This window comes from Halomonas sp. AOP7-E1-9 (assembly GCF_052376035.1).
Lineage (GTDB): Bacteria > Pseudomonadota > Gammaproteobacteria > Pseudomonadales > Halomonadaceae > Vreelandella > Vreelandella citrativorans.
In genome coordinates, this window is the sequence record NZ_JBQSVC010000013.1 from 1 (window position 1) to 94300 (window position 94300).

86 protein-coding genes and 1 other RNA gene are annotated in these 94300 nt (G+C 53.2%); 50 read left to right on the forward strand and 37 right to left on the reverse strand.

Annotated features, from left to right (window positions below; all coding sequences use genetic code 11):
* Positions 1–350: 350 nt before the first annotated feature.
* Entirely contained in the window at positions 351–1376 is a 1026-nt protein-coding gene (gene pyrB / locus ACT3R4_RS09185; protein ID WP_441678721.1) for an aspartate carbamoyltransferase, read from the forward strand.
* 15 nt (positions 1377–1391) lie between these two features.
* Here pyrB and ruvX read toward each other — a convergent pair whose 3' ends face one another.
* The 7 genes from ruvX to ACT3R4_RS09220 all read right to left on the reverse strand — a co-directional run bounded on the left by ruvX (position 1392) and on the right by ACT3R4_RS09220 (position 6149).
* Entirely contained in the window at positions 1392–1847 is a 456-nt protein-coding gene (gene ruvX, locus ACT3R4_RS09190) for a Holliday junction resolvase RuvX (protein WP_193057356.1), read from the reverse strand.
* Positions 1847–2404 carry a YqgE/AlgH family protein gene (locus ACT3R4_RS09195; protein ID WP_193057355.1) on the reverse strand — a complete coding sequence of 186 codons (558 nt, stop codon included), beginning with the start codon at positions 2402–2404 and terminating at the stop codon, positions 1847–1849. Before ACT3R4_RS09195 ends, ruvX begins: the two co-directional genes overlap by 1 nt.
* A 66-nt stretch (positions 2405–2470) precedes the next feature.
* Positions 2471–3433 carry a glutathione synthase gene (gene gshB, locus ACT3R4_RS09200; protein WP_441678719.1) on the reverse strand — a complete coding sequence of 321 codons (963 nt, stop codon included), beginning with the start codon at positions 3431–3433 and terminating at the stop codon, positions 2471–2473.
* A 75-nt stretch (positions 3434–3508) separates the two neighbouring features.
* Positions 3509–4201 (reverse strand): CvfB family protein, encoded by a 693-nt coding sequence (locus ACT3R4_RS09205; RefSeq protein WP_193057353.1) that lies wholly within the window; start codon positions 4199–4201, stop codon positions 3509–3511.
* Positions 4202–4405: 204 nt separating this feature from the next.
* Positions 4406–5161: a 16S rRNA (uracil(1498)-N(3))-methyltransferase gene (locus tag ACT3R4_RS09210; RefSeq protein ID WP_441678717.1), complete on the reverse strand. Its 756-nt coding sequence runs from the start codon at positions 5159–5161 to the stop codon at positions 4406–4408.
* Between the two features lie 2 nt (positions 5162–5163).
* Positions 5164–5676, reverse strand: coding sequence for a protein-export chaperone SecB (gene secB, locus ACT3R4_RS09215; RefSeq protein WP_192526736.1), 513 nt, complete (start codon positions 5674–5676; stop codon positions 5164–5166).
* 50 nt (positions 5677–5726) lie between these two features.
* A complete protein-coding gene (locus ACT3R4_RS09220) occupies positions 5727–6149 on the reverse strand; it encodes a rhodanese-like domain-containing protein (protein ID WP_087106922.1) in 423 nt (140 codons plus the stop codon).
* A gap of 285 nt (positions 6150–6434) precedes the next feature.
* On the opposite strand from ACT3R4_RS09220, the gene gpmI reads away from it, so the two are divergent.
* The 3 genes from gpmI to ACT3R4_RS09235 all read left to right on the forward strand — a co-directional run bounded on the left by gpmI (position 6435) and on the right by ACT3R4_RS09235 (position 10580).
* The gene (gene gpmI, locus ACT3R4_RS09225; protein WP_441678715.1) at positions 6435–7997 is read left to right on the forward strand and encodes a 2,3-bisphosphoglycerate-independent phosphoglycerate mutase; all 1563 of its coding nucleotides are present in this window, start codon (positions 6435–6437) and stop codon (positions 7995–7997) included.
* Between the two features lie 20 nt (positions 7998–8017).
* Positions 8018–9154, forward strand: a complete 1137-nt coding sequence (locus ACT3R4_RS09230) for a murein hydrolase activator EnvC family protein (RefSeq protein WP_441678713.1) — start codon at positions 8018–8020, stop codon at positions 9152–9154.
* A gap of 124 nt (positions 9155–9278) precedes the next feature.
* Positions 9279–10580, forward strand: a complete 1302-nt coding sequence (locus ACT3R4_RS09235) for a S41 family peptidase (protein ID WP_441678711.1) — start codon at positions 9279–9281, stop codon at positions 10578–10580.
* Here the strand turns inward: ACT3R4_RS09235 and ACT3R4_RS09240 are convergent.
* From ACT3R4_RS09240 to ACT3R4_RS09255, 4 genes are all read right to left on the reverse strand, one after another.
* Positions 10577–11830 carry a UbiH/UbiF/VisC/COQ6 family ubiquinone biosynthesis hydroxylase gene (locus ACT3R4_RS09240; protein WP_441678709.1) on the reverse strand — a complete coding sequence of 418 codons (1254 nt, stop codon included), beginning with the start codon at positions 11828–11830 and terminating at the stop codon, positions 10577–10579. The two genes, ACT3R4_RS09235 and ACT3R4_RS09240, sit on opposite strands and share 4 nt — an antisense overlap.
* 99 nt (positions 11831–11929) lie before the next feature.
* Positions 11930–13159, reverse strand: a complete 1230-nt coding sequence (gene ubiH, locus ACT3R4_RS09245) for a 2-octaprenyl-6-methoxyphenyl hydroxylase (protein ID WP_441678707.1) — start codon at positions 13157–13159, stop codon at positions 11930–11932.
* An 89-nt stretch (positions 13160–13248) separates the two neighbouring features.
* Entirely contained in the window at positions 13249–14586 is a 1338-nt protein-coding gene (pepP, locus tag ACT3R4_RS09250; protein ID WP_441678705.1) for a Xaa-Pro aminopeptidase, read from the reverse strand.
* 15 nt (positions 14587–14601) lie between these two features.
* A complete protein-coding gene (locus tag ACT3R4_RS09255) occupies positions 14602–15180 on the reverse strand; it encodes a UPF0149 family protein (RefSeq protein ID WP_087106933.1) in 579 nt (192 codons plus the stop codon).
* Between the two features lie 161 nt (positions 15181–15341).
* Here ACT3R4_RS09255 and ACT3R4_RS09260 point away from each other — a divergent pair, with 161 nt between their 5' ends.
* The 3 genes from ACT3R4_RS09260 (at position 15342) to ACT3R4_RS09270 (ending at position 16511) form a co-directional block, all read left to right on the forward strand.
* Positions 15342–15641, forward strand: a complete 300-nt coding sequence (locus ACT3R4_RS09260) for a cell division protein ZapA (protein WP_441678703.1) — start codon at positions 15342–15344, stop codon at positions 15639–15641.
* A gap of 53 nt (positions 15642–15694) precedes the next feature.
* A non-coding RNA gene (gene ssrS / locus ACT3R4_RS09265) (6S RNA) lies at positions 15695–15878 on the forward strand.
* 6 nt (positions 15879–15884) lie between these two features.
* On the forward strand, positions 15885–16511 hold the full coding sequence (locus ACT3R4_RS09270) for a 5-formyltetrahydrofolate cyclo-ligase (protein WP_441676483.1): 627 nt from the start codon (positions 15885–15887) through the stop codon (positions 16509–16511).
* Positions 16512–16901: 390 nt separating this feature from the next.
* Here the strand turns inward: ACT3R4_RS09270 and ilvA are convergent, their stop codons facing one another.
* A complete protein-coding gene (gene ilvA / locus ACT3R4_RS09275) occupies positions 16902–18416 on the reverse strand; it encodes a threonine ammonia-lyase, biosynthetic (protein ID WP_441678701.1) in 1515 nt (504 codons plus the stop codon).
* A 181-nt stretch (positions 18417–18597) separates the two neighbouring features.
* On the opposite strand from ilvA, the gene rpiA reads away from it, so the two are divergent.
* Positions 18598–19269 (forward strand): ribose-5-phosphate isomerase RpiA, encoded by a 672-nt coding sequence (rpiA, locus tag ACT3R4_RS09280; RefSeq protein ID WP_193053417.1) that lies wholly within the window; start codon positions 18598–18600, stop codon positions 19267–19269.
* Between the two features lie 4 nt (positions 19270–19273).
* Here rpiA and waaA read toward each other — a convergent pair whose 3' ends face one another.
* From waaA to ACT3R4_RS09295, 3 genes are read right to left on the reverse strand one after another with little or no spacing between them, the layout of a single operon-like run.
* Complete coding sequence (gene waaA / locus ACT3R4_RS09285; protein ID WP_441678699.1) at positions 19274–20569, reverse strand: lipid IV(A) 3-deoxy-D-manno-octulosonic acid transferase; 1296 nt, start codon at positions 20567–20569, stop codon at positions 19274–19276.
* Positions 20569–21999 carry a bifunctional D-glycero-beta-D-manno-heptose-7-phosphate kinase/D-glycero-beta-D-manno-heptose 1-phosphate adenylyltransferase HldE gene (gene hldE, locus ACT3R4_RS09290; protein WP_441678697.1) on the reverse strand — a complete coding sequence of 477 codons (1431 nt, stop codon included), beginning with the start codon at positions 21997–21999 and terminating at the stop codon, positions 20569–20571. The genes waaA and hldE overlap by 1 nt, the downstream gene beginning before the upstream one ends.
* Positions 21989–23086, reverse strand: a complete 1098-nt coding sequence (locus tag ACT3R4_RS09295) for a glycosyltransferase family 9 protein (protein WP_441678695.1) — start codon at positions 23084–23086, stop codon at positions 21989–21991. Before ACT3R4_RS09295 ends, hldE begins: the two co-directional genes overlap by 11 nt.
* On the opposite strand from ACT3R4_RS09295, the gene ACT3R4_RS09300 reads away from it, so the two are divergent.
* Both ACT3R4_RS09300 and ACT3R4_RS09305 read left to right on the forward strand, forming a co-directional pair.
* Positions 23085–23828 (forward strand): 3-deoxy-D-manno-octulosonic acid kinase, encoded by a 744-nt coding sequence (locus ACT3R4_RS09300; protein ID WP_441678693.1) that lies wholly within the window; start codon positions 23085–23087, stop codon positions 23826–23828. The two genes, ACT3R4_RS09295 and ACT3R4_RS09300, sit on opposite strands and share 2 nt — an antisense overlap.
* A gap of 108 nt (positions 23829–23936) precedes the next feature.
* Positions 23937–24983: a glycosyltransferase family 9 protein gene (locus ACT3R4_RS09305; protein ID WP_441678691.1), complete on the forward strand. Its 1047-nt coding sequence runs from the start codon at positions 23937–23939 to the stop codon at positions 24981–24983.
* Here the strand turns inward: ACT3R4_RS09305 and ACT3R4_RS09310 are convergent.
* Positions 24956–26083 (reverse strand): glycosyltransferase family 4 protein, encoded by a 1128-nt coding sequence (locus ACT3R4_RS09310; protein WP_441678689.1) that lies wholly within the window; start codon positions 26081–26083, stop codon positions 24956–24958. The two genes, ACT3R4_RS09305 and ACT3R4_RS09310, sit on opposite strands and share 28 nt — an antisense overlap.
* An 84-nt stretch (positions 26084–26167) precedes the next feature.
* Here ACT3R4_RS09310 and ACT3R4_RS09315 point away from each other — a divergent pair, with 84 nt between their 5' ends.
* Entirely contained in the window at positions 26168–27208 is a 1041-nt protein-coding gene (locus ACT3R4_RS09315; RefSeq protein WP_441678687.1) for a glycosyltransferase family 9 protein, read from the forward strand.
* Here the strand turns inward: ACT3R4_RS09315 and ACT3R4_RS09320 are convergent.
* A complete protein-coding gene (locus ACT3R4_RS09320; RefSeq protein WP_172118935.1) occupies positions 27188–27952 on the reverse strand; it encodes a glycosyltransferase family 2 protein in 765 nt (254 codons plus the stop codon). The two genes, ACT3R4_RS09315 and ACT3R4_RS09320, sit on opposite strands and share 21 nt — an antisense overlap.
* Before the next feature lie 101 nt (positions 27953–28053).
* Positions 28054–28989 carry a glycosyltransferase family 2 protein gene (locus ACT3R4_RS09325; RefSeq protein WP_441678685.1) on the reverse strand — a complete coding sequence of 312 codons (936 nt, stop codon included), beginning with the start codon at positions 28987–28989 and terminating at the stop codon, positions 28054–28056.
* A 352-nt stretch (positions 28990–29341) separates the two neighbouring features.
* On the opposite strand from ACT3R4_RS09325, the gene ACT3R4_RS09330 reads away from it, so the two are divergent.
* A complete protein-coding gene (locus tag ACT3R4_RS09330) occupies positions 29342–30994 on the forward strand; it encodes a sulfatase-like hydrolase/transferase (RefSeq protein WP_441678684.1) in 1653 nt (550 codons plus the stop codon).
* Here the strand turns inward: ACT3R4_RS09330 and waaF are convergent.
* Positions 30984–32030, reverse strand: a complete 1047-nt coding sequence (waaF, locus tag ACT3R4_RS09335) for a lipopolysaccharide heptosyltransferase II (protein WP_441678682.1) — start codon at positions 32028–32030, stop codon at positions 30984–30986. The genes ACT3R4_RS09330 and waaF overlap by 11 nt on opposite strands.
* Complete coding sequence (rfaD, locus tag ACT3R4_RS09340) at positions 32023–32979, reverse strand: ADP-glyceromanno-heptose 6-epimerase (protein ID WP_441678680.1); 957 nt, start codon at positions 32977–32979, stop codon at positions 32023–32025. The genes waaF and rfaD overlap by 8 nt, the downstream gene beginning before the upstream one ends.
* A 111-nt stretch (positions 32980–33090) precedes the next feature.
* Here rfaD and glyQ point away from each other — a divergent pair, with 111 nt between their 5' ends.
* The 4 genes from glyQ to gmhB all read left to right on the forward strand — a co-directional run bounded on the left by glyQ (position 33091) and on the right by gmhB (position 37759).
* Positions 33091–34050, forward strand: a complete 960-nt coding sequence (gene glyQ, locus ACT3R4_RS09345; RefSeq protein ID WP_192526755.1) for a glycine--tRNA ligase subunit alpha — start codon at positions 33091–33093, stop codon at positions 34048–34050.
* Entirely contained in the window at positions 34050–36116 is a 2067-nt protein-coding gene (glyS, locus tag ACT3R4_RS09350) for a glycine--tRNA ligase subunit beta (RefSeq protein WP_192526756.1), read from the forward strand. Before glyQ ends, glyS begins: the two co-directional genes overlap by 1 nt.
* A gap of 279 nt (positions 36117–36395) precedes the next feature.
* The gene (locus tag ACT3R4_RS09355; protein ID WP_192526757.1) at positions 36396–37184 is read left to right on the forward strand and encodes a BUD32 family EKC/KEOPS complex subunit; all 789 of its coding nucleotides are present in this window, start codon (positions 36396–36398) and stop codon (positions 37182–37184) included.
* An 11-nt stretch (positions 37185–37195) separates the two neighbouring features.
* Entirely contained in the window at positions 37196–37759 is a 564-nt protein-coding gene (gene gmhB, locus ACT3R4_RS09360; RefSeq protein ID WP_193053430.1) for a D-glycero-beta-D-manno-heptose 1,7-bisphosphate 7-phosphatase, read from the forward strand.
* A gap of 102 nt (positions 37760–37861) precedes the next feature.
* Here gmhB and gyrB read toward each other — a convergent pair whose 3' ends face one another.
* The 4 genes from gyrB to dnaA form a co-directional block, all read right to left on the reverse strand.
* Positions 37862–40282: a DNA topoisomerase (ATP-hydrolyzing) subunit B gene (gene gyrB / locus ACT3R4_RS09365; RefSeq protein ID WP_193056893.1), complete on the reverse strand. Its 2421-nt coding sequence runs from the start codon at positions 40280–40282 to the stop codon at positions 37862–37864.
* A gap of 39 nt (positions 40283–40321) precedes the next feature.
* On the reverse strand, positions 40322–41425 hold the full coding sequence (gene recF / locus ACT3R4_RS09370; RefSeq protein WP_192526759.1) for a DNA replication/repair protein RecF: 1104 nt from the start codon (positions 41423–41425) through the stop codon (positions 40322–40324).
* 97 nt (positions 41426–41522) lie between these two features.
* Positions 41523–42626 (reverse strand): DNA polymerase III subunit beta, encoded by a 1104-nt coding sequence (gene dnaN, locus ACT3R4_RS09375; protein WP_441678678.1) that lies wholly within the window; start codon positions 42624–42626, stop codon positions 41523–41525.
* 58 nt (positions 42627–42684) lie between these two features.
* The gene (gene dnaA, locus ACT3R4_RS09380; RefSeq protein ID WP_192526760.1) at positions 42685–44148 is read right to left on the reverse strand and encodes a chromosomal replication initiator protein DnaA; all 1464 of its coding nucleotides are present in this window, start codon (positions 44146–44148) and stop codon (positions 42685–42687) included.
* Positions 44149–44680: 532 nt separating this feature from the next.
* Between dnaA and rpmH the strand changes: the two genes are divergently transcribed.
* The 4 genes from rpmH (at position 44681) to mnmE (ending at position 48505) form a co-directional block, all read left to right on the forward strand.
* On the forward strand, positions 44681–44815 hold the full coding sequence (gene rpmH / locus ACT3R4_RS09385; RefSeq protein WP_172118745.1) for a 50S ribosomal protein L34: 135 nt from the start codon (positions 44681–44683) through the stop codon (positions 44813–44815).
* Positions 44816–44828: 13 nt separating this feature from the next.
* Positions 44829–45230, forward strand: coding sequence for a ribonuclease P protein component (gene rnpA / locus ACT3R4_RS09390; protein WP_441678676.1), 402 nt, complete (start codon positions 44829–44831; stop codon positions 45228–45230).
* A gap of 115 nt (positions 45231–45345) precedes the next feature.
* Positions 45346–47034: a membrane protein insertase YidC gene (gene yidC / locus ACT3R4_RS09395; protein ID WP_172118743.1), complete on the forward strand. Its 1689-nt coding sequence runs from the start codon at positions 45346–45348 to the stop codon at positions 47032–47034.
* Between the two features lie 100 nt (positions 47035–47134).
* Entirely contained in the window at positions 47135–48505 is a 1371-nt protein-coding gene (mnmE, locus tag ACT3R4_RS09400) for a tRNA uridine-5-carboxymethylaminomethyl(34) synthesis GTPase MnmE (RefSeq protein ID WP_441678674.1), read from the forward strand.
* A 299-nt stretch (positions 48506–48804) separates the two neighbouring features.
* Here mnmE and ACT3R4_RS09405 read toward each other — a convergent pair whose 3' ends face one another.
* The 3 genes from ACT3R4_RS09405 to ACT3R4_RS09415 are packed head-to-tail and all read right to left on the reverse strand — an operon-like array spanning position 48805 to position 52251.
* On the reverse strand, positions 48805–49881 hold the full coding sequence (locus ACT3R4_RS09405) for a BsuBI/PstI family type II restriction endonuclease (RefSeq protein ID WP_441676424.1): 1077 nt from the start codon (positions 49879–49881) through the stop codon (positions 48805–48807).
* On the reverse strand, positions 49841–51670 hold the full coding sequence (locus ACT3R4_RS09410; protein ID WP_441676426.1) for an HsdM family class I SAM-dependent methyltransferase: 1830 nt from the start codon (positions 51668–51670) through the stop codon (positions 49841–49843). Before ACT3R4_RS09410 ends, ACT3R4_RS09405 begins: the two co-directional genes overlap by 41 nt.
* A complete protein-coding gene (locus tag ACT3R4_RS09415; protein ID WP_441678671.1) occupies positions 51667–52251 on the reverse strand; it encodes a recombinase family protein in 585 nt (194 codons plus the stop codon). Before ACT3R4_RS09415 ends, ACT3R4_RS09410 begins: the two co-directional genes overlap by 4 nt.
* A gap of 208 nt (positions 52252–52459) precedes the next feature.
* Here ACT3R4_RS09415 and ACT3R4_RS09420 point away from each other — a divergent pair, with 208 nt between their 5' ends.
* The gene (locus ACT3R4_RS09420; protein ID WP_441678669.1) at positions 52460–53089 is read left to right on the forward strand and encodes a hypothetical protein; all 630 of its coding nucleotides are present in this window, start codon (positions 52460–52462) and stop codon (positions 53087–53089) included.
* Between the two features lie 278 nt (positions 53090–53367).
* Here ACT3R4_RS09420 and ACT3R4_RS09425 read toward each other — a convergent pair whose 3' ends face one another.
* The 8 genes from ACT3R4_RS09425 to ACT3R4_RS09460 form a co-directional block, all read right to left on the reverse strand.
* Positions 53368–54213: a 23S rRNA (adenine(2030)-N(6))-methyltransferase RlmJ gene (locus ACT3R4_RS09425; RefSeq protein ID WP_441678667.1), complete on the reverse strand. Its 846-nt coding sequence runs from the start codon at positions 54211–54213 to the stop codon at positions 53368–53370.
* 88 nt (positions 54214–54301) lie between these two features.
* A complete protein-coding gene (locus ACT3R4_RS09430) occupies positions 54302–54976 on the reverse strand; it encodes a YiaD family glycine zipper/OmpA-like lipoprotein (protein WP_441678665.1) in 675 nt (224 codons plus the stop codon).
* Between the two features lie 31 nt (positions 54977–55007).
* The gene (gene hemW, locus ACT3R4_RS09435; RefSeq protein WP_441678663.1) at positions 55008–56174 is read right to left on the reverse strand and encodes a radical SAM family heme chaperone HemW; all 1167 of its coding nucleotides are present in this window, start codon (positions 56172–56174) and stop codon (positions 55008–55010) included.
* A complete protein-coding gene (gene rdgB / locus ACT3R4_RS09440) occupies positions 56167–56775 on the reverse strand; it encodes an RdgB/HAM1 family non-canonical purine NTP pyrophosphatase (protein WP_192526919.1) in 609 nt (202 codons plus the stop codon). Before rdgB ends, hemW begins: the two co-directional genes overlap by 8 nt.
* A gap of 42 nt (positions 56776–56817) precedes the next feature.
* Positions 56818–58098 (reverse strand): glutamate-1-semialdehyde 2,1-aminomutase, encoded by a 1281-nt coding sequence (gene hemL / locus ACT3R4_RS09445; RefSeq protein ID WP_441678661.1) that lies wholly within the window; start codon positions 58096–58098, stop codon positions 56818–56820.
* Positions 58099–58134: 36 nt separating this feature from the next.
* Positions 58135–58944 carry a bifunctional hydroxymethylpyrimidine kinase/phosphomethylpyrimidine kinase gene (gene thiD, locus ACT3R4_RS09450; RefSeq protein ID WP_172118734.1) on the reverse strand — a complete coding sequence of 270 codons (810 nt, stop codon included), beginning with the start codon at positions 58942–58944 and terminating at the stop codon, positions 58135–58137.
* Positions 58944–59375 carry a protoporphyrinogen oxidase HemJ gene (gene hemJ / locus ACT3R4_RS09455; protein ID WP_087107012.1) on the reverse strand — a complete coding sequence of 144 codons (432 nt, stop codon included), beginning with the start codon at positions 59373–59375 and terminating at the stop codon, positions 58944–58946. The genes thiD and hemJ overlap by 1 nt, the downstream gene beginning before the upstream one ends.
* A gap of 9 nt (positions 59376–59384) precedes the next feature.
* The gene (locus ACT3R4_RS09460) at positions 59385–61211 is read right to left on the reverse strand and encodes a chloride channel protein (RefSeq protein ID WP_441678659.1); all 1827 of its coding nucleotides are present in this window, start codon (positions 61209–61211) and stop codon (positions 59385–59387) included.
* Positions 61212–61345: 134 nt separating this feature from the next.
* On the opposite strand from ACT3R4_RS09460, the gene argC reads away from it, so the two are divergent.
* The 19 genes from argC to mgtE all read left to right on the forward strand — a co-directional run bounded on the left by argC (position 61346) and on the right by mgtE (position 79001).
* A complete protein-coding gene (gene argC / locus ACT3R4_RS09465) occupies positions 61346–62380 on the forward strand; it encodes an N-acetyl-gamma-glutamyl-phosphate reductase (protein ID WP_441678657.1) in 1035 nt (344 codons plus the stop codon).
* 103 nt (positions 62381–62483) lie between these two features.
* Positions 62484–62837: an iron-sulfur cluster insertion protein ErpA gene (gene erpA, locus ACT3R4_RS09470; protein ID WP_172118731.1), complete on the forward strand. Its 354-nt coding sequence runs from the start codon at positions 62484–62486 to the stop codon at positions 62835–62837.
* 155 nt (positions 62838–62992) lie between these two features.
* Entirely contained in the window at positions 62993–63760 is a 768-nt protein-coding gene (locus ACT3R4_RS09475) for a transporter substrate-binding domain-containing protein (RefSeq protein ID WP_172118730.1), read from the forward strand.
* Between the two features lie 103 nt (positions 63761–63863).
* On the forward strand, positions 63864–64532 hold the full coding sequence (locus ACT3R4_RS09480) for an amino acid ABC transporter permease (RefSeq protein WP_172118729.1): 669 nt from the start codon (positions 63864–63866) through the stop codon (positions 64530–64532).
* A gap of 14 nt (positions 64533–64546) precedes the next feature.
* Positions 64547–65317: an amino acid ABC transporter ATP-binding protein gene (locus ACT3R4_RS09485; RefSeq protein WP_172118728.1), complete on the forward strand. Its 771-nt coding sequence runs from the start codon at positions 64547–64549 to the stop codon at positions 65315–65317.
* 595 nt (positions 65318–65912) lie between these two features.
* Positions 65913–67817, forward strand: coding sequence for a tRNA uridine-5-carboxymethylaminomethyl(34) synthesis enzyme MnmG (gene mnmG, locus ACT3R4_RS09490; RefSeq protein ID WP_441678655.1), 1905 nt, complete (start codon positions 65913–65915; stop codon positions 67815–67817).
* Positions 67814–68494 carry a 16S rRNA (guanine(527)-N(7))-methyltransferase RsmG gene (gene rsmG, locus ACT3R4_RS09495; RefSeq protein WP_172118726.1) on the forward strand — a complete coding sequence of 227 codons (681 nt, stop codon included), beginning with the start codon at positions 67814–67816 and terminating at the stop codon, positions 68492–68494. Before mnmG ends, rsmG begins: the two co-directional genes overlap by 4 nt.
* The gene (locus ACT3R4_RS09500; protein ID WP_172118725.1) at positions 68495–69262 is read left to right on the forward strand and encodes a ParA family protein; all 768 of its coding nucleotides are present in this window, start codon (positions 68495–68497) and stop codon (positions 69260–69262) included.
* A 27-nt stretch (positions 69263–69289) separates the two neighbouring features.
* A complete protein-coding gene (locus ACT3R4_RS09505; RefSeq protein WP_441678653.1) occupies positions 69290–70219 on the forward strand; it encodes a ParB/RepB/Spo0J family partition protein in 930 nt (309 codons plus the stop codon).
* A 207-nt stretch (positions 70220–70426) separates the two neighbouring features.
* Positions 70427–70825, forward strand: a complete 399-nt coding sequence (locus tag ACT3R4_RS09510) for an ATP synthase subunit I (protein ID WP_193056911.1) — start codon at positions 70427–70429, stop codon at positions 70823–70825.
* Between the two features lie 12 nt (positions 70826–70837).
* Entirely contained in the window at positions 70838–71665 is an 828-nt protein-coding gene (gene atpB / locus ACT3R4_RS09515; protein ID WP_172118722.1) for a F0F1 ATP synthase subunit A, read from the forward strand.
* Positions 71666–71732: 67 nt separating this feature from the next.
* On the forward strand, positions 71733–71960 hold the full coding sequence (atpE, locus tag ACT3R4_RS09520; RefSeq protein ID WP_018918432.1) for a F0F1 ATP synthase subunit C: 228 nt from the start codon (positions 71733–71735) through the stop codon (positions 71958–71960).
* 77 nt (positions 71961–72037) lie between these two features.
* Positions 72038–72508 (forward strand): F0F1 ATP synthase subunit B, encoded by a 471-nt coding sequence (locus ACT3R4_RS09525; RefSeq protein WP_441678651.1) that lies wholly within the window; start codon positions 72038–72040, stop codon positions 72506–72508.
* Positions 72509–72519: 11 nt separating this feature from the next.
* A complete protein-coding gene (locus tag ACT3R4_RS09530) occupies positions 72520–73056 on the forward strand; it encodes a F0F1 ATP synthase subunit delta (RefSeq protein ID WP_441678649.1) in 537 nt (178 codons plus the stop codon).
* A 16-nt stretch (positions 73057–73072) separates the two neighbouring features.
* Positions 73073–74617: a F0F1 ATP synthase subunit alpha gene (gene atpA, locus ACT3R4_RS09535; protein ID WP_441678647.1), complete on the forward strand. Its 1545-nt coding sequence runs from the start codon at positions 73073–73075 to the stop codon at positions 74615–74617.
* 65 nt (positions 74618–74682) lie between these two features.
* Positions 74683–75570: a F0F1 ATP synthase subunit gamma gene (atpG, locus tag ACT3R4_RS09540; protein ID WP_087107044.1), complete on the forward strand. Its 888-nt coding sequence runs from the start codon at positions 74683–74685 to the stop codon at positions 75568–75570.
* A gap of 73 nt (positions 75571–75643) precedes the next feature.
* Positions 75644–77023 (forward strand): F0F1 ATP synthase subunit beta, encoded by a 1380-nt coding sequence (gene atpD, locus ACT3R4_RS09545; protein ID WP_087107046.1) that lies wholly within the window; start codon positions 75644–75646, stop codon positions 77021–77023.
* A gap of 24 nt (positions 77024–77047) precedes the next feature.
* Positions 77048–77476: a F0F1 ATP synthase subunit epsilon gene (locus tag ACT3R4_RS09550; protein ID WP_087107048.1), complete on the forward strand. Its 429-nt coding sequence runs from the start codon at positions 77048–77050 to the stop codon at positions 77474–77476.
* A 142-nt stretch (positions 77477–77618) separates the two neighbouring features.
* The gene (gene mgtE / locus ACT3R4_RS09555; RefSeq protein ID WP_087107050.1) at positions 77619–79001 is read left to right on the forward strand and encodes a magnesium transporter; all 1383 of its coding nucleotides are present in this window, start codon (positions 77619–77621) and stop codon (positions 78999–79001) included.
* Between the two features lie 11 nt (positions 79002–79012).
* Here the strand turns inward: mgtE and ACT3R4_RS09560 are convergent, their stop codons facing one another.
* Complete coding sequence (locus ACT3R4_RS09560; RefSeq protein ID WP_441678644.1) at positions 79013–79612, reverse strand: undecaprenyl-diphosphatase; 600 nt, start codon at positions 79610–79612, stop codon at positions 79013–79015.
* Between the two features lie 58 nt (positions 79613–79670).
* Positions 79671–80864 carry a cation diffusion facilitator family transporter gene (locus ACT3R4_RS09565; protein ID WP_172118714.1) on the reverse strand — a complete coding sequence of 398 codons (1194 nt, stop codon included), beginning with the start codon at positions 80862–80864 and terminating at the stop codon, positions 79671–79673.
* Between the two features lie 195 nt (positions 80865–81059).
* Between ACT3R4_RS09565 and ACT3R4_RS09570 the strand changes: the two genes are divergently transcribed.
* The 10 genes from ACT3R4_RS09570 to ACT3R4_RS09615 all read left to right on the forward strand — a co-directional run.
* Complete coding sequence (locus ACT3R4_RS09570; protein WP_172118713.1) at positions 81060–81860, forward strand: undecaprenyl-diphosphate phosphatase; 801 nt, start codon at positions 81060–81062, stop codon at positions 81858–81860.
* A 9-nt stretch (positions 81861–81869) separates the two neighbouring features.
* On the forward strand, positions 81870–82988 hold the full coding sequence (locus ACT3R4_RS09575; protein WP_441678642.1) for an FAD:protein FMN transferase: 1119 nt from the start codon (positions 81870–81872) through the stop codon (positions 82986–82988).
* A 5-nt stretch (positions 82989–82993) separates the two neighbouring features.
* Entirely contained in the window at positions 82994–84364 is a 1371-nt protein-coding gene (gene glmU, locus ACT3R4_RS09580; RefSeq protein WP_193056919.1) for a bifunctional UDP-N-acetylglucosamine diphosphorylase/glucosamine-1-phosphate N-acetyltransferase GlmU, read from the forward strand.
* A gap of 45 nt (positions 84365–84409) precedes the next feature.
* Positions 84410–86239 carry a glutamine--fructose-6-phosphate transaminase (isomerizing) gene (gene glmS / locus ACT3R4_RS09585; RefSeq protein WP_441678640.1) on the forward strand — a complete coding sequence of 610 codons (1830 nt, stop codon included), beginning with the start codon at positions 84410–84412 and terminating at the stop codon, positions 86237–86239.
* Between the two features lie 141 nt (positions 86240–86380).
* Complete coding sequence (locus ACT3R4_RS09590) at positions 86381–87202, forward strand: TnsA endonuclease N-terminal domain-containing protein (RefSeq protein WP_441678638.1); 822 nt, start codon at positions 86381–86383, stop codon at positions 87200–87202.
* Positions 87186–89258: a TnsB C-terminal domain-containing protein gene (locus ACT3R4_RS09595; RefSeq protein WP_441678636.1), complete on the forward strand. Its 2073-nt coding sequence runs from the start codon at positions 87186–87188 to the stop codon at positions 89256–89258. Before ACT3R4_RS09590 ends, ACT3R4_RS09595 begins: the two co-directional genes overlap by 17 nt.
* Positions 89255–90913: an AAA family ATPase gene (locus tag ACT3R4_RS09600; RefSeq protein WP_441678635.1), complete on the forward strand. Its 1659-nt coding sequence runs from the start codon at positions 89255–89257 to the stop codon at positions 90911–90913. Before ACT3R4_RS09595 ends, ACT3R4_RS09600 begins: the two co-directional genes overlap by 4 nt.
* A 13-nt stretch (positions 90914–90926) precedes the next feature.
* Entirely contained in the window at positions 90927–92483 is a 1557-nt protein-coding gene (locus tag ACT3R4_RS09605) for a TnsD family Tn7-like transposition protein (protein WP_441678634.1), read from the forward strand.
* Positions 92446–94035, forward strand: a complete 1590-nt coding sequence (locus tag ACT3R4_RS09610) for a Tn7-like element transposition protein TnsE (protein ID WP_441678632.1) — start codon at positions 92446–92448, stop codon at positions 94033–94035. Before ACT3R4_RS09605 ends, ACT3R4_RS09610 begins: the two co-directional genes overlap by 38 nt.
* Positions 94036–94114: 79 nt before the next feature.
* On the forward strand, positions 94115–94300 hold a 186-nt coding region (locus ACT3R4_RS09615), incomplete at its 3' end, for a BrxA family protein (RefSeq protein WP_496201212.1).

Sequence of the window (94300 nt, forward strand, 5' to 3'; positions counted from 1 at the left end):
CGGAGCCGCTTGCCTCAGCGAGGAAGGCGTATTCTACGCTTTTCCTGATGTTTGTCAACCGCTGTTTTCAGCGGGTGAAGCAAGCGACTTAAACCTCGCTAACCTCCTGACAAACCGAAGGTTTTCACCTTCTTCACCGCTGGTAACGCTGGGCGTCCCCGGCAGCGGATGCGTACTTTACGGATTCGCCGGGCGTTTGGCAAGGGGCTGGGTGAAATATGTTTGAAAAACATCAGCAGCCTTTTTTATAAGGCCGTGAAAGCACTTCGGCGAACCACGTATTGGCGGTTACACTACACGCAATCACTTCATCTACCCACTTCGCCTTCTACTTCAACATGAGGTCCATGATGAGCCCCCATCTGCTATCCGTTGACTCCTTAAACCGCGACAGCGTTAACCACCTTCTTCGTGTTGCGGCCCAAATGGAGCCCATTGCCCAGCGTCGTCAGGTTACCCGTGTTCTTGAGGGAGCCGTTTTGGGCAACTTGTTCTTCGAAGCCAGCACGCGCACCCGGGTAAGTTTTCATACGGCGTTTTGTCGGTTGGGCGGCAGCGTATGTGATACCACAGGCTTTACATTCTCATCCATGGCCAAAGGCGAGTCGCTTTACGATACCAGCCGGGTAATGAGTGGCTACTGCGATGCGATTGTCATGCGTCACCCGGATCAAGGCTCTGTTGCCGAGTTTGCGGCGGCGACGAATGTACCGGTGATTAACGGCGGCGACGGCCCTGGTGAACACCCAAGCCAAGCCCTGCTGGATATCTATACGATCGATAAGGAGTTTCAGCGATTAGGCAAATCGCTTGGCGGAGCACATATTCTGCTGACCGGCGATCTCAAGTATGGGCGTACGGTGCACTCTCTGATCAAGCTGCTTTCTTTATACGATCCGTTACGTATCACACTGGTATCGCCGCCCGGGCTTGAAATGCCTACTGCACTGATTGACCTGGTCACATCACGCGGGCACCAGGTAGAGGTACGCGATCATTTAGCCACTGACTTCAGTGATCTGGATGTTGTGTACACCACGCGAATTCAGAAAGAGCGCTTTACCGAAGAAATGAACGAGAACTTCCAGGGCATCTCGGATGACTTTATAGTCAACAAGGCGTTTCTGGATCAACGCTGCAGTGAGTCGACCATTGTTATGCACCCGCTGCCCCGCGATAGCCGCCCCGGCGCGAATGATTTGAACGTGGATCTTAACGGCGACCCGCGCCTGGCGATCTTTCGTCAGACAGATAACGGCATCGCCATGCGGATGGCCATCTTTGCAACGCTGCTGCACGTCGATTCACTGATTGAGAAAGACCTTCACCCGGTGCGCTGGTTTGTACCCAGCCAGATCGGGACACTGGATCGCTAACGCTACTTATATACGCTAGAGAGCAGAACGCCCATCGGGAAGACCTTCCTGATGGGCAAACCAGCCTTCCAGAATCAACACCGCCGCAATGCCATCGACGCTCTCTTCGCGGTAGTTGCCTCGGTGACCCGCTTCACGGGCAATCAGCTTGGCTTCGCGGGTAGAGCCACGTTCGTCTACCATTACGCAGGGTTTGCCATAGCGCCCGTGTAAACGGTTGCCAAACTTGCGGGCACGCTTACTCATGTCCGACTCGCTGCCATCTATATTGAGCGGTAAGCCAACCACCAGAAGGTCCGGCTGCCACTCTTTCAGCAGTTGCTCTACTTTATTCCAGTCGGGGATGCCGTCACGTGCAGTAAGTGGGGAAAGCTCGCGGGCGCTTTTTAAAAGCTCATTGCCCACGGCGACCCCAATACGCCGCGTACCGTAATCAAAGGCAAGAATTAAGCGTTGGCCAACCTCTGCCATCACGCGTGCCCTGCATCACGAGTCATCAGGTATAGATCCACTCCTAACAATCCTGCGGCAGCCGTTAAGCGCTCAGCAGGTGGCGTGTTGAACAGCACGTCCGTCTGGCCCTCAACCGTCAGCCAGCTATTGTCCTTTAGTTCATCTTCAAGCTGACCGACCTCCCAACCCGCACAGCCCAGACAAATCAGAAAGTGCTCAGGACCTTCACCGTTAGCTAGCGCCTGAAGAATATCCATAGAGGTCGTCAGTGCCACACCATCCTCTACCTGAACGCTGGAGTCCCACTCCTGGCTATCGCCAAGATGGAGGATAAAGCCGCGATCCTTGTGCGTAGGGCCACCGTAATAGACCGGAGCATTGCGGTGGGGGCTGTCTTCCCCCCCCAGCTCCAACTGATCAAACAGTGCATCCAGCGTCATATCCAACGGGCGGTTGGTGATAACCCCCATGCAGCCGTTATGGTCATGATCACAGAGGTAGATCAGGCTGCCCACAAAGTCAGGATCATCCAGATGCGGCATCGCCATTAAAAAATGGTGTTTCAAACTTTGCATGCGTCTCCTACGGCCTGCTGACATAGCCAGCAGACCTTTCTTATCATCAAGTGTGAATCAGGCGTATCAAGCAGCGCTCAAGCGGCGTTCGATGGCATCCAACAACAGGCCCGCGATATTCGTGCCGCGCTGGTCATCAATTTCACGCACGCAGGTGGGGCTGGTAACGTTAATTTCAGTGATGTAGTCGCCAATCACGTCCAGCCCTACAAACATCAGGCCTTTTTCACGAATCATTGGCTGTACTTGCTCAATCAACCAGTAATCACGCTCAGTGAGATCACGTGCGACACCACGGCCACCGGCTGCCAGGTTGCCGCGCGTTTCACCAGCCGAAGGGATACGCGCCAGCCCAAAGGGCACCGGCTCGCCGTCCACCAGCAGGATACGCGTGTCGCCGTCTTTAATGTCAGGCAGGTAGCGCTGAACCATAATCTGGCGCTGACCACGCAGCGTTAGCTGCTCAATGACCGCGCCAATATTGCGGCCATCAGGGCCGATATGGAAAATCCCGGTGCCGCCCATCCCGTCCAGCGGTTTGAAAATCACATCGCCGTGCTCGGCATGAAAGGCCCGCAGCACATCATCGCGGCTGGCCACCATGGTGGGCGTACAGCACTGAGGAAACTGCTGGGCAAACAACTTCTCATTACACTGTAAAAGTGCTGAGGTTGGATTAACAATGAGCACGCCTTCACGCTCAGCAAAGCCCAAGAGGTGGACCGCATTGGTGAAGTCAGCATCCACCGGCGGGTCTTTACGCATTAACACCACATCAAGCTCAGCCAGTGGCCGGGCAGCCGCTTCACCCAGGTCGTACCAATGGTTAGGGTCGCGATGCACGGTTAGTGGTCGCATGCGTGCGTAGGCTTGCCCCGCCTGTAAGAAAAGATCTTCCTGCTCCATATAGTGCAGGATATAGCCGCGTTCCTGGGCCGCCCACAGCATGGCTATGGTGGTATCTTTCTTGTAAGCGATGTCGCTGATAGGGTCCATCACGACGCCGAGATGCAGATTTGATTGACTCATCGGGGCACAATCCATACGTAAACAATAGGTAGGCAGTATGCCGTACTGCCTGTCAAGCTCCAACCATTGGCGCCGTTACGGGGCAAGCGCGCCCGGCACCAGCCGTATCGCGTCAGGCTCCAAGGTAATCAGTTGCTGCTTATAAAGCCGCCCAATGGCTTGTTTAAACGCACTTTTGCTCACACCCAACCGCGCTTTAATCGCGTGGGCGTCACTTTTATCGCCCAGCGGTAGATAGCCGCCGCTTTCACGCAGTGCTTTGAGTATTTTATCGCCGACGACGTCTAGCCGCGCCGCGCCTGGCGGCAACAGAGAAATATCCAACCGGCCATCCTCACGGCGCTGCTTGACGTAGCCTTTTAGCGTCTGCCCGCGGCGCAGCGGCTGAGAAATATCATCCTGGTAGATTAGCCCCCAATAGCGGTGATCAACCGCTACTTTCATACCGAGGTCGGTGCGGTCAGCGACCACGACGCTCACCTCATTACCCTTTTCAAGCGCCCAGGCATCATCGGTTAAAAAGCGATCAAGGCGCATGGAGGCCACAGGACGCCCCTGATCATCTTCATACAGCATGACCAGCACCCGCTTGCCAGGATCAGGCCGGAAGATTTGCTCGCTGTACGGCAAGAGAACGTCTTTGGGCTGCCCCCAACGCAAAAACGCGCCCGTGTTATTAACGGTCACAACAGTTAAATACGCCACTTCGCCTAACTGGGCAGAGGCATCGCTTGTAGCGCGAGGAGGAGTCGTTGATTCACGGACCATGGGTGCCGTCCTTAAAAAGTGAGTCTATAGTATGGCGCCTGAGGATCACCGAGCAAAGCAGCTGGCCCGCTACGTAGTGATGGCCGCTGCTTAACGCATGGCGGGCTAATGGCTACTCATTCACACTTGTGAAGCCTATAGCGAATGCTAACGCTAAAAAGCAGGCCATTGAGGAAGGGGATCAATGAAGATGTTAGTAAGCGCTTACAAATCACCAAAGTAGTGCTGTAGAAGGGTCAAGGCAACCACCGGGGCTGTTTCCGTACGCAGAACGCGTGGCCCTAGCGTTAATGGCGTAAAGTCAGCTGCCTGAGCGGCTGCAATATCCGTCTCCGTTAAGCCACCTTCAGGGCCAATTAAAAGTGCGGCGGCCTCAGGGCGTTCCGGCTGATCAAATGCATTGCCTGTTGCCAAGTGCAGCATCAGGCGAAGCGGCTCCTGGCGGGCACTTAGCCACTCAACAAGGCTTAGCGGCGAGTGCACGGTCGGCACTACCGCCCGGCCACTTTGTTCGCAGGCGCTTGCCGCAACAGCCTGCCAATGGGCCAGCTTTTTGGCTTCACGGTCACCTTTTAAACGTACATCACCACGCTCAGTATACAGTGGCGTGATAGCAGCGACGCCTAATTCAACCGCCTTCTGGATCGCATAATCCATCCGGTCGCCTTTGGAGATCGCCTGGCCAAGGTGAACGGCAAAGGGCGATTCCCCCTCACCGGCCCAAACGGCGTCGATAACCGCCGTCGTATGCTTACGCCCTACGTCGGCCAAGCGGACGCCCGCTTCATTGCCCTGGCCATCGAACAGCACCAAAGGCGCGCCTTCACCCATGCGTAGCACGCGGGTGACATGGCGCGCCGGGCCTTCCGGCAGCACTATCTCCTGACCTACTGCAAAAACAGCCGGTACGTGGAGGCGAGGCATTTTGCCATGCAAGGCATACCAGTCAGCAGCGTACATGCTTAGTGTGTACTTACTTCGGCTTGGCTTTCCTGTTGCGCTTCGCGCTGCTTGCGCTGGGCGTACATGGCTTCGAAGTTTACCGGTGCCAACATCAGCGGCGGGAAGCCACCACGGTTGACCAGGTTATCGACACACTCACGCGCGTAAGGGAACAGCAGGTTGGGGCAGAACGCACCCAGTGTCTGCTCCAGCTGAGCACCTTCGATGCCCGAAATACGGAATAAACCCGCTTGTTCAACCTCTGCAAGAAAAGAGGTGGTGCCGGTTTCGGAATCGTTTACCTGAGCAGTTACTTTTACAACCACTTCATACTGATCATCAGCGATTTTAGTGCTGGTGGTATTAAGATCCAGATTCACCTTCGGCTTAAACGCCTGCTTGAAAACAGACGGTGAGTTAGGCGCTTCAAAGGAGATATCTTTTACATAAATACGCTGCAAAGAGAACTTCAGCTGGGGCTTATCGCCTGACGCTGCTGCATCAGCCTGCGGGGTGTTGTTATCTTCCGCCATGGGGAAACTCCTCATTGTTCATTGAATGAATAGTATAAAGGTGACAGCGCTTACTTCTTAACGACGGGGAGGCTATCGGCCTGCCACTGCGCCATGCCACCTTTCAATTTAGTCACACGCTCGAAACCTGCCTTGGCAAGCTTGGTTTGAACCGCGCCTGCACTTTGCCCATGCTTGCATACGACAATGATCGGCTGGTTTTTCACTTTATCCAGCTCGTTCATACGGTTATCAAGCTTGTTATGGGGAATGTTACGTGCGCCAGCAATATGCCCGGTTTTGAAGTCTTTGCTTTCACGAATGTCCAGCACAACCGCATCTTCTCGGTTGATGAGCTGGGTGGCCTGAGTTGAGGTCACCGCATTGGTTGAAGCACTACGCGTTTCATAAATAAGCCACGCTACTAGCACCAGCAAAAACGCCCCAACGAGCAGGGGGTGGTTCTGTACGAATTCGAACAGCTGATCGATCATCGCGAACACAATCTCTTGGTCTATGCAGAAAAAAGCGGCAACGCCGCCGTCAAAACGCGATAAGTATACACGTCACAGGGCACCCCGCGCAGGCCTTGCTCATGACGCCCGGCGGTCGCCTACGTTATGATGCCCCAAGCGTGCATCAGTCGCGACCCTGATCACAAGGTGTTGTTTGAAAATAACGTGAGTTGACTCACCTTTTTAAACCTCTTTACTTTCAAACAGCGCTTTCTTTGCTGACTGTTTTACGCCGCTTGGATTACTCAACCGAACGAGGTTCTTATGGCTACGTCTACTCCGCGTCCCGTCGCGCTGATCATTCTTGACGGTTATGGACACAACCCCGATAGCGCCAATAACGCGGTAGCATCGGCCAACACGCCCGTGATGGATGCGCTTTGGGCGAATCGACCGCACGCGTTTGTGCATACTGACGGCCACCACGTAGGCCTGCCCGATGGGCAAATGGGCAACTCAGAAGTGGGCCATATGAATCTGGGTGCCGGACGCATCGTTTATCAGGACTTCACACGGATCACCAAAGCCATTAAAGAGGGCGATCTGGATGTTAACGAAAACCTGACACAGCCGATTGATGATGCCGTGGCCAATGACCGCGCCGTTCATCTGCTGGGCTTGCTCTCTCCTGGCGGCGTACATAGCCATGAAGATCATTTCATCGCGATGGCCGAACTGGCGGCTCGCCGCGGCGCGCAACGTATCTTTATTCATGCGTTCCTGGATGGCCGAGACATGCCGCCTCAAAGCGCGCTGGCTTCTATCGAACGTGCTAATGCCCGCCTGGCTGAGCTGGTAGGCGCTGAAAATGGTTTTGTTGCCTCCATTATTGGCCGCTTTTACGCCATGGACCGTGATAACCGCTGGGAGCGGGTAGAAAAAGCCTACCATCTGCTGACCGAGGGCCAGGCTGACATCTATGCCACCAGCGCCGAAACCGCGCTGCGCGACGCCTATGAGCGCGGCGAAACCGACGAATTTGTACTGCCAAGCTGCGTATTGCTCAACGACAAGTGCGTTACCTTGCAAGACGGTGACGCCGCCCTGTTTCTTAACTTCCGCTCTGACCGCGCGCGCGAACTTACCCGCGCATTTGTAGAGCCTGACTTCAGCGGCTTTTCGCGCAGGGCCTGCCCATCGCTGGCGGGCAAGGGCTTGGTCATGTTGACCCAGTACGCAGCGGACATTCCTGCACCGGCCGCGTTTCCGCCATTTGATCTCAATGACACCCTGGGCGAGGTCGTCGCCAAGCGCGGTTTGACGCAGCTGCGTATTACCGAAACAGAGAAGTACCCCCACGTTACCTTTTTCTTCTCGGGTGGCAACGAAGCCGAGTATGAGGGCGAAGAGCGCATTCTGGTGCCCTCCCCTCGGGACGTGAAGACCTACGACGAAAAACCCGAGATGAGCGCTTACGAGATCACCGACAACCTCGTTGAGGCTATCGACAGCGGCCGCTTTGACTTCATCGTATGTAACTATGCCAACGGCGATATGGTGGGCCATACCGGCGACTTTAACGCGGCGGTAAAAGCCATTGAAACGGTCGATATCTGCGTTGGCCGCGTTATTGAAGCGATTGAGCGCGCTGACGGTGCTTGCCTGGTAACCGCCGACCACGGTAATGCCGAGCAGATGGTGCATCCGGTCACAGGCGCCCCCCAAACGGCCCACACCACCTTTGTGGTACCGCTGGTTTACGTGGGTGAGCGAGCCGGCACGTTAAGCGATGGCCGCCTGTGCGACCTGGCCCCGACACTCTTGACCATGATGAATCAACCGGTTCCCGAGGCCATGACCGGGAACCCGCTGATTGATTTCACTTGATCATACCGTTGCGACGTCCTGTGCGAACCGCGTTAGTACTGGGTGCGCTACTGGTCATTGTGTACTCACCGGCGGGTTTGGCCCAGTCGGATGAGCAGGCAACACGCCAGCAGTTGGATGCGCTTGGCCAGGAAATTGAGTCGCTTACGCAGCGGCTCAGTACAACAGGAGAAGCACGGGACAGCGCCGAACGTGAACTACGCGAGGTTGAAACGGAGCTGGCCGACACTCACCAGCGGCTGGATGCCTTACAGGCCGAGCGGCGCCAGTTGGACGATGAAATGAACCAGTTGCGCCAGCATCGCGACCGCCTGGAGGACGAGCAAGCCAGCCAGTACGCCGCCCTTAGCCAACAACTCGCGGCGCTTTACCGGCTAGGGCCGACGCCACAGCTCAAGCTGCTGCTGAACCAGGGCGACCCGGCCGAGCTTGACCGTATGCAGGCTTACCTGAACCGCTTTACTCAAGCACGCAATGAACGTCTTGCCGATATTGCCCGGCTGGATACCGCGCTTGCCGATACGGAGCAGGCCCTTAACGAGCGCCAAACGCGCCTGGCCAGTGTCGCCACCGAGCTGGATGCGCAGCGGGTACGGCTTGCTGAGCGCTCCTCCGACCGGCGCAACGTCGTGGCCACGCTGGATGATCGCTATGGTAGCGAAGCTGATCGCCTGGCGGACCTTAACGATAACCGGGAGCAGGCCGAGCGTAAGCTGCGTGAAATTCAGGAGGAACTAGCGCGCCTGGATGCCCCCACGCCCAGCACTCAGATTACCCGTACTCAAGGGGATCTGCCGTGGCCCGTGCAAGGTGCCATCACCACAACATTTAATCGTCGTGATGGCGTTCACTATAACGGTATTGTCATCCAGGCAAGCGCCGGTACGCAGGTAAATGCCGTGCACACCGGGCGGGTGGTATTTGCCGACTGGATGCGCGGCTTCGGCAACCTGCTGATTATTGACCATGGCGACCAGATCATGACGCTCTATGCTCACTTACAGCAGTTTAGCGTACGTCCTGGCCAGCAGGTCAGCCGTGGCGACGAAATTGGCCGCGTAGGCGACAGTGGTGGACAATCAAGTAATGCGCTCTACTTTGAAGTACGTCAGAGTGGCAAACCAATTAACCCACAGCGTTGGATTGCGCGCCGCTGACGGGATAAGCTGAACCGTATTAGGTTCTGTCTGAAACGTTGCCGAACGCAGACACTTTTCAGACAGAACGGTAATGTCAACTTGGGGCAGCTTTAAACACTGCCTAACGCCTTGCGGAGTCTGCATGACGCTATTTGTTAACGAAGTACCGGCCTCTGCCAAGCGCCTTCTGGTGACTCTACTTCCTGTTGCGCTATTGTCGGCACCGCTACCGCTGTTTGCCCAGCCCGCCAACCAAGCGGCAGCTGATGAATTACCCCTTGAAGAGATCCAGACCTTTGCCGAGGTGTTTGAACGTATCAAGCGTGGCTACGTTGAAGAGGTCGATGACCGCACGCTACTGCGTAACGCCATGCGCGGTATGCTCAGCGAACTCGACCCTCACTCCGCCTATCTTGATGCGGAAGAGTATCAAAGTCTGCGCGAAACCACCCAAGGAGAGTTTGGCGGCATTGGTATAGAAGTTGGCATGGAAAACGGCCAACTCCTGGTGATCACCCCGATTGATGATACGCCCGCCTCACGGGCTGGTCTGCTTCCTCGGGATGTTATCGTTGCCATTGACGGTACGCCGACTGAAAGCATGTCGCTTCAAGAAGCCGTTACGCTAATGCGCGGCGAACCAGGCAGCCAGTTGCGCATGATGATTCTACGCACGGGAGAGGATACCCCGCGTGAGTTCAACCTTACCCGTGAGGCCATCCGCAGCGAAAGCGTTAAGCATGAGCTTCTTGAGCCCGGCTATGGCTACCTGCGAATTAGTCAGTTTCAGTCGCGTACGCCAGAACAGGCACGCCAGGCAATAGAGCGCATGACGCGCGAACAGCCACTGGAAGGGCTGATTCTTGACCTGCGCAATAATCCCGGCGGTGTGCTCCAGGCGGCGGCCGGTGTAGCAGACCTGTTTCTGGATAACGGCCTGATTGTGTATACCGAAGGCCGGCTTTCCGATACCGCCATGTCATTTTCAGCCTCACCCGCCACGCCCGCCAGTGATATTCCGCTGGTCGTGCTGATTAACAGCGGCAGCGCTTCGGCCGCAGAAATTGTGGCGGGTGCGCTTCAAGACCAACGCCGCGGCGTCATTATGGGCACAGACAGTTTCGGAAAGGGTTCCGTTCAGCAGGTCATGCCGCTGGGTAATGGTGAAGGTTTGAAACTCACCACCGCGCTTTACTACACGCCAAACGGACGCTCCATTCAGGCGCAGGGCATCGCGCCCGATGTAGAAGTAGTGCGGGGCCGTCTGGAAGTCGCCGAAAGCCGCCCGGAGCTTCGCGAGGCGGACCTTGGCGGCCACCTGGATGCACAGCAGCCCGCCACCCAGACACGTTCATCCGCGACCGCGCGGCTACGCGATGACTACCAAATGAGCGAAGCGCTCAATCTTCTCAAAGCGCTTAATGTGGTCGACCGCCGCCGTTAGCGGCAGCTATGCGGCAGGCGCCCCCGCTCTCCGGTGGCCTGCCGCATTACGCTACGTTTAACAGGACTTAACTGATTCATACCGCTCATGCCGAGATTACGGGCCAGTGTAAAGAGCGGCATTTGGGTACCAAACAGCTCCCTGAACCCTTTCATCAGCCCTAACATGGCACTGTTATCCAAGCGCCGCCTGCGCTCATAGCGTTTCAATGTTGTTAACTCACCCCACGGGGCACCGCGCTTCCAGGCGCTAACCACTTCTTCAGCCAATACCGCGGCATCCATCAAACCGAGGTTAACGCCCTGCCCTGCCAGCGGATGAATGCTGTGCGCCGCGTCGCCGGTCAGCGCGAAGTGCGGCAATACATACTGCCTTGCATGACGCTGTACCAGCGGGAAGCGATAAACACGATCACACACCTCCACCTCGCCCAAGCGATAACCAAACGCCTCGCCCAGCGCTTTCCCTAACTCATCAGGCGTAAAATGGCTGAGCGCCAACGCGTGCTCGGGCGTGGTCGACCAAACAATCGAGCAATAGCATGCATCGTCCTCTAGCGTGATCGGCAAGAAGGCCAGCGGGCCGCTCTGCGTAAACGCTTGCCGCGCGGTGCTGCCGTGTACATGAGCACACTTGACGGTTGTGACCACAGCCTCCTGACCCATATCGTCGCTGGTGATCTCTATTTCGGCCAGCTCACGCAGGGTCGAACGCGCACCATCTGCCGCTACCAGCAGCGGTGCATGCAGCTTGCGCGCATCGTCCAGCACTAGCCAACGACCTGTCGATGAGGTTTGTAGCGCCTGAACCCGGCAACCAAAAAAATGCACTACCCTAGGATGATCCAGTACAGCATCATTTAGCGCCGCTTGAGTAATTGCATTTTCAACAATATGCCCAAGTACAGGCACCCCGGCTTCATCGGCCGAAAATTTGATTTCACCACTGCCGTCCGCATCCCATACCTGCATATAGCGGTACGGCGTTACTCGGCATTCAGCCATGGCAGGCCACACGCCCAGATGGGTTAACAGGCGCTGAGATACTGGTGTTAATGCACTGACTCGTGGCGCGGGAAGTGTCTTGTTAACGGCTTCCCAGCACTGGGGTTCATGTCGCGCTTCCACCAGTGCCACACGCATACCGGCTTGTGCCAGCAAGGCTGTTAGCGCCGTCCCCACCATGCCTGCGCCCACGACAATAACGTCAAAATTTTCTGTCCCCGCAGTGTCTGTCGCGTGCGTATCCATAACGCTCCTATCCGAGCCCAGCTCTTAGAGCTCTGTTCCTGTTGAGCCAAATAGCTGGCTAAGCGTTTGGCATCTTTAACATTAAACAGCGAGGCATGCCTAACGCTCCACCCCCATCGCGCGGCGCGCCAGGCTTCGACGCAGCGGCCCTACAAGGTTAAGACCGATGAGCCCGGCTGCCCGAGCGTGAGGCAGAAATGGTAACGAGTGTCCGAACAGGCGCACCAACCCGTCGCTAAAGCGAATGACATTGCGGCGATCACGTGCACGCTTCTGCTCAAAGGCCTGCAGCGTCGTCATATCACCCAGTGGCTGCCCGGCCTGTTCGCCCTGCTCAAGCGCTTCAACCAGGTCCATAATACCGCGTAACGCCAGGTTAAAGCCTTGACCGGCAACAGGGTGCAGCGCATGAGCCGCATTCCCCAGGACCGCCAGCCCCGGACGAACCGGCTCTTCTGCCGTTATCAACGAAAGCGGGTAGCTGTAGCGTTTTCCTACGCGAGTGAAACGCCCCACCCGATCACCAAAGGCGCTCTGCAGCTGGGCAAGAAACTCACGGTCCGGGAGCGCCATTCGAGCATGTTCCTGACCGCTGGGGTGTGTCCATATCAGCTCCATTGCCTGGCCTGGCAAAGGCAACAAGGCAACCGGTCCTTCCTGGGTGAAGCGCTCATAGGCAATGCCCTTGTGTGGTTGGCTGATGCCCACATGGGTAATGAGTGCTGTCTGCTCATAGGAATTATGGCGACTGTTGATACCCAACTGCTCTTTAAGCCCCGAACGCCCCCCATCGGCCAGCACGGTTAAGGCGGCGCGCAGCTCGCTGCCGTCAGAAAGGCGCAGATAGTGCCCGCCACCTTCTGGAGCGAGCTTTTCTACCCTGGCTGGGCAGTACCAATCGACCGGCAGCGTTTTAAGGTGGCGGTGAAGGACACGGCCCATCCAGGCATTGGGGATAACATGGCCTAGCGCATCGACGCCTAATTCCTGAGCACTGAGCCGCGTCGCTCCCAAGCGGCCACGCTCACTGATATGAATATACCGAATAGGGGTTGCTTCGCCCTGCATGGCATCCCAAATGCCCAACTGTTGGAAACGCTGTGCTGAACCTTCAGCAATGGCGCTTGCACGCGCATCAAAGCTCGGCTGCCAACTCTCTTCAAGAGGCGCTTCATTAACCGGCGTCGCTTCGATAATGGCGACTTTCCAGCCATAACGCTTGATAAGCGGGGCCAGTGCACAGCCCAGGCTGGCGCCCACTAATCCGCCCCCCACAATCACGATATCGTGTGTGGTCGTCTTTACTGACGTATCCGTCGACGACGGCATTAGCATCTCCTGTCACCTGGCGCACCGCCATACCGTAATGGCGTAACGTAAATTACATAATTGATATTCAGGCAGTCAATATACGCTTATTATTTAACCATTAGCGCTTCAATGTCAGCCATGTCTTTAGGTACTCCCGCCGTAAGATTTTCATACCCTTCGTCGGTCACTACGACGTTATCCTCAATCCTGATACCGATTCCACGGTACGCAGATGGAACATCCTCTTCGTCGGGAATGTAGAGTCCTGGTTCAATGGTTAACACCATGCCCGCGACTAAAGGTCGTGGCGTCTTTTCATCCAGCCGGTAGCTACCGACATCGTGGACATCCAGCCCCAGCCAGTGGGACGTAGAGTGCAGGTAAAAACGCCGGTAGCTTTCATCATCAATTCGGGCTTGAGCATCGCCTTCAAGTAACCCCAACGCAATCAACCCAGCCGTTAAATCCTTAACGACGTTCTGATGAACATCAACAAGCGTTGCCCCAGGTTTTATCGCGGCGACTGCGCGCTCCTGGGCGTCCAGTACGACTTGATAAAGGGCCCGCTGAGCCTCGGTAAACCGGCCGTTTACCGGAAAGGTACGGGTGATATCTCCGGCATAAAGCCCAAACTCGGCCCCTGCATCAATTAACACCAGGCTATCGTTGGTTAGCGCTGCACGATTCTCGATATAGTGTAATACGCATGCGTTCGCACCGCCGCCCACTATCGTACTGTAAGCAGGACCACTGCCGCCCTGCCAGACAAACTCATGTTCAAGCTCGGCCTGCAGCTGATACTCGTAAAGCCCTGGACGCGATGCCTGCATGGCACGCACATGGGCCTTCGCTGAAATCGCTGCGGCATGGCGCAGCAGAGTAATTTCTGCCTCGCTTTTTATTAGCCGCATCGCATGAATCAGCGCGCTGACATCCAGCCAGCCTTTGAGCGGGGCCCGCCCACGGCGCAACCCCGCCAGAGCGGTGGAGAAAGCCTCTTCGGCAATACCCAACGCATCGGGATTATCCAAGGGCACGTACAGCAGTTCGCGGCCCTCCAGCAGCGCTGGCAGCTGTGCCTCGCGGTCAGCATTTTCAAACGCCTGGTCGATGCCGTGCTCCGCTTCAACGCCCCGGGCGCCCAAACGGCGGCCTGTCCAGGCTTCCATCGTTGGGTCGCGGTCCTGGCAAAACACAATGCTCTGCCCGGCATCATGACCGGGAAGCAGCACCAGCAGCGCATCAGGCTCAGTGATTCCCGTCAGATAGTAAAAATCACTGTTTTGACGAAACGTGTACTCACTGTCGTGTGAACGGGTAACCAGTGAGGCACCAGGCAGCACGACAGCGGCGTTGGCGGGCAACTGCGCGATCAAGGCGTCACGGCGAGCGCGATACTCTTCGTTGCCAATCGCAGGCGGCCGGGGAAGTAACTCAGGCAACATACAACCTCCGAAGAATTAGTGAACGGGCGCGTCGGCTTGCTCAACCTGGGGCTTACCCGGATGCTGCTCGGTATACAGCAGCATGGCGGCCATCCGCACGTGCTCTGTCAGGGCAAACAGGTCATTCTCATTTTCAGGGCTGTCGTCAATATCTGTTTCGATATGGCCTATGCCTGCCAAATCGTCAATCGCCTCACTCAGCGTTTGTGACCAGCGTTCGCGAAGCTCGCCATCCACTACTTCCTCGACGACTTCCATAAAGCCCAGCGTCCACTCTTTTAGCCCTTGGGCTTGCTCGCCCAGCGAGAACAGCTCATCGGGGAGTAGCGGCGCATAGTTCAAGTCGCTGGCGCTGAGCGCCTCCAGCGTTTGGCGACGCCAACCTAGCAGGCGTTCTGCACTGGGCTGGTCACGCGGTTGCTCAACCCCCAGGCTTATGCAGACCTCTTCAAGCCATGCCTCGGCACTTACATCGCGCAGCGCTAAAAGGGCGCTTAAACGTCCGTCTAAAAAGGCCGGTGACTGCATACTTCCATGCAGCAAAAAAACATCGGCCACGTCAGAAAAATCCTGGCGCTCATCAATCAATGACATAGTAATAACTCGCTGTGTAATAGTGATTCATACGTTAATGCGTCCTGGACACTTGCGCGTTGACCCCGTACAAGCGCCTCTCTTATAGTGAGCGACGACTGTTTTCCTATGCCATGATGTTAACGCATTGGGCCCCTCGCTGGCCCGCGCTGGAGCTTTAAATGAGTAACGCCAAGCGGCCAACGAAAGAAATTACCCTTCTCGGGCGCAGCTATGTCATTGCCTGCGATACTGGGGAAGAAGCCAAGCTTGATCGCGCCGCTCGCTACCTGGACCGCGCCATGAGCGGTATCCAAGCGCAAAGCGGCACCCTGGGCAGTGAGCGTGTCACGTTGATCGCGGCGCTTAATATCACTCATGAACTGCTTGAAGCTTTGGATGAGCACCGGGCAAGCGACGCCAGCTTGAACAAGCTAAATGACCGTCTTGAGCGGGCGTTGGAAAAAACCCGCCAGCCTTAGGCAACCTTTCACTCAATACTTTGGCATAGCCGCTGGCTCTGTTAGGATAGCGGGGTTCTCTGGGGTGTACGCCAGTCGTTATAGTCCCTCGAGCCTATGCGCAGTACCCAGGGGGCCAATTGCTAGCCAGACCCGTGTGCATGTCCGTGCGTCGGAAAGCCTGACGGTTTGGCTGCGGCCACCCACTCTGAACCAGTAGGTTCAGGGCCAGAATGACAGCGGCACTCTGGGGAACACTTATTTATGGAAAGCCTGCATCATCCTGAGGCCAAGCGCACCCTGCGCCTTACGCTACGCCGACAACGCCTCGCCCTTTCAAAACATGAGCAGCGCCAAGCCGCTCTACGCCTTTGCCAACAGCTCAAACGTTTGCCTGAAGTTCAGCGCGCCAAGCGCATCAGCCTCTATTTACCGGTTAACGGTGAAATCGACCCTACGCTTTTACTACCCTGGCTCCGTCAGCGTAATGTCGACGTTTATCTCCCGGTTCTGCGCCCGCTAAGCGATAACTCACTGTGGTTCGTTAACTACCACTCGACGACGCCCATGGTAAAAAACCGCTTTGGGATTCTTGAACCGGATACCCGGTTTGGCGCTCACCGCCACAATCGGTTGCCCGCTTGGGCGCTGGATACGCTCATTGTGCCGCTGGTAGGGTTTGATGCCGAGGCGAACCGCATGGGAATGGGGGGCGGCTTCTACGACCGCAGTCTTGCGTTTATGCGCAGGCAAGGCCCGGCGCCTGCCTTAATTGGCGTTGCCCACGCCTGTCAGCGTGTCGAATCGCTGCCAGTTGAACCCTGGGATGTGCCGCTAACCGCCGTGGTTAGCGACGAGAGTATCGTGCGTGCTGGCAAAAAAAAGAGCTGACTCTCGTAAAGTCAGCTCACACTACCTTTTGGCAAATGGCTGCGATGCCTTAAGCGTTACGTTTAACTTCCCGATAACGCCTGTGCATAGCCAGTGGCGAGTACGCCTAACAAGAACACTACTGTTAATGCCATTACCATATCAGGCTTTTTCCGCCGCATGCCGATTCTCCAACGCCTTTCGCCAATGCATTAATGCATCACCCACCTGCGTTTTAGAAAGGGCGACGCACCACATAAATATCGTTGACGACTATAGGGCCATAAGGGCATCAATGACAACGACAAAACAGGCTGTTTTTTTGCTTATTTAGACATTTTGATAACTCATGAGCCCTTATTGGCCCTGAATTTTGCAGTTAGCGAGCACTTACCCACCTAGCAAAACACCCTAGGCCATGAACAGCTGGTAAGCCGGGTTGTCGCTTTCACGCCAGTAACGATAGCCAATCGCATCCAGATAATCTGCCACATGAGTTTGGTCACTGCCGGGAACCTGCATACCCACCAGGACGCGACCATAAGCCGCACCGTGATTACGATAATGGAACAGTGAAATATTCCAATCATGGGGCAGTTGAGTCAGGAAATTCATCAGTGCCCCCGGGCGTTCAGGGAACTCGAAGCGGTACACTTCTTCTTCAAAGCGCTCGCTGGGCCGGCCACCGCTTAGATGGCGAATATGCAGCTTGGCCAGTTCGTTATCGGTTAAATCTTCCACCTGATAACCACCATCGCGCAGCTTGGCGATCACGGCCTGACGATCTTCACCGCCCGGCTTTACTTGAATCCCTACAAAAATATGCGCGTCGCTTTCGTCCGCATAGCGGTAGCTGAATTCGGTCACCATGCGCTTACCCAGCGCCCGGCAAAACTTTTTAAAGCTGCCGGGTTTTTCATCAATGGTCACCGCTAAAATAGCTTCGCGCTGTTCGCCAAGCTCGGTACGCTCGGCAATATGCTGTAGTCGATCAAAGTTGGTATTAGCGCCGGAGTTAATACATAACAGCGTTTCTCCCTCAGCGCCGGTTTGCTGTACATATTTTTTCAAGCCGGCAAGCGACAGCGCTCCGGAAGTTTCAGCAACGGCACGGGTATCGTCAAAGATGTCCTTGACGGCGGCACACATCTCATCGGTATTCACCGTAATGACATCATCAACCAGGTCCTTCACCAGCGAGAACGGTGCCTCGCCAATTTGAGCAACCGCGACACCTTCGGCAAATACACCGACCTGGTCGAGCACGACGCGCTCGCCCGCCGCCAAAGCGGCTTTTAGACAGGCGCTGTCTTCCGCCTCTACACCAATAATCTTGATATCAGGACGCAAGTACTTCACGTACGCCGCCACGCCTGCAATCAATCCGCCGCCGCCGACAGGCACAAAAATAGCGTCCAGACGCCCGCTGTGCTGACGCAGAATCTCGACACCTATCGTGCCCTGGCCTGCAATCACATCAATGTCATCAAATGGCGGAATATAGGTGTAGCCGTGCTCTTTGATCAACTCTTGAGCATGCTCGGCAGCAGCGGCAAACGCATCGCCTTTCAGCACGACTTTTGCCCCTCGAGCACGTACCGCCTGCACCTTGATTTCCGGCGTAATACGCGGCATCACAATCACCGCTTTCACGCCCATCAGTTTTGCCGCCATGGCAAGACCTTGTGCATGATTACCCGCAGACGCCGCAATGACACCTTTTTCCTTTTGCGCCTCGGTGAGCTGAGCCATTTTGTTATAGGCGCCACGAATCTTGAACGAGAACACCGGCTGTAGGTCCTCACGCTTAATCAAAATCTGGTTGTTAAAGCGACGCGACAAAAAGGGAGCGGGGGAGATCGGGGTCTCACAAGCGGCTTCGTAAACGTTGGCCTGGAGAATCTTTTTGACGGTAGCTTCAAGCATGCAGGTATCCAATGGAAAATCGTGAGTGAGAGTACGCGTTACGGCGAGGGGTTAAAACACTAACAAAGCCTGTATTGGTAGCAGATTACGCCTACCGACGTCTACTGTGTTTCCATCGGCAGCCAGCGCTTTGGTCGGTATACTAACGCAATAACCCTCCTCCTCTGACCTGGAAAAACACATGACTCAAGATGAACTCAAAGCCGCCGTCGCAGATGCGGCAATTAAAGAGATTGAATCAGGATTGGAAAAGGACACCGTACTGGGCATTGGCACTGGCTCAACGGCTAATTTGTTCATTGATCGATTAGGGCCGTTTCGCGACCGTTTTAAAGGCGCGGTGGCAAGCTCAGAAGCCAGTGCCAAGCGTTTGGAAGGCTTGGGCATTGAAGTGTTTGAACTCAACAGCGTAGGCACCGTCCCCTTCTACATCGACGGCGCCGACGAAGTAAATGCTCACTTACACATGATTAAAGGAGGCGGCGCCGCACTTACTCGCGAGAAAATCGTGGCGGCCTGTGCCGAGCGTTTTATCTGCATCGCCGATGGCTCAAAGTACGTGGCAACGCTGGGCGACTTCCCTTTGCCGGTGGAAGTCATTCCCATGGCACGCTCTTACGTGGCCCGTGAGCTGGTGAAGCTGGGTGTCGACCCGGTCTACCGTCAGGGCGTCGTCACGGATAACGGCAATCATATTATCGACTGTTTTGATTTTATGATTGAAGACCCGGTTGCCATGGAAGCGCGCATTAACGCCATTGTCGGCGTTGTGACCAATGGCTTGTTTGCCGCGCGCGGGGCCGATGTATTGCTGCTGGGTAAAGCAGGTGGTGTTGAGCGTATCGTGCGTTAAGGGCTTATCGTTCAGCGCTTGAGAGCACCTCAAGGCCCTCCAGGATGCGTGCAAGCGCACCCTGCTGCGCTTTGATAGCAGATTGGCCAGCCTGGCCTTCTTGAAGACAGCGCCTGGGGTCGACGAAGCGGCACTGCAAGGCATCGACCAGCGCATCGACATCCGCCACCAGCGTAAGTGCGCCAGCCGTTTCCAGCGGCTCGACCACATCAGCAAAGTTTTCGATAAAAGGACCGCTGAGCACGGGTTTGCCCAGCGCTGCGGGCTCGAGCACGTTGTGCCCGCCTAGCGGCACCAGGCTGCCGCCAACAAATGCCACCTGGCCTGCACCATAGAGAACAGCCAGCTCACCCAGCGTATCGCCTAGATACACTTGGGTAGCCGGGGTAACAGACTCGCCCTGGCTGCGCCGACTTGTCTCCCATTTCTCCGTCTCACACAGTGCTGCGACCTCATCAAAGCGTTGAGGGTGGCGCGGTACAAGCACCAACAGGGCGTCAGGAAATTGATGTAGCAATTGCCGGTGTGCTTCCAGCAGTAGCGCCTCTTCGCCATCACGGGTAGAACCGGCGACCCAGACAGGCCGCCCTTCCCACTCTAAAAGTAAGCGCTCACTTTCAACCGAGCCCATTGGTGGCAGACCCACTTCAAACTTTAACGACCCCACCACCGCCGTTTTATCGGGCGCAGCGCCTAGCGCTTCAAACCGCTTGGCATCGTCAGCAGACTTGGCTGCCAGCCAATCGACATTGGCCAGTGTGCGGGCCATTAGCGGGGCAATTTTCTGATAGCGCTTGAACGCTCGAGGCGAGAGCCGTCCATTGACCACCGCAACCGGCGTGCCATGTTGCTGACACGCGTGAAGCAGATTAGGCCAAAGCTCGGTTTCAAACATGATGGCAAGCTCAGGTGCTACGCGGTGCACAAACCGTTTGGCCGCACCGGGAAAATCCAGGGGTAGAAAGCAGTGCGCGAGTCGGGGGCGGTGATCAAGCTGCTGCTCGATCAATGCCTGCGCCTGCTGTGCGCCCGTAGCGGTCATGGTGGTTAACAGCAGGTTGTGGCGAGGGTAGCGGACGAGCAGGCCCTCTATCAGCGGGCGGGCCGCACGGACCTCACCTACCGAGGCACAGTGCAACCAAATACGCGGCGGCGTAGGCAGCTTACCAAGGCGCCTGCCCAGCCGCTGCCAACGTGAGTAAGTAGGTACTTGCTCACGCCAGATGCGCCAGCCAATCAGTGGTGAAAGCGCATAGAGCGCCGCAGAATAGCCAAGGCGCGGCCAGTTAATTCGCCCCATTATCCCTCGCGGTCCAAAATGGAGCTAATCATCGCCGAGGTGGATACGCCGTCCTCGAACCCGAGCACTTTAACGTCTCCTCCATTGGCTCGAACGGCGTCTCCACCGGCAATATCGTCTGGGTGGTAGTCACCGCCTTTTACCAGGATATCAGGCAGAACGGTTTCGATCAGCGCTTGCGGCGTATCGTTACTAAACGGCACAACCCAATCGACCGCGCCCAGGCCAGCCAGCACCTGCATACGTCGATTGAGCGGATTAATCGGCCGCTTGGGCCCTTTAAGACGGCCAATGGAGGCATCGTCATTTACCGCCACAATCAGGCGATCACCGAGGCGTTTTGCCTGCTCTAGGTAACCCACATGCCCTGCATGCAGAATATCAAAGCAGCCATTAGTCATGACGACCCGTTCACCGCGTAGCTGTGCCGCACGCACAGCCTCAACGAGAGGCGCCTGTTCGATAACCCCAAACTCGGCGAGCCTATCGCCGTGTAACGCCGTATAAAGCTCGGCTATTGAGAGTGTCGCGGTGCCTGGCTTGGCAACCACCAGACCCGCGCCCAGATTCGCCAGCATCATGGCTTCGGGCAAGGCATGACCCGCGGCTAACGCGAGTCCCATTAAGCCAATGACCGTGTCACCGGCCCCGGTGACATCAAACACTTCCTGAGCGCGCGTAGGTAAATGAATGGGCGGCTGGCCTTCGCAAATCAGGGTCATGCCTTTTTCACTACGAGTGACCAGCAGGGCTTCCAGCTCAAGCTCGGCGCGTAGCGCTTCGCCCCGCATGGCAAGCTCAGCATCGCTTGCGCAGTGGCCTACCACGGCTTCAAACTCTGCAAGGTTAGGCGTGATCAAGCTCGCGCCGCGATACTTACTGAAGTCTTGCCCTTTGGGATCAATCAGAACGCGCTTGCCATGCGCACGCGCTTGGGCAATCAGTCGCTCCACCTGGTTGAGCGTGCCTTTACCGTAGTCAGAAAGGATCACAACATCGCAGTCCGGCAACGCCTGTTCCACCTGGGCCAATAAATCGCCGATGTCGATGTTATCCAGGCGTTGTTCAAAATCCAGCCGCAGCAGCTGCTGGTTACGACTCATCACACGCAGCTTGGTAATCGTGGGCACGTCGGGGCTGCGCTGAAAGTGAGTATTTACATTGGCTGTATGCAGCCGAGTTTCCAATAACACCGCGTTGTCGTCATCCCCGACAACGCCTGCCAGGGCTGCATGGCCGCCTAAAGAGGCCACATTCAGCGCCACGTTGGCCGCGCCACCGGGGCGGTCGTCGGCCTCTTCAACACGCACGACCGGCACGGGGGCTTCGGGAGAAATGCGCGACGTGCCACCGTGCCAGTAACGGTCAAGCATGACATCGCCGACGACCAGTATGTGGGCATGTTCTAACGCGGTTAAATCAACTTTCATGAGTAGATCCTGCAACTGTGTCTGACGCTGTATGCGCAAGGAGCGTATCCAGCTGGGCAATAACGGTCTCGGTTTTAATGAGCTGCATCGCATCCTGGTGGCGCACCCGCTGCCCCCAGGAGACCTCGCCCACCGATTTATGTAGGTAGGCATGCACCGCATCCGGATACGCATTGACGGCGAAATCACGCCAGCAATAGGGCGCCGCCCGCTCCGGATTGGTGGTGGCATACAGCCCCAGGGTGGGCGTTCCCATCGCATTGGCCATGTGGGCGGGGCCGGTATCCGGCGCGATCACCGCACGCGCCTGGCCAATCAGGGCCAACACGCCTTTCAATGACGTGCCGCCTATCGCATTAATCACGCTACCCGGCTGGCATAAGGCTTCAATCTGCTCGCCTATTTCGCGCTCAAGCGTACTGCTTCCCCCAGTCAGCACGCTTTTTAGACCATGGTGTCTCCAGGCGTGTTCGATAACGCTGGCGTAACCTTCCACCGACCAATTGCGGAAATTGCGCAAGCGGGCATTACTACACGGGTTGATGACAAGATAAGGCGATTCACCACTGATGACCCGCGCCTCTTCATAGGCCATCGCGGGTACCGGCATGTTCCACTCCAGGTGATCGTCCTTCACACCCAGAAGGCGAGCAAAATCCATAAAGGATTCCAGCACATGCGCCTTGGGATGCGGCGCCAGCTGATGCTGGGTAAACCAGTGCTGGGCATCCTTGGCGCGAGCCTTGTCATACCCTACGCGTACATTGGCTTTTAGGCCCAGAGAGAGCACGCTGGCGCGAATCGCCTGCTGCATATGCAGCAGTACATCAAAGCGTGTATCGGCAAGCTCGCGCCACAAGCGGCGCATTCCGGCAAGGCCGGTCGACTTGTCGTACACGACAAACTCGACCCCGGAAAGCCCCGCCAGTAGACTGTGCTCCCCCTTGCCGATAATCCAGGTAATGCGCGCTCGTGGCCACTGGCGCTGCAGTGCGCGTACCGTCGGCACGAGATTGCACACATCTCCCAAGGCGGAGAGGCGCAAAATAGCAATGTGGTTGGGTTCAGCAGGCAACGAGGGCTTCATGCGCTTAACGGCACTCCGGCAAAAAAATAGTCTGATGTTACATGATGCAGACAGTTTAAGTGACGCACCGGGATCACACCAACTATCACATCCTATCGGGCCGGCCCTGTTCACGGCCAACTACTGGCGCCAGCAAGGCCTGGTGGTGGGTGAAGCACCCGGCCGGGGCAGCAGCCTTTTTCTACAGGCAACGCCGACCCAGCAGTGGGTGCTGCGCCCCTATCGGCGCGGCGGCATGGTCGCCAGGTTGAGTGAAAAGCGCTATCTATGGACAGGTGCCGAGCATACCCGCGCCTTTCGAGAACTGCGCTTAACCGCCACGCTGTTTGAACAGGGCCTGCCCGTTCCAGCCCCGGTTGCCTGCTGCATCACCCGCTATGGCGTCACTTATGAAGCGGCGCTATTAACGGTAAGGGTCCCCGGCGCTCAGGCGTTAGCCGCGCTGCTTGCTGAAAACAGCGCCGATAATGCGCTGCTTGCAAGGGTAGGCGCGATGATCAAACGCTTTCATGATACAGGGCTTGATCATGTCGACCTTAACGCACGCAATATACTGGTCGATCCGGCAGGAGAACCGTGGTTGATTGATCTGGACCGCTGCCGCCTACGCCCTCCAGGCAAATGGCAAGCTGCTAATCTGGCGCGCCTTTCCCGCTCAGTGATGAAGTTTAACGCACCTCACGCCATAACCCCTATCCGACAAGGCTATGCTGAAAGGGCACTCACTGGCAGGGAAAGCTAAATATATCCGCCAAGCCTAATGACCTAAAGTATCTTCCTTACTAACGCCTTATTCTTATAAAATACTGATTATCGAATTATAATGAGCGCACGTAAGGAAAATAATCGAATGCCAAGATGGAATAAGGCGCTTGGGCGCAGGCTGCTTGAACGCTGGTACGACTACACTCCCGACAGCTGGCAACCCGACACAGTCCGCAAGGCAGTCATTCTCTGCCCAAAATCGGTTGGCGACGGAATGGCTATTTACCCCATCATCAGGGCCTTACAGGCGCGCCATGTTGATTGGCTCTGTGTCGTAGCATCGCACAGAAACGCCCCGGTCTTCGAAACACTGAAAAGTGAGGGAGTTGAAGTTCAAACTGTACCCAGAGACAGGGACTATAAAGCGGTCAAAACGCTCGCGAGGAGCCTTCGAAAGCGCCATGGAAGTATTGATCTTTGCGTAGACGCAACGGGACACGCCACCTCTCCCGGCATCTATTTTGTGGGCAAACTGAAAGCCCGTATGAACCTCACTTATAGCGCTTACAACATGCAGGCATTCGCTGACTTTGATCAGCCAATCACGTATGACACATCGCTACCCACTCGCTGGTCCAAGCTGATTGAGAAAGTCGGGTTAGGTAGTGTCGAAGGGCGCTTTGAGCTGCCGATCCCTGCCAATATCGATCAGGAAGTCCATCAGTGGGCGAGCGAGCTTGGCCCCTATGTACTGTTTAATCTTGATGGCGGCGCTGACTATCGCTGTATTTCCATGGCTAAAGCCACGGCGCTTATGGATACTGTTCATAGAACTACAGGGTTACCGCTGGTTATTCCCTATGCCCCCAGTGGTGAACAAAAAGCCGTGCAGTTAGCCAAACAGTTTCCATTTGTTCACACGTTTTCTGGCCCGTGCTCACTGTTGGTGTCAGCCGCTCTCGTCAAATATGCCGCCGTCGTTTTCTCACCCGACACCTCTATTGTGCATATCGCCAGCGCCTATAATCGCCCCACGGTGGGCGTGTATACGGTTATCGACAGCGCATGGCAACCCCAGGCAACGCCCCATGAAATCATCCATTCAACGGACCATGTTGAGCAGGGGCTGACACCCGAGCGGCTGGCTGACGCATTCAAGCGGGTCTACCCTTCATCTGCCGAGATTTTGTAATACTCAATCAAGCGCTTTACATGCCGCTGGTTACTAAAATGCTGCTCAACGCGCGTGCGGGCTGCCTTGCCCATAGCATGACGCGTTGTTTCATCACGCACCATGGCCTCCATCGCCGTGGCCCACGCGTTAATATCGTGCGGGCCCACGAGCACGCCAGAGGCTTCATCGACCAGTTCGGGTAGCGACCCCGTGTTGGAGCCAATAATCGGCAATGCGCACGCCATCGACTCAATAATGGTCAAACCAAACGCTTCATTTTCCGAGGGGATACATACCAAATCCAGCGCGGGCAAGATCTCGGGTAGGTCACTGCGGTGGCCGAGAAAGCTGATTCTTTTCTCAAGCGGCGTGCCCGCAATCATCGCTTGTAGCTCGCTATAGAAACTTTCTTCCCCCCCGGACGCATAGTCAGTACCGCCTATCGATACGGCGTAAAAGGGCAACGCGGGATCAAGTTCCAGTAGTGCTTTAACCCAGACATCCTGGCCTTTACCAGGCGTCACGCGCCCAGGCAATCCGATAATAACGGCCTCTTCAGGCAGTCCTAACTCTGCACGTTTGGTGCGAATAAAACGCTCATCATTGCAAGGGCGATACGTATTGATATCGACACCGTGAGGCAAGCAGACAACCCTTTCGCTGGGCAACGGGAGATTGCGAATATTACGAAGGTGAGTCGCCTGGCTAATCGACAGGACGCGCTCTACATTGGCATAAGCGAAGCGGTGGTAGAGGCTTTTTTTGGGACGCTGCCCGCCCATGTGGTCGGTGTAGAACACTCGAATACTCGGCATAACCAGTTTTAAAAGTGCGGTTAAACGCAGGTCACTCGACTTATGGCAGTGGATAACGCGAACGTTCTCTTCAATCAACCATCGGCGGATGCGTAATACGTGCTTTAGCGCTTGAGTACTGCTTTTGAATGCCAAGTAAGGTATCTGATGACGCTGCATATAAGTATTAATCCGCGTGCCCTCAAGGCAGATGCCGATGACGTCAATCTGGGCCGCTTTTAAATCCTCGGTTATACGGTCAACATAAAACTCCATCCCGCCGTTACCCTTCGACAGACAAAGTTGCACCACCTTATTTACCATCGCATCCCTCACTTCGCCACGCACTGTTAAACAAGCTCTTCATTCTCTTGTAGTATACAGGCTGCAATTAACGGGGCACCCAAAATGGCGCAGAAAGTGCTGGTCGTACGTAATGATAAAATTGGTGATTTCATGCTGGCCTGGCCAGCGCTGGCCTGCCTAAAAAGCGCATCACCTACGCCGCATATTACGGTGCTGGTACCGGCTTACACTGCACCGCTAGCCAACGCGTGCCCTTGGGTGGATGAGGTCATTACCGACCCTGGTAGCCATGCTGACAAACACGCCCAGAAAGCGCTGCTTAAGCGCGTAAAATCCGCCCAGTTTGATGCGCTACTGACCCTGTTTTCAACGCCACGCATTGGCTGGCTAGGCTGGCGGGCAGGTATACCGCTTCGTGTTGCTCCTGCGACCAAGTGGGCTCAACTGTTTTACAACGTGCGCATTCGCCAGCGCCGCTCTCAATCGGCAAAGCCTGAATATCAGTACAACGTGGACCTGGCGTGCGAGCTGTTAGCCAAACTTTCGCTTAAGCTGCCTGCACTGCCCGAACCGCCCTTTTGGCCACTGCCCAGAACACAAATGCAGGGCCAAACGCCGACAGAGGAGATGACAGCCGAAGTATCTATCGTTGTGCATCCAGGCAGCGGTGGCTCGGCGGTTAATCTTTCAATTGATCAGTACGCGGGGCTTATTGCTCAAATAGACCAGCAGGTGAAAGAAGTGCCGCCTATTAATTGGTTGATCAGCGCCGGCCCCGGAGAAGAGGCACCTGCCCAAGCGTTAATCGACCGGCTTGCCAGCGCTGGCATCACGGCCAGGCATCTACCCGAGAGCAGCAACGTTGCTGAGTTTGCCCACCGGCTTGCCGAGGCCGATATGCTGATTGCGGGCTCAACTGGCCCGCTGCATATTGCTGGATGCCTGGACATCGCCACCGCAGGATTCTACCCGGCTAAACGCTCGGCCACCCCACTGCGCTGGCAAACGTGCAACAGCGCTGAAAAGCGGCTGGCCTTTAGCCCTCCGGCCACTGCTGACCAGCAGGACATGTCGGCGATTGATATTGACGCTGCCGCTCAGCAAATTTCAACGTTTCTCCTTTCAGCGTTTATGCGGGGGTGATGTTCGGGTGCGGATCCATAAGTCAGCGTACTTATTAAACGTAGAGTGCGCTGACAAAAGCGCTAGCAAGAACCCCTGCTTGCCATCCTTAAAGCCCGCTTTTAGCAGATACATCTTCACAAAGCAGGCAAGCCCATGAGTGAAACCACTCGCCAGCGTGGCCGTTTTACCCTGAGCGGCCCGTTGCTCCGACCACGCCTGCGCATAGTGGGCAGATTTTTCCAGATAATGGCGCAAATCACGGTAGGTGTAGTGCAGCAAATCACCTGATAGGCGTTTGACCGCTAGACCATCGGGCACCACCAGTTTTTCATGTACCAGCGCTGCATTATAGGATGCTTGCCCTTTGGGATAGAGACGCGCGACCCAGTCCGGATACCAGCCGGAATGACGAATAAACCGCCCGAAACACCAGGAAAGCCGCCCGAGACTAAAAACGGCTGGCCCCCCCTGCACAGCCTCCTGAATGCTTTTTTGCAGCGCTGGCGTAATGCGCTCATCGGCATCCACCATCAATATCCACTCGTGGCTGGCCAGCGCCTCGGCGCGCTGGCGCTGTACGCCAAAGCCCTGCCAATCCGTATTAACGCTTACGTTATCCGTATACTCGCGCGCAATCGCGCAGGTTTCATCCTGGCTCCCCGCATCCAGTACGACGATTTCGTCGGCCCAGGTGAGCGTATCAAGACATTCGCGCAGATGGTGCGCTTCATTTTTAACAATCAACACAGCAGAAATTGACAAGAGGATTTCTCAGCTTAAGAGTTTTTCAAGGTAACAGCATCATAGCTTTCACAAATCGCATGTGAAAATTAGCATCTTTTTAATTAGCATCTTGCTGTTTTCTAAACGACCTCTTCGTGGTGCTTCTTTATTTTTTGAGAGTATCTCAAGCTGTTTTTTTGCGGAAATCCACTTAGCATAGACAGGAACATTCTGACGCCCATTTTCTTCTTAAACATTCTAAAAAACAGCTTAAAGAATAATGCTATTTTAAGTAGAATCCGACCGGTGCGATTGTAGTGTTTATTTAGCAAGTGGTAATAGGAGATATAAAATTCTTGTTGCATCAGAAACCCTTGCTCTGTGCTACCACCCGCTTCATGAAATATCTGTGCTTCAGGAATAAAAAAAACTTTCCTATCAGATTCCCAAATTCTTTTAGCAATATCCTCTTCTTCACAGTAAAGAAAAAAGGCAGTATCAAAACCACCAATATCGCAAAAAGCATCTGCATTAAAAAACATGCAAGAGCCACTAACAACTTCAACCTGCGTGGGTTTATCTAGCTTCACACGATTGCTTGGAAATTTAACCTTTGAAAACTTTCTTTGCACGCTGTTACCAAACAGCTGCTTTAAAAGATGGGGAAACTGTTTATGCGAAGATGAATGATTGTTGTTGGCATCGACTATTTGAGCAGTTGCCAACGCCACCTCTGCGTTTGAATCCAGATATTTCTTTAATACACCTGCCGTATTATTTAAAAGCTTGCAATCATTGTTAACAAAAAAGTAATACTGTCCACTCGCATGATTTACCCCTAGCATATTGCCACTTGAGAACCCGCTGTTTATGGAGTTCCTAATTAATTTCACGTCATTTTTATCTTTCAAAAACTCTTTCAGACTTAAAAAATCTTTATCTTCAGAGGCATTATCAACAACGATAATTTCGTAAGATATGCTATCAGTATTCGATAAAATGCTATTAATTAACTCAGCTGTATGTTGTGAAGAATTATAATTTATCGTAATAAATGACACTTCTATTTTTTTCATAAGGAACCACTGTGGTTGAGTTCAATTTAAAGAATGCTTCATTACAATAAATGACGAACACTCCTGATAGCGGTTGCAGATAGATGTATATAGTCAACCATTTAAATTCTACCGTAAGCAGCCATACTATTAAACATCGCTGCCAACCCGCCCTGGATCGATAAAGACCAACAGCTCACTCAGATAGCCACAGTAGGCTGCCTCAATGTGCTGCTATACAGCAAGCCAAACTTTCCCCCTGCCGACCAAGGGCATAAGACGGCAGATGGTTTTTCGGCGGCGCTTTAGCGTAACATTGCACTAGCACCAACAACGTTATTTTACCAAAATTGCAATAGCATTAGGATATGGCATGCCCTCTTCAAGGATACTGAAACTTACTCCCTGGCTGCCACTAGCGACCATTGGCCTTAGCCTGGGCTATGCCGCAACCGTGTTAACTCGCCTGCCCTGGTGGGCTCTCTTTCTCATCGCAGCTGGTTGGGTCGGTACGGGGTTGAAGCTGAGCTGGGGTCGCCCAGCAAATGCTCGCTACCGCAAAGTATGGCCTTGGTCATTAGTGCCGCTAAGCTTGATGGGCGTGTACGTTTATTTAGCTGACAGCTTCGGCAATGTCGATTTAGGCGCTGTGTTTTTTCATTTACAGGCCGGTATCGCGGAGCACGGCGGCGCCAGCAAAATGGTGGTCGCGGTACTTTATACGCTGACTATGCTGGGCATTTTATGCTCCATTACGTGGCTTTCGCGCCATGACCAGCGCTGGCGACTAGCCGAGCGCTATTTTGCGATTATTTTGCTGGCGACCAACCCGTTACTTTATGGCTTGGGGCAACGCAGCGTTGCCGTTGTGGCTGATGATAGAGAGTGGTTAAATCGACGTTATATGCCGCCCATGACCGGCGAGCAGTCACACACGCCTAATCTGCTAATCATGTACCTGGAGAGCCTTGAGCGGACCTATAGCAACGAGGTTTTTGATGACGCTTATGCCGACTTGAACACGCTGGGCGAACAGGGTCTGGTTTTCGAAGGCATCCGACAAATGGAAAACACCGGCTGGACCATGGCGGGAATGATCGCCAGTCAGTGTGGTGTTCCGCTAATGCCTGCCGGGCTTTTACACGATACACAGTTTGAGCCATTGCAAAAGGTGGTGCCTGGCGTTGACTGCCTGGGTGATATTTTATCGGCTCAAGGATATCAATTAAGCTACCTGGGGGGCGCTAGTACACAGTTCGCGGGTAAAGGCCTTTTCTATCGCGGTCATCAGTTTAATAGCGTAAAGGGTAAAGAAGAGTTTTTACCCGACATGGAAGATCCAGAGTATTTAAATAGCTGGGGACTCCATGACGACACGCTTTATGATTTTACCGCTGATGAAATACGCCGGTTAAATGAAGAGGATAGCGGCCCCTGGGCAGTGGTGAATCTTAACCTGGCAGGCCATGCGCCGAGCGGGTTTCCGTCCCAAACCTGCCAGGACCGCCAGGGCACATTTGATGGCCAGGATATTCTGTATTCTGTGGAGTGCTCGGCTCATGAAGCACGGGTATTTATTGAGCAGTTACAGCGCGAAGGGCTTTTGGATAATACGTTGGTAGTTGTACTCAGCGATCACCTCACCATGCGAGTCTCCGTATGGGACCAACTGACAGCTCTGGACCGCGATAATACGCTGATTATGCTCGGCGACTATATTGAGCCCCAGCGTATTCGCCGCGATGCTACGATGCTGGATGTGTTTCCAACGATATTAGAAGCGCTCGGCTTTACCTTGAACGATCACCGAGCAGGGCTGGGTGCTTCACTACTCAGTGAAAAACCCACGCTGGTTGAGGTGCATGGTATCGAAACACTCAACGAGCGCTTGCGTGAGGAAACCGCCCTGCAGCACCGCTTATGGGAAGGACTAACGCCCCAACGCCGTGAAGCAGAAGATACCTCGACAGATCAAGTGACAGAAACGCCAGCGGATCAGGCCGACGAAGTAAACATCACCCATTAATGATCAAGCCGCTGGCACGCTGCTGGTCGGCTCGCATCGCCTGATAGACCTGCTCTACCGCTAACTGATTAAGGCAGTTGGTATGCCCCAACGGGCAAACACGCTTAAAGCAGGGCGAGCAGTAGAGCCCCAAATAATGAGCGACAGCGTTGTTGGTCAAGGGCGGCGTATAGGCCGGTGACGAAGAGCCGTAAAGCGCATGAATGCGCACGCCGACGGCAGCGGCCACATGCATGAGACCTGAGTCGTTGGTTACCACTTGCCGACAGTCGGCCAACAGGTCTACCGCATCGGCTAACTGCGTTTTGCCGCATAAATTATGCGCATGGGGCAGCCCTTTCACGATGCTCTCGCCTGCCGAATGATCTTTTGGCCCACCCAGTACCCGAATTTCAAAACCGTCGCTGATAAGTTGCGCGGCCAGGTTGTGAAAATAGGCCAGCGGCCACTGCTTGGCAGGCCCATATTCTGCGCCGGGCATCATGCCAATGGCAGGCCGCGATGACAGCGCATGAGCCAAGCGCAAATTAACCAGGTTATCCCGGTCGATCATTAAACGCGGCCTGGGGATCGGAAAATCCCCGTTTAGCGCTTCATCACGAGGCAAACCCAGCGATACAAACCGCTTTACGGTCTGGTCCAGAACCTGCTTATCTAGCTTGCGGCGCTCTTTTAAAAGCCCATAGCGATGCTCGCCCAAAAAGCCTACCCGCTCGGGAATGCGGGCCATGAAGGGAACGAGGGCGGCTTTCCAGGAGCGTGGCAGCACAATAGCACGGTCAAAGCGCCCTTTTAGCTGGCCGGCGAGTTCACGGCGATTAGCCAAACCAAACTCGCCGTGACCAACAGCCAAGGGGAGCACTTCGTCTACCTCCGGCATACGCTCTAAAATGGGCTGTGACCACGCGGGCGCAACCACCCCAATGGTCGCATCAGGCTGACGCGCTTTAAGCGTCATAAAGAGGCTTTGCGCCATGACCATATCGCCCACCCATGACGGGCCAACCACCAGCAGACGCTTGGCGGAATTAGCCATTTAGCCACTCCAGGTAAGCGCCAACCCCTTGGGCCACGGTTTTGAACTCAACATCGCAGCCGGCTTCACGCAAATGACTGATGTCAGCACGCGTGTAGCTTTGATAACGGCCTTTCAACTCCTCAGGAAAATCGATGTAATTGATCTCGCCTTTGCCATAGAAGTCGATGACTGCTTCGCCAATCGCTTTAAAGGGCTCTGCTCGGCCAGTTCCCAAGTTAAAAATGCCAGACGCTTGAGGGTTATCCAAAAACCATAGATTGACGTCGACGACATCGCCCACGTACACAAAATCCCGGCTCTGCATACCAGCCTCATAACCACCATAGCCGCCAAACAGTTTCAGGGTTTCGCCGTTACGGATTTGAAGATGGTTATGGTAGGCGACACTTGCCATCTTGCCTTTATGCTGTTCACGAGGGCCGTAGACGTTGAAATAACGGAAACCAACGACCTGGGTAGTCAGCGACTCCCAGCGTGAGCGCACATGTTGATCAAACAGCAGCTTGGAGTAACCGTAGACATTAAGCGGTTTTTCGTACTCGGGCGCCTCTTTAAAGACGTCACTGCCGCCATAGGTCGCTGCGGATGATGCGTAGAGGAAAGGGATACCGAATTTCTCACAATAATTCAGCAGTACCTTCGAGTACTCGAAGTTATTTTTCATCATGTACTGGCCGTCCCACTCAGTGGTATCGGAACACGCCCCTTCATGAAAAATCGCCTCGATGTTTGGCAAGTCGGTGATCTCACCGCGCAACGCGGCCTCTATCTTGGCAAGAAAGTCATCTTTATCCAGGTAATCGGCCAGCGTACAGTCGGCTAAATTGACAAATTTAGTGCCGTCGCGCAGGTCATCCACCACCATGACATCATTACGGCCGCGCGCATTCAGTGCTTTCACGATGTTTGCGCCAATAAAACCGGCACCGCCTGTTACAACGATCATTTTGCTCTCCTTAACCAAAAGCGGTTCTGTTGGCTTATGTGCCTATAACCCATCTGCCTAGGATTGTATACTTGACGGCTTATGAATTCATGGCCAACGGTGCTTTCTGCGATGAGTGTCTCGACAAACCAATCGACACCTGATGTGTCGACCTTCCAAGGCTTGATCCTTGCTCTGCAACAGTACTGGGCAGAACAGGGCTGCGTCATTCTCCAACCTCTTGATATGGAAGTTGGCGCGGGCACCTTTCATCCCGCTACTTTCCTGCGCTCAATCGGCCCGGAAAGCTGGAACGCGGCCTACGTTCAGCCTTCTCGCCGCCCAACCGATGGCCGCTATGGCGAAAACCCCAATCGCCTGCAGCACTACTACCAGTTTCAGGTCGTCATGAAGCCATCGCCAAGTAATCTGCAGGACCTTTATCTTGGCTCACTAAAGCGTTTAGGCCTGGACCCACTGATCCACGATGTGCGCTTTGTTGAGGATAACTGGGAATCGCCAACGCTGGGCGCTTGGGGCCTGGGTTGGGAAGTATGGCTCAATGGGATGGAAGTTACCCAGTTCACCTATTTCCAGCAAGCGGGCGGTATTGAGTGCTACCCCGTTACCGGTGAGCTGACCTATGGTCTTGAGCGGATTGCCATGTATCTGCAAAACGTTGACAGCGTTTACGACCTGGTATGGGCGATTGCCCCGGACGGTAGCCAAGTCACCTATGGCGATGTGTATCTACAGAACGAGCGTGAGCAATCGACCTATAACTTCGAGCATGCCGACGTCGATCAACTGTTTGCCTCCTTCGATCACCAGGAGCGTGAGTGTACCAAGCTGCTGACCGCCAACCTGCCCTTACCTGCTTATGAGCAGGTACTCAAGGCATCACACACCTTTAACCTTCTGGATGCCCGTCACGCTATTTCGGTAACCGAGCGTCAGCGCTTTATTCTGCGCGTACGCACCATGGCGCGGGATGTTGCCCATACCTACTTTGAGTCGCGTAAAGCAGCAGGTTTCCCCATGGCTCCAGAAGCGCTTCGCCGCGAACTACTTGCCGATCAGGGAGATGCATAATGGCTGTTGATACGCTTTTATTAGAACTGGGCGCCGAAGAGCTGCCACCCGCGGCGCTGGATGCACTCTCTGACGCGTTTGCTGCGGGGATTGAAAAAGGCCTGCAAGAGGCCGAGATTCCTTTCCAGCACGTGACCGCTTACGCCACGCCTCGCCGTTTAGCCGTCAAGGTCAGCGAGCTTGCCGATAAACAGCCTGACCGCGAAGTAGAGCGTCGTGGGCCGGCGCTGGCCGCCGCCTTTAAAGACGGTGTTGCAAGCAAAGCAGCCGAAGGCTTCGCTCGCTCCTGTGGTGTTAGCGTCGATGAGCTAATTCACTTGGAAACAGACAAAGGCACCTGGCTTGGCTACCGCGAACAGCAGCAGGGTGAGAGCCTTCAAGCACTTCTGCCCGAGATTCTGCGTAAAGCCATTCAGGGCCTGCCTGTACCTAAAAATATGCGCTGGGGGGCATCACGTATTGAGTTCTCCCGCCCGGTACACTGGTTGGTCGCACTTTACGGCAGCGATGTCATTGCCGCAGAAGTGCTGGGATTACAGGCTAGCCGCACCACCTATGGCCACCGCTTCCACGCCCCCAATGCGATTCAGCTTGAGCACGCCGATGATTATCTGGCCACGCTCGAAAACGCTTACGTATTGGCGGACCGCAAGCTGCGTCGCGAACGCATTCGCGAGCAAGTACTAGCCGAAGCGGAAGTACAGGACGCCAATGCCGTTATCGACGAAACCCTGCTCGTTGAGGTCAGTGGTTTGGTGGAGTGGCCGGTCGCACTTACCGGCAGTTTCGATGAGCGCTTTTTGGAGGTCCCGGCGGAGTGTTTGATCTCCTCCATGAAGGCCAATCAAAAGTACTTCCACCTGCTGGATGACCAGGGCAAGCTCAAACCGCTGTTTATCACTATCTCCAATATCGATAGCGCTGATCCACAACAGGTAATTTCGGGTAACGAAAAAGTCATTCGTCCGCGCCTGGCGGATGCCGCCTTCTTCTACGATACCGACCGTAAGCAGAGCCTGGCTTCGCGCATTCCGCAACTTGAAAGCGTAGTGTTTCAGCAGCAGTTGGGAACACTGGCCGACAAAGCACGTCGTACCACCGCTATTGCCACTTTCATTGCTGAGAAGATCAACGGTGACGTTGCCAATGCACAGCGTGCTGTGGCACTTGCCAAGTGTGACCTTGTCACCGAAATGGTGCTCGAGTTCCCTGAGTTACAGGGCATTATGGGTCGCTACTACGCCGAGCAGGACGGCGAGCCTGCGGATGTTGCTCAAGCGATTGAAGAGCAGTACCTGCCACGCTTTGCCAGCGATGCTATTCCGCAAAGCCTGACCGGGCAAACGCTGGCCTTGGCGGATCGCCTGGACACCCTGGTAGGTATCTTTGGTATTGGTCAGCGTCCAACCGGCGCAAAAGATCCCTTCGCCCTGCGCCGCGCCTCAATTGGCGTGTTGAATATCCTGATCAAGGGCGAGCTGAATCTTGATCTGCGCGAGCTTTTAGATGCCGCCGCTCAGCAGCATCAGGGGCTGCCCAAGGCTGAGGGGCTGGTAGAGGACGTGCTGACCTATATGCTGGATCGCTTCCGCGCCTGGGGTCAGGAAGAAGGCATTAGCGCCGAGATGTACCTGGCGGTGCGTGCACGCCCGGTCACCAACCCGCTCGATTTCGCTCGCCGGCTGCGCGCGGTGAAAGCCTTTGCTCAACGTGAAGAGGCAGCTGCGTTAGCCGCCGCTAACAAGCGCGTGACCAATATTCTGAGCAAGCAGGATCACAACGGCAACCTTCAGGTTGACCCGAGCCTGCTGCAAGAGGAAGCCGAGCAGGTACTATTCAAGGCCGTTACCAGCCGCCAGGAGCAGGTAGCCCCGCTGTTTGGTACCGGTGATTATCAGCAAGCGCTGGATGTACTGGCGACGCTTCGTGAACCCGTTGATGCATTTTTTGATCAGGTGATGGTCATGGCGGATGATGAAGCAGTACGCAATAACCGTCTTGCTCTTTTGGCGAGCCTTCAGGCACTGTTCCTGGAAGTTGCTGATATTTCGCTGCTCCCCCAATAACGCTCTCTCGACCGTCTGCCGGTGGCTTTTATGCCACCGGCAGCACGCTTATCACTCCTTCCCCTACCTGCCTTTTAGCGCGCTCATTTCTGGCTGTGACGTATAATCGTGATGCTCCTCTTTGAAGGTCTCTTCACGCGCTGCTGGTTTGTTTCACGTGAAACACCGTGAAAAAATAATCGATTTTTACTAAAATAAAGTTTTCCTGATGCGTTAATTCCCCTTTATAGACGTAATGCGTGTTATTGCTTGGGTGCATAAGCACTCTGGAGTTGCCCTGTGTACGATCTCTTTCTACTGGACTCATTTCCCCAGCAACAGGCTAGCATGGCTTCCCATACGCTGAATGGCCAAAAGGTGTGGTTAAACCGTGCCGCCAAACGGAACTCGCAGCTTGCCTATGCGCCGCTCAAGTTATTGGCTGCATGGTTTAATATTGAAGCGTTAAAGCCGGTCCCCAACCTGGGCGGCGAGCAAAGTATTTTCACCGAGGCCCAACGGATTAGAGCCTTAAGTGAAGCAGGTATCTCCGTTCCCGTCATCCTGGCCGAAAATCCTCAAGCCCTTCTTTTAGCGGATGCAGGGTCGCCTGAACAACCCGCGGTGACACTGCTGGAAAAGCTCAAAAAGGCGAGCAGTGTTGAGGAAGTGGATAAAGCGCTTAGTCAAAGCATTCAGGCACTCAACGCGGTTCATGAGCGCAATTGCTACCTGAGTGAAGCGTTCGCACGCAATATCCTTATCACCCACGACCAAACTGTCTTTATCGATTTTGAAACGGATCCAGGTAAAGTACATACCCCAATCAACTGCATGGTGCGCGATTGGTACTGCTTTATCTTTTCACTCTATGGCAAACTCTCTAAATCACCGATGCAAATCGAACGTTTAACCCCTGCGCTGATTGATGGATTGCACAGCGCCCGGCAGGAAGTTCGAGAGCAGTTTAAAAAAACGCTGCCCAAACTACTCCGCTTGCAAAAAATCCCATTTAAATATCTGGGTAGTGATGGCCGCAAAATTAGCGTCACGTTGCAGGCGTTGGCGATGCTTAATCAGCGTCTTTAATGGAACGCGCAATGCCTATCTCCCCCGAGCAGCTGGTTATTCTTGATCGTGACGGCGTCATTAATCAGGATTCTGACGCCTATATAAAGTCACTCGAAGAGTGGCTGCCCTACCCTTCTTCCATCCATGCTATCGCTAAATTATCCCAAGCCGGTTACACCGTTGCGATAGCCACGAATCAGTCGGGCATTGGTCGCGGTTATTACGATGCAGGCGTTCTCGGTCAAATGCATGACCGTCTAAATGCGTTGGTCAATGCCGCAGGAGGAACCATTGCGCATATCGCTTATTGCCCGCATGGACCCGCCGATGATTGCGAGTGCCGCAAACCCTTACCGGGCTTGCTGCACGATATTCAGCGTGCACTAAGTTTATCGAGCTTATCCGGCAGTTGGATGGTGGGTGATAGCCTGCGCGACCTGCAAGCGGGCGAAGCATGTGGCTGTCAGTCGGTATTAGTAAAAACTGGCAAAGGCGAGAAAACACTGGCCAAGGGCGTAGGCCTGGAAAATGCCCACGTTTATACAGATTTAGCCGAGTTTGTCGATTGGCTGTTATCCCGTTCATCCGGCTGAATTTTATAGCTCAAAAAAATGCCGCTGGCTTTAAGCCAGCGGCATTTTTCATTTCAAACAATGTTTCACGTGAAACATGTTATGCGAGCTTCGCTCGGTGCCTTATACGTCCAGATTAGCGACCAAGGCATTGCTTTCGATAAAGTTACGCCGTGGCTCTACATCATCACCCATCAAGGTGTTAAACATCATATCGGCGGCGACGGCGTCTTCAACCGTAACACGCAGCATACGGCGGCTATCCGGGTCCATGGTGGTTTCCCAAAGCTGATCTGGGTTCATTTCGCCCAGCCCTTTATAGCGCTGTACCGAAAGGCCACGCTGACCTTCCTGCATTAGCCACTGCAACACCTCGGAGAAGTGAGCCACAGGCTTCTGACGCTCGCCACGGGAAATAAAGGCGCCCTCTTCAAGCAGCCCATTAAGGGTATCACCCAGCGCTGAAATAGCCCGATAATCCGCACTTTCAAAGAAGTCCAGGCCCCAGTCGTACTCGGTAGTCACGCCATGCGCAATAAGCGACACGGTAGGCAATAACAAGCCACGCTCCTCATCTTCTTTCAGATAGAAGGTGTAACGCGGCCCGCCTTCATAGGCCACCATGTCATCCATGACTTTTTGCAGTTCAGCAATCCAGTTTTCCATGGTGACACGATCTTTAAGACTCGCCTCGCCCTGCAATCCTGTGACATGGATGATCTGCTTCAATACTTCAATCGGGTAAACGCGCGCCAGGCGATCGATACGCTTCATCACGTTGCGATACTGGTTTACCAGGGCTTCCAGCTGCGAACCGGAGATACCCGGCGCGTCCGCATTCACATATAGGCCTGCGCCATCCAGCGCTGTCGTGGTCAAGTAATCGACCATGGCCTGCTCATCTTTAAGATAGAGCTCTTGCTTGCCTCGCTTGATCTTATAGAGCGGCGGCTGGGCAATAAAAATATGGCCGCGCTCAATCAGCTCCGGCATTTGCCGGAAGAAGAAGGTCAGTAGCAAGGTACGAATATGCGAACCGTCGACATCCGCATCGGTCATGATGATGATGGAGTGATAACGGAGTTTATCGGGGTTAAATTCTTCGCGGCCGATACCACAGCCCAGCGCGGTGATGAGCGTACCCACTTCAGCTGACGAAAGCATTTTGTCAAAACGCGCTTTTTCGACGTTCAGGATTTTACCTTTAAGCGGCAAAATAGCCTGAGTGCGGCGGTCACGCCCCTGCTTGGCACTGCCACCGGCCGAGTCGCCCTCCACCAGGTAGAGTTCTGACTGGCTGGGGTCTTTCTCCTGGCAATCAGCAAGTTTGCCCGGCAGACCTGCAATATCCAGCGCGCCTTTACGCCGCGTCATGTCCCGGGCCTTACGTGCTGCTTCACGCGCACGCGCCGCATCCAGCATTTTATTAACGATTGCTTTGGCTTCGTTAGGCTTTTCAATCAGGTAGTCAGAAAACAGGCGGCCCATTTCCTGCTCAACGGCTGTTTTCACTTCACTGGACACCAGCTTGTCCTTGGTTTGTGAAGAGAATTTCGGGTCAGGCACTTTGACAGAAACAATCGCCGTTAAGCCTTCACGAGCATCATCACCCGCCGTGCTTACCTTGGCTTTTTTGAGCAGGCCTTCCGCTTCGATGTAGTTATTCATCGTGCGCGTTAGCGCTGCCCGGAAGCCGGCCAAGTGAGTGCCGCCATCACGCTGAGGAATATTATTGGTATAACAGAAGATGCTTTCCGTAAAGACATCGCTCCACTGCATTGCCACTTCGACTTCAACACCGTCCTCCCGCGAGGCAGTAAAGTGGAAAACAGGGTTCAGAACCGTTTTATTGGAGTTGAGGTGATCAACAAAGGCTTTCAAGCCGCCTTCGTAATGAAACAGCTCTTCCTTACCGCTGCGATCATCCATTAGCCGAATGGCAACGCCAGAATTCAAAAACGACAGCTCACGCAGGCGTTTGGCCAAAATATCGTAATGGAATTCAATATTAGCAAAGGTATTCTGGGAAGGGCGGAAATGAACACGTGATCCGGTTTTTTCCGTTTTACCCACCACGCTAAGTGGTGCCTGAGGCACGCCATGGTGATAAATCTGCTCAAACACTTCGCCCTGGCGCCAGATGGTTAAGCGTAGCTCTTCAGAAAGCGCATTAACCACGGAAACACCCACACCGTGAAGACCGCCAGATACTTTATAAGAGTTATCGTCAAACTTACCGCCCGCGTGCAACACGGTCATGATGACTTCTGCGGCAGAGACACCCTCCTCTTCGTGCAGCTCGGTAGGAATACCGCGACCATTATCGCTAACGGTTACCGACTCATCGGCATGAATAACCACGCGAATTTCACTACAATGGCCCGCCAAAGCCTCATCGATGGAGTTATCCACCAACTCGAAGACCATGTGGTGCAACCCGGTGCCGTCGTCGGTATCACCGATGTACATACCAGGACGTTTGCGTACTGCATCCAGTCCTTTGAGCACCTTGATGCTTGATGAATCGTAAGCCTGTTCGCTCATTGACCACTCCGTCGTGAAGTCTGTCTTGTCCCGTATCGTCTACCCATCTTGTACCAACTGGCCAAGCCCTTGCGGGTCATGTTTCACGTGAAACATGCTAACCAGGGTTTTAGATTGCCACATAGGTTGTAATGCGGCGGGGTCGACGCTGGTAATAAATGCCTGACACTGCATCTCTTCAAGCAACTGACAGAAACGCTGTTGGTGTTGCACATCCAGCTCTGCTGGCAAATCATCAATTAAATAAATGCAGTGACGCTGTGCCGTTCTTTCCAGAAACCGCCCCTGGGCAAGCTTGAGTGCGCTTACCACTAGCTTTTGCTGGCCTCTGGAAAGTACTTCAACAGCAGGCTGTTTATTAAGCCTGATACGCAAATCGGCACGCTGAGGGCCTTGTTGGGTAAACCCCATTTGCTGATCGGTGACTCGGTTATCCTGAAGCACATCAGCAAGCGTTTTCTGTTTGTCCCATCCTCGAGCGTAGTTAAGTTTTAAGCCAGGTAACGGAAGAAGTACATTCAGAGTTTCTTCAAAGACAGGGAGAAACTCACTAAACCATTCAAACCGCAACCTATCGACTACCTCGCCCCATAGCGCCAATTCTTGCTCCCAGGCCGCCATTTCCTGTGGGTCTATTCTACCACGCCTGAGTAATGCGTTCCGATGTTTCACTGCTCGGCGTGTACGCTTCCATGCTTCCAGAAAGTGATGTTTCACGTGAAACACTCCCCAGTCAAGAAACTCGCGCCGTCCGGCTGGGGACCCTTCAAGAAGCCTAAAAGCGTCAGGATTGATTAGTTGCAAAGGCATCGCCTCGACCAGCTCGGCCAAGCGTACCCCCTTATCCCCACGCAAACGCAGCTCTAGTTCACGCTGAGCCCGTAACCGGCGCACCCCTATGGAAATCTCTGGTTCCCCTTCCAGGCGCCCGTAGAGCGTCATATGTGCCACATCAGATTGGATGGCATGCTTTAGCTGACGGGTACGAAACGAGCGCCCCATCCCCAAAACATGAATGCCTTCCAGCAGGCTGGTTTTGCCACTGCCGTTCAGCCCAGTGATGATATTGATCCCCCGAGAAGGATGCATATCCAGCGGCGCTAAATTCCGTAACCCTTGGAAGTTAAGCTGACTCAAGCTCATGTAAACACTCGGGTAAAAGGCGTAACCAACCCTCAAGAGAAAGCGGCGCCCCTGCTACCAGAAGCGCCGCCCCGTTTGGCATTTATGAAACGCTATATTACAACCGCATGGGCATAACAACATACAGCGCATCGCCACCACCCGGCTCTTCAAGCAGCGCACTGCTATTAGGGTCGGCCAGCGTTATTTGCACTCTGTCTTCATTTAGTACGCTAAGCACGTCAACCAAATAGCCCACGTTGAAGCCGACTTCCATCGCAGAGCCGTTATATTCGACGGCCACGTTCTCTTCGGCTTCTTCCTGTTCAGGGTTATTCGCCATGACCTTAAGGTTGCCCTCTTCCAGGTATAAGCGCACACCTCGATACTTCTCATTGGAGAGAATCGCCGTACGTGACAGCACCTGACGCAACTCGGCGCGTTCAGCAATGAGCACCTTATCGCCATTGCGTGGTACGACGCGCTCATAGTCAGGGAACTTCCCGTCAATCAGCTTGGACGTAAAGGTGAAGTCACCGGTATGAGCACGCACATGGGTTGAACCCAACGTCAGGCTTACCGGCTCATCGCTATCATCCAACAGGCGCGAAAGCTCAAGAATACCCTTACGAGGTACAATCAGCTTCTGCGGCTGGTTAACCGCGACATCAACAGGACGTGAACACATCGCCAAGCGGTGGCCGTCTGTCGCCACCGTGCGTAGCAAGTTACTTTGAATTTCCAACAGCATGCCATTGAGATAGTAGCGAACATCCTGCTGCGCCATGGCAAATGATGTAGTTTCAATAAGATGCTTTAACGTGCCCCGTGGAACGCTTAACTCCTGACTGCTATCGGCATCTTCAATATTGGGAAATTCAGCCACCGGTAATGTCGAGAGCGTAAAGCGTGAACGACCGCTGCGCAGCACCGCTCGGCCATCTTCAACGGTCAGTTGGATATCGGACTGATCAGGCAGCGATTTACAAATATCCATCAGCTTACGAGCAGGCACGGTTGCCGCCCCTGGCTGGTCAACCTGGCTTGCGACAGTACGCCCGATGAGTTCAACCTCAAGGTCCGTACCGGTTAGTGCGACCTGGTCACCTTCGACCTGAATCAGCACATTAGACAGTACAGGTAGCGTTTGGCGCCGTTCTACCACGCCTGCCACCAGAGTCAGCGGACGCAGCAATGCCTCTCGGGAAATGGAAAATTTCATCAACACTCCGGTTTATATCCTGAAAACCTGCAGACGGCAGGCCAATCCCATGGATGATTTAGCTGGTTAAAAGGCGCAACAGATTTTTGTAATCTTCGCGAATATCCGCGCTCTCCTCTTGCAAGGCTTTCACCTTGCGGCAAGCGTGAAGTACCGTTGTATGATCACGGCCACCAAACGCATCGCCAATTTCCGGCAAACTATGATTGGTCAATTCCTTGGCTAGCGCCATGGCCACCTGCCGGGGGCGAGCGACTGAGCGCGAGCGTCGCTTGGATAATAAATCTGCCACCTTGATTTTGTAATACTCGGCGACTGTGCGCTGGATATTATCTACACCCACCTGCTTATCTTGTAGCGCGAGTAAATCTTTTAGCGACTCACGAATAAAGTCCTGGGTAATCGGCTTACCCATAAAGTGTGAGTCAGCAATCACTTTTTTCAGTGCCCCTTCCAATTCACGTACGTTCGAGCGAATTTTTTGAGCAATAAAGAAGGCCGCATCATGAGGTAAATCAACTTTGGCCTGGTCGGCTTTTTTCATCAAGATGGCTACGCGGGTTTCAAGTTCGGGCGGCTCAATAGCCACCGTCAAGCCCCATCCAAAGCGCGATTTCAGGCGCTCCTCAACACCACTGATCTCCTTTGGATAACGATCAGAGGTGAGAATCATTTGCTGGCCGCCTTCCAAAAGCGCATTAAAGGTATGGAAAAACTCCTCTTGGGAGCGCTCCTTGCCAGCAAAAAATTGAATATCATCAATGAGTAACGCATCAACACTGCGATAAAAGCGTTTGAAGTCGTTGATCGCATTAAGCTGAAGTGCCTTGACCATATCGGCAACAAAACGCTCAGAATGCAGATACACCACCCGGGCATTTTCCCGGCGGCCAGCCAGCGCATTGCCTACGGCGTGCATCAAGTGCGTTTTACCCAGACCTACCCCACCGTATAGAAATAGTGGGTTATAGGCACCACCCGGATTTTCTGAAACCTGCCGAGACGCCGCACGCGCCAGTTGGTTGGATTTACCTTCCACGAAGGTATCAAACGTAAAATTTGGGTTCAGCCCACTGCCGTGCTTAAGACTACCTTCGACCTGGACCTGACGCTCATTAGTCCGCCGGCGCGGCGTTTCTTCACGCTCACGCAGCTGATCAATTTCACGCTCATCGGCAATATCACCGCGCGGGGGCGTATGCACTGAAGGCGCCGAGGTTGAAGCGGAAACAGGATTACCCAAATCACGCGGCTGGGGGACTGCCGCTACTGGACGACGGCTACCTACGGTCAGGCTTACTTTGGGTGGTTTAGACGGCGCAAGCTCGCGGATCAGCTCACTGATTCGCTTGGCATACTTGTCACTCACCCAATCGCGCACAAAGCGATTAGGCGCCAGTAAGCGCAACTCATTGGACTCTCCTTCTTCTGCCTGCAAGGGACGTATCCAGGTATTGAATTGCTGAGAATTCAATTCGTCCTGCAGGTAGTCCAGGCACTGTTGCCAAAGCGCGAGTGACACTCATCTCACCATCAGTTGAAAACGGCCGACCATTGTAGCGCTCTAAAGCTTGGTTATCCACACGGGTTTGGCTAACAATTATGCCTGTGGACAACTTATCGTAAGCACGTGGGACAACCCGCTGATGGAGTGGGGACAGATCCGTTTTTAGCGTTTTTCCACATCTCTACGCACATCAAAACAACAGTTTATAGACCGCTTATACGACACTTATGCACATTGTTTTTATGATTTTATCATATTGATTAACCTATTTATTATTCACTTATCCACAAATAGTATCCCCACTATTAATAACAACAAGATTTAAAAACCTTATTAGTAATAATAACTGTTTTGATTTTCGCGTAAAAAAGCCGGCAGGCCCCATGCCCACTGCCTTTTTGTTGGTTTTTATGCAAGGAAAAATTGCACCCGGCGCGGGAAGCCTCTACAATTTCCGGTCTTGAATTGAAACTCCCCGGCTAGTTTCCTCACTGGGCCGGGTCTTTTGGATTCACATCCGTCCTAAACCACGTGGGAATTACGAGTTATGAAACGCACTTTTCAACCCAGCGTTCTCAAACGCAAGCGCATGCATGGCTTCCGTGCTCGCATGGCAACCAAAAACGGCCGTGCCGTTATCTCTCGCCGCCGTGCGAAAGGCCGCAAGCGTCTGAGCGCCTGATCTCGGATTGCGTGTGCCGCCTCAAGGCTTTCCCCGGCGTTTGCGTCTTTTAAACGCTGGGGATTTTAGTCACGTGTTTGAACAAGCTGACCTTAAAGTTCATGGCAAAGGTATGATGGCGTTAGCGCGCATGACTACCCGAGGGCATCCTCGCATTGGACTAACCGTCAGCAAGAAAAATGCAAAGCGCGCTGTAGATCGCAACCGCTTTAAGCGTCTAGTCCGAGAGTCCGCCAGGCTTCGCCAGGATCACCTTCCCTCCATGGATATTGTGATATTAGCCAAGCGCGGTGTGCAGGATATCGACAATGAAACGCTTAGTCGGCAGTTGCATGGTATGTGGAAACGCCTTCAGCGTGACGCGCAAACGGTATCAATTGCACCACCGCTTGATGGCGTAACACGTGACACTTGACGACACACCTCGCCGCTCGACCTCGGCCTGCCGCTTGGCAGGCTTTCGTGTGTCATGGGTCGAGTAAATGACACTGCGCCATTAGCATGTTCATCACCCAGCGGGCAGAACCCTCATGGACGTAAAACGACTTCTCTTACTGATTCCAATGGCAGTACTTGCCTATCTACTGGTGATCCAGTGGAATCAGGATTATGGGCCGACAGATTACGACTCGACGCCTGAAATTACGCAAAGCAGTAGTGACGCCCCCTCAGCCAATGCTGAAAGCAGTAACGACCTGACGGTTCCGTCAACGTCGGCACCCAACAGTGCGGTAGACGACGGGCTGGCAAGCAATACTGAAAGCGAAACATCTAGCCGTGACTTTATTGCAGTGGCTACCGATGTTCTCGACGTGCGCATTGACCCGCACGGCGGCGACATTATTTATGCTGCGTTACCTCAGCATAAAATGACGCTGGATACTGAACGCAACTATGTGTTGCTCTCGGATAATTCAACGCGTAGCTATGTTGCACGTTCCGGCCTACAGCTGGACGGGCAAGCAAGTCGTATTGAATTTACCCCGGAAAGCAATGCCTATCGTCTGGCAGATGATGATGACCAGCTGGTCGTTGATTTACGAGCAGACGTTAACGGCGTTGATATTATCAAACGTCTTACGTTCGAACGTGGGAATTACGCGGTCAATGTTGATTACTATATTGCCAATAATACCGATGCGCCGGTAAGTGCTCGTTTTATTGGCCAATTAGCGCGTGATAACAGCCCTGACCCGTCAAGCGGCGTTGCCATGGGTATGAACTCCTATATTGGGGCAGCGTACTCAACGCCAGACGAACGTTATGAAAAGATCGATTTTGAAGACATTCAAAACCGTAACTTTGAAAATCGTGAAGCCCAGGGCGGCTGGATTGCGCTTATCCAGCACTACTTTGTTTCTGCCTGGGCACCGCCCCAAGATCAGCAAAACCTTTACTACGTTACCACTGACTCAAGTGACCGTAACGTGGTGGCGTTTGCAGGCCCCACCAGCAACATTGCGGCGGAAGGTGAAGCGACACTGGGCGCCACGCTCTACATGGGCCCCAAGGTTCAGGATCACCTTGAGCAAGTGGCACCCAACCTGCGCCTGACCGTTGACTATGGCTGGTTATGGTTTATTGCCAACCCGCTGTTCTGGTTGCTGGATAAGATCCACGACATCGTGGGCAACTGGGGCTGGTCAATTGTTCTGCTGACGGTTGTGGTTAAGCTGGTGCTCTTCCCGCTGTCTGCCAAGGCTTATAAGTCAATGGCACGCATGCGGAAACTGGGCCCGGAAATGCAGCGTCTTAAAGAGACCTATGGCGATGATCGTCAGAAAATGTCTCAAGAGATGATGAAATTCTACCAAAAGGAGAAGATCAATCCTTTAGGTGGCTGCTTACCCATCGTCATACAGATGCCGGTGTTTATCGCGCTTTACTGGATGTTGCTGGAGTCGGTAGAGCTGCGCCATGCGCCGTTTATCTTCTGGATTCACGATCTATCGGTGAAGGATCCTTACTTCATCCTGCCAATACTGATGGGTATATCCATGTATGTTCAGCAGCTGCTGAACCCGACACCTCCGGACCCCATGCAGGCGAAGATCATGAAGATGCTGCCGATTATCTTCACCTTCTTCTTTCTGTGGTTCCCGGCGGGTCTGGTCATCTACTGGGTAACCAACAACATCATTTCGGTCGCGCAACAGTACTTTATTACGCGTAGTATCGAAAAAGACCCCAGTGTGGGTAAAGGAATGCGAACCAAGTAATCCTTGTTAACCACGCTCCCAGACCCCCGCCCTCGTGCGGGGGTCTGGCGTTTTAGAGACGACAAATTCACAATGTACGCATCCATTAATGAGGCGCGCCATGGCTGAACGACTTTATACCCAGGATACGATTACTGCTCTGGCGACACCGCCTGGGCGTGGCGGCGTAGGGATTATTCGCGTCTCAGGGCCTGCCTGTCGCGATATTGCAGAGTCCGTACTCGGCCACTGCCCGGCGCCTCGGCATGCCTATCACGGCCCCTTTAAGGGCGCTGATAGCATTATTGACGAAGGCATCGCCCTGCTGTTCAACGGCCCTCACTCCTTTACCGGCGAAGATGTGCTGGAGCTACAGGGGCACGGTGGCCCCATTATCATGGACATGCTGCTTGAGCGTTGTGTGGCCTTGGGCGCGCGGTTGGCGCGGCCTGGTGAGTTCTCCGAACGGGCCTTTCTCAATGACAAGCTCGACCTTGCCCAAGCCGAAGCAATTGCCGACTTGATTGATGCCACCTCGCGTTCAGCGGCGGAAAATGCCGTGCGCTCACTACAGGGCGAGTTTTCTACCCGCGTCTCCCATCTGGTTGAGCGGCTTATCGAGCTGCGTGTCTATGTAGAAGCCGCCATCGACTTCCCTGAAGAGGAGATCGACTTCCTGGCGGATGGTCATGTCGCCCAGCGTTTGGAAAGTGTTCAGCAAGCACTCAGCGACGTGCGCAAAGCCGCCGGCCAAGGGGCGCTGTTACGCGAAGGCATGAACGTGGTCATTGCCGGTCGCCCCAATGCGGGTAAGTCCAGCCTGCTTAATGCGTTGACCGAACAAGAGACCGCCATTGTGACTGATATTGCAGGCACCACGCGGGACGTGCTGCGTGAGCACATCCATATTGATGGCATGCCACTGCACATTATTGATACGGCGGGCTTGCGCGATACCCCGGACGCCGTTGAAAAAATCGGTGTCGCCCGCGCCTGGGCAGAAATCGAGAAAGCCGACCGGGTACTGCTATTGGTGGACGCCTCTACCACCGAGGCGACCGACCCCATGATGATCTGGCCCGAGTTTGTCGCCCGCCTTCCCGATCAAAGCCGTTTAACGTTGGTACGTAACAAAATCGATACCAGCGCTGAGCAGGCTGGAATTGATTTATCCACAGCCACTCCCACGCTTCGCCTTTCCGCCAAAACCAGTGCGGGTGTGGATAACCTAAAAACCCATTTGAAAACCGTGATGGGCTTTGCGGCGACCACCGAAGGACGCTTCTCCGCACGTCGGCGTCACCTGGATGCCCTCGACCGGGCAATGGCAGCGCTTGATACCGGCCGTGCCCAGTTGGATGGCTACGGCGCTGGAGAACTGCTGGCCGAAGACCTTCGCGACGCGCAGCAAGCGCTGAGTGAAATTACCGGCGAGTTTAGCGCCGATGACTTGCTGGGCGAGATTTTTGGCAGTTTCTGCATCGGCAAGTAAGCCTTGGTTTTCAGCGTTAAGGTGCATCAAACCAATCAAAAAGTCGCTGATTTTTTTTACAATTATATTTTCTTATCTTTCGACGACTGGTAATGCTCTTTTATAACCGGGGAGATAAGTAGATCCGTGGTAATCCTGGCAAATATCCGGACTCGGCCTACGTGAAAACTGCCAGATCTGGTTGTCGTTGAAACGTGACTTGCGCATGTTGAATCTTCTGTTCGTTCAGGTTACAAAATTCCACTTATCTCCGTGATTATTTTTCAGGGGAATTACACGTAGATTGCCCTTTATACAAGCTAGACAATTTCAGATAAGCTGAGCGATTTTCCGTCTTTCAGGCTGATAATATTGTCGGGCTCTGAACAAAACCAAGCATATGTACCCCACGCCAACTCCGACATAGCTTTCTTGAATGCTGATGCAGAGCGATCCTGGAAGGCAGTAACAAAGGCTAAATGCTCAGGGCTAAACCCCGCTTCCACCGCAATCTCAGTTAATTTCTTTTTACGGACAGAGTTCACTGGGCCATCAGAGGCTACGATTTCAATGAATACGAAAAGCATATCGCTACCATCCGTCTTGGTCCCCAAATCAACCAATATGACATCTGGTAGTGTCTTTGATGGATCGATCTTCAGTTTCAATCTACTGGCGAGATCAATCCCAACTTTTTCACCGGATTGTGATAACCATAAAACAGCGGGGTTCTTGAGGAACTTCGGCGCAAAATCCTCGATAACGCACTTTCCAATAACACCAGAAGGCCCTGACTCTAGGGTTACCACACCGGCGTTGGGTAACGTAGCTGTGATGGTGTCGGAGTTGGCCGCTGCCGCGTTCGCTCCCAACAACATTATCCGGCTGAGTGCTGCCGGATTGAGGTGTGCTTTCTGCCAGGCAAGGATCGCATCCTCCAACTGCTGGCCAACTAAACTCTCATCAAAAAGAGACGCAAATTTTTGAGTCATTGCATACTTTGGAAGTGGCGTAGTAACTGGCAGACCAGCTCTCTCCCAAACCGCCCCTAGGGCTATGAACCCGTACCGTATAGTCTCATCCCTGACGGGTTCTCGTGAGTTTGGAGCGTACCAAGTATTAGCTGGCCTTTCCTTCTTGCTGGAGAGGGCCTGTTCTACCCAAGCGTTGCGCTCTTCGTCCGACAGCAGCTCTGCCTGTTCGTCCGACATGTCAGTAACTTGACTCGGACGAATCCAGCGTTCCTGTCCTTCAATCGCTCCTGCATAGAACATTACATAAAGCGTGCGGGCCGCCATTTCGCGGGTAACGTAGTTACGATTTTCTGTCCCATCTGGGAAGATCTGTGGCAATCGCTCAGCGATTACCTCCAGTTTTGGTACTTTCGGCCAGCTCAACTTTGTTCTCTCCATACAGTTTGGCTACACATTTCTCGATGGAGAGTCTATCAGAACCGGCCAAAATGATCTTCTGCAGCTTTGTCAAGCCTTCAATCGTAGGTAGAGGAACCGACATCAGCTCATAGGCAGAGACCGCAACACTACCGCTTATACAGCGATATATGCGGTCGAAGACCTCTGAGTTGAGGAGAGCGTTAATCGTTTCGACAGTCACCTCTCTGATCAGACCGTCGGAGTAAACAATATTTAAATGATTCTCAACTACAACACCGTTGTTTCGGTCGATAAAATCTTGGGGGATAACTGCGCCCAAAACCCGGCGGTTCTGCTCCTTTGATGTGGTCCTCTGGACTAAAACACATGACTCCCGTGTAATAAGGTGTTGTTGGTTGTTCTTCACCTCGATATAGGGAACATGATTCCGTTTCACTGCTGAGAATTTAAACCCCTGAGCTGTAACTGACTCGGCCCATATCAAGGGTAACGAGTTTTTTGTCTTTTCTGATTTGAGCTGAGTTTTATGCCGGTTCCAAACCAACTTTCCAGTGGATACTACATATCCAAGGTCAGGAAGCCGTGTTTGCATCTTCTTAATGCGGTTAAGTAAAGCTGCGTCCTTTGACACCCTAGGGATTAGCCAAGGCCCATCGCCCTTAACTATGCCCACTTTACCAATGTGCTCTACTTTGGCTTCATTAAGCCCCTGTGGAACGAGAAGTGACACTTTAGAGGGGCTGCGTCGCGCTCCCTTCTTAAACGTTGTCAACAATGTTTCTTGGAGCACATCATCAAATACCCCTTCTCGGTTAGAGATGAAGTCAAAAGCTCGTGGTGCTGCTTCAGTAAGTAGCAATTCTCGTAGCGCCTTGAAATACTGACCGCCCAGAAATGATGTCGGCGTGAGGTAGGCGATGACTCCATCTTCCTTGGCAGTTCTCAATGCAAGATCGGTAAACAAGCCATAAAGATTGGCGTGACCGAACAATGAACGTGCGTACTTGTTTCTTAACGTTGCATCAAGCGTAACTTTCCCATATGGAGGATTGCCAATTACCAAATCAAATTTTGTCGATGACTCATATGCGAGTGCGTCACCAACAGTTATTACATCTTTTGGTAACCTCTTCCGCGCTTTAATGCACAAATCAATGAGTACCGATTCAAGAAGGACATGCGTCATCCAGGCGGCAAAGGGATCTATCTCTACCCCTTTCAATCGCTTACCTATCTGCCGAATCTTCCATTCTGCTGATGTGCTTTTCGATTTTTCAAGCATTCTTGTTGCTACAGGTGCTAAGAATGCCCCTCCACCGCAGGCCGGATCTATTATGGACGCTTTACTGAAATCAACCCCAGCATCTTCGGATAAATCAAGTAGACGGGAAACTAAAGGAGGCGGCGTATAGTAAGCTCCCAGCTTTGAGCGGAAAGCCACTGGTAACATCGCTGTATAGATTGAGCCAATCAAAAATCCCGCATCAATATCGGGAAACTGAGCAATTACTCGCCCTGTACTTATTGCAACGTCTTCAGCGTCTGACGCAACATCAGCGAGAAATGTATCACGGGGAACCGGAAAAATTTTAAGCTTAGAGCCGTGGCGCGAATTAACCTCATTCCAATATGAAGTCACCAGAACGGCACAATATGATCGAGCTACAGCCAGACGATGCTCATCATCGGAGAAGGAGCTGACATACCCCCGTGCCATGCTTTTACATGCGTCATAACTGACAAGGGGCTCTTCCGATTCGCTTAAAATATCCTGAAAGTGATACGCACTCATGCCTTCGTACCCTCGCAGTCAGGTTTAACTACCCCGACCCTGTTGTAAATAGTTGTTCTTGAGACTCCAAATCGCTTGGCAATATCAGAGACGGGTATATTTGGATCCTTGAGTAGAGCTTTAATCTCTCGAATGTCTTTCTGTTTCAGCTTTGGTTTACGTCCACCAAGTCGGCCACGCGCCCGCGCAGCCTTCAATCCGGCTCGTGTTCTCTCGCTGATGAGGTTTCTCTCAAATTCGGCAAGTGCAGCAAATACGTGAAATACCAGCTTTCCAGAGGCACTTGTCGTTTCGATCTTTTCTTGAAGACTCTCAAATCCGATTTTCTGTTCTTCCAGGGTCGTCACGAGTTTGACCAAATCACCCAAACTTCGTCCCAGACGATCCAGTCTCCAAACCACCAACGTGTCGCCTGAACGCAGAGCTTTCAGGCAAGCCTCAAGCTCCGGCCTTTCAGTGTTCTTCCCACTGGCTTTGTCTTCATAGATGACCTGGCAACCCACTTTCTCCAAAGCATCCCTTTGGAGGTGCAGGTTCTGATCATCCGTTGAAACGCGGGCATAGCCAATACGTTGATTCATGTACAATTAATTTACATAGAAAAGTATACGAGTATTTTAACAAATTGCACACCAAGAATCCATGCGAAATAACACCTTCTCTAGGTGTTCACAAAACGGTGGTTTGTTGGACGCTAATGAAGGCTCGGCTCTCTTCATGAAGAAAACTTGATCTATATGAAAAGCCATGTATAGTTCTATATATGGTTTTATCTATGAAGGAAGTGAGATGCCAGTCACAATAAGCGTTTCAGATGATGTGTACCGCAGATTGGAGGGGTTGGCTGTCGGGTTCGACACGCCAGAGAGAGTGATCGAGCGACTACTCGACTCGGTTGAGGAAAGCGGGCCGAAGTCCAGCGAAAGCAAACCCTCCCTAACCTTTGTTCCTGATGAGGTAGCGTTCAAAAATGAGCTGATAGCTCGCAAGAAGGCACAGGTAGTTCTTCATCTGAAAAATGGAGACCGAGATGTCATTCACTGGAATGCTTCTAGGTTCCAGCCCAGCTCAAACCTACGAGCTAATTTATGGTCAGGCATTCTGAGGAACTGGAAGGATAAAGGGATCACCTCTGCGGAACTTTCAGTTCTCCCCCAGGGCCTCAACCACCCTGACGACAACACCGATCTCCTAATCGCTATTGCCGGAGAGGTTCACTGGACGCTCGAAGAGGTAGAGCGGTACTTTGAGGAATATGACCTGGTTAGCAGTGACGACGGCCATCCGTACTATTACCTCGCGACCTTCAGTGATGAGACTCCTGACGAGCTGAAGAAAATCGCCGGGCTGAACAGCTCAAATCAGCTTCATTTGGACCTAACCATCGTTCCAGATGAAGATCGGGGAGAGTTCGAGTAGAGTAATAGCAGTTTATAATCAATACGTTATGTGGGCTTTGGTTAGCGGATTTTGATCCCTATTTACTCCCTAACAACCATAACATGTTGATTTATATATATTCTTTACATTCTGCATCGGCAAGTAATACGCTCACTTTATGGATCGGCGGGGCGGCGCTGTTGTTCCACCGTAATCCTAACGTCAAATGGTTTAGAATAGTGGTGGTAGTGGAGCGTGTTAAAACCACGCTAGAGATCATCTAGCGGGCGGCTTTCACTCAACGTTTTTGTGCCACCCTACTCCTCAACCCACCACTGCGCCTCAACGCGGCTTTCACTTCCAAGGCAACGGGTTACCTCTGCCATTGCGGTCTTCAGGCGCTCATCAAGCCCCCAGGGCGGGTTAACAACCAACATACCGCTACCGTACATACCGTGCGTTTGCTCACCTGGCACGCGCAGCAAAAGCTCGCTGCGCCATATTTTGCGAATACCGCTTGCCTTTAACCCGTCCAATAACGCGTGATGATGCCCAGCGGGTAGCAGGGGATACCAAATCAGTAGTATGGCGTGGCGCGCCTTTTCAAGCGTGTATATCGCCGTATCAACCACTTCCTGGTACTCCGCTTTACGCTCAAAACTAGGGTCAATCAATACGCAAAGCCGCGGGGTAGGCACCGGCAGCATGGCCGTTAAACCCGCTAAACCATCGCCATAAATACGTTTTGCCTGAGGAGGAAGAGACTGCGTGTTCAAGTGCTCATGCTCACCCGGATGAAGCTCAAAAAGGCGCAGCTTATCGTGCTCGCGCAATGATTGGCTTAGCCACCATGGGGAGCCGGGATAGTGCGTTAACGCACTGGTACTGGGCTGAACGCTGGTGACAGCATTTAACCAATCACAGAGTAATGGGTCGGTGAGCACCTCGCGTTCGTGCCATAGCGGCCAAATACCCTCACGATACTCCTGAAGCCGCTGCGTCTCTTTGGTGGCGAGTGGGTAAAGCCCTCTTCCCGCATGCGTATCTATATATGTAATGGGTGTTTTTTTACGTAATAAATAATCAACGACGGCGTAAAGCGTCAAGTGTTTGTGTACATCGGCAAAATTACCGGCGTGATAGGCGTGTTGATAAGACAGCATGGTAACTCGCAGATAAGTGAACGAAAAAAGCCCGCTATGGGATCATAGCGGGCTTTAAACGGTAATGCGCGGGGGAGTTATGTCTTACTTAGCCCTGGCCGTTACCGATTGGCGTCAGGGTGATTTCAACCCGACGGTTTTGTGCCCGGCCCTGCTCGGTATCGTTGCTGGCAACCGGCTGGTTAGCGCCGTATCCCATGGTGTTAAGACGCGAGGAGGATACCCCGTTTTGGCTTAAGTAGTTGCCCACTGACTGAGCTCGGCGCTCAGAGAGACGCTGGTTGTAGCTGGCATCCCCGGTGCTATCGGTGAAGCCGGCAATATTAACCCGCGTATCGGTGTATTGCTTGAGCACATTAGCCACTTCATTGAGCGCGCTACGCGCATCGCCGGTGAGATCCGAGGAGTCAAACCCGAACGTTACGCTACTGGGCATATTCAGTACGATATCATCGCCGCGACGGTCGATTTCAATGCGTGAACCTTGCAGGTTCTGGCGAAGCTGCTGTTCCTGGCGGTCCATGTAAGCACCAATACCGGCACCCGCAGCAGCACCTACGGCTGCGCCAATCAGGGCACGATCACGACGGCTGGTACTTCCGCTACCCGAAAGCGCACCCGCAGCAGCGCCTACCGCCGCACCAATCCCTGTTCCCATGCCGGTCGACGAACGTTGTGTCTGGCCACCATAAGGGTCAGAGGTGGCACAACCTGCCACTAGAATTGCAGCGGCCAACGGGGTCAGTAGTCGAGAAATACGCATCACTCACTCCTTGTATATTTTTGCGCTTGAATTATTCGTCGCTGATAAAGGCCAGCAACTCATTCAAGAATAATAGACCTTGAGGCGATGCACGCAGCTTTTCGGGCATTTCCATCAAAAGTCCTTTTTTGGAGGCCGTGTGTAAACGTGCCAGCAGTGTTTCCTGGGGCTGGCCGGTATGCGCCGACCACGTATGCATGGCAACGCCTTCGGTTAAGCGAAGCGCATTCATGGAAAACTCAAGTGGCAACTCGTCCGCCACGATAGGCTGCTTGCCCGCCAGGAAACCGCGTGGGTCATTATCACGTCGTAAGTAAGCATCCGGCTGGCGCGTTTTCCAGCGCCGCTCAATATGCCACTGCCCTTGCGGATCAATCGTCGTCAGCTTGCCGTGCGCTCCTGCGCCAATGCCCAGATAGTCGCCAAACTGCCAATAGTTGAGATTATGCCGGCTCTGCTTTCCAGGTTTTGCATAGGCTGAAATTTCGTAGCGTTCAAAGCCTGCCTGCTCCAATCGCTGATGACCAAGCTCCTGAATATCCCAAAGCGCCTCCTCTTCAGGCAGAACAGGTGGCTGAGAATGAAACGCGGTATTGGGCTCAAGGGTTAGCTGATACCAGGAGAGATGATCCGGTGACAGGGCAAGCGCCTGATCAATATCTTGAAGCGCCAAGGAGGGCGTCTGGCCAGGCAAGCCATGCATCAGGTCGATATTTATATTATCAAATCCCGCTGCACGCGCCTGGCCCACTGCGGTAATCGCCTCTTCACCGCCGTGAATACGTCCCAAAGCCTTCAACTGAGCGGGCTGAAAACTTTGGATACCTAATGAAAGACGATTGATGCCCGCTTCGCGGTAGCCAATAAACCGTGCCTGCTCGGTAGTGCCAGGATTCGCCTCCATGGTGATTTCCATGTTGGGTGCAAAGGGCAAACGTCGGCGTATTCCATTAAACAGCCGTTCAAAGAATGCGGGCGACATCAGGCTTGGCGTACCGCCACCAATAAAGATGGTCTGAATCTGACGCCCAGCGGCTAACGCCAGATCGCCATCCAGATCATGAAGTAGTGCCTTTAAGTAAGTCGCTTCGGGTAACTCACCGTCAGGTTCATGAGAGTTAAAGTCACAATAAGGGCACTTGCGTACGCACCAGGGCGTATGAATATAGAGCGATAACGGAGGTAATGGCTTAGCCATGTGCCACCTTAAGTATATCAACCAACCCTTGAAGCGCCCGCCCACGGTGGCTTAGCCGATTTTTTAATTCACTGGGTAATTCCGCCACGCTCATTCCCTGGTCGGGTAGCCAGAACAGCGGGTCATAGCCAAAGCCACCCTCTCCACGTGGATGAGCAAGTAACTCCCCTTCCCAGCTGTGCTGAACAATAACCGGTACCGGATCAGCAGGATGGCGCAAATAGACCAGCACGCACCAGTAGCGACCGGTGCGCTGACCTTCTGCACAGTCACTAAGCGCGGCCAGCAGTTTTTCATTGTTACGCTGATCGCTTTTCGGCTCACCAGCGTAGCGTGCGGAGTAAATCCCTGGCGCCCCTGAAAGCGCATCGACCTCAAGGCCGGAGTCATCAGCAAGCGCCGGTAAGCCGCTAACCCGGCTCGCCTCACGCGCTTTTAACAGGGCATTTTCAACAAAGGTTAGCCCCGTTTCTTCAACATCATGTACCCCAAAATCTGCTTGTGGACGTACATCCAGCCCTAACGGTGCCAGCAGTTGATTGAATTCTTTCAGCTTTCCCGCATTGCCGCTTGCCAGAACAAGGGTATTTACCGTGACCATCATATTTTCTCCCGGCATAAATATGGCAGGCAGGCTGCCTGACTACATTATTGAGAAGGCTTTTTCTGCAGCATCCAACGTAAATTGGATATCCTCGGGCGTATGAGCACTCGACATAAAGCCTGCCTCAAACGCTGAAGGGGCCAGGTAAACGCCGTGATCCAGCATCGCGCCAAAGAAACGGCGGAACGCCTCCGGGTCACACGCGGTTGCCTGGGCAAAGTTATCCACACGGCGTTGAGAGGTGAAAAACAGCCCAAACATGCCACCCGCTGACTGTGTCATCATGGAGACACCTGCCGCATTAGCGCGCTCTTTCAGGCCGCTGCAAAGTGTTTCAACTCGCTGAGAAAGCGCGTCATGAAAGCCGGGGACCTGGAGCTTGGTTAATAACGCAATACCTGCCGCCATCGCCAAGGGGTTACCCGACAGCGTACCTGCTTGATAAATCGGCCCCATGGGGGAGATGTTTTGCATAATCTCGCGTTTGCCGCCAAACGCACCTACCGGCATACCGCCACCAACAATCTTACCCAGGCACGTTAAATCAGGAGTAATACCGTAATGCGCCTGAGCCCCACCCAGCGCAACGCGGAACCCGGTCATGACTTCATCGAAAATCAGAATGCTTTCATGCTCGTTGCACACACGGCGCAATGTTTCCAAAAAGCCCGGCTGGGGAGGAATACAGTTCATGTTACCTGCGACCGGCTCAACGATAATGCAGGCAATCTGGTCGCCGATTTCAGCAAAGCACTCTTCCACACCTTCAATATCGTTATAGGAGAGCGTAATGGTGTGCTCGGCAAGTGACGCGGGAACACCTGGCGAGCTGGGTTCGCCATGGGTGAGCGCGCCAGAGCCCGCTTTTACCAGCAACGAATCAGAATGGCCGTGATAGTTACCTTCAAACTTAACGATCTTGTCGCGCCCGGTGGTGCCGCGAGCCAAGCGGATCGCCGACATGGTGGCTTCCGTACCGGAGCTGGTCATGCGCACCATTTCCATGGTGGGGATCATTTCGCAGATCAGATCTGCCATGGTGGTTTCAACCGCGGTCGGGGTACCAAACGAGAGACCGTTGTCCAAACGAGCACGTACCGCTGCCAACACATCCTGGTCCGCATGACCGGTAATCATTGGGCCCCAGGAACCTACATAGTCCACGTAGCGGTTGCCTTCCACATCAAACAGATAAGCGCCCTGGGCGCGCTCCATAAATACCGGCGGACGGTGCAGGCCTTTAAACGCACGTACCGGCGAATTTACGCCACCTGGAATATGGCGGCTAGCAAGCTCAAACAGTTCAGCAGATGTGGTCATGGCGTCCTCAATATCAATGGCGTAGCGCGAATAAAATCAAAAGCGAACCGGCCGTGGCAAGCGATTAGGTAAACACTGCCCGCTAGGCGGCTGATACCCATGAGACAGACTCTCCCAGGTAAAGTGCTGGGCCTGTTCACAGGCCGTCGGCAAACGCTCACCGGCGGCCAGGCGTGCCGCAATGGCAGATGCCAAGGTGCAGCCTGAACCGTGAAACCGTTCCGGCAGACGTGGCCACTGCCATTGGCGCGTGGTATCCGGCGAGTGCAGTGTATTAACAACCTGCTGCTCGTTACCTGGAACAGGCTCATCGGTCGCGGTTACTAAAATAGCCTGGCAACCCTGGGATAAAAGTGCGACGGCGCGCGCCGTATCATCCAGGGGGCCGTCAATCTCTGGAGTGAGCTGCTTAAGCTCATAACGGTTGGGCGTTAAGATATCCACAAGCGGTAGCAGGCGAGCCGCATAGAGGCGTTGCAATTGGGGTGTGGATAACTCAGTACCGCCACCGGCTTTAAGTACTGGGTCGGCCACAACCGGGATGCCTGGGAAACGGCGAATAATCTGCTCGGCTGCTCTTAGCGTTGCTTCATCTGCCAACAGGCCCAGCTTGATCGCAGCAACCTGCATCCCGCTAAGCGCCTCTGCCATTTGGCGCATCAACGCGGGGTCGGCCGGAACGACATGGCTCACGTTATGGCAGTTTTGCACCGTTAACGCGGTGGGAATCGTCACTGCCCAACCGCCACAGGCGGCAATGGCTTCGCTATCTGCCACTAAACCCGCTCCGCCCGTCGGGTCATGGCCCGCCAGTACTAAAACAACCGGTGAAAGAGGTTGGCGCATCAAAAAGGTTTCACAACGGCAAGTAGAATAATCGCCACTAGCGCAATCACCGGCGCTTCGTTGAACCAGCGAAAGAACGTGTGGCTTTTCGTGCAGCGATCCTGGGCAAACTGTTTTAAATAAATCAGACAGACGTGATGATAGGCGATCAGCAGTACCACAAAGGTGAGTTTAACGTGCATCCAGCCTTGGCTGAACCAGCCGGGCACCAGATACAGCATCGCCCCGCCAAAGATAAGCACCAGTATCATGGAAGGCGTCATGATGCCGCGATAAAGCTTACGCTCCATGGTTTTGAAATAGGCGATAGCTTGATCGTCGCCTTTATCTCGTGCCATGGCGTGATACACATACAGCCGCGGCAAATAAAACAGGGCGGCAAACCAGGTCACCATGGTCATTAAATGCAGGGCCTTCAACCATAGATACATTGTCTCTCCTTATACGGGCGAATCATTCGCTTTCGGGTCAGTACGGGTATTTGGGTCAGCGTCGGTATTGGGGTCAGAATAGTAATAATAACGTTCAATGGCACCACGGGTGATGATACCTGAAATTCGCTGCCGCTTTGGCCGATAACCGTGCACTACATAAAGCGCGCCCAAGGCATCGTCTTGAAGCTTTACAAACGCCTCTGACAGGGTGGCCTGTAGGCCAATCGGCGCAAGTTCCAGGCGCTGGCCCGGAATTTCCAGTAAATCGACGGATTCATTATCGGGAGGAGCATCGCCATCAAGCGCTTCATCGTGCTCCAAAAGCCACCGCGCCAGCGCCGACGCTTTTAACGCCAGTACCGATTTTTCTTCATTTGAACGCTCAATAATCAGCCAGACAGGATTGGTTTCCAGTAGTTTACGTGCCTGCTCAAACGTCACCTTGCGCTCAGTACGTACCAGGCTTCGCTCCATCACCGCAGGCACCGACACGCGGGAAAGCGCCTGCATTAACGGCTGTTGAAGCGGGTGCAGCCCATAACGTACGGAACTAATAAAAAATCCTTCGCAGCCGGTAAGCTGGCGAGACGTCAGGCAGGCAACCACCACCACCAACATACCCGGCAACATGACATGCGGCGTATGAGTAAGCTCCAACAGCGCCATTAACGCCGCAAGCGGCGCTTGCAGCACCGCCCCCATCATGGCCGCCATGCCTAACATGGCGTAAATGCCTGGGTCTGACGCTTTATCAGGCCATAGCCAGCCACCCAAAATACCGCCCAGCACGCCTGTCGCAGCACCAATCACCAGCGTGGGGCCAATAATCCCGATGGGTACGCTACCTGATACGGTCAGGGCGGTAATCAAAAGCTTGGCAATCATCAGCGCCAGCAACACGTTAATGTCCAATTGATTATTAAGCGCCGCCGCCACACTATCGTAGCCAATTCCCTGAACCTGCGGAAACCACCATGCCACCACCCCGGTCGCCACCCCCACACAAGCCAAACGAAGCCACAACGGCCATGCCTGCATGCGTTTGTTACGTGAAATATGAATAAATAGCCCCGCCAATAGCCCGACCACAAAGCCGAGTACGATGACCCACGGTAAATTCATGAGCGAGCCCAGCACGACCTCGGGGATACGAAAAGCCGGCTCATTGCCATACACCATCTGCGCAATGAGCGCCGCCATCGTAGAGGCTAAAATCACCGGCATAAAGCTCATCAGGGTATACTCCATCATGACGACTTCCATGGCGAAGATAACCCCGGCAACCGGTGTATTGAACGACGCAGAAATCCCCGCCGCCGTCCCACAGGCAACCAAAACGCGCAGGCTGTTATTGGGTAACCGAAGCTTGACTCCCAACCCGCTTGACGCGGCAGCGCCTAAATGAATAGCCGGGCCTTCCCTCCCAGCAGAGAGCCCACCAAGAACCGACACCACCCCCACCCACCATTGATTCAGCCAGTTTCGCATTGGGAAGCGGCCCTGGTGATAAGAGAGGCGCTCAATAACGTGCCCTACTCCCATCTTTTGGGCAGCGGCTTTTTGCCGATAAAGCAGCAGCCCCAGCACGCTAACGGCAATAATAGGCAGCAGTGAGCGCAGCCACGGAGGCAGTCCTTCAAATCCTTCCGGGTTTCCATCCGGCATATAAAACACCGCCCCCGCTTCGAGCAGTAGCCGGAAGGCGACCATCGCCGCCCCCGTAATGATCCCCGACACTAACCCCAATACGCACAGCTGAGGCAGCGCATCAACATGGGCCAACTGGCGTCGAAACCCCTCGAGGGTGAAATCTGATCGGGAAAAACGCGCCACGACGACCTTCCTTTACGCATGTAGTGTAGTTCTCTTGTGTATCATAGCCCGATACGCTTCGACAGCCTGCGCCAATCTGTTTAGGCTGTTAATTATTACCCTGTCTCGAATGTGCAACGTGTAAGGAGTCGTTTGTGATTAAGGTCGGAATTGTCGGCGGTACCGGTTATACCGGCGTTGAGCTACTGCGGTTACTCGCCCATCACCCCCATGTCAGCGTTGAAGCCATTACCTCGCGCTCGGAAGCCGGCGTCAAGGTATGCGATATGTATCCCAATCTGCGCGGCCACTACGACACATTGACGTTCAGTGAACCCGATGCAAAGCAGTTAGGCGATATGGATGCGGTATTTTTCGCCACTCCCCACGGTGTTGCCCACGCTTTGGCTGGCGAGCTTTTGGACAAAGGCACCCGCATTATCGACCTGTCGGCTGACTTCCGCCTGCGTGATGTCAAGGTATGGAGCCAGTGGTACGGCCAACCTCACGGTGCGCCTTCGCTACTTGAAGAAGCGGTCTATGGCCTGCCCGAGATGCACCGCGAAAAAATCAAAACGGCGCGCCTGGTGGCCGTGCCAGGCTGCTATCCAACCTCTGTGCAGCTAGGCTACCTGCCGCTGCTGGAAGCCGGGCTGGTTGATCCTCAACAGCTGATTGCTGACTGCAAGTCAGGTGTGACGGGGGCAGGCCGAGGGGCCAAGGTGCCTTCACTACTGGCAGAAGCCAGTGAATCTTTCAAAGCTTACGGCGCCTCAGGGCATCGTCATTTGCCCGAAATCCGCCAGGGCCTTGGTGATATGCAGGCGCACCCGGTGGGGCTGACCTTCGTTCCTCATTTAACACCGATGATACGGGGCATTCACGCCACGCTCTATAGTCAGCTCACCACCTCAGTGGATGACCTTCAGGCGCTGTTTGAAAAACGTTATGCAAGCGAACCCTTTGTTGATGTGATGCCTGCGGGTAGCCATCCTGAAACGCGCAGCGTTAAAGGCATCAACACCTGCCGTCTGGCCGTGCATCGTCCGGAAAATAGCAACACCGTCGTCGTGTTATCGGTCATTGATAACCTGGTGAAAGGCGCCTCGGGCCAAGCCATTCAAAACCTCAATCTGATGTTTGGGTTCGAGGAGAGCATGGGCTTGACCGCTCCTGCCTTGATGCCATAAGCCACGTACAAAATCCCGGCAATAGTTGACCCTTTTGCTGGGAATTATCCATAATCATCTTCCAATGCTGATTATTCGTTCTTAAAGCTCGCGGGAGGTACCCATGAGCGGTGCAGAAGCTTTTGTTCCAACCCCTTTAATGCTGTCCGATAGCGCACGTAAACGTATCCGTGCCCTAATGGATGAAGAAAATAACCCTGCGCTAAAACTGCGCGTCTATGTCACCGGCGGTGGCTGTTCAGGTTTTCAGTACGGCTTCGATTTTGCCGATACGGTCGCCGAAGACGATACGCTCATTGAATTTGGCACGGCGACCCTGGTGGTCGACCCTCTCTCCTACCAGTATCTGGTTGGCTCGACGGTGGATTACGAAGAAGGCCTCGCTGGCGCACGCTTTCGCATTCAAAACCCCAATGCCACCACCACCTGCGGCTGCGGCGCCTCTTTTATGGTGTAGGCGCTTATAACGCTAGCAAAGCGTTGGTACCCATGACTTGACGCCTTGGTGGTTTCTCGCCAAGGTTAAAAGGTCAACAATTGCTCTAACGCGGTGTGAAGAGAACGTCGTCTCTTCTTTTCACCGCTTCAGCGCTATAAAACATGGGGAAACCAATGAAAACCATACTAACGACAACTGCTATCGCTTCCTCCATCGCTCTGGGTTTAAGCGGCGCCTCTGTCGCCATGGCCCAAACGCCTTCTGTTAATGTCGCAACCGACCCAAGCTTTGTTCCTTTTGAAATGATGGATTCAGAAACCGGCGAGATGATCGGTTTCGATATGGATATTATCAATGCCGTTGCCGAGCGTGCCGGTTTTGAGGTCAATCTCACCACCATGGAATTTTCGGGCATTATTCCCGCCGTGCAAACCGGCAGTCAGGAAATTGCCATCGCAGGCACGACCATCACCGAAGAGCGTGCGCAGGTCGTTGACTTCTCTGACCCCTACTACGATTCCGGTCTACAGATTATCGTTCGTGCCAACAACGAAGACATCTCTTCATTGGAAGACCTCCAGGGCCTGACCATCGGTACCAAGATCGGCTCGACAAGCTACGACTTCCTCCAGCAAGAGCTGGGTGAAGGCGCTGACATCACGCCCTATCCAGGCACCGCCGACATGTACATGGCTCTGCTGGGCCGCAACGTAGACGCCGTGCTGTATGACGCCCCTAATGTTGCTTACTTCTCCCAAACCCGCGGCGAAGGACGTACCAAAGTGGTGGGACCGCTTTATGAAGGCCAGCAGTATGGCATTGTGTTCCATAAGGGCAGCGAATGGGTAGAACCCACCAATGAAGCCCTGGCCGCCATGCGTGAAGACGGCACTTACGACGAAATCTACAAAAAATGGTTCGGTGAAGCCACCAGCGAGTAACCCAGCGGCGCTATAGAGTTAACAGCTAATTTATCACAGGGCCGGGCGGCTACCCTCCCGGCCCTGTGACGTTATACGTCGCGTGTTTTTTTGGAGATAAGACGTGGATTTCGACTTTCATTTCGACTGGGCAGCCGCGTTTGCGTCGATCCCTTACCTGCTACCGGGTATTCCCTGGACGCTGCTAATTTCATTTGGCGGTCTAGCAATCGGCTTTTTTATTGGTATTTTCTTTGGCCTGCTGCGTATTAGTCCGATCCGCTGGCTACGCTGGGTGGCCCTTTGCTACATAGAAGTGTTTCGTGGTACGCCTATCCTCGTGCAGGTACTGTTTATTTTCTACGGCCTGCCCCAGCTACTGGGCAGTCCTATCAATGCGCTGGTCGCAGGCATTGCCGCTATTGCGGTTAACTCGGGTGCGTATATTTCTGAAATCGTGCGAGGCGGCGTGCAGTCCATTGAGCGCGGCCAGCGTGAAGCATCCCTCTCGTTAGGGCTTTCGCGCGCTCAGGCCTTTCGCTATGTGATTTGGCCCCAGGCGCTGCGTCGTATGATTCCTCCGCTTGGCAATCAGGCCATTATCAGCATTAAAGATACCTCACTATTTTCAGTCATTGGGGTCAGCGAGCTGGTACGCCAGGGGCAAATCTATATCGCGACAACCTTCACCGCCCTGGAGGTCTACTTTATGGTTGCGGTGATGTATTTAGCGATTACCTGGACCCTCTCTATTCTTCTGCGCCTGCTGGAGCGTAGAGGCATCGCAGGCTGATAAGGAAACGTACAATGACCGATACCGTGTCACCCACAACGCCCTCCATTGTGCGTATGCAAAAGCTGAATAAACATTTTGGCAACCTGCACGTACTCAATGAGATCGACCTTGAAATTATCCCCGGTGAAGTCGTCGTCATTATTGGCGCAAGCGGGTCAGGTAAATCCACGCTGATTCGCTGCATCAATGGGCTGGAAGAGTTTCAGTCGGGCATGCTGGAAGTAGATGGCAATACGCTAACGCCTAACGGCAAGAGCAGCAAGGCACTACAAACCATCCGTACGGAAGTCGGTATGGTGTTTCAGCAGTTCAATCTATTTCCCCACCTTAGCGTGATCGATAACATCACCCTGGCACCCATGAAGGTGCGTGGCTGGAACCGCGACGATGCAGTGGCAACCGCAAAACGCCTGCTGGATAGGGTCGGAATTGCCGACCAGGCCGATAAGTACCCCAGTCAGCTCTCAGGTGGTCAACAGCAGCGTGTTGCCCTCGCCCGTGCCTTGGCCATGGAGCCTCGGCTTATGCTGTTTGATGAGCCTACCTCAGCGCTTGATCCCGAAATGATTGGTGAAGTGCTGGACGCCATGCGTGAGCTGGCGAAAGAGGGCATGACCATGGTGATTGTCACGCATGAAATGGGCTTTGCCCGTGAAGTAGCCGATCGCGTGATTTTTATCCATAAAGGGGTTATTGCTGAGCAAGGAGCGCCACAACAGCTCTTCGATTCGCCTCAGCATGAACGCACTCAATCGTTTCTTGCCCGGGTGCTTAAACACTAATCTTTAGCACTCACCTTAAGCACGAATACCGGCAAAAAATACCCGCTTTAACGCATTTTTTATGGCCTGTCCTTGCGACAGGCCATTTTTTTTCCCTGTGGATAGTTTTTTTATTTTAAAACGCTACAACATGCCACAGCGCCCATGAGGAGCGCCTTTAAGGTGGACATGCAATGCTTTTTAGATGTGTTCACAGCTGCGGTAACAACGTCGGTATGAGTAGGTGGATAAGCCGTGTTTTTATGGCGCTGTGGGTAAGTAGCGGTTCCATCCACAGGGCCTACACCGTTTCTACGCAGCTAATACGCTGCTTAACCACGTAAAGGTCAACATTTTAAGCATTTGAATTTTATAAACTTAATAGAGTTATACACAGAAACTGTCCACACTAATAATTACAGTATTAACAGAACTTCTCTTATTTTATTTATATATTGTTATTAATAGAGAGTAACTGAGCAGACGAGGTGTGGAAAAACCTGACGGTTACCCACAGGGGGTTTATACTGGCGGGCTTGTTTAACTACGCCGACACGTCTGAAACTGACGAAACGGCCACATCATTCGTGCCAATTGGCGCAAGACGAGGTGTCTCTTGAATTACCCCGACCGCTTTGACGTGATTGTCATCGGCGGTGGCCATGCGGGAACTGAAGCCGCACTGGCCTCTGCTCGTATGGGCTGTCAGACCCTACTGCTCACGCATAACATCGAGACCTTGGGTCAGATGTCGTGCAACCCCGCTATTGGCGGCATTGGCAAAAGCCATCTGGTGAAAGAGATCGATGCGCTAGGCGGGGCGATGGGGCTTGCCACGGATTTAGGCGGCATTCAGTTCCGGGTGTTAAACGCTCGAAAAGGGCCGGCAGTACGTGCCACACGTGCTCAAGCAGACCGCGTTCGCTACAAAGCAGCGATCCGCGGCATGTTGGAAAACCAGCCAAATTTAACGATTTTCCAGCAGGCAGCTGGTGATCTGATTGTGGATAACGAGACGGTTCGTGGCGTTGTAACGGAGACTGGTATTCGTTTTTATGCCGAGTCCGTTGTGCTGTCGACGGGTACGTTTTTAGGTGGTGTGATTCACATCGGCCTGGATCAAAGTCGCGGCGGTCGAGCAGGTGATCCACCCTCGAATGCCTTGGCTGAGCGTCTGCGTGCCCTGCCATTTCGGGTTGACCGGCTCAAAACCGGCACGCCACCGCGCATTGATGCTAAAAGCGTGGATTTCTCACAGCTTGAAGAACAGCCTGGCGATACGCCAACACCGGTCATGTCCTACCTTGGTTCGCGGGATATGCACCCTCAGCAAGTCAGCTGTCATATTGCGCACACCAATGAGCGCACGCATGAGCTGATTCTGGCGAATCTTGATCGCTCACCGATGTACTCCGGCGTGATCGAAGGCGTGGGTCCGCGCTACTGCCCATCAATTGAAGACAAGGTTCATCGCTTTGCCGATAAATCGAGCCATCAGGTCTTTATTGAACCTGAAGGCCTGGATACTCACGAACTGTATCCCAACGGTATCTCTACCTCGCTGCCCTTTGATGTGCAACTGCAGGTAGTGCGCTCGATTAAAGGGCTGGAGAACGCGCATATCACGCGGCCAGGCTATGCCATTGAGTATGATTTCTTCGATCCGCAGGATTTAAAACACTCACTGGAAACCAAATTTATCCACAACTTGTTTTTTGCCGGGCAGATCAATGGCACAACAGGTTACGAGGAAGCCGGGGCGCAAGGCCTGCTGGCCGGGCTCAACGCCGCGCGGCGTGCCATGCAGCAGGATGCCTGGTACCCACGTCGTGATGAGGCCTATCTTGGCGTGCTGGTGGACGACCTGATCACGATGGGCACCAAAGAGCCTTACCGTATGTTTACCTCCAGGGCGGAATACCGGTTATTGCTGCGTGAAGATAACGCCGACTTGCGACTGACTGAAAAAGGCCGTGAGTTAGGCTTGGTGAATGACCAGCGCTGGGAAGCATTTAGTAAAAAGCGCGAAGCCATTGCGCTGGAGACCGCGCGTTTAGCCAGTGTTTGGATTCAGCCAAGCAGCCCGGCTGCGGCAAAAATTGCTGAAAAAACCGGCAAACCGCTCTCCCGCGAGTATCGGTTGAGCGATCTGCTCAAGCGCCCGGAGCTAAATTATGCGGACCTTACTGAACTGCCGGGGCTGGAAAGCGGCGTTATCAATGATGAAGCCGTTGCCGAACAGGTACAGATTCAGTCGAAGTACGAAGGCTATATCGAACGTCAACAGTATGAAATTGATAAGCTTAAGCGCCATGAAGCGATGCCACTTCCCGCCGACCTGGATTACCAGCGGGTGGAAGGGCTCTCCAATGAGATTCGCCAGAAGCTGACCAACGTACGGCCTGAAACACTGGCCCAAGCGGCGCGTATTTCAGGCGTAACACCGGCCGCAGTGTCTATTTTGCTGGTGCATCTTAAAAAGCGTCGTCTGATCGCCTCGCCCGAGGTGGCTAACGGATGAGCGGTTTAACTGTATTGGTGAGTAGCTTGCCTGTGAGTGTCGCTGCACGACTGGATAATGGATTAGCGCAGCTCGGTTTAACGGTAACGGTAAGCCAGCGTGAACAGTTGCTTGGGTTTGTCGCCCTATTGCACAAGTGGAACAAGGCTTATAACCTCACGGCAGTTCGCGATATTGATGATATGGTGGCACGTCACATACTGGATAGTGCGGCTGTCGCGCCTTATGTGCATGGCCCTAGATTGCTGGATGTGGGTGCGGGGCCAGGTCTGCCGGGTATCGTGCTGGCCATCCTTGATCCGGCGCTGTCCGTTACGCTTTTGGATAGTAATGGTAAAAAAGTCCGTTTTCAGCGCCAGGCTATCATGGAGCTTGGGCTAAAAAACGTGACTGCAAGCCAGGCGCGGGTGGAGACGTTTAGTGACCAGCCGTTTGATCAGGTAATTTCACGCGCGTTCGCAAGCCTGGTGGACTTTGTCACCCTAACGCGTGAACTACCCACGGCGAACGGACAGTGGTTGGCCATGAAAGGTCCTGGCGCTGACGATGAGTTGCGTGAACTGCCCAGCGGTATTCGACTGCAAACACGTCACCTGCTAAACGTGCCCTTCGATACGGCCAAGCGACAGCTATTGATTCTGAACGTTGATTCTGAACCCCAGGAAGGAGTTGAGTAAGTGAGCCAGATCATTGCCCTGACCAATCAAAAAGGCGGCGTGGGCAAGACCACCTCAGCCGTTAACCTGGCGGCTAGCCTTGCTGCTCTTGATCGTCGAGTGCTGCTGGTGGACCTTGATCCTCAAGGGCACGCCAGCATGGGCAGTGGTATTGATAAACACGAACTCGATAAAAGCGTCCTGGATGTACTGCTCGGCGATGCCACCGCCGCCGATACCATCGTGCGCGACCTGCCGGTCAACTATGATGTTCTCCCCGGTAACGGTGACTTGACCGCTGCGGAAGTCGAATTGCTGGATCTTGATAAGCGCGAAAGCTGCCTGACCACGGCGCTTGGCTCGGTTGCTGAGAAGTACGATGTGGTGCTGATTGACTGCCCACCGTCGCTCAATATGCTGACCGTTAATGCGCTGACGGCAGCGGATAGCGTGCTTATTCCGCTGCAGTGCGAGTTTTACGCGCTGGAAGGACTGTCGGCGCTGTTGGATACTGTTGAACAGATTAAGCAAAGCGTTAATCCTGATTTGGCGATTGCGGGTATTCTGCGCACCATGTACGACAAGCGCACCAGCCTAACGCGGGAAGTGGACAAGCAGCTGCGAGACTTCTTTGGCGATGCGCTGATCAAGACGACGATCCCGCGCAACGTCAAAGTGGCTGAAGCGCCAAGCCACGGAATACCCGTGACGCAATATGCCCGCTTCTCACGCGGCAGCCAGGCGTACCGCGTACTGGCAAAAGAGATGATTCGTCGGTTATCGCTATAACGTATTGATTAGTACGAGGGAAAGCGAATGACGCGTAAACGCGCGCTAGGACGTGGCCTGGATGCCCTAATTGGTGCGGGCGCTCGTCGCCGTGACAGCCTGGAACTTACTGGTAGCTCTCCATTGGAAGCTCATGATGAGGCGTCATCCGTGATGGTGGCCTCGGATGCGGCTTCTGAGCGTTTGGAGCGCCTTCCGCTTGGTCAGTTAACCCGTGGCAAGTATCAGCCGCGGCGTGATATTCAGCCAGAAGCGCTTGAAGAACTTGCCGATTCTATTCGTGCCCAGGGCGTAATGCAGCCTATTGTGGTACGCCCTATTGGCGAAGATCGCTATGAAATTATTGCTGGTGAGCGGCGCTGGCGTGCAGCGCAGCTGGCCGAGCTTGACGTTATCCCCGCGGTTATTCGTGAGGTAAGTGACGAAGTTGCCTTGGCACTGGCGCTGATTGAAAATATTCAGCGTGAAAACCTCAATGCCATCGAAGAAGCGATGGCGCTTAAACGGCTGGGTGATGAGTTTGAATTAACCCAGCAGCAGATTGCTGACGCGGTCGGTAAATCCCGCACTCAGGTCGCCAACTTACTGCGCTTGCTGGCACTGGATCCTGAAGTCCAAACGCTGCTAGAGCGAGGTGACCTGGATATGGGCCATGCGCGTGCGTTGCTATCACTTAACAGCGTTCAGCAGCGCCAAGTGGCTCATGAAGTGGTGAATAACGATCTCACCGTGCGGTCCACCGAAGCGTTGGTTAAAAAGGTACAGGCCAGCCAAAGCGTTGAAAAAACGCCAAGCCAGCCAAGTAAAACAGCGGATGTCTCGCGTCTGGAGACGCAGCTAGGCGAACTGCTTGGTGCCCCCGTTTCAATTGACCATGGCAACCGGGGGAAAGGCAAAGTGACCATCCGCTATACAAGCCTTGATGAACTCGACGGAATACTGGCGCATATTAAATAGGCTGCTTATTAATTAAATAGCAGGCTTATTAAGAAAACGTTAAAAAGTAGCTAATTTTCACCCTTTGGTCGCAAGTTGTCTCCTAAACACGTTAAATACGAGCAACTTTGGTTGAAGGTGTGATAGCGCTTCCCTATAATCGCGCAAGATTTGTGCAGGTTGCTTATCAACAGCCTAAGCAACCATTCGCTGGCAGGGTGCTGGGCAATGGTAGAACGTGTTGAAACCCAGCGCAGGAAGGCGTATGTCATCCGGCTTTTTACCGCACAGCTAATCGTGACGGTGGTCGGTATGTTGATGGTCTACCCTGTAGCGCGCATGCCGGGCGTTTTCTCCGTGGTAACAGGTGCGCTGGTGGCCTTGCTACCCCATGCTTTTTTTATACAGCGAATGGGTATATTGCACAGTAAGCGAACATCGCGTAGCGCTGTTCATTTGTTTCGTGCCGAAGCAGGCAAGTTTGGTTTGACGGTGGCACTGTTTAGCGCAGTGTTTGTTGTAGTGCCCCCCTCAAACCCCGCTTTCTTTTTTAGTGCTTATGTGGCGATTGTTCTGATGCATGGGCTAACGCCGTTGTTTATGCGCAGACATCGCACACTTGATTGAGGTGATATCTCTATGGCCGCAGGAAACGAAGTCTCGACGACTTATTATATCCAGCACCACTTGCAGAACCTGACCTTTGGGCATCACCCGGTGAATGGTTGGTCGCTGGCGCATTCCGCTCAAGAAGCGAGCGAAATGGGCTTCTGGGCGATCCATCTGGATACCATGGGCTGGTCAATCGCTATGGGGGTACTGTTTCTCTGGGTATTCCGTAAGGCGGGAAAAGCGGCGACCACTGGCGTGCCTGGCGGTCTGCAAAACGCAGTTGAAATGGTGGTCGAGTTTATCGATAACCTGACGCGCTCAACGTTCCATGGACGCAACCCGCATATCGTACCGCTGGCCATTACGCTATTCATCTGGATACTGCTGATGAATAGTCTCAAGATTATTCCGGTCGACTACTTCCCGGTACTGTTTAGCAAGCTCGGTGTGGAGTACATGAAAATTGTACCTACCACCGACGTAAATGCCACGCTAGGCATGGCGTTGGGCGTATTTGGCCTGATTTTGTACTACAACTTCAAAGTGAAAGGCGTTGGCGGTTTTGTCAAAGAGCTCTCCCTGACCCCGTTTAATCACTGGGCACTGATTCCTTTCAACCTGGTGCTGGAAATTGTATCGCTACTGGTCAAGCCGTTCAGTCTGGCCATGCGTCTTTTCGGTAACATGTTTGCCGGTGAAGTTATCTTCATTTTGATTGCCATGCTGCCGTTTTGGGCCATTTGGGTACTGGACGTGCCATGGGCAATTTTCCATATCCTGGTCGTCACGCTACAGGCCTTTATCTTTACCACGCTCACCATCGTTTATTTGAGCGCGGCGCACGAACACCACTAACCAAGCAAAGCTAACGCTTTCATTAACCCACAACCCTTAACCAAAACTTAAACTCAGGAGCAACATCATGGAAATGGTTTATCTTTCTGCTGCCATCATCATCGGTCTAGGCGCATTGGCTACTGGTATTGGCTTCGCTATTCTGGGCGGCAAACTGCTTGAGTCTACTGCACGTCAGCCCGAGCTGGGTGACCAGTTGCAAACCAAAACCTTCATCATGGCAGGTCTGTTGGACGCTGTACCGATGATCGGTGTTGGTATTGCGATGTACCTGATCTTCGTTGTTGCCGGTTAATGATTGCTTTACCGGGCGGTTAGCCGCTCGGTTTTGTTTCACTCCGGTCGCCACGAACTTGTCAGAGGTACATCCCTGTGAATATCAACATGACGCTTATCGGGCAGACGATCGCCTTCGCGATCTTTGTCTGGTTTTGCATAAAGTACGTGTGGCCTCCGATCAGCAACGCGCTTAACGAGCGTCAGAAAAAAATTGCTGATGGCTTGGATGCAGCCAGCCGTGCTACTCGTGATCTTGAGCTAGCTCAAGAGCGGGCAGAACAGACGCTGCGTGAGAGTAAGGAACAAGCTTCACAGATCCTTGAGCAAGCTAATAAGCGCTCTGCTCAGATGATCGAAGAAGCTCGCGAGCAGGCCCGCGCAGAAGGTGAACGTCTCATGACGGGCGCACGTTCTGAAATCGAGCTTGAAGTAAATCGCGCGAAAGAAGAGTTACGTGCCCAGGTATCTCATCTGGCCATCATCGGCGCTGAGCGTGTATTGGAAGCTTCTGTCGATGAAAATGCGCATCGCGAGCTGCTTAATAAGCTGGCTGCCGAACTGTAAGGAGGTGAATTATGGCGGAATTACTTACCGTCGCTCGTCCTTACGCAAAGGCGGCGTTTGAACACGCGCGTGATAATGATGTGCTTGATAGCTGGTCACAGGCGCTGGGTTTTTTAGGCACTGTTGTGGCCGATAGCGACGCTCGACGTCTGCTGGGTAGTCCCAAAATCGAGAATGCAAAGAAAGTTGCCCTTCTGGTTGAAATGCTTCCAGAAACGCTGGGTGATGCACTGTCTTGCTTTTTGGAGGCTGTGGCTGACCAGGACCGTTTAATGGTCCTGCCTTTTATCGCTGAACAGTTTGAGCGCCTGCGCGCTGAACACGAGCAGCGTATAGAGGTAATGGTAACGTCAGCGTATAAGCTGACAGCCGCACAAAAGACCAAGCTATCCAACGCGCTCAAGAAACGTCTGAATCGCGAAATCTCCATTACTACTCAGGTAGATAAGTCGCTCATCGGTGGTGTCATCCTGCGTGCTGGCGATACCGTCATTGACGGGTCGGTACGTGGTCGACTGAACCGCCTTTCCGAAGCGCTAACCGCTTGAGTCTGAGGGACATGGCATGCAGCAATTGAATCCTTCCGAGATCAGCGACATCATCAAGCAGCGAATTGAGAAGCTTGACGTCGCATCTGAAGCTCGTAATCAGGGCACCATCGTAGGTGTTTCCGACGGTATCGTGAAAATTCACGGCCTCGAAGACGCCATGTTTGGTGAAATGATTGAATTTCCTAATAGCGTTTTTGGCATGGTACTTAACCTGGAGCGCGACTCCGTAGGTGCCGTTGTCCTGGGCGACTACCTGCTGCTTGAAGAAGGCATGACCGCGAAATGCACCGGTCGTATTCTTGAAGTACCGGTAGGCCCTGAGCTGATTGGCCGTGTTGTTGATGCGTTGGGTAACCCCATCGACGGCAAAGGCGATATCAACGCTAAAATGACCGACGCGGTAGAAAAAGTAGCGCCTGGCGTTATTACCCGTCAGTCGGTTGATGAGCCGATTCAAACCGGCTTGAAATCCATCGACGCCATGGTGCCGATCGGTCGTGGTCAGCGTGAGCTGATTATCGGCGACCGTCAGATCGGTAAATCCGCCATTGCCATTGATGCGATCATCAACCAGAAAGGCAAAGGCGTTACCTGTGTCTACGTTGCCATTGGTCAGAAACAGTCGACCATCGCCAACGTTGTGCGCAAACTCGAAGAGCATGGCGCGATGGAACATACCATCGTCGTCGCTGCGGGCGCTGCCGATCCGGCTCCGATGCAGTTTCTCTCCGCGTATTCCGGTTGCACCATGGGTGAGTACTTCCGTGACCGTGGCGAAGACGCGATGATCGTGTATGACGATCTTTCCAAGCAGGCAGTGGCATACCGTCAGGTATCCCTGCTGCTGCGTCGCCCGCCAGGCCGTGAAGCCTATCCCGGTGACGTGTTCTATCTCCACTCGCGTCTGCTTGAGCGTGCGGCACGTGTCAACGTCGACTACGTTGAGAAGTTCACCAACGGTGAAGTGAAGGGCAAAACCGGTTCCTTGACCGCGCTGCCGATCATCGAAACCCAAGGTGGCGACGTTTCTGCGTTCGTTCCGACCAACGTGATCTCGATCACCGACGGTCAGATCTTCCTGGAAACCAGCCTGTTTAACTCCGGTATTCGTCCGTCGATTAACGCAGGTTTGTCCGTATCGCGCGTGGGCGGTGCTGCCCAGACCAAGATCATCAAAAAGTTAGGTGGTGGTGTTCGTCTGGCCTTGGCTCAGTACCGTGAACTGGCTGCGTTCTCGCAGTTCGCTTCTGACCTTGACGAAGCGACCCGTAAGCAGCTTGAGCACGGTCAGCGCGTCACCGAACTGATGAAGCAGAAACAGTATTCGCCGATGTCGGTTGCAGAAATGGCGCTGTCTCTCTACGCCGCTAACGAAGGTCACATGGATGATGTGAGCGTCGATAAAGTGTTGGACTTCGAACGTGCCCTGCACGATTACATGAAGTCTGAGCACGGCGACCTGCTCGACAAAATCAACCAGACCGGCGACTACAACGGCGAGATTCAAGACGGCTTGAAGTCGGGTCTCGAGAAGTTCAAGGCGACTCAGAGCTGGTAATGTCCGGCCCGCCTGTGGGCGGGCTTGCCTACTTTCTGAGAGTCACGAACGAAAGGTAGATCGCTATGGCAGCTGCAAAAGAGATACGCACCCAGATCGGGAGCATCAAAAATACGCAGAAGATCACCAGTGCCATGGAAATGGTGGCTGCATCGAAAATGCGTAAAGCACAAGATCTGATGAAGGCTGGCCAGCCGTATGCCAAGCAGATTCGCAACGTCGTAGGCCACATTGCTGACGCTAACCCCGAATATCGCCACGATTACATGATCGAGCGTAACGAGGTGAATCGCGTAGGCTACATTGTGGTGTCTACTGACCGCGGTTTGTGCGGCGGCTTAAACGTCAACCTGTTCAAGGCCGTGGTGAAAGATGCCCGTGTCTGGAGCCAGGAAGGCGCTGAGCTGGACTTCTGTGCCCTTGGCGCGAAAGGCAGTGCTTTCTTCCGTAACTATGGCGGCAACTTGATTGCAGCCAAGAGCGGATTAGGTGAAGCACCCACGGTCGAGGGTCTGATCGGTAGTATCAAGGTCATGCTCGAAGCGTACGATGAAGGACGTCTTGATCGCCTGTACGTGGTGTACAACGAATTCGTTAACACCATGACGCAACGCCCGGTTGTGCGTCAGCTTCTTCCTCTGTCGCCTGATATGGGCGCAGACGCTAAACATGACGAAGAAAACGCCCGTCCCGAAAGCTGGGACTACCTGTATGAACCGGATGCCAAGGCGTTGCTAGACAGCCTGTTGGTTCGATTCATCGAATCGCAGGTGTATCAGGCGGTAGTCGAAAACGGTGCGTGCGAACAGGCCGCCCGGATGATCGCTATGAAGAGTGCCACTGATAACGCGGGCAACCTGATCGACGATCTGGAGATGGTTTACAACAAGGCCCGTCAGGCCGCCATCACCCAGGAAATTTCTGAGATCGTCGGCGGCGCTTCAGCCGTATAACGCCTAGGGAGCTGCCCAATAAAGCGGCTCCTGGCAGACAGGTTTCATTTGCAGGTTTTTGAGAGGAACCAAGATGAGCGGACGTATCGTACAAATCATCGGCGCGGTGATTGACGTAGAGTTTCCGCGGGACTCTGTGCCCAAGGTCTACGACGCGCTGAAGGTCTCTGAAAAAGAGACTGTCCTCGAAGTCCAGCAGCAGTTGGGCGACGGCGTGGTACGCACCATTGCCATGGGCTCCACTGAGGGCTTAAAGCGTGGCTTGGACGTAGCCAACACAGGTGCCGCGATTTCCGTACCGGTAGGTAAGGAAACGCTGGGTCGTATCATGAACGTACTCGGCGAGCCGATTGATGAAGCGGGTGAGATCGGTGAGCAAGAGCGTATGCCGATCCACCGTAAAGCACCCAGCTATGCCGACCAGGCAGCTTCTAACGAGCTTTTGGAAACTGGTATCAAGGTTATCGACCTGGTCTGCCCGTTTGCCAAGGGTGGCAAGGTTGGCTTGTTCGGCGGTGCGGGTGTTGGTAAAACCGTTAACATGATGGAGCTTATCCGCAACATCGCCACCGAGCACAGCGGCTACTCTGTATTCGCCGGTGTGGGTGAGCGTACGCGTGAGGGTAACGACTTCTATCACGAAATGACCGAATCCAACGTTATCGATAAGGTATCGCTGGTTTACGGCCAGATGAACGAGCCGCCCGGTAACCGTCTGCGCGTTGCGCTGACCGGTCTGACCATCGCTGAAAAATTCCGTGATGAAGGCCGCGACGTTCTACTGTTCGTCGATAACATTTACCGTTACACCCTGGCCGGTACAGAAGTATCTGCACTGCTTGGTCGTATGCCGTCTGCGGTAGGTTATCAGCCGACGCTAGCCGAAGAGATGGGCGTTCTTCAGGAACGTATCACCTCGACGAAATCGGGTTCAATCACCTCCGTACAAGCGGTATACGTACCGGCGGATGACTTGACCGATCCATCTCCGGCAACCACCTTCTCGCACCTGGACGCGACCGTTGTACTGGCCCGTTCCATTGCTGAGCTAGGTATCTACCCGGCCATCGACCCGTTGGACTCTACGTCGCGTCAGTTGGATCCGCTGGTGGTAGGTGATGAGCATTATGCGGTTGCTCGTGGCGTGCAGAACGTTCTGCAGCGTTACAAGGAACTGAAGGATATTATCGCTATTCTGGGTATGGATGAGCTGTCTGATGAAGACAAGCTGGCCGTTTCTCGGGCGCGTAAAATTCAGCGTTTCTTGTCGCAGCCATTCTTCGTTGCCGAGGTATTCACTGGCTCACCCGGTAAGTATGTTTCTCTGAAAGATACTATCCGTGGCTTCCAGGGCATCCTCAATGGCGAGTATGACGATATGCCGGAACAGGCCTTCTACATGGTCGGCTCCATCGACGAAGCGGTCGAAAAAGCCAACCAGATGAAGAAGTAATCCCGTCCATTAGGGGGATTCGCTATGGCGAATAGCTTCACTTGCAATATCGTCAGCGCAGAGGCATCTATCTTCTCAGGCAGTGTTGAGCAGGTAGTTGCTTCCGGGATGATGGGTGACCTGGGTATTTTGCCGGGTCACGCCCCGTTACTGACGGAGCTTCAGCCGGGCCCGATTCGTGTCATTCACGACAATGGCAAGGAAGAGAACTTCTTTGTCTCGGGTGGCTTTATGGAAGTCCAGCCGGATGTCGTTACGATTCTGGCAGACGCCGCAACGCGGGCCAGCGACCTCAATGAGGCCGCTGCCGAAGAAGCGCGTCAGGAAGCGCTGAAAGCCTTTAATGAGAAGTCATCGGAGCTGGATTATACCCGTGCCTCCGCTGAACTTGCCGAAGCCGTTGCACAGCTGCGTACGATCCAGCAGCTGCGCAAAAAGGCAGGTAAAGGCTAACACTACGCGGTAAGCGTGAATAAAACGCCCCTTGAACCCGTTAGGGTTTAAGGGGCGTTTTTTTTGTCTGGTACACTTGTCATAAGCATTTAGTAGCATAATGCTTGTCAGCACTGACTCGTCTGCAGAGAAGGAGAACGCGATGTCATTGAACGATGAAATCTTGCAGGAATTAAAAACCGAGCTGCTTGACGAGCTGGTCAAAGAGGAACCGAAAAGAGAGCTATTATCCGAACGCTTGGCCGAAATTCGTTCGGCAGATATTGGTGAGGTGCTTGAAGAGCTTATCGAGGAGGACGAAGAGCTGTCCGCAGCGCTTTCAGTGCTCGATATACTTTCTACAGAACGCGCCGCTAATGTGCTTGGCTACCTGCCGGGTGAAAGTCAGCTGGAAGTCGTGGGTGAGCTAAAGGACACCCAGGTACTTAAGCTGTTGGAAGAGATGGGCTCTGACGAACGGGTGGACCTGTTCAATCTTCTGGATGAAGATCGCCGAGAAGCGCTGTTACGGCGCATGGCACATCAGGAGCGGGAAGATCTCAAGCGGCTGGCAGGCTACGAGGAAGGCACTGCAGGCGCCATTATGACCTCTGACTATGTGGCGATAGCCAGTGGCATGACGGTGTCTCAGGCAATGATGCGCGTACGCCAGACTGCTCCGGATGCCGAGACGGTCTATCAGCTCTATATCCTGGACAACGATGGCAGGCTGATTGGCACGATGTCCCTGCGTCAACTGATGATTGCCAGGCCCGGCGCGTTGGTTGACGACATCATGATCAAGGATGTGATCAGCACCGCCGTGGATGAAGCGCAGGAAGAAGTAGCTCGCATCGTGGCACGTTATGACCTTTTGGCACTGCCGGTGATTGATGCCGAAAACCGTATGGTGGGTATCGTTACTCACGATGATGCGATGGACGTGGCAGAGTCGGAAGCTACCGAAGATATCCACAAGGGGATGTCGATTGGCCAGTTGGAAGATGGCGTTAGCCGTGTATCGCTGTGGAGCCTGTACCGTAAACGGGTGACGTGGCTAGTAGTACTGGTCTTTGCCAACCTGTTTTCCGGCGCGGGTATTGCTCACTTTGAAGATATTATTGCCGCCCAGGTGGCGCTGGTATTCTTCCTGCCCTTGTTGATTGGTAGTGGCGGTAACGCAGGCGCTCAGGCGGCAACGCTGATGGTTCGCGGTATGGCAACCGGTGATGTAGGCGTTAAGGACTGGAGTAAAATGCTCGGCCGTGAGCTGTTGGTAGCTGGCTCCCTGGGGCTGACCATGGCCATCGCCGTCGCTCCCATCGGTATACTGCGTGCAGGCAACGAAGTCGCTATTATCGTCTCCCTCAGTATGGTCACTATCGTACTGTTTGGCAGCCTGCTGGGCATGTGCCTGCCGTTTGTACTGGAGCGCTTCAAGGTCGACCCGGCAGCTGCCTCTGCGCCGCTGGTCACCACCTTAATTGATGCCACCGGGGTATTGATTTACTTCTCTATTGCAACGGCAATTCTTACTAGCTTATAGCGAACAGCTGGCTAACGCTTCACCCAGCCACGGCGGATAAGCGGCGCGAACAGCCAGTGATAAAGGCGCTTGGCGATGTGCTCATAAACCGGTAGCACTAGCCAGGCGCGGTTGAAACCCACCAGCACGGCCATAACGGCTGACAAAAGGGCAGCGCCTGCCATATCCTGGGGAAAGTGGACGCCCAAAAAAATCCTTGCCCAGCCGACGGGAATGGCCAAGAGCAGAAGAAGGCTGCCGATACGTCGGGTGTAGCGGTGCAGCATCAAGCTAAAGCCCATAGTTAGAATGATCGTTAGATGATTACTGGGAAAGGCAGGGGTTGGCGCATGGGCCATCAACGTGGTGCCTACCGGTACCGCAAAGGGTCGGGGCATCGGCCACAGCATCCCGATGATGCCACTTATCGCTAAGGCCAGCAGTATCGCTATCAGCGCCTCCAGCAGAGGCTGCTTGAGCTGTTCACCGCCACGCAGCCAGCCGATTAGCAGTAACGCAGGTAGTAGCCACATCAATTCAACGGCGCACCCATGAGTAAACATGATCAGCCACGCAGGGGTGTCAGCGGCGGCGTTGAGCCTTTCAAACAAGGTAAGGTTAAGCGTATTCATTCCGTACCGAAACCATAAGGCCCGTCAGGTGGTTGAGTATTTGGCGTTTAGCGAACGGCTAGCGCATCGCGCTACTGGCCGCTCGGGTGATAAACATGACTTCCACATGACCGAGCCACTCGATATCACTGGCGAGCGCTTTGAGCTGGCTAGCCAAACATTGCGGGGGCTGATGTACCGCATCGCCGATAATCAGCGATACGGACACTTTGTCATCTAAGTAGTGCAGTTGAAGCTCGTTTAACGTGCGCCACACCGGATGCGCGTACCAGCGTTGGTCAAGCGCGGCCTCAACTTCGGGGCGTAGTGGCAGGCCTGGCATTCGGCTGGGGTCCCCTTCTCCAGCGTCATCTTCAGGGTCAACGTGGAAAATAACGTCGGTGAGTAGCGGAAACTCATGACGTAAACGGCGGCTGACCTCATTACCTATCTCATGGGCTTCTGAAACGGTGATTTTAGGTCCGACCACGACATGCAAATCCACCATTACCCAGCCTGCCGACTGGCGAGTACGAAGGTCATGCACGCTATCCACGCCCGGTACGCTACAGGCTACGTCGTGCATTTGGCGCTGGGTGTCTTCAGGCAGTGCAGTATCGACTAATTCCCGCGCAGACTCCCACAGTAAATCCCAGCCAACCTTGCCTACCAGCAGGCCAACCACAATGGCGGCAACGGCATCCAGCCAGCCCAAGCCAAACTGAGCACCAATCAGTGCGACCAGCACCACCGCAGTAGACAGGGCATCGCTACGGGAGTGCCAGGCGTTAGCCTCCAGCAGCTTGGATTTTACCCGCTTGGCGACGCGCATGGTGTAGCGAAAAATCCACTCTTTACTGATCAGGGCAATAAACGTAATCACAATCGCCACAATGCCAGGCGCGGTGACTTCTGTGCCGCTAAACAAGCGCTCCAGGCTTGACCAGGCAATACCGCCTGCCACAAAGATCAGTACGCTACCCAACAGCAGCGTGGTGAGTGTTTCGATGCGCCCGTGACCATAGTGATGGTCGTTGTCGGGCTCCTGACGCCCGTAATGAATGGCGGCCAGTACAAAACCATCGGTGATTAAGTCGGAGAGCGAGTGGATGCCATCGGCAATCAGTGCGGCAGAACCCACCCAAAAACCGACCACCACTTTGACAATACTAAGCACACCATCCAACCAGGCACCGATATAGGTGACGCGCTTGGCTTCCTGATTATCTAGCTCGTGGTTGGGAACCACTGGCGTTTCAACGGTCTGAGTCATGGAATACCTGACAAGGGAGCGCTTTCAATAAAGCATTATTGTAGCGCACTGCAATATGATCTCTTAAGCCCTTTGTTCTAAGCAGGCTAATACGCAATACAAAACGATGGCAGCCATGGCGGACAATCCCCTAATGGAGGTGTATCCTTATGCGCCATTGTCATTCAACCACCCTTTTGATGTATAGGATGACCCATGGAGTGGCTCCAAATAGTGGTACTTGCTGCTGTGCAAGGGATAACGGAATTCTTGCCTGTCTCAAGCTCGGCGCACTTGATTTTAGTACCCGTATTAACCTCTTGGGAGGACCAAGGGCTTGCTTTTGATGTCGCGCTCCACTTGGGCAGTTTAAGCGCGGTAGTGGTCTATTTCCGGCATGAAATTTGGCAAATGATAGCGAGCAGCCTGGCAGCGCTGCGTGGCCGGGGGATCAATAAAGATGCCAGGCTCGCGATCTGGGTCACGCTTGCCACGCTGCCTGTGTGTATCATCGGTTTTCTGCTTCGTGATGTTATCTCGGTGTATATGCGCTCCACGGTTATCATCGCGCTCAGCCTGATTGGCTTTGGCCTGTTACTGGGGTACGCCGACTGGAAAAAACGCGGTACCCGCAGTGAATACCAAATGCAGCTAAAAGATGTGCTGATCATTGGCGGCGCCCAAGCGTTGGCGCTCATTCCGGGCACATCACGTTCAGGGATTACCATCACCGCCGCCCTTCTGGTAGGTATGAGTCGTGAAGGGGCTGCGCGGTTCTCCTTTTTACTTTCCATCCCGGTAATCGTATTAGCCGGTGGGTTAGAAGCCGTTGAACTTTTACATCAGCCCCAGTCAGTCGATTGGCTATCCATGGCGGCCGGAACGCTATTGTCCGGTGTTATTGCGTACCTGTGTATTCACTATTTCCTCGTTATTATTAAAAAAATGGGGATGCAGCCTTTTGTTGTTTATCGCGTACTGTTTGGTGCGTGGCTCCTCTGGTTTTTTTACATGTAGAGTAAGCTCATGACCCTATTTATGCCTGAATCAACACGGTTAACAGTAAAAGCGGTATGCATTATGTCGCTGTTACTGTTGGTTGGCTGTTCAGAAAAAGATCGTCCTTTGGAGTCGCCTGTCCGTTTAGAGGGCGGCATCTTTGGCACGTTTTATCAGGTAACCATTAGTGACCCGCTAACCCAGGAGCAAGCCAGCCATCTGGAAGCCGGTTTTTTGGAAGAGCTTGAACGTGTTGATGTGTCCATGTCGACGTATAAAGATGACTCTGAGCTAAGCCTGTTTAACCAGGCGCCGCTTAATGAGTGGCAGCCACTTTCCAACGAGCTAATTGAAGTACTGGCGATAAGCCGCTCGGTGTCTGAACAAAGTAACGGCGCGTTTGATATGACCGTTGGTGGTCTGGTCAATTTATGGAGTTTTGGTCCTGAGGCTCGCCCGCAAGAAGCCCCTTCGGAGCACCAGCTGGCCGAGTGCTTGGCCGAAGTGGGCTTTGATGCTGTAGCGATCGATACTCAGGCCATGCAGGCACGTCGTGAGCGTGATGTTTATGTGGATCTTTCCGGTGTCGCCAAGGGGCATGCAACCGACCGCGTGGCAGCGTACCTAAACCAGCAAGGGATAGAGGGTTATTTAATTAACCTGGGGGGAGATATGCTGGCGCACGGCTATCGTGATGATCAAGAGACGCCTTGGCGCGTAGGTATTGAAACGCCGCAAAGCGGCGCGCCACAAGCACAGCATATTGTGCCTCTTCACGATATGTCGGTAGCGACCTCTGGGGATTATCGCAATTACTTTGAGGCTGATGGGCAGCGCTTTTCACATACCATTGATCCACGTACCGGGCGGCCTGTCTCGCATAATCTTGCATCGGTATCGGTTTTCCATCCATCCAACGCCTGGGCCGATGCCTGGGCCACCGCGTTATTGGTAGAAGACAGCGATACCGGTATGGAAGTGGCCGTTGCGCAGAATCTGAGTGTATTAATGCTGATCCGCGATGGCGACCAGTGGCAGAGTATTGCAAGCCCTGCTTTTGTTGATGAGTTTGGCGAAGAACTCATCAATGAAAGCGGTATTGGTCAGTGGGCGTCTCCTAACGTGCGTCACGCAGAAGAAGGGTAATGAGAATGCAAAAAGCGCTAGATGTAGTGATTCTCGCAGCGGGTAAAGGCACGCGGATGCGCTCACACATGCCGAAGGTGCTTCACTCCTTGGCGGGAAAACCCATGGTGTCGCACGTGCTGGAAACCGCGGCGAGCCTAAGCCCTGCACGCACGCAGGTCGTCATTGGTCACGGCGCTGAGCAGCTGCGTCACGCATTGGCGGATGAAAACGTCACGTTTGCCGTGCAAGAAGAGCAGAAAGGCACGGGGCATGCCGCCGCTCAAGCATTGAATGAACTGGGTGACGGCATTGTTTTGATACTGTATGGCGACGTACCGCTCATTCAAAGTGAAACGCTGACAGCGCTGTTGGCCCATGTGAACGAACAACAGATGGGATTGCTGACGGTTACGCTGGACGACCCCACTGGCTATGGCCGTATTGTGCGCAATGCGGCGGGCGATGCGGTGGCGATTGTAGAGCAAAAAGATGCCAATGACGCCGAGCGTGCCATCACCGAATGCAACACCGGCATCATGGCGATGACCAGTGCCCAGTTGGCGCGTTGGTTGCCTAAGCTTTCCGATGACAATGCTCAGGGTGAATACTACCTGACCGATGTGATCGAAATGGCGGCTAAAGAGGGGGTTAAAGTTTGCACCGAGCAGCCAGCTCACGCCGTTGAAGTAGAAGGGGTTAATAATCGTGCCCAAATGGCGCGGTTAGAACGCGTTTACCAAGCGCGCCAAGCGGACCTGTTAATGGAGCAGGGCGTGGCACTGGCTGATCCTACAAGGATCGACGTGCGCGGAAGCCTCTCCTGTGGTCACGACGTGTTTATTGACGTGGGCTGCATTTTTGAAGGTGACGTGACGCTGGGTGATGGCGTTAGTGTAGGGCCTTACTGCGTGATCAAAAACAGCGCCATCGGTGCTGAAAGTAGCATTGATAGCCACACTGTTATTGACCAAACGAAGATGGCTGGCCATAACCAGGTGGGGCCTTATGCGCGTCTGCGCCCCGGTACGCGCATGGCGGTTAATGCCAAGGTGGGCAATTTTGTAGAAACCAAAAACGCCGAGGTAGGCGAGGGTAGCAAAATTAACCACTTAAGCTATGTTGGCGATGCCCGCTTGGGGCGTAACGTTAATATTGGTGCGGGCACAATTACGTGCAACTATGACGGCGTTAACAAGCATCACACTGAGATCGGCGATCATGCCTTTATTGGCTCTAACAGCGCACTGGTAGCCCCGGTTAGTGTGGGGGCAGGTGCAACCATAGGCGCTGGATCCACCATAGCAAAAGATGTCCGTGAGCGGGCCTTAGCGGTGACGCGAGGCAAGCAGCTGGAAAAGGCCGATTGGGTGCGTCCTACTAAAGCTGGCAAGTAAACGCGTGGTACATCGCTACTTTAATTTATCCTGGGAGAACGGTTTATGTGTGGCATCGTCGCTGCTGTAGCGCAACGTAACGTGCAAGACATACTGTTGGAAGGGCTTAAGCGCTTGGAGTATCGCGGTTACGATTCAGCGGGCATGACGGTGTTGAACGATCATAACCAGCTTACTCGTCATCGCGCAGTGGGTAAGGTCGTAGCCCTTGAGAACGAGCTGAATAGTGCACCGCTGCCGGGAGCGTCAGGGATTGCTCACACGCGCTGGGCAACTCACGGAAAGCCTTCAAAAGCCAATGCCCACCCGCACCATAGCGGTGACTACGTCAGCGTGGTGCATAACGGCATTATTGAAAACTACGAATATATAAAAGAGACGCTGCAGGCAAGTGGCTATACGTTTAGCTCGGAAACCGACACCGAAGTCATTACGCATTTGCTAGCGGACAAGTTGCAGAGTGGTCTCAGCTTGTTTGAGGCAACCCAGCAAATTGTGAATGGTCTGGGCGGGGCGTATGCGCTGGGCGTTATGAGTGTCAAGGAGCCGGGCATAGTAGTAGGTGCACGTCAGGGAAGCCCGCTGGTGGTAGGTGTGGGTATGGGGGAAGCGTTTTTAGCCTCAGACCCGCTTGCCTTGCTACAAGTAACGGATCGCTTTATTTATCTGGAAGAAGGCGATGTGGTCGAGTTAAGCGAAAAGGGGACTATCCGGATTGTCGATAAAGATGGCAGCTCAGTAACACGGTCGGTACACGTTTTTGAGCATGGCGATGGTGTTGCCAGCAAAGGCAACTATCGCCACTACATGCTTAAAGAAATCTTCGAGCAGCCCACCGTGATTGAGGCGGCCCTGGAAGGGCGTTTGAGCGCGGACAGTGTGTTGGTCGAGAGCTTTGGCCCCGATGCTCAGGCACTATTCCAGAAAACCCGCCAGGTCCATATCATTGCCTGTGGCACCAGTTATCACGCGGCGATGGTGGCCCGCTACTGGCTCGAACGTTATGCAAGCGTGCCGGTACAGGTTGAGGTGGCCTCCGAGTATCGTTATCGCCACCCGGTCGTACCTTCCGATACGCTGTTCGTAACGCTCTCCCAGTCGGGTGAAACCGCTGACACGCTGGCGGCACTGCGTTTTGCCAAGACTCTGAACTATGTCGGCTCGCTGGCTATTTGCAACGTACCGGGAAGCTCCCTGGTGCGTGAATCAGATATGACCCTGATGACCCGTGCAGGCCCGGAAATTGGCGTTGCCTCCACAAAAGCGTTTACCACTCAGTTGGTGGCACTATTGCTTCTAACGCTGGCGATAAGCAAAGCGAAGGGGCAGGAAGAGCATGCAGGTATTGTGAAGGCGCTGCATTCGCTTGCTGATATTTGCCAACAAGTACTGGCCCTGGACAGCCAGATTGAGCAGCTCTCCCAGGCGTTTGCTGAAAAGCACCATGCGCTGTTCCTGGGCCGTGGTGCGCACTACCCGATTGCACTGGAAGGCGCGCTTAAGCTTAAGGAAATCTCCTATATTCACGCAGAAGCGTACCCAGCCGGTGAGCTTAAACACGGCCCGCTGGCGCTGGTAGATAGCGAGATGCCGGTGATATCCGTCGCACCCAATGACGACCTGTTGGAAAAGCTAAAATCCAACCTGCAGGAAGTCCGTGCCAGGGGCGGCCAGCTGTTTGTATTTGCCGATGAGAACGTGGGTATCAAGCCGCATGACAATATCCGAGTCATTGAGCTGCCGCATATTCACGAAGCCTTGGCACCGCTTTTATATACGCTTCCTCTCCAGCTTTTGAGCTACCACGTCGCAGTGCTTAAAGGTACCGATGTCGATCAGCCGCGTAACCTGGCGAAAAGCGTGACGGTCGAGTAAACCACTGCCGGCTGGTATCAAACGGTGTGGGATGGTAATAAAGTTGGTAACAAGGCAATAAAGTTGGTAACAAGGTAAAAGAGTTGGTAACTTTTGGTCGATGTGGCAAGGTTAGGCTATTCTCCTCGGGAGCAATAGAGAATGGCCAACTACAAACTTGACAAGAAAACTGAAAAATGGATCAAAGAAGAGCGCGGCAAAGGCAGCGGTAAGGATTACCGGCCTTGGCTGACGGTCAGAGATCTATCCTCCAAGGGGCGTTCGCACCGCGTGATGGGTCACCTTACAGGGCGAACCCATCATTTCTTCTCCGATGCAGAACTGGCAGCTTTCCTGTTGCTTGAATGGAATCCCTCTGTCACCGACATTCGCGAGCAATTTCCTCTCCGAATAGAAGACACCCTATCACTCGCAGAGGAAGCCAGCATTCGCCACCCTGAGGCAGGGGGATTCCATCAGGTCATGTCTAGCGATTTGGTCGTTGATCTTTCCATGCCAACCGGGCCACAGAGATTGGCCATCCAGGTAAAAGTTTCCTCTGACCTGATGGATCCACGAACTGTCGAAAAGCTCGAACTTGAGCGCCGGTATTGGAAAATTAAAGGTATCCCCTGGTATCTGATAACTGAGAAGCAGATGCCTCGCACCATAATGGAAAATCTGGATCTGCTTTACTCGGCACGAGTACACAGCGAAAGTATGGAAGTGTTGTTTCAGAGCATGCCGGTCTACGCCAATATATTGGCACAAAATCCGAACACCAGGCTTCCGGAGATAGGCATGCTGGTTGACCAGTCTTACTCGCTTGAGCCGGGGACATCGCTTGCTCGATTACGGGCGCTAGCGGCTTTAAGAGCGTTGATATTTGATATATCAATCCCATGGAGCAAGCTGATCTCACAAGACCTGCATGTGGTTGATAATGTCGCGTTACTGAGGGCTAGTTATGCTGCGAATCAATGACGTCTTTGAGCTGGGGCAAGACCGGTACCGGATATTGGCGCTGGCGGGACAGCATGCTATCTGGATAAATATTGACTCGGATAAATCCTGGCCGGAGGTGGTCACGACGATTCAGATTGAACACTGGATATTTGATGAAACACTCCGCCGGACAGAGGATCCATATCAGGAACTCGCCTCGCTATCTGTGGAGCGTGGCAGTAAATCCCAGATAATTCGAGATCAGAGGTATGAATTAATTGCCCCTTTGCTCGCTGACGAAGAAGTTTTTTACCGCAGGGGTCGGGGCCGATTAGTCCAGTCGCGTAGCGATGAGACCGGAAAACCGAGAAAATCGCTTTATAAAAACCTTCGGCAGTACTGGCAGCGCGGTACGATGCCTAACGCACTGCTACCTGATTACTGGAAGTCCGGAGGAAGGGGTCAAAAAAAAATTTCTAAGAAGAAATTAGGTCGGCCCCGAAAAATCTCGCCGGGTACGGGAATTACTGTCGATTCCTCCATCGAAAAGATGTTCCGCTTGGTGCTTGATCGTCACTACGTCAATGATAAGGGGCACTCTCTGCCATACGCCCATCGACGATTTATCGATATGTTCGAGGCAGCCAATCCGAATGTACGACCTGAAGATTATCCAACGCTGGATCAAATAAGATATTTTTACCGCCGAGAGTATGGAAATGCGGACCGCATTCGCCTCAGGGCAAATAAAATCTCCTACCAAAAAGATATCCGTCCACTAATAGGAACTGCGACAACAGGGGTACTGGGGCCCGGCTCTAGGTATGAAATTGATGCGACGATTGCAGATATTTACCTGTTATCTGCTGATCGACAACGAATCATTGGTCGTCCTACTCTGTATGTGGTGGTAGATGTTTTCAGCCGCATGGTAGCCGGCTTCTATGTAGGGTTGGAAAACCCTTCATATGTGACAGCAATGCATGCTTTGGCCACATCCATGCTGGATAAAACTGAGCTATGCGGTCACTACGGTTTCGAAATCACACCAGAGCAATGGCCTACGGTCGGAATACCGGATGCAATCTTGGCAGACCGAGGTGAGCTGCTGGGCCATCAGATTGAGTCATTGGAAAAAGCCTTTGCCGTCCGAATCGAAAATACCCCGCCATACCGCGGTGATGCAAAAGGCATAGTTGAGCGCTATTTCCGCACTTTGCAGGCTGAATTTAAACCGTTTGCACCGGGTGTAGTTACTGGTAGTAGAGTCAGAAAGCAGGGCGGTAAAGACTATCGTTTAGATGCAACGCTGACCATGGATGATTTTACTCGAATCATGTTGGCTTCCATTCTGCACCGGAATCAGAACGCAATATTGCCGAAGTATGATCGTAATTCAGATATGCCCAGTGATATGGCGCTAACCCCGCTCAATATCTGGAATTGGGGAATAAAAAATCGGACCGGAAGATTAAGAGCTGCTTCTGAAGAAGCTCTGCGCATTGCTTTGCTACCAAGACAAAAAGCCTATTTATCTGATTTGGGTGTGAGCTGTTTTGGTGCTTACTACACATCCAAGGAATTATTGGCATCTGGTTGGCTGCATCGTAATGGAGAGCACAGAGTAACCAACTTGTATGCGGCCTATGACCCAGCAGTTGCTGACAATATCTATCTTTTTCCCGAAGAAGGTAGCTCGGAATACTGGGTGTGCTATCTGACAGATCGTTCACGCCAATATCGAGATAAGACGATGTGGGAGCTTTGGGCGAGTCAGGAACAGCAGCGGCAAGCTGCCAGCTCTGCACAGGTTGCTGAAACCACAAGCAAGCGAAATCTTGAAAATCTGATCAGTCAAACAATCAAGGACGCTGAACGTTCACGCCCTAGCGGGTTTAAACAATCCAAAGCAGAGAAAGTCAGGGGTATACGCGATAATCGTAAGCAGGAACGCGATACTCAGAGGGCTGAGCAGAAAAAAGTTAGGCAACCTGACAGTAATACAACTAAATCTGACGTAACCTATCTGCATGGCAAGCCTGATGATGGTTCTTTTCCTGACTTTCTTGATGACCTGTTTGGAGATGATGAATGACTCTGCCCTCAGGTATGGTGAATGCGATTTATCGGGAAACATGTGTTCCCCATTACCAGGCTAATCCGCTGATAGAGGCTTTGCCCCCAATTCTCGAACGTAAGCAGCTAAGAGCAGCTTTAGGTGGAAAAATTGAACACCGGCCAGCGGACATTTTTTTGGACGGGCAGACTAGAATACATGTCATTTCCCAGCTTCTGGATAGTTTTTTTCAACCATTAGCACGTCATATAGAATTAGAATCAAAGATCTCGATCATGCTACGGCAGGGATACGTTGGCAGAAACCTGGCGACAGGTGACCTTGCCACTCATGTTCAGAATGGCTACGAGCGGATTATGCAAGGGGATTTATCAGCATTTCGCTTTGATCATGTGGAATCGACAGCAAAAAGTCTCGCGTTTATTGGCTGCTCTGGCTCAGGGAAAACCAGCTCTCTGAACCGTATTCTGGCAACCTATCCCCAGTTGATTCATCACCCAGAATACAACTTTATCCAGATTGTTTTCCTGAAAATTGATTGCCCACATGATGGGTCTCTCAAAAGCCTGTGTCACAATTTTTTCCGTGAAATTGATGCAATTCTCGCCACCAACTACGTCAAGCGCTACGTTGAGAAACGACATAGTGTCGAGACTTTGATAGCCATGATGTCTCACTTGGCAAATACCCATGCAATCGGGTTATTAGTGATAGATGAAATTCAGCATTTAAGTCTGAGGGCGTCAGGTGGGGCAGAAAAGATGCTGAACTTTTTTGTGACTCTGGTGAACGAGATCTCAATCCCGGTCGTCATGGTTGGTACCCCCAAGGCACGGCCTATTTTTGAAATGGATTTACGTTCTGCACGAAGAGGTGCCGGATTTGGCTCCATTCTCTGGGAACCTCTTAGCCAGGCTGATTCAGCAGAAAATATCTTGCGTACAGAATGGGGAGCGTTCACCAATAAGCTTTGGAAATATCAGTGGCTCACCAAAGCCAGTGAGGAGATTTCAGCGGAGCTACGGGAATTGTGGTTCGATCTGTCACAGGGCATTATGGATGTAGTGATCAAACTGTTCGTGCTATCCCAAATCCGCGCAGTTGTGACCGGTACCGAGCGCATTACACCCAGTATCATGAAAGCCGTGTACCGGGATGAATTGAAACCCATTCATCCAATGGTCGAAGCCCTGCGGTCCGGTGACCCGAGCAAAATAGCACGGTATTCCGATTTGACGATTCCTGATGTCGACATGAGAATCTTGGAACTCAGTAACCTTCTTGAATCCAGCAAGGATCAAATCCGAAAAGCGAGCCTCTATCGAGGTAACGAGCAGGCAATACGATTGCATAACATGTTGGTAGACATGGGCTATGAATCGGATTTGCTTGAACCATTGATTGAAAGAGCTTTTGAGCAATATTCTAACCTGATGGTCAGGGATCTTATGCCCATGATATTGAACTGGTATCAATCGACGGGTAAGCCTGAACCTGCTGTTAGAAAAAAGAACTTACCGACTGCTAAACCCAGTATTTGGAACACACTCGACTCCGATGACCTCAGGTTTATGCACTCTCAGGCAGCCAATGAAGAGCAAATGTTAGATGGGCTGGAGCAGTCAGGAGTAGTTTTCGATACGCAAAACTGGCTGCATCTTTGTAAGGTATAGGGAGGCCATTGGTATGTTGAACTTTCCGCTCCCATACTCAGAAGAGTTGCTGTATAGCATGGTTGCCAGAGCCGGGATACGACATGGGATTACCAGCCCTAAACAACTGCTGGATGAGGTCTACGGTAACCGTAAGATCATCGCAACGCTGGACTTACCTAACCAACTGGAAAAGGTTGTGCGCTGGCTGCCGCAGGACTATGACTTGGAAGCCATAGCGTACCTGCACACTCTGTTTCCGCTGTATGCTCCGTTTATTCCCGAAGAGCGCCGAAAACGTTGCTTGGGATGGATGGCTGATGAATCTCAAGGCGCGATACACCTCGCTATGGGGGTAACGGCCTCTATTGTTAAAGTTCCGGACCATGTTCGATACTGCCCAGGATGTTTAAAAAATCAGCGAAGTGATGTTGGTGAGTATTTCTGGAAGCGTGAATGGCAGGTGGCTGGTGTAGAGTGCTGCGAGAGGCACGGAAAATTATTGAATACAGCGCTTATACGTCCTCTGATAAAGCGGCATCGTTACCATGCAGCATCACCGGAAGCCTGTCCGTTATTTCCTCAGAAGCCAGCTTGTAAGCAATCTTTGCTAATATTGAAACAAGTTCAGCAGCTGCTACGCCAAGAGGTGGAAGTATCACCGAGTTTTGAGCAGTGGTCACGGCATTACTATTTTCTTGCTGAGCAATATGGCTTTACTCGTGGTCAATATCAGATTGACCACTCAGCTATATATGCCAAGGTGTTAGCAAACTGGTCCCCAGATTTCCTTCAACGCTATGACTTGATGCTCCGTTCTGGAGATGAAGCTGAGACTTTCTGGCTTCGCTCAATATTTCGTAAGCACCGAAGGACGTTCAGCTATCTTCAGCACTTGGTTGTTCATGATGCACTGCTGCCTAAGGGGTGGAGCATCAACCAGATACTCGCGTCGGTACGGCAGATATTGATTGAAAAACCGGCTTTTCAGTTGGACAGAGATGTCGTTGAAAAAAAGACTGAACTGACCCCAGACCAACAGCAATGGATGGGCCTGTTGGTGCTACACAGCCCTAAAGAAGCAAGGCAATTAGGTTCGGCCTTGTATGCTCGATTGTACCGATATGACCGATTCTGGCTTATACGGGTTAATAGTGATCACCAGTTATTGAAAAGACGGGAAAGAAAACCTCGGGTTGATTGGCAGCAGCGTGACCAGAAATATCTGAAGAAGCTCAAAAATATTATTCGTTTTCTACAGTCTAGCCAGTCCGGACCTCGGCGTTCTAGAAATTTTTTTCTGAAACGTCTTGGGAACAGCTCAACACTGGAAAAGAAGCTGCATTTATTGCCTGAAACGGCTTATCTTCTGGTAAAAGTTGCTGAAAGCGTTGATCAGTACCAGATCCGGCGGATCAACAACGCCAATAAAGAATTGAAGAATCTCTATGATTACCCACCTCGCTGGCGTGTTCTGCGTAGCTCTGGGCTGAGTGAAGAAAGGCTCACCAGGCCAGCAAGGAAATATCTGAAACGACTGGAAGCAGGCCAAGATGAAGTTCAAAGGAATCAAAAACGACAGTGTCGTTGAAGCAATTGGCTCGTTTCAGCGCCGTCTTGATAGCTCGGACTGGAGAGTTTGTATTAAGTTTCAGCCTAAACAGCAGAAGGAGTCATTAGCTATTTCTCAGCTAACGGCTTTGGCTCGGCGGCGTGTGCTGAACGCAATAGAAGAGCGGAAGCCTGCAGGGTATGAAGCCAATATAAAAATAGGAGATGCAACCCAGTGGGAGCATCGACGAATAAGTGACTGTCCAATTCCTGCAGTTGCTAACCGGGAGGATAAAGATCAATGGTCTTTCTACTTTGAGGATGGTGGCGTTACCTACTACTTGCCCCAGCTGGAGTTGGCTCGGGTCCTTTTCTTTCATTATGCATACCTGAGCCGTTTAGCTATGGTCCCAGGTGGACTGAATGAGGAGTTTGACGTTCAGGAAGATGAACCGGAAGGCTATGCCAAGATAAACATTCTTCCGACCAGCTCTTTGCCCATCTATGCGCGTGAAAGTCACGAATTGCGCCGGTTGCTCGCTTGGATCCTTTTAGACAAGAACGCCCGTAATTCTTTCGAGAGTATTGCGAACTATCAACTAAAAGAAGGGGAAGATAATGGAAATCACAGAAGCTGGAAGTTCCGTTTTGCTCCGCCGGCATTGGAAAACGTACGACTTACCATGCGTGGGCACTTTGATCGTGAGCGTAGAGCTTTTTTTGTTTACGAGATTCATGGTCTAGAAAATCTGGTGAGTAGTGGGCCAGAGTACATAGAGTTCTATGATCCTGGCTTTAGAACACCGGTGCCAGGTAAAGGTGTAGGAGCCGAAAACACTCCACTTCCTGCAGAGCAGCAGTTGATTGATGATGACGAAGATCCCTCAACTGAAGGTAAAGAGCGAGTATTTCGATTACCTAGTGTGAGTTTTTCCTTTGCTAACCCTGCGCATACAACTCGAATGGGTGTGGGGTCTCGTCGATCTGCTAGCGCCTCAAGTGTATCTGAACCAGCAGAAGCTCAAGATCTCGACCAGTCTGAGGTCAGTACTGATGAGCGGACTATTAAAGGGCAGTTATCGGCTGCGGTGTTTGATGCAGTTGAGGATCAGAGCGACGACCTCCACCATTACACCCATAGATTTGAAGCTTTCGCTGAAATGGTGGAAATCTTAGAAGCCAAAGGGTGCGTACTATTGGATTCAGAGATCAGGAGATTACCAGAAATAGCTGGTTTTTCAAAACACTTGCTGGTAAATGGCAATCCACGTTGTTTATCATTTCGACTCTTAAGTATAGAGAAGCAGAGATTTATGCTATTGGAGATCGATACATTCGATAACAAAACTAAGCTCTCGACACTATTATTAAAGCAGCCAAGTATAGGCTTTGATTGGGCGAAAAAGCTATCTCAGCTGGAAAAGAAATTGGTTAAAAGTTCTTTGGTATGGCCCAGAAAGTACCTAGATGATAAGTTTAAAAATCACTATGATCGGATACCTCACCCGAAATCTGATTCATCTAAAAATAATTTATTAGATTCTAATTCTATACAGCATTGGGCTGACAGGGTATACGGCTATTTAAAGTAAATTAACTATTATAATTTTTTGCGCCAAGTCAGAAACGTAACATCTGAATGGTGCTTCTATTGCGAATTAACCAGAGCATATGGCCTTTGTGAATACTGATTCCCATGACTTCCACTACGACTCTGACCTCATCGGCGGCTCGCTGATGGTGCGCGAGAGCCGCATCGTGGCGGATTTGCTGCTGGCTGACGTTGATGATGCTGCTTGGAAGTCGGCCATTCTCGACGACAACCGCCTTCAGAAAGCGCGTCCAGCAACGGCAAAA

Bases quoted from the DNA above. Each gene is read 5' to 3' on its own strand.
- ubiH (WP_441678707.1), bottom strand. From the start codon at position 13,159: ATGCCGTCGTCGACGGATACGTCAGTAAAGACGACCACACACGATATC.
- waaA (WP_441678699.1), bottom strand. From the start codon at position 20,569: ATGGGGCGAATTAACTGGCCGCGCCTTGGCTATTCTGCGGCGCTCTAT.
- ACT3R4_RS09575 (WP_441678642.1), top strand. From the start codon at position 81,870: ATGACCCTATTTATGCCTGAATCAACACGGTTAACAGTAAAAGCGGTA.
- yidC (WP_172118743.1), top strand. From the start codon at position 45,346: ATGGACGTAAAACGACTTCTCTTACTGATTCCAATGGCAGTACTTGCC.
- ACT3R4_RS09420 (WP_441678669.1), top strand. From the start codon at position 52,460: ATGCCAGTCACAATAAGCGTTTCAGATGATGTGTACCGCAGATTGGAG.
- ACT3R4_RS09475 (WP_172118730.1), top strand. From the start codon at position 62,993: ATGAAAACCATACTAACGACAACTGCTATCGCTTCCTCCATCGCTCTG.
- gyrB (WP_193056893.1), bottom strand. From the start codon at position 40,282: ATGAGCGAACAGGCTTACGATTCATCAAGCATCAAGGTGCTCAAAGGA.
- ACT3R4_RS09505 (WP_441678653.1), top strand. From the start codon at position 69,290: ATGACGCGTAAACGCGCGCTAGGACGTGGCCTGGATGCCCTAATTGGT.
- hemL (WP_441678661.1), bottom strand. From the start codon at position 58,098: ATGACCACATCTGCTGAACTGTTTGAGCTTGCTAGCCGCCATATTCCA.
- ACT3R4_RS09410 (WP_441676426.1), bottom strand. From the start codon at position 51,670: ATGAGTGCGTATCACTTTCAGGATATTTTAAGCGAATCGGAAGAGCCC.
- waaF (WP_441678682.1), bottom strand. From the start codon at position 32,030: ATGGCTAATTCCGCCAAGCGTCTGCTGGTGGTTGGCCCGTCATGGGTG.
- pyrB (WP_441678721.1), top strand. From the start codon at position 351: ATGAGCCCCCATCTGCTATCCGTTGACTCCTTAAACCGCGACAGCGTT.
- atpE (WP_018918432.1), top strand. From the start codon at position 71,733: ATGGAAATGGTTTATCTTTCTGCTGCCATCATCATCGGTCTAGGCGCA.
- ACT3R4_RS09330 (WP_441678684.1), top strand. From the start codon at position 29,342: ATGCCCTCTTCAAGGATACTGAAACTTACTCCCTGGCTGCCACTAGCG.
- ACT3R4_RS09595 (WP_441678636.1), top strand. From the start codon at position 87,186: ATGCTGCGAATCAATGACGTCTTTGAGCTGGGGCAAGACCGGTACCGG.
- hemW (WP_441678663.1), bottom strand. From the start codon at position 56,174: ATGGCTAAGCCATTACCTCCGTTATCGCTCTATATTCATACGCCCTGG.
- atpB (WP_172118722.1), top strand. From the start codon at position 70,838: ATGGCCGCAGGAAACGAAGTCTCGACGACTTATTATATCCAGCACCAC.
- recF (WP_192526759.1), bottom strand. From the start codon at position 41,425: ATGAGCTTGAGTCAGCTTAACTTCCAAGGGTTACGGAATTTAGCGCCG.
- mgtE (WP_087107050.1), top strand. From the start codon at position 77,619: ATGTCATTGAACGATGAAATCTTGCAGGAATTAAAAACCGAGCTGCTT.
- ilvA (WP_441678701.1), bottom strand. From the start codon at position 18,416: ATGCTTGAAGCTACCGTCAAAAAGATTCTCCAGGCCAACGTTTACGAA.
- mnmE (WP_441678674.1), top strand. From the start codon at position 47,135: ATGGCTGAACGACTTTATACCCAGGATACGATTACTGCTCTGGCGACA.
- gmhB (WP_193053430.1), top strand. From the start codon at position 37,196: ATGCCTATCTCCCCCGAGCAGCTGGTTATTCTTGATCGTGACGGCGTC.
- dnaN (WP_441678678.1), bottom strand. From the start codon at position 42,626: ATGAAATTTTCCATTTCCCGAGAGGCATTGCTGCGTCCGCTGACTCTG.
- ACT3R4_RS09220 (WP_087106922.1), bottom strand. From the start codon at position 6,149: ATGATCGATCAGCTGTTCGAATTCGTACAGAACCACCCCCTGCTCGTT.
- ACT3R4_RS09210 (WP_441678717.1), bottom strand. From the start codon at position 5,161: ATGTACGCTGCTGACTGGTATGCCTTGCATGGCAAAATGCCTCGCCTC.
- glyQ (WP_192526755.1), top strand. From the start codon at position 33,091: ATGAGTGTCTCGACAAACCAATCGACACCTGATGTGTCGACCTTCCAA.
- atpG (WP_087107044.1), top strand. From the start codon at position 74,683: ATGGCAGCTGCAAAAGAGATACGCACCCAGATCGGGAGCATCAAAAAT.
- ACT3R4_RS09560 (WP_441678644.1), bottom strand. From the start codon at position 79,612: ATGAATACGCTTAACCTTACCTTGTTTGAAAGGCTCAACGCCGCCGCT.
- hemJ (WP_087107012.1), bottom strand. From the start codon at position 59,375: ATGTATCTATGGTTGAAGGCCCTGCATTTAATGACCATGGTGACCTGG.
- glyS (WP_192526756.1), top strand. From the start codon at position 34,050: ATGGCTGTTGATACGCTTTTATTAGAACTGGGCGCCGAAGAGCTGCCA.
- gshB (WP_441678719.1), bottom strand. From the start codon at position 3,433: ATGAGTCAATCAAATCTGCATCTCGGCGTCGTGATGGACCCTATCAGC.
- glmS (WP_441678640.1), top strand. From the start codon at position 84,410: ATGTGTGGCATCGTCGCTGCTGTAGCGCAACGTAACGTGCAAGACATA.
- ACT3R4_RS09305 (WP_441678691.1), top strand. From the start codon at position 23,937: ATGCCAAGATGGAATAAGGCGCTTGGGCGCAGGCTGCTTGAACGCTGG.
- ACT3R4_RS09550 (WP_087107048.1), top strand. From the start codon at position 77,048: ATGGCGAATAGCTTCACTTGCAATATCGTCAGCGCAGAGGCATCTATC.
- ACT3R4_RS09325 (WP_441678685.1), bottom strand. From the start codon at position 28,989: ATGAAAAAAATAGAAGTGTCATTTATTACGATAAATTATAATTCTTCA.
- ACT3R4_RS09260 (WP_441678703.1), top strand. From the start codon at position 15,342: ATGAGTAACGCCAAGCGGCCAACGAAAGAAATTACCCTTCTCGGGCGC.
- ACT3R4_RS09235 (WP_441678711.1), top strand. From the start codon at position 9,279: ATGACGCTATTTGTTAACGAAGTACCGGCCTCTGCCAAGCGCCTTCTG.
- ACT3R4_RS09565 (WP_172118714.1), bottom strand. From the start codon at position 80,864: ATGACTCAGACCGTTGAAACGCCAGTGGTTCCCAACCACGAGCTAGAT.
- ACT3R4_RS09530 (WP_441678649.1), top strand. From the start codon at position 72,520: ATGGCGGAATTACTTACCGTCGCTCGTCCTTACGCAAAGGCGGCGTTT.
- ACT3R4_RS09600 (WP_441678635.1), top strand. From the start codon at position 89,255: ATGACTCTGCCCTCAGGTATGGTGAATGCGATTTATCGGGAAACATGT.
- ACT3R4_RS09415 (WP_441678671.1), bottom strand. From the start codon at position 52,251: ATGAATCAACGTATTGGCTATGCCCGCGTTTCAACGGATGATCAGAAC.
- ACT3R4_RS09205 (WP_193057353.1), bottom strand. From the start codon at position 4,201: ATGGTCCGTGAATCAACGACTCCTCCTCGCGCTACAAGCGATGCCTCT.
- rpiA (WP_193053417.1), top strand. From the start codon at position 18,598: ATGACTCAAGATGAACTCAAAGCCGCCGTCGCAGATGCGGCAATTAAA.
- thiD (WP_172118734.1), bottom strand. From the start codon at position 58,944: ATGCGCCAACCTCTTTCACCGGTTGTTTTAGTACTGGCGGGCCATGAC.
- ACT3R4_RS09485 (WP_172118728.1), top strand. From the start codon at position 64,547: ATGACCGATACCGTGTCACCCACAACGCCCTCCATTGTGCGTATGCAA.
- rdgB (WP_192526919.1), bottom strand. From the start codon at position 56,775: ATGGTCACGGTAAATACCCTTGTTCTGGCAAGCGGCAATGCGGGAAAG.
- ACT3R4_RS09300 (WP_441678693.1), top strand. From the start codon at position 23,085: ATGCGCTTAACGGCACTCCGGCAAAAAAATAGTCTGATGTTACATGAT.
- ACT3R4_RS09270 (WP_441676483.1), top strand. From the start codon at position 15,885: ATGGAAAGCCTGCATCATCCTGAGGCCAAGCGCACCCTGCGCCTTACG.
- atpA (WP_441678647.1), top strand. From the start codon at position 73,073: ATGCAGCAATTGAATCCTTCCGAGATCAGCGACATCATCAAGCAGCGA.
- ACT3R4_RS09510 (WP_193056911.1), top strand. From the start codon at position 70,427: ATGGTAGAACGTGTTGAAACCCAGCGCAGGAAGGCGTATGTCATCCGG.
- ACT3R4_RS09430 (WP_441678665.1), bottom strand. From the start codon at position 54,976: ATGCGTATTTCTCGACTACTGACCCCGTTGGCCGCTGCAATTCTAGTG.
- rfaD (WP_441678680.1), bottom strand. From the start codon at position 32,979: ATGATCGTTGTAACAGGCGGTGCCGGTTTTATTGGCGCAAACATCGTG.
- ACT3R4_RS09310 (WP_441678689.1), bottom strand. From the start codon at position 26,083: ATGGTAAATAAGGTGGTGCAACTTTGTCTGTCGAAGGGTAACGGCGGG.
- secB (WP_192526736.1), bottom strand. From the start codon at position 5,676: ATGGCGGAAGATAACAACACCCCGCAGGCTGATGCAGCAGCGTCAGGC.
- ACT3R4_RS09315 (WP_441678687.1), top strand. From the start codon at position 26,168: ATGGCGCAGAAAGTGCTGGTCGTACGTAATGATAAAATTGGTGATTTC.
- ACT3R4_RS09610 (WP_441678632.1), top strand. From the start codon at position 92,446: ATGAAGTTCAAAGGAATCAAAAACGACAGTGTCGTTGAAGCAATTGGC.
- rsmG (WP_172118726.1), top strand. From the start codon at position 67,814: ATGAGCGGTTTAACTGTATTGGTGAGTAGCTTGCCTGTGAGTGTCGCT.
- ACT3R4_RS09240 (WP_441678709.1), bottom strand. From the start codon at position 11,830: ATGGATACGCACGCGACAGACACTGCGGGGACAGAAAATTTTGACGTT.
- hldE (WP_441678697.1), bottom strand. From the start codon at position 21,999: ATGAAAGTTGATTTAACCGCGTTAGAACATGCCCACATACTGGTCGTC.
- atpD (WP_087107046.1), top strand. From the start codon at position 75,644: ATGAGCGGACGTATCGTACAAATCATCGGCGCGGTGATTGACGTAGAG.
- rpmH (WP_172118745.1), top strand. From the start codon at position 44,681: ATGAAACGCACTTTTCAACCCAGCGTTCTCAAACGCAAGCGCATGCAT.
- ruvX (WP_193057356.1), bottom strand. From the start codon at position 1,847: ATGGCAGAGGTTGGCCAACGCTTAATTCTTGCCTTTGATTACGGTACG.
- ACT3R4_RS09195 (WP_193057355.1), bottom strand. From the start codon at position 2,404: ATGCAAAGTTTGAAACACCATTTTTTAATGGCGATGCCGCATCTGGAT.
- ACT3R4_RS09605 (WP_441678634.1), top strand. From the start codon at position 90,927: ATGTTGAACTTTCCGCTCCCATACTCAGAAGAGTTGCTGTATAGCATG.
- glmU (WP_193056919.1), top strand. From the start codon at position 82,994: ATGCAAAAAGCGCTAGATGTAGTGATTCTCGCAGCGGGTAAAGGCACG.
- pepP (WP_441678705.1), bottom strand. From the start codon at position 14,586: ATGTTGCCTGAGTTACTTCCCCGGCCGCCTGCGATTGGCAACGAAGAG.
- ACT3R4_RS09255 (WP_087106933.1), bottom strand. From the start codon at position 15,180: ATGTCATTGATTGATGAGCGCCAGGATTTTTCTGACGTGGCCGATGTT.
- ACT3R4_RS09590 (WP_441678638.1), top strand. From the start codon at position 86,381: ATGGCCAACTACAAACTTGACAAGAAAACTGAAAAATGGATCAAAGAA.
- ACT3R4_RS09570 (WP_172118713.1), top strand. From the start codon at position 81,060: ATGGAGTGGCTCCAAATAGTGGTACTTGCTGCTGTGCAAGGGATAACG.
- erpA (WP_172118731.1), top strand. From the start codon at position 62,484: ATGAGCGGTGCAGAAGCTTTTGTTCCAACCCCTTTAATGCTGTCCGAT.
- gpmI (WP_441678715.1), top strand. From the start codon at position 6,435: ATGGCTACGTCTACTCCGCGTCCCGTCGCGCTGATCATTCTTGACGGT.
- ACT3R4_RS09295 (WP_441678695.1), bottom strand. From the start codon at position 23,086: ATGAAGCCCTCGTTGCCTGCTGAACCCAACCACATTGCTATTTTGCGC.
- ACT3R4_RS09425 (WP_441678667.1), bottom strand. From the start codon at position 54,213: ATGCTGTCTTATCAACACGCCTATCACGCCGGTAATTTTGCCGATGTA.